Raw genomic sequence first — 114,547 nt, 5'->3', positions numbered from 1 at the left:
TGGCGGCTGTTTTCAAAAAAACGATGGTGCCGGCGGCCTTGCTCTGCGGGCCCGGCGCCGCATTTGCCCAGATTGCGCCCACCCTGCCGCCCGATTCCGCGCCGCCCGGCCTCAAGGAAGGCCTCAAAACCTACCTTTCGCCCGACAGCTCGGCGTTCTTGAAAGTCAATTTCCTGGCCCAAACCTGGGTGCGGCTCAACGACAGCAACCCCGGCACCACCGTGAACGGGGAGCTGGAGCCCCACACCGTGGACGTGGGCATCCGGCGCCTGCGCCTGGTGCTGAGCGGGCAGCTCACGCCGCGGCTGTTTCTGTTTCTGCAGTTTGGCCAAAACAACTTCTCGTACCTGTCGCCGCGCAAGACGGGCGCGTTTTTCCACGACGCCACGGCCGACTACGCCATCGTGAAAAATAAACTGAGCCTGGGCATCGGCCTCAACGGCTGGAACGGGCCGGCGCGCTACGCCAACTCGGCCACGGCCTCGATTCTGGGCCTGGATTTGCCTATTTTTCAGGAAGCCACCAACGACGTGAACGACCAGTTTCTGCGCCGGATGGGCGTGTACGCCAAAGGCAAACTGGGCAAGCTGGACTACCGCGTATCGGTGGGCCAGCCCTTCGTGACGCAAACGGCCACGGCCGTGCCCGAGCCCATTTCGCGCAACTCCACGTATTCGCTGCGCACCCCGCACGCCGTGGTGCACAGCTACTTCATGTACCAGTTTCTGGACCAGGAAAGCAACGCGGGCGCCGGCAACGTGGGCTCGTACCTGGGCAAAAAGCGCGTGTTCAACCTCGGCGCCGGCTTCGTGCACCAGGCCGACGCCATGTGGCGCCGCGGCCCGGCCGGCGACACCCTCACCCAGGCCCTGCAGCTCTGGGCCGTGGATGCGTACTACGACGCGCCGGTGAACGCCGCCACTGGCACGGCCCTCACCGCCTACGGCGGCTACTACCGCTACGACTTCGGCCCCGGCTACATTCGGAACGTGGGCGCCATGAACCCCGCCAACGGCGTGCGCGCCGGCCAGGGCTCCTTCAACGGGGCCGGCAACAATGCTCCGCTGCTGGGCACCGGCCACATTCTGTACGCCCAGGCCGGCTACCTGCTCCGGCGCGACCTGCTGGGCGGGCGCGGCACGCTGCAGCCCTACGCCCAGGCCCAATGGGCCAACTACGACCGCCTCGCCGACCCCATGACGCTGTTCAACGTGGGCCTGAACTGGCTCATCCTCGGCAACCTCAGCAAGCTGTCAGTTAATTACCAGAACCGGCCCATTTTCACCACGCAAACCAACGGCGACATCACCGCCACCGGTCGGCGCGGCGAGTACATTATGCAGTACCAGGTGGCGTTTTAGCAGCGCTCGTATGGGTCGTCAGGCCAGAACAAAAAAGCACGTCATGTCGAGCTGGTCGAGACATCTCGCGTGCCGAAGTAACTCAATTGAATGGATTACTGCTGCACGCGAGATGTCTCGACCAGCTCGACATGACGTGCTTTAATGGACGATTGCGCTATTCGTCCGCACCCGCGCCGCGGCGCTGCTTCTTAAGCTGCTGGCGCACCTCTTTCACGCGCTCATCAAAGCCGTCGGGGTCGTAGCTCACTTCCTCCACGTCGAGCTGGTCGAGCAGGTCCATCATGGCGTTGGCGTGCTCGGTGCGGGTGCCGGCGGGCGTGGTCACGTAGGCCATTTCGGACCAGAGCAGGGCCAGCAGGCGTAGACCGTCTTCGCTGCGCATCTGCATTTCGAGCACCAGGTTGGAGTTGTCGAAGTGAATGAGCTGGCTCAGGATGCGCACCGTGGCGCCCTGCCGGGCCGGCTTGAGGTAGCTGATGTGGTGCTTGGTGATGACCCAGGCGGCTTTTTGCTCCTGGGCCAGTTGACCCATGTTCAGGGCGTAATGCTCGGTGGTGTGGTCTTCGCGGGCGTTGAGGAAGTAGTCGAGGAAGCGGGCGTTGTTGAGGTGGCCCAGCATGTCGCAGTCCTGAAAGTGGACGCGGTAGGTGGTTTCGGGCGTTTGGAGGAGCTTTGGCATGGACAGCGGCGTTTGGCAGGAGCAAAGGTCGGGAGCAGAACGTCATGCAGCGCGCAGCGAAGCATCTTGCCCGCAGCCAGTAAATCAATCGTCAAAATTGCATTGCGCGGGCAAGATGCTTCGCTACGCGCTGCATGACGTTCTTTTTTACAATCCCCACCCTCCCACCCTGAAAACTACTCGGCACGCCTAACACTTTGGAGAAAATTCCCTACCTTTTAGCCTCCAAAATTCCCGCCGCATGTTCTCACTCACGCCCGAACGCTCCGCCATTCTGCAAGCCCTTGCCGACACGTTTATTCCCCAGTTGCCCGATGGCAGCCCGGCCGGCTCGCTCGGCCTGAATCTGGAGAAGCTGGAGGCTGCCATTCGGGAGCAGCCACAGGGCGCGCAGGCCGAGTTTGGCCAGCTCCTCGATTTGCTGGAAAAGCCCTTGCTGGGCCTGACGTGGTTCGGGCCGCTGAAACCGTTCCGCAAGCTGGAGCCCGCGCAGCGCGAGCAGCTGCTGCAAAGCTGGGCCTCGTCCAACGTGCCGCAGCTGCGCAAGGGCTTTCAGGCGCTGCGCAAGCTGTGCACGCTGCTGTACTACGGCGGCAGCATGGCCGAAGTGCCGGCGGCCTGGGGCCACCTCGGCTACCCCGGCCCTGATGAGCAGCCCGTGGATTTGCCCAAGCCCATCCGCACGCTGCGGCCCACGCAGGACACGGGGTACGAGTGCGACGTGCTGGTGATTGGCAGCGGCGCGGGCGGTGGCGTGGTGGCCGGCGAGCTGGCCGAAGCCGGGCACGACGTGCTGGTGCTGGAAAAAGGCCCTTACTGCCACGGCTGCGACTTTACGCAGCGCGAAGTAGACATGCTGGGCAAGCTCTACGACGCCAAAGGCACGCTGTGCACCCAGGACGGCAGCATCGGCATCCTGGCCGGCGCCTGCCTGGGCGGCGGCACCACCGTGAACTGGGCCGGCGCCTTCCGCACCCCCGACTATGTGCTGCAGGAATGGGCCCGCGAGCACGACGCGCCCCACTTCATCACCCTCGAATTCAAGGAAAGCCTCAACGCCGTGGCCCGCACCATCGGCGTGAACACCAACTACACCCGCCACAACGGCCAGAACCAGGCCCTCTGGGACGGCTCGACCAAGCTGGGCCAGGAAGTGAAGCTGATTCCGCGCAACGAAAAGGGCCTGACCGACTCCGACAGCCACTTTCGCAGCCTGGGCTACACCACGCTGGGCGACGCCCACGGCATCAAGCAAGGCACGCTGAACACGTATTTGCTCACGGCTTTCGAGCACGGCGCCCGCATTCTGGCCGATACGAAGGTGGACCGCGTGACCATTGCTGACGGCCGGGCCACCGGCGCCGAGGCCGTGCACACGACGGAGGACGGCCACCAAATCCACATCAAAGTGAAGGCCAAGCGTGTGGTGGTGGCCGGTGGCGCCATCCAGACACCGGCGCTGCTGCTGCGCTCGGGCCTGAAGCACCCGCATCTGGGCCGCCACCTGCACCTGCACCCCACCGTGGTGGTAGGCGCCCGCTACCCGCGCGCCATGAACTCCTGGCACGGCCCCAGCATGAGCGTGGTAAACGACACCTACACCCAGCTGCACGGCACCAACTTCGGTGCCAAGCTCGAAACGCCGCCCACCCACCCCGGCCTGCTGAGCATGGTGCTGCCCTGGCTGTCGGGCCGGCAGCACCACGAGCTGTTGCGCGACGCCAGCCACCTGGGCTCCTTTATCATCCTCACGCGCGACCGCGACGGCGGCCGGGTCAGCATCGACAAAAACGGCATGCCGCTGATTGATTACTCCTTGTCAGATTTCGACCGGAGCAACATGCTGGAAGGCGTGCGCGCCGCCGCGCAAATTCATGTGGCGGCCGGCGCCGAAACCGTGTATTTGCCGCACAATACCCTGCCCACGCTGCACGCCAAAGACGGCGCGCTGCAGAACCCCGAAGTGCTCGACAAGCTGCCGCACCTGAGCTGGAAGCCCAACCAGTTCGGCCTCTACAGCGCCCACCAGATGAGCACCTGCCGCATGGGCGGCGACGCGGCCACGCACCCGCTCAAGCTCAACGGCGAAACCGTGGAGGTTGAAAACCTCTTCGTGGCCGACGGTTCGGCCTTTCCGGCCTGCAGCGGTGTAAACCCCATGCTCACCATCATGGCGCTGGCGCACTTCACGGCGCAGAGCCTGAAAGCCGCCCGGCCAGTGGAAACACAACAACGGGCGGTTGCCACCGCGTAACTTTCGGTTGATGAAACGCCCGCCGCTCACCTCCCTGCTATTGCTGCCACTGCTGGCGGTGCTGTTGTTCGGCAACTGCGGGGGCGGGGTGCGGGAAGTTGTCAACGGCCTGACTCCGGAGCGGCACGAGCGGCTCCGGGCCATCATTTTGCGCCAGCGGGCCGAGCGGGCCGCCGCCCGTCGGCAGTTGCACGGCGAAGCGCGCCGCGAAGCCTACGCTCACATCGAGCAGCAAACCACGGCCCGCGCCGACAGCCTGTTCGGCCAGTTTGGCAGCGGCCGCGAGAAGTTTCGGCGCCGCCGCAACAAGCTCGAACGTCAGGCAATGCGCAAAAACAACTCGGCCCTGATACCCGCCATTCGCATTCCTATTGACACCCGCTGAGGGACCTTGCCAGCCGCACCGGTGTTTTCTGCGTATTGATAGCAGTACCGCTATTAATGCACCGCATGCGCTTTCCCAGCTTTTTCGCCCTTCTGTCGTTGGCCCTGACCGCGGCTAGCTGCTCCCTTTTCCACCGCGACAAGCCCGCACCCGTCGTCGAAACCGTCCGCACGCCCGACTCGCCCGCGCCGCCCACCGCCGCCCGCGACCTGGCCGACGTGATGGGCACCGAGCTCAAGCTTACCCCAGACCAGACCGGGCGGGTGCGCACCATCCTCAACGGCACGCTCACGCAGTCGAACGCGGCCAAGGAAAAGTTCGCGCCCAAGTCGCCGCAGCTGCTGGCCGAGCTCAAGCGCATCAACACAAACTCCCAGAAAGAGCTGCGCGCCGTGGTGGGCCCGGCCAAGTTTCAGCAGCTGCAAACCAAGGCCACCCAGCAAAAAATAGCCACCGAGATGCAGCAGCGGCAGAAATAGCCGCTTCACGATTTACGGAAGTCGATTGTCTGGCTCCGGCTCTGGCGTCAGTTGCAACGGGGCCACGTCGGTGTCGTCATACACCTGGGCCAGCGGCAGCCTCAGGCTCAACTCCGGAATTTCCAGCACGTCGGCGGGGTCGCTGAACACGGTGTATACCCACTGTCCCAGGTCATCGCGCCGAAACCATTCCAGCACCCAGGCCGTCTGCGAAACCAGGATGTAGTGCCGCAGCGACGGTATCTTCTTGTACTGGTTGAATTTCCGGCTGCGGTCGTACTCGGCCGTAGAGGGCGACAGCACTTCCACGATGAGCACGGGCTGACGAATCAATAATGAGCTACGCCGGTCGGCAGGGTCGCAACTCACCATAATATCAGGATACGTATAGTGAAACTGGTCCTGTACTGCCAGTCGCACCGACTCATCATAGACCCGACAACCCTGTTGCCGCGCCCCCGCCCTCAGACCTGCTATGATGTTGCCTTTTATCAGGTTGTGCGGGATAGTTGTTCCCGCCATCGCGAAAACCTCGCCGTCGAAATACTCGTGGCGCACCGCGCTCTGCGCTTCCAAAGCGAAATATTCTTCGGGAGTGTAGCGGCGCCGGGTTTCGGGCTGGCCCATGGTTGAGGTGGTAAGAATGCGCTCAAAGATAAAGCCCCTGAAACGGCCGCCACTCCGGCTACCTCAGGGCCGACGTTCAAACGCTCCTTCGGTTTCCCACAGCCCGGCGTAGTCGCCCACGTGGCGCTTTTGCCGACCCGAAGCGGGCTGCACCCGAAACAGCGAAAACCCCGGGCGCCGCCGGGTGTGCACCGCGGCCGTGTCCAACGCGCGCAGCCGGAGCGTGTCCTGCCCCAGGCATTGCCAGGTCAGGTGGCGGCCGGCTATTTCGAGCCGCTGCACTTGCCAGTAATCCTCGTTTTCGGCGCGGGTGCTGAGGTAGTAGCGACCTTGAAACCGGCGCAGCTGCCCGGCGTGGGGCCCGGCCAGCGAGAACACCGTGTCGCACCGCAGCCAGCTGTCGCGGACGGAGTCGCGGCCTATCAGGTGCAGTTGGTGCCGGTTGCCGTTAAAGTCCTGGTAAGAGCTGTCCGCATCGTTGACGCTCAAAAGCAGGCGGAGCGAATCAAGCTGCTGCCAGCTGGCGTGGTACATTTCACTTCGTTGTTGCTGCTTCCAGACGGCCGTGGCCCCGATGCACAGCGAATAGCCGGGAGCGGATGCGGCGTACACACCTTGCCAATGAGCCGGAAACGAGGCTTTTTTCTTCGCCTGGCCAGGACACGGCTGCGCAAACCCCACCGCGTAGTGGCGCTCCTGCATCTCCACTTTTTCGCCGTCACAGGCTGTCAGCAGCCAGCCGGCAACGCCTATCAAACCAGCGCGCAATGGGAAGGAAAACCTCATGGGCCTTTATCACGCGGCCACCCAGAAGGTAACCTTGCCGGCGCCGCGGGCGGCTATAAATACTTCACCAGCAAGTCAATCAGCTTCTGCACGCGGCCCGTGTAGGGCGGGTACATGGCCTTGATGCCGGTGAAGCCCACGCGCTGCCGCATCACGCCCTTCTCGTTGCTGAACGCCAGGAAGCCCGCGTGCCCGTGGGCCTTGCCCAGGCCCGAGTTGCCCACGCCGCCAGTCGGCAGTTCGGGGTGGGCGAAGTGCAGCACCGTTTCGTTGATGCCCGCGCCGCCAGCCGAAGTGTTTTCGAGCAGGTAGCGGCGGTTTGCCTGGTTGGTGGTGAAGATGTACTGGGCCAGCGGTTTGAGGCGGGCGTTGATGTACTCCGTGGTTTCGGGCAGGGTTTTGAAGGTGAGCACGGGCAGCAGCGGGCCAAAAATCTCCTCTTCCAGCACGCGGGCACCGGCCGGCACGTTGGTCAGCAGCGTGGGCTCGATGTAGTTCTGTGCGGCATCGACGGTGCCGCCGGCGGCCACGGTGGCGCCGCGGGTCTGGGCGTCTTCCAGTAGCCCGGCGAGGCGGGCAAAATGGTGCTCGTTCACGATGCGGGCCAGCGACTCGCTCTGCTCGATGCCCGCACCGGTGGGGTTGTAGGCGCGCTGAATGGCGGCCGTGAGCTCGCGCAACAGGGCTGGCTGCGCGCTTTCCTGCACCAGCAGGTAGTCGGGCGCCACGCAGGTCTGGCCGTTGTTGAGGAATTTACCCCACACAATTTTCTCGGCGGCGTCGCGCAGGTTGGCGGTTTCGTCCACCACGGCGGGGTTTTTGCCGCCCAGCTCCAGGGTGAGGCCGCTGAGGTGCCGGGCGGCGGCGCGCATCACAATCTTGCCCACTTCGGGGCTGCCGGTGAAGAAAATATGGTCCCAGGGCAGTTCCAGCAGTTGGGTGGCCACTTCCTTGTCGCCCGGCACCAGCAGCACCTCATCGGGCCGAAACAGCTCCTCTACCAGCCGTTGCAGCAGGGCCGAGGTGGCGGGCGTTTGCTCGGCAGGCTTCACCACCACGGCGTTGCCGGCGGCAATGGCCGAAATGAGCGGGCCCACGGCCAGATAAAACGGGTAGTTCCAGGGCGAAATGATGAGTACCACGCCTTTGGGCTCGATTTGCACCCAGGAGCGGGTGCCCAGCAGGGCCATACTGCTGCCCACCCGGCGCGGCGCCATCCACTTTTTGAGGTGGGCCATGGTGTGCTTGAGCTCGACCAGCGAGGTCCATATTTCGGTCAAATCCGTTTCGGCCGCCGGCTTGCGGAAGTCGGCAAACAGGGCCTGCTGAATGTCGGCGCGGTGCGCGTGCAGCCAACTGCTGAGCTTCTGCAAGCGGGCGCGGCGGGCGGCCACGCCCTCCTGGCGCAGGGCGGCCGCCCGCCGGCGCAGGGCCTCAAACTGCGCCTGGTAGGGATTGGCCGCCAACGAGGCGGCGCCTGAGGCAGCAGAATCAGTAGTCAACTCGGAAACAATAGGTTGCATGGGCGCGGGCAGTAAACGGCCGCGCGGCAAGGCGCGGCCTCGCAGAAAGATACGCGGCTTGCACAACATTCCGGGCCTTCATCCGTCTGCGCGGTTGGCCCGGGCCCGGCGGTACCCCCTTCGCGGCCCAGGTGTTACCTTTGCGGCCCGTTAGGCAAACCGGGGCTGGTGCCGCCTGGCATTGGCCGCGCCCCGCTGCCCCGCGCTTGTCGTAGGTGAGTGCCGTTGTTGTTAAAAAGTATCCGTTACGTGAAGCCTTATACCCCTCGCCGCTTGCGGCTGTTTGCGGCCCTTTGTCTTAGCCTGTTCTCCGCCACCGCCAGCTTCGCCCACGCGCCGGCCCGGGCCGCGGCCCCGTCCGATTCGCTGGCCGTGCCGGCCGATACCTGCCAGGCCGCCCTGGCGGACCCGACGCCGCTCCCGGCGGCCCATTCCGACCTCAACGACACGCTGCCGCACATCCACCCGCGCGACGCCGACGGCCGCATCAGCGACTACACCGTGGCGCCCGGCGTGACCTGGCACTACGACAAGCCCAAGCCCTTCCGATGGGCCCTGAACATTCCGCGCGACCTCGGCCAGTTTCCCGGCTACGCCTTTCGCAAGGAAAACAAGGGCACCCTCCTGGGCCTGTCCGCGGGCTCGGTGGCGCTGTGGGTGGCCGACCAGGCCATCATCGACTGGAGCCAGGACGTGGGCAAGCAGCTGGGTCTCACGGCCAAAAGCACGCAGCGCACGCTGTTTTACGTGCCGTTTCACGTGGGCTCGGCCAACCTGCCGTTCGAGTTCAACGTGCCCGACAACCTCAACAGCACCTTCTACTACCTCGGCGACGGCTGGACGCACCTGGCCGTGGCCAGCAGCTTCTGGATTTACGGCGGCATCAAGAAAGACAACCGGGCCCTGCGCACGTCCAGCGAGCTGGGCGAGGCCATTTTCAGCACCGGCCTGGTGGTGCAGGCCCTCAAGCGCCTCACCGGCCGCCAAAGCCCCTACGTGGCCACCAAGGACCGCGGCGAGTGGCACTTGTTTCCGTCGTACAACCGCTACCAGAGCTTCGTGCCGAACTACGACGCCTTCCCCACCGGCCACCTGGCCACGGCCATGGCCACGGTCACGGTCATCGCCGAAAACTACCCCGAATACCATTTCGTGCGCCCCGTGGGCTACGGCCTGATGGGCCTGCTGGGCTACGCCATGCTCAACAACGGCGTGCACTGGGCTTCTGACTACCCCATCGGCATTGCCATCGGCTACGGCTTTGCCAAGATTGCCGTGCGCAACGGCCGCACCCGCGTAGAGGACGCCCCCACCGACCCGGCCGCAGCCCACGGCACCGGCTGGGTGCGCCCGCCCAAGCGGCTGCCTTGGTACCGGCAGGGACAATTTTCGCCCTACACCTACGGCCCGTTCACGGGCGCCTCGTGGTCGTTGCGGTGGTGAGCCACCCCGCCGCTTTCCATAAAAAAAGCCCGCTCCAAACCAGGAGCGGGCTTTTTCGTGTGTTGCGAAAGCTTATTTAAACAAGCTCTTTTTCACGGTGCGGTTGCCGTCTTCGTCAATTTTCACTTTGGTGCCATCGGCGCGCTTGATTTTAACGGAACCGTCGTCGTCGCGCTTCACTTTGGCGCCGTTGAGGTACTTGGTTTTCTTGTCGCCGTCGCCTTCCCGCTCCAGCTTTTTGATGGCCGTGCCCTGGCTCACGCCGCCGGTACGCCGCGTGGTCGTGGTGGTCACCACCATGGGCGCCAGCGAGTACGGGCCGTCGCCGTACGAGGCGCGGTTCGAGGAATAGGTGTTGTAATACTCGGGGTTGTTGAGCGTGGTGCGGATTTGCTCGTCGGTCTGGTCGTTGGCTTCGCGAATGGCGAGGTAGCGGCCGGTGGTGTCGGTGGCGTAGCGCGATTCCAACTCGCCGAGGCGGCTGGCGCGGGTGTAGTAGGCGTTTTCAATGCGGCGCTTCACCGTTTCGTCGGTCAGGGCCAGGTCCTGGGCCACGCGGTCGGCGGTGTGGCGGGCGTCGGTGCGGTAGGCAATGGTATCGGGCACCACCACGGCGGTGTTTTCGGTGGCCGAGGGCACGGTGTTGGTGGCGGCCGTTTCGGCGGCGGGCTTGTCTTGGGTGCAAGCGGCGGTGGCCAGCGCAGCGGCCGCCAACAGGCCTAATAGTTTGGTGTTCATGGGAAGCGGATTTTTAAGAAAAAAGAACCGCTGTGTAGCAGTTCTTGGGCGCTGATACGGCCGCGCTTGCTCACAGGTTATGCGGTTCGTTTAGGCATTCACCACCGAACCGCCGTTGGGGTGCAGCGTTTGTCCCGAGAAATACGAAGCGTCTTCCGAAGCCAGGAAAACATAGGACGGCGCCACTTCAGAAGGCTGCCCGGCGCGGCCCATGGGCACGTCGTGGCCGAAAAGCGGCAGCTTCATCAGCCCCACGCCCGTCACAAACGGCGTCCAGATGGGCCCCGGCGCCACCGAATTGACCCGGATGCCTTTCTTGACGAGCTGCAGCGACAGGGCCCGCGTGAACGCCGTGATGGCACCTTTGGTGGAGGTGTAATCCAGCAACAGTTCGTTGCCCTTGAAGCAATTCACTGAAGCCGTGTTGATGATGGAAGCGCCTTCTTTGAGGTGCTTGAGGGCGGCTCGCGAAATGCGAAACATGGCGATGATGTTGAGGTTGAAGATGCTGTCGAGCTCCTCGTCCTTGATATCTTCGAGCGAGTCGTGCCAGTTTTGCTCGGCGGCGTTGTTCACCAGAATGTTTAGGCCGCCCAATTCGGCCACGGTGCGGTCCACGATTTCCTGGCAGAAAGCCGGCGATTTCAGGTCGCCGGGCAGTAGCAGGCAGCGGCGGCCGTGGCCCTGCACCAGTTCCTGCACCTTTTCGGCGTCTTGCTGCTCGGTAGGAAAGTAGCAGATGGCCACGTCGGCGCCTTCGACGGCAAAATGCACGGCCACGGCGCGCCCGATGCCGGAGTCGCCGCCGGTGATGAGGGCCACTTTGCCCTTGAGCTTATCGGCGCCTTTGTAGCCCTCCCGGATGAATTCGGGCTCGGGCGTCATCTTGTATTCCAGGCCGGGGCTGCCGGCACCGGCGTCTTGTTTTTGGGGAGGAAAAATTGTGGGTTTGTCGGACATGAGGAGAAAAGAAAGGCGTGCGTAAGGGTTACCGATGCTTTGCTAACGGGCAGATGCGGCGTGGGTTGCCGGCTCAGACTCAGCATTTGGCTCATTAACCCTTTGCTGCCAAGCTCGTAAATCAACTCGTTTGGCCCCATGGTTGGCCCCGCTCGTTCTCCGCCACCCCTCGTTACCCCTGACTTGCTGATGAGCATTGCTTTCAACTTCCGCACGTTGGCCGTGCTGCTGCTGGCCGCCCCCGCCGCTCGGGCCCAAAACCTGGACGCCATCCCCCAGCTGCAAGACGCCTTCCTGAGCTCGCAAATCGCCAACATGAGCCTTGGCGAAGTGGCCCGCGCCAACGCGGGAAAATCCACGGCGCGCCCGGCCGGCACTGCGTCGCTGGCCTACACGTCTACCCCGGCCCTGCGGGCCCGGACCGTGCAGGCATACGTTGACCGGCTTAAGCCCACCAACCCCACCGCGGCCCAAGCCGTGGTCGCCAGCCTGGGGCCGGGCAAAAACGACTACGGCCCGGTGTACCTGCAGATGACCAAAGACAGCGGCCTGCGCGAAAACGACGCGGCCGACAATCTGGCTTCGTTCCTGATACTGGGCTGGATGATAGTGAATAACGTGCAGGACGGCAACGCCATCACGGTGCCCATGGCGCGCGGGGTGCGGGCGCAAATAACGCCCCTGCTGGCCGCCAATACCAAGCTCAGGACGGCCGGCGCGGCGGGCCAAGTGGGCGAGGAGATGAAGCTGCAATTTGTGCTGCTGCAAGGCGGCTGGCAATCGGCTCTCAAGGAAAACACGCTGGCCGCGTACCGGCAGGGCATTGCCGCCATGTTCAAGAACAAGTACGGCATGGACTTGAGCCTCTTCAAGCTCACCGACCAGGGCCTGGTGGCCAAGTCGGGCGCGGCGGCTTCGGGCGGTGCAGCCGGGGCGGCGCCCACCACTAAGACGGCAGTTGCCACGGCCCCGGCGGCGCCCAGCGGCACGGGGGCAGCGGCCGGCGCGCAGTGGTTTTTTCGGTCCGTGGGCGACGCTTACGGCGGCATCACCTTCGAGCCCGTGGCCCTGCTGGCCAACGGTCAGTACTGCGACGTGGGCGAAACTCCGCTGGAAACCCTCAACCCCGCCGCCGACAAGGCCAAGCGCCCCGCCGCCTGGGGCACTTGGCGCAAAAACGGCAGCGCCGTGGTGCTGACCGGCTCTAAAGGCCACACGGCTTCTTACACCCTGGGCTCGGGCAGTTGGTTTCCGGCCTACGCGGCCGGGGCCGTGCCGCTGCAGCGGACGTATAAAAACAGCCGCGGCGGCAGCATGGGCGGCGCCACGTCGCTGGTCATCTCCAAGCTTAATTTTCTTGACGACAGCCACTTCAGCGAAGGGGCCGATGGCGGCGTCGTCACGGCCAACGCCGCCGGGGGCAGCCGCCGCAGCGCCAGCGGCACCTACCGCCTGCAGGGCCACACCCTCACGCTCACCTACGCCGACGGGCGCACCGTGCGCAAGTCCTTTGCCATTGGTGCGGCGGGCACGCCGGCCCATGCCGACAACAGCATGATTTTTATTGGCGGCGACGCCTACATCGAGGACAAGTAGGCTGCCCGCCGAACGGGCTGCGCCCGGGGTACCTTTGCCCCGCTTACGCCTGCGGCCCCCCCGTCCGGGGCCGCTTCCCTGCCTTCGCGCCTATGCCTCCGTTGTCCGCCACCCGTCTCAATAAATTCATCAGCGAAAGCGGCCTGTGCTCGCGCCGCGAAGCCGACCGCTACATCGAGCAAGGCCTGGTACTGCTGAACGGCAAGCCCGCCCAAGTGGGCGACCAGGTGGGCCCGCGCGACCGGGTGACCGTGAACGGCCACAAACTGGAGCCCAAACAGGCCGAAGACGCTGTGTACCTGGCCTTCAACAAGCCGGTAGGCATCACCAGCACTTCGGAGCCGGGCGTGCGCGGCAACATCGTGGACTACGTGAACCACGCGGCGCGCATTTTTCCCATCGGGCGGCTCGATAAAGACTCGTCGGGCCTGATTTTTCTGACCAGCGACGGCGACATCGTGAACAAGATTCTGCGGGCCGGCAACCAGCACGAAAAGGAGTACGTGGTGACGGTGAACCGCATTCTTACGGACCAGATGCTGGACGAAATGAGCCGCGGCATCCCCATGCTGGGCACCGTGACGAAGCCCTGTGTCATTCAGAAAGAAACGCCCTACATCTTCCGCATCACGCTGGTGCAGGGCCTGAACCGCCAAATCCGGCGCATGGTGGAGCATTTCGGCTACGAAGTGACCAAGCTCGAACGCGTCCGCATCATGAACGTGACGCTGAAAGGCCTGCCCGTGGGCGACTGGCGCGAGCTGACCCCGCAGGAGTTGGCCGGCATCATGAAAATGGTGGAAAAATCGAGCGGCACCGAGGAAGCCTCCGGCGGCCGGCGCCCCAAAGCTGCCGCATCAAAAGCGGCTGCGCCCAGAGCGCCCAAAGCAGCCTCCGCCTCCGGAGAAGCATCGGCCCAGCGGCCGCGCAAATCGGGGCCGCCTTCGCGCAATAACCCTTCCGGCACCGGCTGGTGGGGCCCGCGCCCCGAGAAACCCGGCGCCACCGGCAAGCGGCCGGCCGCGGCGGGCGGTTCGTCCCGCCCGAAAAGCGCTGGCCCCGGCGGCCCGTCCCGGCCCCAAAGCGGGGGCCGCGGCCCGGCTGCCGGCGGCAGCAAGGCGGGCGGGCGCAGCCGGGGTCCGGCCCGGCTACGTTAGCGCTGCCGGACCGCCGTCAATCTTTGTGCTCTAATAGGCTGAGCGCCTCTTTCATCACCGGGTCGGGGCTGGGCTTTGGCTCCTGGTCGGCTTTTAGTAAATCCAGGGCAAAATGCGGCCGGTAGGCCTCGCGCGGCCGGCCATCGACGTGGTACAGGCGTTCGACGGGGAAGCTGAAACCGATGCTGGAATGCGGCAGCTGGTAAGAATAAATGGCGCCGCGCAGCTGCGCCATTTCGGTGCCGACCAGGGTGGCGCAGTGCAAGGCATCGAAGCCAATTGCCAGGCCCTCGCCCATGCTGCCCGTCCAGCGGCCCACCAGCACCACCAGTGGCTTAGCGTAGCGTGGGCCGCGCGGGGCCACCAATTCCAGCCAGCGGCGCGGGATGCCGGTTTCGGCTTCTTCGTTGGGCAGCTCGTGGCGCTGGTAGGGCCCTTCGGCTTTTATAAACCGCCCCATGATGGCCCGGGCCACGGTGGTATTGCCGCCGCTGGGCGTTTCGCGCAGGTCGAGCACGAGGCTTTGGGTGCCCTGCAGCGCCGTCAGGGCGCTGTCGAAACGGGCAATGAGCCGGGAGTCGCCCAAGCTGTTATTGATTTTCAGGTAACCAATGGTCCCGTGGTCGCCGATGCGTTTCACCTCCAGCAGGCCCTTATTCGGCGTGGTTTCGAGCAGCGGCGCGGGCGCATCGGGCTGGGCAGTGAAGCGACGGACGCCGACTTGCACGGTCCAGGTACGCGGGGTGATGTGGTCGCCGGCCAGCAACTGAGCCAGGGCAAAATTGCGGGCGGCCGGGTCCGGCCGGCGCAGCGCGTGGGCCAGCCAGGGCCGGATGGCTTCGGCCACCGCTACGCCGTTCACGGCCTCGATTACGGCTCCGGGTTTGAGGCCTGCTTTTTCGGCCCCGTAGCCGGCGCGGACCTGTTGCACGACGGCCCGGTCGCCCACGAATTCCGCCCACACGTCGGTGCCCGTGGGCACCAGGCGGCGGGAGTCAGCGCGGTTGGTGCCCAGGCCGGCGTGGTTGTCGTAAAGTTCGGCCAGCACGTTTTCGAGCACCCGCACGAAGGCGCGGCGGCTGCTCAGGGTGTCGAGTTGGGGTCGGTAGCTAACGCGCACCTGCTCCCAATCGGTTTGCGTGGTGCCGAAGTAGGCGTAGTTGGTGCGTACCGTATTCCAGAGGAAATCGAAATCCTCCTGGTATTGCTGGCGGGTGAGGGGCGGTTTCTGAGCGTTTGCCGGGCCGGGCCGCAGCAGGGCCAGCATCCCGCTGGCGAGCAGCAATACGTGTTTCATGCGGGCAAATAACGCCATTTCGCTACGTTAAAAGGGCTCCGTATTGTCTGCCGGAATCAATAGTGCCCGTTCGGCCGTTAGGTTTGCGCATGAGGTCTTTCCTGTTCGTTTTAATCTGGTGGCTGCCCGGCGCGGTGGCAGCCGCGCCCCCTACCCTCGAACCCCTGCAGATTGCCGAGCAGTTTGTGGCCCCGGCCGGCTGGGCCGGGATGAAGGACTACCTCTGCTGCGAAGCCGCCGGCCAGGCTAAACAGGAAACCCTGGGCCAGCAGATTCCGGCGCGGCTGCAGCGCAGCTGCGAGCTTCTGAACCAAACCGACAGCACCGCCGTGGTGGCCGTGGAGCTGCGCGCCCCCACCGAGCGCCGCGACTTCTACCTGCACTTCGCCAAAGAAGACCACGCCTGGAAGCTGCAGGCCATCCGCAACCTGGCCATGACGCACCTGGGCCCGCCCATGGTGGAGCTTCTGACCGCCCTGCCGCCCGCCGAAGTGGCCGAGTACGACCGCAAGCACCCCGACGCCAGCCACGCCTTCACCGTGGGCAACCTCCGGCTCTGGACCGCGGCCGACGCCGACATCGCCGCGCACTTCCGGAAAAACCGGGCCGATTTCCGCAAAATGCTGCGCCTCGTGCAGGCCGGCCGCTACTTCACCACCGACAGCAGCGCCGCCGGCGAGCAAGCCGCTAATGCCGACCCCGCCGTGCACGCCCTGCTGCGCAAGCTGTACCTGAGCCGCGTGACGCGCCGCGAAACCGGCTGCGCGAGCTGCCTGGAGTTCGTCATCGGCGGCAAGGTGAACAGCACGGTGGGGCTGCTTTACCAGCCGCAGCCCGCCCAGCTACCAGCCATGACGCCCGAGCACCTCATCATGCTCCGCCCCCTCGGCGACGGCTGGTATTTGTATAAGACGACGTAGCGCAGTCTGAACGGTGTAGGGGCGGGGCTGCCCCCCGCCCGTCGTTTAACGAAGTCGTTCTCTCGACGCTGAACGTCCGGGCGGGCGCGAGCCCCGCCCCTATATCGTTCGAACTTTGCAATAACTTCAAACCGATTCGATGAAAAAGCCCCTTCCCGCGCCCTCGCCTGCCCCGCCCACCGAAAAGGAACAGCTGCACCCGCGCAACCCGCACCGCGCGCCCTACGATTTCCCTGCGCTCAGCCAGGCCACGCCGGAGCTGGCCGCCTTCGTGCAGCCCAACAAGTTTGGCAACCTGTCGATTGACTTCGCCAACCCACTCGCGGTGAAGGCTTTGAACAAGGCCCTGCTGCGGCAGTTTTACGGCATCGGGTTCTGGGATATTCCGAAAGGTTACCTCTGCCCACCCATCCCCGGCCGGGCCGACTACGTGCACTACCTGGCCGATTTGTTGGCCGAAAGCAACGGCGGCACGCTGCCGCCCGGCGAAGACATCAGCGTGCTCGACGTGGGCGTGGGCGCCAACTGCATCTACCCCATCATCGGGCGGCGCGAGTACGGCTGGCACTTCGTGGGCTCGGATGTGGACGGCGTGGCCGTGCGCGCCGCCCAGCAGATTGAGGCCGCCAACCCGGCCCTGGCCGGCGCCATCGAGGCCCGCCTGCAGCCGGTCCGCACGCGCATATTCGACGGCCTCATCCAGGCCGGTGAGGTGTTTGATATGACGATGTGCAACCCGCCCTTCCACGCCTCGGCGGCCGAAGCCGCGGCCGGAGCGCACCGCAAAGTCACCGGCCTTGGCACCAACCTCGGCACTGGCCGCGGGCCGCGCCCGGCCCTGAATTTCGGCGGCCAACACAACGAGCTGTGGTGCGAGGGCGGCGAGGCGGGCTTCATCCGGCGCATGGTGCAGGAAAGCGGCCGGCGGCCCACCTCCTGCTACTGGTACACCACGCTGGTGTCGAAAAAAGAAACCCTGCCCGGCGTGTACCGCGCCCTGCAAACGGCCGGCGCCACGGAAGTAAAAACCATCGCCATGGCTCAGGGCCAGAAGAAAAGCCGCTTCGTGGCCTGGACTTTCCTCAAGCCTCAGCAGCGGGAAAACTGGCTCAACACGCGGTGGCAGCAACCCATTTAGGGCGCCCGCGTGTTTAGCCTTAGATATTGCGTATCTTCGTCGTAATCCACTCCTCTGTTTTTCGTCTCGCCCCGATGCGGAAGTCAGATACAATGATTTAGCAGCACAACACTATGGGTAGGTCTCAAGAGACGTTTGGTAAGAAAGACAACGAAAAGAAGCGCGCCAAGAAGAAAACCGAAAAGGAAGAGCGCAAAGCGGAGCGCCAGGCCAACGCCAAATCCGGCGCGGCCCTGGAGGAAATGTTTGCCTACGTGGACGAAAACGGCAACATCACTTCCACCCCGCCCGACCCCACCAAGAAACGCGTCATCAAGGACGAGGAGATTCAAATCAGCGTGCGCAAGCAGGAGGACCGCGAGCCCGAAGACACCCTGCGCACCGGCACCGTGAGCTTTTTCAACACGTCGAAAGGCTACGGCTTCATCCGCGACTCGCAGACGCAGGAAAGCATTTTCGTGCACGCCAACGGCCTCGGCGGCATCACCATCGGCGAAAACGACAAGGTGACGTTTGAGGTAGAAATGGGCCCGAAAGGCCCGAACGCCGTGCGCGTGCGCATGGCCGGCGCCACCCCACCGCCCGCGCCCGCCGCTCCAGCTGCCGAGTAACAAACCGCAACTCATTAAAAAAGGCTGATGCTCGTGGAGCATCAGCCTTTTTTATTTGTGCTGGCATTCGCTGCTTAGGCATTGCCGTCCATGGCGGCCAAGCTTTCTTCGGCCGCCAGCGCATCGGAAGTGGCACTGGTGCTGGGCACGGCGGCATCGGCGGCCTTGCCGGCGGTTCGGCGCTTCGAGAGGTAGCTCAGGCCCAGGGCCACGAGGGCGGCGCCGCCCACCACTTTTTGGGTGGTGGTGAGCTTGCCGAAGGCTTTGCCTTTGCCCAGTTTCTTGAGCGACTTGGTGGCGCCGCTGAGCAGGGTGGCTTTTTTGGCGGCTTTGTTTTTCTTGGTCTTTTTCATCGGACTGGGTTGGAAAGGATGGAACGCAGCGGAACTGCTGAATGAATGCTAGGCTTCGGGGCCGGGCTTAGGGCGAGCTTTGGAGCTTTTGCGCGGCTTATGGTGGGCTTTGGGAGGTGCTTCGGTTTCGTCATCTTCATCATCGGCCGGGCGGGGGCCGTGGTGGGCGTGCGGCAGCAAGGCCACATCAGTGCTTTCGGAATCAGACGGGCCATTGCCACCGTCCTCTTCCTGAGTGGCCAGGTAGGCCAGGCCGGCGGCTACCAGCGCAATGCCGCCCACCAGCTTCTGGCCGGTGCTCAGCTTGCCGATTTCCTTGGTCACCTTCCGGAACTTCTTGATGGACACGGCGGCTACGTCGAGAATGTCGTCCGAAGCGTCGTCCTTTTTGGAGTGCTTTTTCTTTTTGCTTTTGGCCATGAGAAGGTTGGGTAAAACAACGGTTTCCAGAAAAAACTGCAGCGGGAAAGCCATGACGGTAGCAAGCGCGAAACCGGAGGCACTGGCGCGGCCGGCCGACTTGGGTATTCGCAAGCCGGCCCCGGAATGTTTCCGATTTGTTTAAGACGGCGCGGGCGCACGGCAGCCCAGCAGGTTGGTTGTCTACCGGCGTGCGCAGCTAAGCCCGCCCTCAGTATGCTTTCTCAGAGGCACAGGCCGCACCGGACAGCAGCCACCAGACTTCTGCCGGGGCCACAATCGTTTGCAAGCTGGCAATTAAACTATTCTAATTTTTAATACCACTCCTTCGTCTTTTGTAAAAGCGGGGCGGTGTTAGGGCCGAAATGCAGGTCAGCACTTTTAAAAAAATGGTGCTTAGCGCGTTGTTTTTTAAACGCAACCCGGTTGTTTTTTAAGTGTAGCGGCAGCAGGATTGATGCGGCGCCAGCCGGCTACGGGCCGGTAAAAGCAGGTTTACACATCCTGAACGGCCCGGCGGGCGGCGTGTGAAGCAAGCGTAACGGACTCAGAAAAACGGGCATTAAACGGCTGAGAGGCAGCTTTTATTTCTTGCCGAATGGCCTTTGTTTGCACTGTGCAATAGCAGAATCCGGGGCGCCTTTAGCAGCGGCGCAGTGTTCCGCCACCGGCAAAAGAGGCTGCCTCACGCCTAAGGGCGGTGCCTGTTCCATTCACCCGGATTTTTCCTTCCAGAACTGCTTGCCCAAACCCGGTAGCGCTGCCGGTGATGGGTCCTTTTCCACCATTTTCCATAATTCCCACAATCGTTCTACTCATGAAAAAACTTACACTTTTCTCAGTGCTGTTCTTTTGGGCCAGCAGCTTGCTGCTGCCGGGCCACGGCTGGGCCCAGGGCTCCATTCCGTTCACCATCAACAACACTTCGCCCTTTGCCGACACCGACCTGTACGTGGCCATTGTGGGCCTCGACCCCGCCAACAACCACGTCTGGATAAACGCGGCCAACTCCCAGGTGCTGCCCATGAGCACCAGCTACAACACCGTGCTCGGGCCCACCATCAACGGCAACACCGGGCCGGGCCAGAACTCGCGCTACGCCGCCTGCTTTACCCGGCTCAGCAACATCCCGAACCGCACCTTCACGCTGCCCTACATCGCGGGCTGCCGGGTGTACATCTCGCGGGGGCAGCAGCTGTACTTCTACTTTTTCGGGGCCAACGGCGCGCCGTCGGGCTACACGGCGCCCAACCCGCAGAACCCCAGCGACCCCAACGCGGGCATTCTCTACGAAACCATTGAACTGACCAACAACGGCGGCGGCTTCTTCGGCAACACCACCCGCGTCGACGCCTTTGCCTACCCCATGGGCCTGGAGCTGTATGGCAACGGCTACTACAAGAAGACCGGCGAGCTGAAAACTGCCGCCGACATCGTGGCCGCCTACAAGGCCAACGTGCCCACCGAGTTTCAGGGCACGGTGAACAACACGACCGGCGTCATCAGCTTCCCCAGCAAAACTGCCGCCTTCTACGACGGCACCAACGGCACCACGCCCGGCCCCTACGGCAACTACTTCAAGTCCTACATCGACGCCATCTGGAACAAGTACAAAAACGAGGACCTGATTTTCTATGCCGGCAACGCGGGCGTGTTCAAGGGCCGCGTGGATGCCAACGACCGGCTGACGGTGGTGGGGCAGTCGGGCGCCTTCACGGGCCGCACGGGCATCATTTCGCGCCGGCCCACCACGCAGGAGGCTTTTGAGGGCAAGGGCGTGCTGGCCTCGGGCGTGGGCGACGTGACCGTTGACCTCGTGGTGCAGGCCCAGATGACGGCCGCCATCAACCGCCACGTGGTGAACACCACCACCACGAACCCCGGCCAGCAAAACTGGTACGACGTGAGCAAGTTCTACCAGACCGCGCCCTTCAACTACTACGCCCGCTTCTGGCACCTGCCGGGCATCAGCGTGGATAATCTGTCCTACGGCTTTGCGTATGACGACGTGGCCGACCAGTCGGCCACCCTGCAAACGCCGCAGCCCACCCGGGTGGTGGCCACCTTTGGCGGCTACGCGGGCAGCGCGCCGCCCGCCACCGGCGTGGCCACCGTGTACAAAGACTGCAACTACACGGGCACGGCCGTGGCCCTGCCGCTGGGCGACTACAACCTGGCCGCCCTGCAAGCCCGCGGCATCCTCAACGACGACGTTTCCTCGCTGAAAGTGAACAGCGGCTACCAGGTGGTGCTGTACGAAAACGACAATTTCAGCGGCGGCGCCCTCACCGTGGCGGCCAGCAACACCTGCCTGGTAAACAACCCGCTCGGCACCGGCAACTGGAACGACAAAGCCACTTCCCTGCGCGTGCAAACCGCCAGCGCCTCGTTCAGCCGGCAGCTCGAAGCTGAGGCAGCCAACGTGAACAACGGCATGACGGTGGAAACCTGCGCGGAAGGCGGCCAGGACATGGGCTACATCGACGCCGGCGACTACCTCGTGTGGAACGGCATCAACTTTCCCACCACGGGCAGCTACCTCATCGAGTACCGGGTAGCCAGCGGCGCGAGCGGCGGCACCATTTCGGCTGATTTGAACGCTGGCAGCATCCAATTCGGCAACACCGCCGTGCCAGCCACCGGCGGCTGGCAAACCTGGACCACCGTCTCGAAAACTGTCACCATTACTGCCGGCACTTACAATTTCGGCATCTATGCCCAAAGCGCTGGCTACAATTTGAACTGGGTGCGCATCACCAAGCAGGGCGCCGCCCGTACGGCCCTGGCCACTGCCAGCGACGACGCCAAATCCAGCAACTCGGTTCTGGCAATCTACCCCAACCCCGTGGCCGACCGCCTGAAGCTGGCGGCCGGCAGTGAGTTTGCCGGCGGCGAGCTGAGCATTCTCAGCGTGGAAGGCCGCGTGGTGTGGCACGGCACTTTCTCGGGCGAGGCCGTGGACGTGGCCGCCCTGAAACCGGGCCTCTACACCATCGTGCTCAGCGCCCCGGGCCAGCCCAAGCAGGTGAGCCGCTTCAGCAAGCAGTAAGTTTTTCTACCGATTTCACCCTGGCAAGCCGGCCCGAAACCGGCTTGCCAGCTTATTCCTCCATTCCTTTTTCCACAAAAACCCACCTTTCCATGAAAAGCCTCTTTACCACGCTCCTGCGGGCCGTCGTTCTCGCCGCTGGGTGCAGCGCCGGCGCCCACGCCCAAACCTACCAGCAAGTCTGGGCCGATGAATTCACCACGGGCATTGGCCCGAGCTGGGTGTTCGAAACCGGCGGCGGCGGCTGGGGCAACAACGAAAAGCAATACTACCAGTCCGCCAACGCCGCCGTGGTGAACGGCGAGCTGCAAATCACGGCCCGCAAGCAGTCCGTGGGCGGCATGCCCTACACCTCGGCCCGCCTGAAAACGCAGGGCCTGAAACAGTTCACCTACGGCAAAGTGGAAGCCCGCATCAAGACGCCGCTGGGGCAGGGCCTGTGGCCGGCGTTCTGGATGCTGGGCGCCAACATCAACACCGTGAGTTGGCCCTATTGCGGTGAAATTGACGTGATGGAGCAGGTGAACGCCGACAGCCGCTGCTACGGCACCGTGCACTGGGACAGCAACGGCCACGCCCAGTACGGCGGCAACGTGGCCACCGCCCCCAACGCCTACCACGTCTACAGCATCGAGTGGACGCCGAGCTACATCCGCTGGTTCGTGGACGGCGCCAAGTACCACGAAATCAACATCGCCAACGGCACCGGCGGCACCGAGGAGTTCCAGAAGCCCTTTTTCCTGCTCCTGAACCTGGCCGTGGCCGGCGACTGGCCCGGCCAGACCGTGGACGAAAGCAAGCTGCCCGCCACCATGAGCGTGGACTACGTGCGGGTGTACCAGCTCACGGGTGGCACCACGCCGTCCTCGTCCGTCACGCTGCAGGCCGAAAGCGCCAACGTGAACAACGGCATGACGGTGGAAGCCTGCTCGGAAGGCGGCCAGGACATGGGCTACATCGACGCCGGGGATTACCTGGTGTGGAACAACGTCAACTTCCCCACCTCCGGCACCTACACCATTGAGTACCGGGTGGCCAGCGGGGCCAGCGGCGGCACCATTTCCTCGGATTTGAACGCTGGCAGCATCCAGCTTGGCAGCAGCGCGCTGCCCGGCACCGGCGGCTGGCAGAACTGGACCACCGTATCCAAAACGGTGAATGTGAACGCGGGTACCTACAATTTCGGCGTGTATGCCCAAACCGGCGGCTACAATTTGAACTGGGTGCGCATCACCAAGCAAGGCTCCGCCCTCATGGCCCAGGCCGCGCCAGAAACCACGGCCATCAACGCGCCCAAGACCACCGACGCCAGCGCCCCGACCCTGGAGCTCTATCCCAACCCGGTGGCCGACAAGCTGTACTTCCGCTCCGAAGCCGCCCTGCTCGACGGCGAGTACCGGGTGATGAATGCGTTTGGCCAAATGGTGGCCACCGGCGCTACCAGTTCGGGCGCGCTCGACGTGGCCGGGCTTCCCGCCGGAGTTTACACGCTGGTTCTGGTCAGCCCGGGCCAGCCGGCCATCACGCGGCGCTTCGTGAAGTAGCCGGTGCATTTTGTGAATAAAAAAGGGCTGCCCGTCGGGGCAGCCCTTTTTTATGGTGAATACTCAGCCGCCCGTTAACACGGCCGGGCGGCTTCCGCGGCGGCCTCACAGCAACAGCACGTCGATGCGGTGGGCATGCACCTGTTGTAGGGTTTCGGACCAGGCGAAGACCGTGAAAAAGCCATCCATGGACGCCACCAGCGCAATAGCGTCGTGTTGGTCGTGCACGAATTGGGCGGCGGCCAGGTGCCGGGTGCCGCCGTTCTGGGCCGGGTGCAGCTGCACCGCCTCGCTGCCCACCACGGGCTCAGTCAGTGTCATCGTGTCGACGGGCGTGCTGGTGTCGGCCCGCGTCACCTTCGCCCCGAAGGCCAGCAGCTGGTAGTCCTGCGTGATGACGGTGGCGCCGTCCACGGCCGTGAAGCCGCCCACCACGCCGATGCTACGCCGCAGCCGGTCTTGCCGTCGGCGGCGCGACTGCCCCGCCCGGCGCCGCAGGTTGATGCCCTTATAGGCCGGCGCCACCGCGTACGTCAGCGGGTGCACCACGGAGGCCTGCCAGGCGTCAGAGCCGGGCGGCACCACCAGCACCAGGCCGCCGCGGCCGTGGGCGCGCATGGCGGTGGCCAGTTCCAGCAGCATGTGGTCGGTTTCGCCGGTACCGGCGGCGGGCAGGCTGCGGCCGGGCAAAAACGCCCGCAGGGCCGGGCAGTCGCTGAGGCCGCCGTGCTCCTCGTCCACTATCTGCAGGCGGTCGCCGCGCAGCACGGCCACGTTCACGTACTTGCCGAAGCCACCCACGCGGCGGTGCTTCACCACCAGCAGGCCGGGCTCCACCACTTCCAGCACGAAGCACAGCGGCGGCACTGCGGTGGCCGTGCCCCACACGTAGAGGCCGTCTTCGTCGTGCCACACGCCCAGGTGAATGCCGGGCTGCTCCACGGCGGGCGCCAGCTTCAGCAGGTTGTAGGGCGTGAAGCGGCGGCGCTGCCCGAACCGCAGCGGCCGCCGGGCCTGCTCCGGCGGCAGCAGCGCCACCGAAATGCGCGGCGGGTGCCCCTCCTCGCGGCGCAGGCTGACCCAGAAGGCCCCGTCAATCACGGCTTCGACCCACTGCGCTTCCAGCGGCGCGGCCAGCCGGGATTCCGCGGCCAGGCTGGCCGCCCGGTGCCGCGCAAAGTGGGCCTCAATCATGGGCGCGGCCATGCGCGCCGTCAGGTAGGTGGGTTCGGAAAGCATGGGGCAAAGATGGGGCCGGGCGGCTGGCAGTGGGTCGTAACCAAGAGAACGTCATGCTTCGCTGCGCGCTGCATGACGTTCTTTTACTCCCGGTCAATATTCGCCCGCTTGCCCAGGGCGGCCATTCGCACGGTCTCGGCCACGCGGCGGGCGCGGGTGGCGGGCTGCTTGGCGCCCAGCACCCAGGTGAGAATCTGCTTGCGGGCCGAGGGCGCGAAGGCTTGGAAGCTGCCCTGCGCGGCTTCGTTGGCGGCCAGGGCTGCGGCCAGGTCTTCGGGCACCTGGCCAGCTTCGGCGGCGTCGAGGCTTTCCCAGGCGCCGTTTTGGCGGGCGCGGGCAATGGCGGCCAGGCCGGCGGGCATGAGCTGGCCAGCGGCTTCGAGGCGCTGCAGGCGCTCTTTGTTGACCTTGCTCCAGCCGCTGCGGGGCTTGCGCGGGGTGAAAAGCAGCTGCGTGCGGTCGGCGTCGAGCTTGCGGGGGTGCGAGTCTATCCAGCCGAAGCAGAGGGCTTCTTCCACGGCCTCGGGGTAGGTGACACTGGGCTGGCCGCTGGCTTTTTTGCAGTATACCAGCCACACGCCGGGCGCGTTGGTGTGGTTGTCGGCCAGCCACTGCCGCCACTCGGCGCGGCTGGCGGGCTGGGTTTGGGCGAAGGCGTCGGTGCGGGGCATGAGCTTGCGAAGTTGGTTGGCGTAAGGTAGAAAGCCGGCTGACAAAACCCGGCCGCGGTGCCACGGCCAACGCCTATTTTGCGAACTGTTTATTGATTTTCTATGATGTTTTCTCTACCCACCCGGGCATTGCTCACCGCCTTCTTCATCCTGCTGCTGGCAGGCGTTGCCCGGGCCCAGGCTCCCCTTTCCGAAGCCGAACTTGACACCTTCTACAACCAGCTGAACGCCTACCGCACGGCCCGCTACCAGCAGCTGCCCGACCTGGAAGCCATCCAGCTACCCTCCACTTTCTCCGGCGCCGACCTCAAAGCCCTGCACCTGAAAGACCGGCACATCGTGCGCATCGACCTGGTGTATACCGCCTTCAAGCTCAACCCCGGTTTCAACCAGCGCCAGCTCAACCTTAGCCGCATCCGCAACCTGGCGGCGGAGGTGCCGGGGCTGCTGCAGGACGAGGCGGTGATGTGGACGCTGGTGGAACAAACCGGCTGCAACAGCCCGGCCGAATGCCAGCCGTTTTTTCACGGGTTTGTGGTGTACGTGGCCCGGCACTATACCGCCGCCACCATGCGCGCCGACCTCGACAGCCTCACGCGCAAGTTGCGGCGGCTGGCGAAAAAGCACCCCATAGCCCGCAAGAAAGCCCCGGGCAAGAAAGTAGCCTGCAACCTGCCCGGCACCCGCTTCAACAACCGCCAGATGGCCCTCGCCCTGCGCCGCAACTACCACTGCCCGCAGCGCGGCGCCCAGCAGGTGGCCTTTCAGCTGGCCGTGGCGGCCGACGGCACCACCCAGAGCGTGCAGGTGCTGCCCCCCGGCCAGCCCTTGTGCACCGAGGAGCTGGCCGCGGCCATTCGCAAAAGCGTGGTGTTCAGCTCGGGCTTTCCCATCGACCGCAAGCAGTTTCCCTTCATTGCCAAGGGAGTGGTGCGCTTGCCGATTGGGCCGTTTCAGCTGCTGGGCCCGCCCGATGTGTTCTTCACCAACTTTGCCCTGTCCGATTCGGTGGCCCGGCTTTACCGGGTGTTTCTGAAAAAGAAAGACCGGCAGCACAAACACGACTACTGCGAGGCGCGCATCACCAAAGCCGGCGAGCTGCTGGCGGCCACCGATACCGCCACCGAAGCCCCGCCCCTGCCCGCCGATGCCAACGTGGTGGCCCGCGTGATGCAGCGCCACCCCGAGTGGCCCAAGGAAGTGGTGGTGACGGACGTGACGGGCAGTATGTTCCCCTACACCTACGACTTGCTGGCCTGGCTGCAGCTCAGCGCCCTCGAAAACGAGAAAACCTTCGTGTTTTTCAACGACGGCAACGACCTGCCCGACAAGCAGAAGCGGGTGGGCAAAACCGGCGGCCTTTTCCACGTCAAAACCGACAGCTACAAGCTCATCGAAAGCAAGCTCATCGAGGCCATGAAGGCCGGCGGGGGCGGCGACCCGCCCGAAAACGACGCCGAAGCCCTGCTCTACGCCCAGACGCTGCCCCCCGCCCCCGAGGCCACCGACCTCATCCTCATTGCCGACAACTACACCTTCCCCCGCGACGCCAGGCTGCTCAAAAACACCACCGCTCACGTGCGCATCATCCTCTGCGGCGTGCACGACTACATCAACCCCAAATACCTCGCCCTGGCCCGCCAGCACGGTTTTTCTATCCACACCATCGAGGGCGACCTCATGGACCTGAGCAAGGTGCTGGAGGGCGAAACCATCACGTTGCAGGGCCAGCAATACCTCGTCACGAAAGACGGTTTTAAGCTGGTGCAGAAAACCTAGCGCCAGCAGTTGGAACCCAAACCCGGTAGAAGGTTTGTGGTCCGGAACCAAGGTTTGTGCTTCGGCACGAAGGTTTGTGCTTCGGAAGCCACGGGCGTTGCTTCGGCGGCGAGGTTTGTGGTTCGGAAACGACTGGCGGGCCTTCGGAAGCGTTTGGCGGGCGTCCGAAAACGGTTGGCGAGCATTCGGAAGCCAAGGTTTGTGGTACGGAACTGTTTGGCGGGCGTCCGGAAGCCGCAGGCGGTGCTTAGGAAGCTTTGATGACCTTTACCTTCGCCGTTCATCGGCTAATACAATCCATTATCAAATAGGCCATTCGTTGACAAAGCAGATAGCAAATTCATTTATGCATAATCACCGATTATTACTGCTCCTAATTTTCATTCTTTCATCGTGTTCAATCCGAAGAGAAAACACCTATGAAGAGAATTTTGCGCTCTGCAGGAAAAGGCCCCCTGCAAACAAAGACACTGTTAATTACCCTAGGCTTTATGAAGATTATGAGTGCATGAAAGGTTCGCTAGGCCCTGAATTTACCGTCATGACCAATCGCGGGGATAGTATGAGTACAAAGCCAAACCAAGGGAAAGCTATGATTCTGTATTTCTGGGCTACCACTAAATTTGCTCCTCCAGAATTCGCGCGCTCAGACGCAGAAGATATGGCAGCTTTGAATGCTTTGTATCATAAGTTTTCTAATAGAGCTGACTTTATCGGGCTCCCCTTTAATGACTCCGTTACAGTTAAGGAATATCTAAAAGAACACCCTTTAGATTTCCCTCAAGCAATGGGTGGCGCAACTGCTGATAAAGAGCTTTATATAACTCAATACACGACCCCACTTGTGATATTTATTAACAGCAAGGGCAGAGTGGTTAATATCCGCTCTGGTAGTCTTAGGAAAAGGGACTTGATAATTAAAAAATATACCCCGATTGTTCAGGCCTGCTTGTCCGGGTCTGCAGAAGACGCCAAATAAAAAGCGGCTGAAGCTCCTGTAGCTTCAGCCGCTTTGCGTCTCTGCCGAGGGCGGGGTTACTAGGAAAGGGCCCGATTCTGCGTAACAGTTGGCTCCCACTCGCCTACCACGATGCCGGTGCGCTTGATTTCCTGCACGAAGGGGTTCCAGTCGGTGAACTGCTCGGGCGAGAAGGTGTGCGGCTCGATATCGACAAATAGCTTCTGGGCAATGGCGGCCCCAATCAGGCCCACGTCCTGAAAGCCGAACCCCGTAAACTCATCGGCCACCAGCGCCACGTCGATGTCCGAAAACGCCCGCTGCTCGTTGCGCGCGTAGGAGCCAAACAGAATGACTTTCCGCAACGAAACCGACTGGCCGCGGATGCTTTCGGCAAAGGCCCGGACCCGTTCTAGAGCAGCTGATTGAGTAAGCATTGGCGGAGGGTGGTTACGTCCTGGAGCACGGTTTGGGTGAATGCCTGGGTGGCCTGTTGGCGCAGGCTGGCCGTGTAGCTTTCATAACGTCCTTCCAGCTGAAAAGTATTCAATTGCTGCACAAACGTGGCTTGCACAGGCGTCAGCACCAGGTTGGTATCGGCCAGCAGACGGGCAATGTTGTGGGTGAAAGGTGGCGTGTCGCCCGCATTGTCCTGCACCTAGAGCGCCTTCGCCAACTTCTCTATCGTTAGATGTGCCCAGAACAGGCACGGCACGTAGGTGCCGGCCGTGAACATGCTGCCGACTTCCTGCCAGTTCTGGTCGGCGGCATTCATCCAGTAGGCAATGTGGTCGGCTTTGGTCACCCCGCAAGTTAACGCAGAAAGAGGCTGAAGCTTCGGGGGCTTCAGCCTCTTTCATTTCGGCCGCCAAGCGGGGCATTACCAGTGAACCGCTAACTTCTGCGCGGCTGCTAACGGAGGCTCCTCCCCCGCAGCCGGGAATTACATCGCTGGGGCTTGCTTGGCGGCGCGGCGCGCCTGCCGGCGGGCCCGAATCTGCTTGAGGCCGTAGGCCACGCCGCCGGCCAGCAGCAGCGAGGCGCCGCCATCGAGGGGCACTTCGGCCGCCGGAGCGCCGGGGGCGGGGCCGCCGGAGGTGGGCTGGGCCCCAGCGGGCAAGTTCAGGAGCAGGCCCAGGACCAGCAGGCCCAGGGCGGAGGTGAGAAATGATTTCATACGAGGAAGTACGTTGAAGGGAATGCCGGGCCGGCTCCGCAAGGAAGCCGGCCCAACGTATTTATTGAATCACGACGCGCTTGGCCAGCGTGGCCGCGCCCACCTGCAAGCGCAGGGTGTAGATACCGGGCGCCAGGCCAGCAGCATCCACCAACAGGCGGGCGCCGGTGGCGGCCAGCGGGGCATCCTGGCGGCGCACCACCTGGCCCAGGGCGTTGAGCAGGTCGGCGTGGACCGCCGTGGCGGCGGCCACGGCCGGCACCAGCACCGTGAAGGCTGCGTGGGCCGGGTTGGGGTACACCGTCACCTCAGCGGCCGTGAGGGCCGGGGCGGTGGCCAGCACCCCACGGGCGGCAAAGCGCAGCGTGAAGCGGCCCGTGATGGTAGCGGCTGCCTGCGCGCTGGCCACCGAGAACGAATAAGTTGGCTGCAAAGCCAGGTTCACGGTTTGGCCCGTGGCGGCGTCGGTGAGGAGGGCGTCGAGGGTAGCGGGCAGGTTGTTGAGGGCCGTAGCAGTCAGGTTGTAGGGGCCGGCGGCGGGCACGCCCACGGTCAGCGGCAACACGGTGGCAGCGGTGAAGGCCGGGCGGCCATCAATGGCCAGGGCTTCGCTGCTGGTGGCGATGCTGGCCAGGTTCAGGCCGGAGGAATTGACCAGCTTCTGGGCGTCGTATTGGGTGTCGAAGCCGGGAGTGGCGCCGGTTTCGGCGTAGGCGTAGAGCAGGTCGGCGCCGCCGTTGGGGGCGCGCAGCTCCAGCTGCACCAGGGGCCGGGCATCGACGGTGCCGCGCTGGAAGGCAGTAGCGTTGGGCGTAGTCAGGCGCTGGTTGTTGCGGAAGGTGAGCGAGCCGCTGGTCTGGCCGGCGCTCACGCGGGCAAAGAAGCCCTGCGCCACGGGCAGCACCGGGTTGCCAATGTTGTTGACGTAGGTGCGGTAGGTGCCCACGTAGGGACCGGTGCTGGCGTACACGTATATGGCATCATCGAGGCCGGGGCGGTCGGCAGGGGCCACCAGGCTGTAGTCGAGGGGGGCGGGGTACGGGTTGCCCACCAGCTGCCAGCCGGCATCGGAGGTGTTAACCGAGGCGGCGGCGTTGCGGCTCAGGCTCAGGGTCTGGGTGCCAGTGATAAGCGCGCCGACGAAATCGACCAATTGATTACCGCTGATATTAACGGCATAGCCCTGGCCGATGGCCAGCGGCGTGGCCAGGCCAGCGGGCACCACAAAGCCTTTGTCGAATACCGGCGTGTTGTTGGTAGTCGTCACCAGGCGGGTTTGGTCGTAGGCATACACCGTGGGGAAGGGCGTGGTGGTGCCCGGCGTGGCCGAGGTATTATAGCTCGACGTGAGCACCGGCGCGAAGCCCGTGGTGGCCAGGTCGGCCACGGTGCTGCCCGTCACGGGGGCGCTGTAGTGGCGGTAGCCCGTGCCGGTGTTGGTGGAGGCGATGTAGCGCTGCACGGTGGCGTTGCCGCTCACCAGGCCCGTGCCGGTGTAGTCGACCAGGGCCGTGCCGGCGGCGTCGGAGAGCAGCGTCAGCGTCTGGCCGTTGGTGGTGAGGTTGCCGCTGGCGGGAGCCAGCACGCCGTGCACGCTCACGGCGCTGCTTTGAAACGCGCCGGCCGCATTGGCAATGCGCAGGCCCCAGAACTGGGTGCTGCCGCTGCCGCCCAGCAGCTGCGTGGCGGTGCCGCTCAGGGTGGTGGTGCCGGCCGTCGCGCTCACGGTGCCGCTGTTGCTCAGGTTGGCTTTCAGGTCGAGGGTGCCGCCGTTCATGGTCAGGCTGGCGCTCGTCCCGATGGTGAGGCCGTTGGCCACGGCATTGCCGGCGGCAATAATGGGATAGGGCGAGCGGCCCGTGCCCACAATGGCATCGACTGTGCTGGTGGGCACGCCCGCGTCCCAGTTCGTCGGGTTAAACCAATCGGTGTTGACACCGCCCAGCGCCGTGCCCAGCCACGAGGTGGCCGTGATGACCGGAGGAGCCACGGCCGCGGGCAGGCTGGCGCTGTTGGTGTCGATGGTGATGGCGCCGCCGCGCGAGAGGCCGCGGCCAATCAGCGTGGCGCCCTGAATCATGTTGATGGCGCCGTCCACGAGCAGCGTGCCGCGCATCACCGAGTTCTGGCCCATGGTCACGAGGCCGCCAATCTGCCAGTACACGTTGGCGGGCGTGGCGCCGTTTTGCGTCAGCACCAGCGAGTTGGCCGCCGTGGTGAGGGCGCCCGATACGCGCAGGAAGAACCGGGCGTTGGGGTCGCCCCCGCCGTCGAGAATCAGGGTGCCGGCCAGCGTGGTGGCCGCGCCCACGCAGTAGGAGCCGGGGCTCAGCGTCACGGGCGGGGTGCCGCCGTACACGGCCAGCGGCGTCACGCACGCAATGGTCGACATGTAGCCGTAGGCCGTTTGCACATCGGCCGCCGCCGTGGTGGCGTAGGAATCGGCGACGTGAATGGCGCCGTTCACCACCACGCCCAGCGGGAAGCCGCTGAAGGCGCCGGCATTGGTGCCAATGTCGCCGTTGATGACGGTGGGGCCGCTGTTGTTCACAGCGCCAACGGCCGTGAACAGGGCAAAGCTGCCGGCGGCCCCCAGGGCCGGCGCAACCTGCGCGGTGCTGGCCTGCGGGAAGGCCAGAGCGGCCGCCGAAGTCAGGATAAAAAGGAAATGTTTTTTCATAAAGCGTGCGTAATGCAGGTGAAATTATTTCACGCTACAAAGCTCACGCGGCGCACTTCCAGGGCATTTACACGATTGCAAAAACCAATTACATCATTCACACTTCCAGGGACTTTCCCATGCTTAAAGTGGAGCATTCTGAAGGACGAAGGCGTCAGCCCCGTCACTTTCTTGAATTGATTGGACAGGTGGGCCACGCTGCTGTACTGGCACTCGTAGGCTATCTGCGTCAGGTTGAGCGCGCCGACGATAATCAGCTCTTTCACCCGGTTGATGCGGACCCCGATGATATACTGCTCGAGGGTGCTGCCCGTGGTTTCCGAAAACCGGTTGGCGAGGTAGGTGTAGTCGTAGCGCAGCCGGCGGCTGAGGTATTCCGAATTTTTCAGCCGGGCTTCGGCGCCGATGGCCAGCACCATATCGGCCACAGCCTGCCTGATGTTATCAATCAGTTGAGTCTTGCTGTGCGCGCGCAGGTTGAAGGCCGCGGTGCGGTTGCTTAGCGCGCGGTGCTGGTCTTGCTGTTCAGCGGAAGCGGGGTTTTTGTTTCCGGCGCCTGCTGCTTCGCACCGAAAGGCGAAGGCAGGGCCTAATGTTGAACCTATCATGGGGCGGCAATTGCTTGCCAGGGCTACGGCATCAAAACTCAACCATTGCGGGCCGGCACCCAAGGGTTTCGGCAAAGGATAAGGCCTGTAATTATTCCAAGAATTACAATATATAAAGCCAGCAATCTGAATCTTGAACTGCAACGGCGCCCACCGGCAAGGGTTGCTGCTTTCCCAATAGGAGAAAGCCCGAATATTCAATAAGGGAGCATAGGCACTTTCCGGGTACTATCGAGGCAATTAATTCCCAAAATAAGAATACCTCGATAAACCAAGAGGCTGAAGCTCCCTGAGCTTCAGCCTCTCTTCGTTTCGGCCGCTGGGCGGTTTCTACCAGGGGATTTCGCCGGTGGCTGGGTTGTATTCTTCACTCACGAACTTGCCGGTGGGGCCGTCGGCGCCAACGAGGGCGTATTTCACGACGCGGGCGCCAGCTTCCTGCACGGTGCCGGTGCCGCGGTGGCCGTTGAAATCAGTAGCGACGAAGCCGGGGTCCACGGCATTCACCTTGAAGGGCGTGTCGCGTAACTCGTAGGCCAGGTTGATGGTGTACATGTTCAGGGCCGACTTGGAAGAATGGTACACGGCCGCTTTGTGGTCATAGTACTTGTAGCCGTGCACCGGGTCGCTGTGCAGGGTGAGCGAGCCCTGGGCCGAGCTCACGTTCACGATGCGGGGCGCCGGCGACTGCCGTAGCAGGTCGAGGAAGGCCTGCGTCACGGATATCACGCCGAAAAAGTTGGTGTCGAATACCTTTTGAAACTGGCTGATTTTGGAAGTGAGGGCCGACTGCGGCATGCCGCCATTGATGCCGGCGTTGTTGATGAGCACGTCGAGGACGGGCGTCTTTTGGCCGATAGCTTCGCGGGCGGCTTGCACCGAGGCGGGGTCGGCGACGTCGAGCTGCACGGGCTCCACGTGGGGGAGGCCTTCGGCGTGCAGTTGGGCCACGGCGCGCTGGCCGTTTTCGAGGTTGCGGCTGCCGAGGTACACGTAATAGCCGTTTTGCAGGAGCAGGCGGGCGGCTTCAAAACCGATGCTTTTGTTGGCGCCGGTAATCAGGGCTGTCTTCATGATGAAGGGGTTACTTGGTTGAACAGCACAAAATTACCGGGCCCGATTAGCGCCACAGTGGCACATTTGGCGGCATCACGGGTACATTTCGCGGTTGCTGGCGCGGTACTCGGCCGGCGTAAGGCCGGTTTCGCGCTTGAAGAAGCGGCTGAAGTACGAAGCATCCGCAAACCCGAGGTCGTAGGCAATTTCCTTCACCGACTGCGGGGTGTGAAACAGCAGGCGCCGGGCCTCCAGCACCAGCCGCTCCTGAATGTGGGCAATGGCCGGCTTGCCGCTCTGGGCCTTCACCACCTCGCTCAGGTGCCCGGCCGAAATATGGAGCAGGGCGGCGTATGCCCCCACCTCGTGCCGCTCGCGAAAGCTCTCCTCAATCCGCGCCCGGAACTTTTGCACCAGTAGTTGGTCAGCCGAGGGTTCGCCGCCCGGAAATTGCTCCGTGTACAAGCGGCTGAGGTAGGTGAGCAATACCGTCAGGTGGGCGCTCAGCATGGCCTGCTGCCACTCGCCGGGGCGGTGGTACTCGGCTTCGAGCTTGGCCAGCAGGTCTTCCACAAACGCCACGTCGGCCGCGGCCAGCAGCAGTTCGTGGCCGTTCTGCGGGTTCTGCAGCAGCGGTAGCTGCGCCAGGGCTGCATTGGGCTGCCGGGCCAGAAACTCGCGGGTAAACGCCAGGCTGACGCCCCACATCGGCAGGAGCTTTTCCTTGAGCTGCAGCTGGCCGGGCGCCGAGAAGTACAGCGCGTTTTCTTTTAGCTCGTAGGGCGTCATGTCGACCCAGTGCCGGCTGCCGCCGCGCTGCACGTACACCAGGTGGTAATAGTCCTTGCGGTGCGGCAGCAGCATGTTTTGCCGGAAAGCCGGCGGCTGGCCTTCCGCCCGGTTTAGCTGGAACATGCCGCTGCCCGGCGTTTGCGGCGACGTGAGGGAATAAACCGGAATTTGCTGGTCGAGAAGAAGCGTAGCCATGGCCCAAATCTACCCGGCTGCCAGTACAATGGCGACGCGGCTTCCGTACCCCACCCCAGCAGCAGGCTTGTGGCGCCGCATACACCGCCGGTGGTTTCCTGTGTTTCTGGCCGTAGAGATGCCGACAAACAGCCCGCAACCCCGCGGCAAACCCGGACCGTATAGCCTGCTTATGGCTGACACCCCCACCTCCCCCACTCACTCCGGCCCGGACGAGCCGGAACTCACGCCCGCGGGCGCGCCCATTTACCGCTACGACGACGTCGAGCCCGCCCCGTTTGAGCTGGCCAGCGGCGACGAAACCACCATCACGGCCGTTTCCGACCACATCGAGCGCCACCTGGGGCCGGTGAAAGGCGTGTACCACGAAATCATTTCCGACAAGGTGCACCTCGACGTGCACGTGGTGGCGCCCAGCGCCGACTTCCCCTTCTACGCCCTCATCACCTCGGGCATGAGCGACCGGCCCATGCACGTGCCGCCCGGCGCCCCCGCCGCCGAAGCCCCGCCCTACGCCGAGCTCTGCATTCTGCTGCCCAGCACCTGGAACATTCCGCAGGACCCGGCCGACGTAGCCGAAGCCTTCCAAGACGAAAACGTGTACTGGCCCATCCGCTGGCTGAAAATGCTGGCCCGCCTGCCACACGAGCACGGCACCTGGCTGGGCTTCGGCCACACCATCCCGAATGGCGAGGAGGCCGCGCCTTTTTCGGACGAAACCGAGCTGGGCTGCATGCTGGTGCTCACGGCCCTCAGCTTGCCCGAAGAATTTCAGACCCTGGTCATCAGCCCCGAAAAGACGGTGCAGTTCTACACCCTCTGCCCCATCTACCGCGAAGAAATGGCGTTGAAAATGGAGCAGGGCGTGGATGCGCTGCTCGACAAATTCGACGAGTACGGCATCGGCGACGTGCTGGACCTGACCCGGCCCAATACAGCGCTCTAGTAGCTTTCAGTGCATCGCCACATTTGTTTTACAATTACCCGCCATTTCTTATGCCCGTTTCCTCCCCTGTCAGCATCGCCCTCAGCAAGCGCAAGCTGACTTACTCGCTGCTTGGCGCGTTCGTGTTTATGGCACTGGGCCTGTGGTTTAGCCTGCGGCCCACCGATTGGCTGGGCAACCCTTTTCTGCACACGCCTGGTTGGATACGGGCGTTTGGCCTGCTGGCCCTGACCTTCTTCGGCATATTGGCGTTTTTTGTCCTTAAAAAAATGCGCGACCCTAACCCCGGACTGGTTGTCACGGCCGAGGGTTTGGTTGACAACGCCAGCGGCCTGGTGGGCGGGCTCATTCCCTGGGCCGATGTAGCGGGCATCCGCGAGCTGGAGCTGATGGGCCAGAAGATGGTGATGGTAATGCTGCGCGACCCCGAAGCCTACATCAGCCGCCAACCCAACCCCTTCAAGCGCCAACTCATGAACACCAACTTCAAATCGTACGGCTCACCCATAAACATATCAGCCAACGCCCTGGAATACTCGTACCCCGAGCTGCTGGCACTACTTACTACCCGGCTTACGGCATACCGTGCGAGCAAATAAGCTGTTTTAGAACAACTGAAAGCGGCTGAAGCTACGGGAGCTTCAGCCGCTTTCAGTTCCTGTTGCAACTAAGTTACTTCCCCACCCAAACCAAGTGGCCATCCCGGTACTGGTAGCGGCCGGGGGTAAGAGGCGTTATTACGCTTTTATAATGATTTTCATAGCTATGGTGAATCAGGCTGCCAATCCGAAGGTAGGGCGTGGCAGTCAGCGGTTTTATTTCTTTGACTAAACCATCATTATAGCCAAGTTCTAATAGGGCACGAATATCCTCTTTCCCTAAATTTACTGACCGCTCCCACCCAGAGGCAAAAAAAAACTTATCGCCAGAATCAGGATTGTCGGAGTCCGTCGCCCAGCCCTCATCTTTTATTTGAATTACCGCACTCAACAACAGTCGTGGCGTACCGCTTACGTCGATGAGGTTGACTGCCACGCGGCTAATGTGACCGGAGTTTCCGCCCCGCCAAAAACCCACTAAGGCTTCCGGTACACCATCGTGGTTCAGGTCTTGAAGCAAGAGGCACATATTTCCCTCGATAAAATAGTCTTCATTGAAAGGAAAAGGAGGTGGTTCTAGCGCAGTTAGAAAGAATACGGTGTCGGTGGGCAGTCGGCGAAACAATAAGCTGCCTGTTGTTAACCAAAATAATCGGGGGGAGGCCAATAGGCTATCCCGGTAGCTCGCTGACAAATCCTTGAAAGCCCTCACGCGGCTGAATTGCATCTCGTGCGCCGGCAGTATAGTGGGCTTGGATGCTACAGGTGCCCGGCCCGTTTTGCCTTTCGTGTACGCTGGCACCGCCCGCTTTTGCGGCTTTGTACCTCCTAGCCGGACCTGTGCCGCCGCCTCATACATGCTGATACCATGCACCAGCACAACCAGTAACAAGATGCATGAGCGCGTCATAGTAGAGGACAAGGTATGGGTTAAAAGCAAAAGGAGCTGAAGCCATAGCGGCTTCAGCTCCTTTCAGTTTCTACTACAAGTGCATACTTACATATGAATTGCTCGGTTCTCGGTAGCGGCCAGGCAGGCCTCTTTCATGGCCTCGGCGTAAGTAGGGTGCGAGTGGCTCATGCGGGCCACGTCCTCGGCGGAGGCGCGGAACTCCATGGCGGTCACGGCTTCGGCGATGAGGTCGGCGATGCGCGGGCCAATCATGTGCACGCCCAGGATTTCGTCGGTGGTTTTGTCGGCCAGCACCTTCACGAAGCCGTCGGTGTCGCCGCTGGCGCGGGCCCGGCCGCTGGCTTTGAAGGGGAAGGAGCCCACTTTGTAGGCCTTGCCCTGCTCCTTGAGCTGCTCCTCGGTGTAGCCCACGCCCGCCACTTCGGGCCAGGTGTACACCACGCCGGGGATGAGCAGGTAGTTGATGTGCGGCTTCTGGCCCACGATGGTTTCGGCCACGAACACGCCTTCTTCCTCGGCCTTGTGGGCCAGCATGGCGCCGCGAATGACGTCGCCGATGGCGTAGATGCCGGGCACGTTGGTTTGCAGGTGCTCGTCGACCTTGATGCGGCCGCGCTCTTCCATCTGCACGCCGGCGGCTTCCAGGTTGAGGCCGGCGGTGTAGGGCACGCGGCCCACGGCCACGAGGCAGTAATCTCCTTCAAATTTCACTTCCTCGCCCTTGGCATTGGTGGCCGTCACGGTCACGTTGTCGCCGTCGCGGGTGGCGCCGGTCACCTTGTGCGAGAAGAAGAATTCGATGCCGATTTTGCCCAGCACGCGCTTCAGTTCCTTGCCCAGGCCGCGGTCCATGGTCGGGATGATGCTGTCCATGAACTCCACCACCGACACTTTGGCGCCGAGGCGGGCGTACACCGAGGCCATTTCGAGGCCGATGACGCCGCCGCCAATCACAATCAGGTGCTTGGGCACTTCGCGGATGTTCAGGGCCTCGGTGCTGGTGATGATGCGCTCCTTGTCTTGCGCGATGAACGGCAGCACCGTGGGCTTGGAGCCGGTGGCGATGATGACGTTCTTGGTTTCAATCTGCTGGGCTTCGCCGCCTTCGCGGGGCACGATGCTGATGTGATTTTTATCCACGAACGAACCCACGCCGGTGATGACGTCGATTTTGTTCTTCTTCATCAGGTAGGAAATGCCGTCCACGTTGGCCTTCACCACGCCGGCCTTGCGGTCAATCATGCGGTTCATGTCGACGCGCAGGTTGTCGAGGCCGATGCCGTGGTCGGCGAAGGCCGAGTGGGCGTTGTGGTAGTGCTCCGACGAGTCGAGCAGGGCCTTGCTGGGGATGCAGCCCACGTTGAGGCAGGTGCCGCCCAGGGTGGGGTATTTCTCGATGATGGCCGTTTTGAGGCCGAGCTGGGCGCAACGGATGGCCGCTACATAGCCGCCGGGGCCGGAGCCGATGACGGTGACGTCGTATTGATTCATGAGCCGGAAGTTCGGTGATAATTCGCGCCGCGAAGGTACGGCCGGAAGTGTGCGAGTGCGGCTTTTTTGTAGCGGGGACGCTGCGAGTCCGCGCATCGTCAGGGCCATATCGCCCCGGCGCGACCTCGCAGCGTCCACGCTACATCAATCAACCAGCACACCGATGTAGAAGTTGAACGTGTCGACTTCCAGCGTTTCTTTGGTAGCGCCGGCCAGCTCCTTTATCTCGGTGAAGCGGGCAGTGGGCTTGATGAGTTGGTACTCGCTGCCCTTCACCCGCACGCGCACGGGCATGTCGAATTTGGGCACTTCGCTCACCCAGCGGGCCAGGGTTTTGCCGTTTTCAAAGCGAATTTCCAGGGTGGGCAGGCTGGCGTGGCGCAGGTACTGGTCGAAGACTTTGGTGAAATCCTGACCGCTTTCGCGGTTGAGGTAGTCCATCACCTGCTGGCCGGTCACGGTTTGGTGGTAGAAGGTGCTGGAGAGGCCGCGCAGGATTTGGCGCCACTTCTCGTCGTTATTCAACACGGTGCGGATGGTATTGAGCATGGCGCTGCCCTTGTCGTACATGTCGCCGGAGCCTTCCTGGTTCACGCCGTACGGGCCGACGATGGGCCCGTCGTTCTGGATGTTGCGGCGCTGGCCGTGCAGGTATTCCTGGCCGGCAGGTTTGCCAAACTGGCTTTCCACAAACAGGGCTTCGGAATAGGTAGTGAAGCTTTCGTGCACCCACATGTCGGCAATGTCTTTGGTGGTGATGTTGTTGCCGAACCACTCGTGCCCGCTCTCGTGGATGACGATGAAGTCCCATTTCAGGCCCCAGCCGGTGTTGCTGCGGTCGCGGCCGAGGTAGCCGTTCTGGTACTTGTTGCCGTAGGCCACTGCACTCTGGTGCTCCATGCCCAGGTGCGGGGCGTCCACCAGCTTGTAGCCATCGGGGTACCACGGGTAGGGCCCAAACCAGTGCTCCATCGATTTCAGCATGGGCTTCACGTTGTCGCTGAACTGCTTTTTGGCTTTGGCCACATTTTCGGGCAATACCCAGTAGTCGAGCGTGAGCGGGCCTTTTTCGCCCTGATAGGTGTCGGAGAAATGCTGAAAGTCGCCCACGTTCAGGGCCACGTCGTAGTTGTTGATGGGGTTGCGCACGGCCCAGTCGAAGCGGGTGTAGCCGTCTTTCAGCCTAGTGGTTTTGCGCAGGCGGCCGTTCGACACGTCCTTCAGCCCAGCGGGCACGCTCACGCTGATGAGCATGGAGTCGACTTCATCGGCCTGCTGGTCTTTGCAAGGCCACCAGATGCTGGCGCCCACGCCCTGGCAGGCGCTGGCCACCCAGGGCTTGCCGGCGGCATCCCGGGTGAACACCAGGCCGCCGTCCCAGGGGGCTTTTTTGGCCACGATGGGGGTGCCGGAATACTGCACCGTGAACTCGTCGCGGCGGCCTTGGCCAATGGGTTTTGGGAAGGTGACGAACACGGCGTTGGCCTCGCGGGCAAACGGCACTTCCCGGCCCTGATACAGCACTTTTTCCACCGTCAGATTAGCAAAAAGGTCGAACTGCAGCCGCGTGAAATCCCGCGTGGCCGTGAAGCGGAAGAGGTTCGTGCCGCTGAGGAACCGCTTGGCCGGGTCCAGCCGCACGTCGAGGTGGTAGTAGTTGAGGTCGTAGCAGGTGCGCAGCGGGCCGTTGCCCCCGCGCAGCGAGTCGGCGCGGGTAAAGGCGGGTTTGGGTTGCAGGAGTTGCGCGGTGGCCGGGCGTAGTGCGCCAAGCAGTAGCAAAAGCAGCAACAGGAGGTTGTTCTTCATAGCACAAAACAACAACGGGCAACGCTTCCATTCGTCGTTTTTGTCATCCTGAGCGCAGCGAAGGACCTTCTCCCGATTGAACAACGGCTGTCCAAGCGTGAGAAGGTCCTTCGCTGCGCTCAGGATGACAGGGTGGGCCAGCCGTAGCTTTGCCCCGCTTTCTCCCTTTTCATGTCCGACTCTACTCCGGCCGCGCAGTCGCGGGCCGCGCTGCTCACGGCCTTTGCGCTGGTTTACCTCATTTGGGGCTCCACTTATCTGGTGATGAAGTTTGCCGTGGCCAGCATGCCGCCGCTGCTCATGGCCGGCACGCGCTACGCGCTGGCGGGCGGATTGCTTTACGGGTTCATGCGCGGGCGCGGCGAGCCCGCGCCCAGTTGGCAAGGGTGGGGCTTCGCGGTCGTGATTGGGGTGTGTTTGCTGGGCTTCGGCAACGGCGGCACCACGCTGGGCGTGGTGTACCTGCCCAGCAGCATCACGGCGCTGCTGGTGGCCACGGTGCCCATGTTTCTGGCGGTGCTGGGGTGGCTGAGCGGCATTTCGCCCCGCCCCGGCAAGGCGGTGGCCCTGGGGCTGGTGGCGGGCATGGCGGGCATGTATTTGCTGGTGGCCCACACCCGGGCCGCGGCCGTAAAAGCGCCCGGCCACACGGCCCTGGGCGTAGGGGCGGTGCTGCTGGCCTCGCTGGTGTGGGCCGTCGGCTCGCTCTACGCCAAGAACCACCGGCCCGCGCCGTCGCCCTTTCTCTCCGGCGGCATGCAGATGCTGTGCGGCGGCGTGGCCATGCTGGTGGTGGGCCTGGCGAAAGGCGAAGCGGCCGGGTTTGCGCTGGCCCAAGTCACCGCCAAGTCGTGGTGGGCGTATGCGTATCTGGTCACGTTTGGCTCCATTGTGGCCTTTACGGCCTACATCTGGCTGCTGCGCGCCGTGGAGCCGGCCCTGGCCGGCACGTATGCCTTCGTGAATCCGGTGGTGGCCGTGCTGCTCGGCTGGGCCTTTGCCGGCGAGGTGCTAAACCCGCAAATGCTGGGCGGCGCCGCGCTCATTGTGCTGGCCGTGGTGCTGGTGGTGCTGGGCGGAAGACAAAAAGCCTGACGCCATTCGCGGAACAAAACTGCCGACCCATCCCCTTTTTCAGCCATGAATCCCCCGCCCTTCCCCGACCTGGAAACCGAAGCCGATATCGTTCGGCTGGTCGACGCATTTTATGCCCGCGTGAACGAGGACGGGCTGCTGCGCCCCATTTTCAACGACGTGGCGCAGGTAGACTGGGCCCACCACCTGCCCACCATGTACGATTTCTGGAGCAGCGTGCTGCTGGGCACCAGCCGCTACAAAGGCCGGCCCATGGCCAAACACTTCCCGCTGCCCATCAAAGGCGAACATTTCCGGCGGTGGCTGGCGCTGTTTACGGCCAGCGTCGACGAACTTTTCTCGGGCCCCAAAGCCGCGGATGCCAAAGCACGAGCCCAGAGCATCGGGGCCATGTTTGAGCACCGCATGAACCCCAATCCGCTGTCGCTGCTGTAGCGCGGACTCGCAGCGTCCACGCTACAGCGGGTGCCACTCGCCGGTAGCCGGGCTGCAATCAATGCCTTTCCGCCGGCCAGCACCAGGGCGTCTTCGCCCACGCCCACCAGCGCAATGGGCACGCCCGATTTTTCGCTGATGCCCGTGCGCAGGGCATAGCTCACGATGGTGGATGCAAACGCTACCGCTGCCCCCAAAAGACCACCGCCCAAGGCGCTGCCGTGGCGCGATTTGTACCAGGCCGCGCCCACCAGCGCCCCGGAAAGCAACCGTCCTGTCATCACGGGCAGGGCAATGCGGTCGGGCGTGTTGGGCAGCTTATCGGCCACCATTTCGCCGGCCGCCGCCAGCTTCAGCAAGCGCGCGGCAAAGGGTTTCTGCACTAGGCGCAGGGGCGAGCCGGCCAAGCCGCTTTCAGGCTGACGCGACAGGAAATGACTCAGAAACGCCGGGGCGCTCATGCTGCGCATGCCGGCCAGCGTGGCAAAGCCCACGGCCGGCCAGAACTTGGCAGCGCGCGGTCTAGTCGATGTCGATTTTCTGGAGAAGGTTGATTTCATGGAATTCATAGGTAAAAATTGCTTAACGCGACCCACGAAATAGAGTTGAAAAACAACGCGGCGCGGACAATCGGAGCCCGACGAGTTTTCGCTCGATGATTTTGCGCCCGACGAGGAGCCCCGCGTAGCGCCGGAATAAATCGGTGCTACATTTTCTCACAACAAAAAAAGGCCCGTCCAATGTTGGACGGGCTTTTTCGTGGGCATTAAAAGCACCTGTAGTGCCTAGTTAATTTCTTCGGCGTGCGTGCGCAGCACTTCGCGGGCAATGGCCAGGTTGGTTTCGCGCGCGTTCACGGCCAGGTACAAGAATTTGTTGCCGGCCGCATTCAGCTTGATGAGGTGCAGCTGGTTGGTGAGGGTGATGAGGATGTCCTCAATCTTCTCGCCCGTGAGCTTGAGGGCCGACATGGCCTTCTGCTTCTGCTTCACCACCTCGGTGTTGTAAGCGGCGGCCGTTTCGGGGTTGACGCTCGGCGAGTTGGAGTGCGAGGCCAGAGCCATGCCCGAGTTGACGTCGACCACCGCCACGGCCACCAGGCCCGGCAAATCGTTGATAATTGCTTCGACTGCCTTTCCGGCAGGAGTGTTTGTAGAGTAGGCCATAATATCGGCGGTTGGGGAAGGGGGATTGGGAGAAGATTCTTTGAGCTTATTCGCGACGTGCTTACGGTAGGTCCTCGCTTTCACTGAAATAAGATAACTCGGGTGGGCCGTGCGGGCCCGGGGTTAGAAAAACAGCCAGTGCTTGCGCTTGGCGCGGGGCTGCAGGGTCACGCCCTGGGCCGACGCCTCGGTGGCTTTCAGTTCCTGGTCGTGGTAGCCGGCGTAGCCGTATTGCAGCGTGGCGGTGGCAGCCGCAGCGGCCGGCAGGCGCAGGCTGTAGTTGCCGTTGGCGTCGGTGCTGGCGCCCCGGCTGGTGCCTTTGTGCAGCACGGTGGCGCCCACCAGGGGCTGGCCGGCTTCGTCAAGAATGCGGCCGCTCACGGTCATCATGCGGGTGGCGCTGGCCTCGGTAGCGGCTTCGGCGGCCGCGGTGCTGGCGGCGGCCAGCGACGTCATTTCCGGCAGCGAAACCGGCACGGCGGGCGCGCTGTGCGAAGGCAGGCGGGTGCCGGCCATCGACACGCCGGCCACCAGTGCGGCCACGCCCACCATCGAGAACGCGCGGCGACGGAAACGCTGCGGCTGCTCCCGGATGAAGAGCATTTGCTTCTGCACCCACGTGGTGGGGGCGGCTTCTTCGGCCTCCAGGGTGGTCAGTTCGTGCCAACGCGTGACGGTGGTGTGGGCCTGGGTGGCGTCGTTGCGGAGGTAGGCCTCCACGGCGCGGGCCGAGGCACGGGCCAGGTCGCCGCGCAGGTAGGCATCGCGGTACACCGGCAGCAATTCGCCGGTCTGCGGGTCGAAGGGAGTAGCGGTAAGCTTCATCAGGTTGACAGAAAAAATGGGTGAGAAAATGAGTTTTGTGGCTTTACCGGCCAGCCACGGGCCTTGTCCAGCAGTCCGTATTGAGTAAGTTGGGGGCAGCCTGGGCGCCGGATGCTACTGGAAAGGCCGGCATGTTCTCGTTACTTGTGCTTGCTTCTTACTTTGTCTGCAATTGCGGCTCCAGCAGCGCGATGCCGTTGCGCATCACCTCGCGGGCAATGGCCAGGTTGGTGTCGCGCGAGTCCACGGCCAGGTACACGAACAGCCGCTCCGAAGGCACCAGCCGCAGCAAATGCAGCTGCGAGCGCAGCGTGAACAGCATTTCCGCCACCTGCTCCTGCGGCGTGCCGTGCGCCCGGAGCGAGGCCTGCACCTGCCGCACCGCCTCGGCGTTGAAGCCGGCCACTGCGCCCGGCCGCAGGTCGCGGTCGGTGGTGTAGGTGGCCAGCGGTTTGCCGCTACTCACGTCCACCACCGCCGCCATCAGCAAGTCGGGCAACTCGCTGAGCAGAAAACGAATGGCTTGTTCGATCCGGGTGCTTTCCGGGCCGGTGGCGGTCAGTTCCACTTCGTGGGCCACCGGGCCGGCCAAACGCTGCAACTGCTTGAGAAAAGGAATTTTCATGGGGCGCGGGGTGGGCAGTCCCGGCTGGCGCCGCACCCGCTGCCCGCAGGCAGCCAGGCGCGGCGGCGGTGTATTGGGGTAACGGCCGCGGGGCCGTCGCCGGCACTAGTTCAGGTTTTCGGCGCTCGAGCGCAGCACTTCGCGGGCAATGGCCAGATTGGTTTCGCGCGCGTTCACCGCCAGGTAAATGAATTTGTTGCCGGCCAGCTTGATGAGGTGCAACTGGTTGGTGAGGGTGATGAGGATGTCCTCGATATTCTCGCCCGTGAGCTTGAGGGCCGACATGGCCTTCTGCTTCTGCTTCACCACTTCCGTATTGTAAGCGGCAGCGGTTTCGGGGTTGATGTTGGGCGAGTTGGAGTGCGAGGCCAGGGCCATGCCCGAGGTGATGTCGACCACCGCCACGGCCACCAGGCCCGGGAGGTTGTCCAACACGTCTTGTACTACTTTGCCGGCGGGGGAATTGGTTGAGTAAGCCATTGGGAGAATAAAAATTTGAATGAGTTATGGGTTAGTTATCAGACAATTATTGATTTCAACACTTCACGGGCCAGGGCCAGGCTGGTGTCCTGCGCCTGCACGGCCAGATACACGAACCACCGGCCGTTTCTGGCCACTCGAATCAGGTGTAATTGTTTTCGTAGCGGGATAAGGATGTCGTCGAGGCGCCCGGCCCGCCCCGGCAGCGCGGCCAGGGCTTGCTGCTGTTGGCGCACCGTTTCGGCGTGGTGGGCGGCCACCGTTGCAGGGTCGAAGCCCCGCAACCGGCTGACGTGTGCCAGGCAGTTTCCAGTAGCCACTTCTACCACCGCCACGGTGGTGAGGGCTGGCAACTGAGCAAGCGTTTGTTTTATTACTTTTTTAACTTTAACAAGACTAATTTCAGAAGTGTCGAGGGCGGCGCTTCCCACTTTAATGGGTGTACCGCCAGCGCGTCTTGCAGGCAACTTGTCGGTAGCAGCATAAATACCCATTCGAATAAACGGCAGAAAACACTAGTTCATTGTTCACACTAACCATTCATTAACAGATGTTTCGAGAACTTATTTTCTATTACAAAGCTCCGCTATGCAATGACCTAATAAAAATGACTTACGTCACTTTTGACAATGATTTACATCAGTACGAAAACCGAACAAGGTGAAATTTCGTAGTTGGGCATTTTTTTGATTTTATAATTTATTTAATAATAATTTTTGTCGATTTGTGCCTGAACCAGACGCAAAACGCCCTCTGCCAATGCCGACCCGACATAGCTTATTAACCCTTTGCAATCGTGTGGCTTCCGCCCCTCCCAGTGTGTTGCCGGTGGCAGCCTCGCACCTGTTACTCGTACAATGAGGCGATTTTGCTCAGGCCGCTGGGTTCCAGAATGGTCACCTGGCTGCCACGCGTGGCAATGATGCCTTCTTCCTTAAACTCGGAGAGCAGCCGCGTGGCCGTTTCCTTCGCCGTGCCCACCAGGGAAGCCAGGTCTTCGCGGGAAATGGCCATGCTGAACGGCAACGCCTCGCCGGCTTTGCGGAAGGTGTGGTACAGCAGCAGCAGCGCCTCGGCCAGGCGCTCGCGCACGGGCTTGTAGGCCAGGTGCAGCATTTGCACCTCGGCCGCGCCCAGGGCTTTGGCCATCATTTGCATAAGCGAGGTGGAAAACTGCACGTTGGACTGCCACACCCGGAAAAAATCGGCGCGCGGAATGAAGCAGACCACGCAGTCTTCGAGCGCCACGGCCGACGTGGTGTACTTCGTTTCGGTGAGCACCGACTGGAAGCCCATCACATCGCCTTCTTTGGCCAGGCGTACGATTTGTTCCTTGCCGTCGCCGCCCGACTTGGTCACCTTGATTTTGCCCTGATTCACGCAGTGCAAGCCCTGCGCCGGCGCGCCCTCCTGGAAAATGCGTTGCCCCTTCTGGTAGCTCTGAGACACTTTGCTGCCCGAGATAAAATCCAGTTCCTCCAGTTGGCAGCAGCCCATCAGCGGGCCCTTCCGGTTCGGACATTCCTGGCAGTTCGGAGTAATGAATTTTCCCATGAGCTATTACATTTCAAGCTTAACAATGCCAAAGATACTACTTCGCTTAATAATTCAATTCATGTTATTTTTTTAAACGCGTAAAAAACCTATTTCGTCGCGTAAAACGCCTTTTCCAGCGTCCTAAAATGAAAAAAGCCTGTTCCCACATCGGGAACAGGCCTTTTAAAAATCCTAAAATTGGACTACACGCCCAAGAGCAATCGGGTGGGGTCCTCTAGCAATTCTTTTACCCGCACCAGGAAGCTCACCGACTCGCGCCCGTCGATGATGCGATGGTCGTAGCTCAGGGCCAAATACATCATGGGACGAATTACGACCTGACCGTTTTCGGCAATCGGACGCTGCACGATGTTGTGCATGCCCAGAATGGCCGATTGCGGGGCGTTAATAATCGGGGTGCTCATCATGGAACCGAACACGCCGCCGTTGGTGATGGTGAACGTGCCGCCGGTCATTTGCTCGATGGTGAGCTTGTTGTCGCGGGCCAGGGTGGCCAGGCGCACCACTTCTTTCTCGATGCCATCGAACGACAGTTGCTCGGCGTTGCGGATAACGGGCACCACGAGGCCTTTGGGGGCCGAAACGGCGATGCTGATGTCGCAGAAATCGTTGAAAACGATGTCCGTGCCGTCAATCTGGGCATTCACCGAAGGCCATTCCTGCAGGGCCACGCACACGGCCTTGGTGAAGAAAGACATGAAGCCGAGGCCCACGCCGTTTTTCTCCTTGAATTTGTCTTTGAACTTGGTGCGCAGGTCCATGATGGGCTGCATGTTCACCTCGTTGAAGGTGGTGAGCATGGCCGTCTCGTTCTTCACCGACACCAGGCGGCGGGCCACCGTCTTGCGCAGGTTGCTCATGCGCTCGCGGCGCACGTTGCGGCTGCCAGCAGTTGGTGCTTGGTTGGTGGTGCTTGGTGCTTGGGCGGCGGCCGGCGCGGCAGCAGGTGCAGCAGCCGGGGCCGGAGCAGCAGGACGAGCCTGCGCGTTCTGCGCGTCTTCCTTGGTGATGCGGCCGTCGCGGCCGGTGCCGCTCACGCTGCTGGCGGCAATGCCTTTCTCGTCGAGAATCTTGCCAGCGGCCGGCGAGGGCACGCCCGTGGCATAAGTAGCCGCGCCCCCAGCCGACTGCGAAGCCATGGCCGCAACCGGCGCAGCCTGAGCGGCGGCGGGCGCAGCAGCCGGCGCTGGCGCCGCAGCTGCCGCACCGCTGCCGCCTCCGATGCGGGCAATAACGGTGCCGATGGCAATGGTTTCGCCTTCCTTCACGGCGTGGCGCAGGGTGCCGCTGCCTTCGGCGGGCAACTCAAACGTGGCCTTGTCCGATTCCAGCTCGGCAATCACCTCGTCGCGGCTCACCTGGGCGCCGTCGGGCTTCAGCCACTTGGCCACCGTCACTTCCGTAATGGACTCCCCTACCGTCGGAATTTTCATTTCGATGGAACCGCCGCCGCTCGCCGGGGCAGCCGCGCCAGCACCCGAAGTGGCCGGAGCGCCAGGAGTAGCCGGGTCTTTGCTTTCATTGCCCGCGGGCGCGCCGCCGTAGCCGGACTGGTTGCTAGCCGTCGGATTCTCCTCGCCTTTCGAAACGGGGTCAGCCGGAGTGGCCGGTGCAGCAGCCGGCGCTGCCGGTGCAGCCGCTGCGGGAGTAGCACCGCCAGCAGCGGCACCATCCAAATCAGCAATGACGGTGCCGATGCCGATGGTTTCGCCTTCGGCTACGCGGATTTTCAGCACGCCATCGGCTTCGGCGGGCAGCTCAAACGTAGCCTTGTCCGATTCCAACTCGGCAATGACTTCGTCGCGCTTCACGGCGTCGCCGTCTTGCTTGAGCCACTTGGCAATGGTGACTTCGGTGATGGATTCGCCAACGGCGGGAATTTTGATTTCAAGGGCCATGTGCAGGCGTTTTGGAATAAGTCAGTTAAGAAGAAGGAAATCAGGCAGCGTTATCAGTCGGTGGCTTTGGCCTTTTCTGCCGTTTCCTTGATGGTGGCGTCGGCCACGGCTTCTTTGGGCTTGTCGAAGGCGCGGCCCACCAGGTCCTTTTGCTCCTTCACGTGGATTTTGTTGTAGCCCGTGGCCGGCGAAGCCGACGGCTTGCGCGCAATCACGTCTTCCAGCTCGCGGCGCAGGAAACGCAGCATGTAGTTCCAGTAGCCCATGTTTTCGGGCTCTTCCTGCACCCAGTACAGCTTGGCTTTGGGGTACTTGGCCAGTTCGGCGTCGAGCTGCTTTTTGGGGAAGGGGTGCAGCTGCTCCAGGCGCACAATGGCCACGTCGGTGCGGCCCGAGGTGCGTTGCTCTTCCAGCAGGTCGAAGTAGACCTTGCCCGAGCACAGCAGCACGCGCTTCACCTTTTTGGCTTCGGCAAACGTGTCGCCGAGCACTTCGCGGAAGCCGCCGCTGGTGAACTCTTCCACCGGCGACACGCACAGCGGGTGGCGCAGCATCGATTTCGGCGACATCACCACCAGCGGCTTGCGGAAGCTCCAGGTGAGCTGGCGGCGCAGGGCGTGGAAGAAGTTGGCCGGCGTGGTCATGTTGGCCACCACGATGTTGTACTCAGCTGCCAGTTGCAGGAATCGCTCGGGGCGGGCGTTGGAGTGCTCCGGGCCCTGGCCTTCGTAGCCGTGGGGCAACTGCATCACCACGCCATTCATGCGCTGCCACTTGCTCTCGGAGCTTACCACAAACTGGTCAATCATGGTCTGGGCGCCGTTGGCGAAGTCGCCGAACTGGGCTTCCCAAATCACCAGCGCCGTGGGGTTGGCCATGGCGTAGCCAAATTCAAAGCCCAGCACCGCGTACTCGCTCAGCAGCGAATTGTAGATGCTCAGCTGCTCGTGCTCGCCTTCCATGAAGTTGAGCGAGTTGTAAGGCGCGGAAGTCTCCGCGTCGTGCAACACGGCGTGGCGGTGCGAAAACGTGCCGCGCTGCACGTCTTGGCCGCTCACGCGCACAATGTGCTTCTCGCTCATCAGCGAGCCGTAAGCCAGCAATTCGCCGGCGGCCCAGTTCAGCACGCGGGTTTCGTAGAACATTTTGCGGCGCTCCTTCAGCAGGTTATCAATCTGCTTAATCGGCTTGAAACCTTCCGGAATCGTGGTCAGGGCCTTGGCCACTTTCTCCACGACTTCGGCCGAAATGCTGGTTTCCGGCGACTGGTCGAAGTCCTCGGGTGTGGAGCGCCGCAGGCTGCGCCACTCGTTTTCCAGGGCCTGGTACTTATAAGGCAGCGGCTGCTGCTTCACCATGTCGAGGCGGGCCTGCAGGGTGTCGCGGAACTCGCGGTCCATTTGGTTGGCCAGTTCGGCGTCCACGTCGCCGCGCTGCACCAGCATGGCGTTGTACACCTCGCGCGGGTTCTGGTGCTTCGAGATGATGTTGTAGAGCGTGGGCTGCGTGAACTTGGGCTCGTCCGACTCGTTGTGGCCGTGGCGGCGGTAGCACACCATATCAATAAAGATATCGGCGTGGAACTGCTGGCGGTACTCCGTGGCCAGTTGCACGGCAAACACCACCGCTTCGGGGTCGTCGCCGTTCACGTGCACCACCGGCGCATCAATGATTTTGGCCAAGTCCGTCGAGTAAATCGACGAGCGGGCGTCTTCGAAGTCGGTGGTGAAACCCACCTGGTTGTTAATCACGAAGTGGATGGTGCCGCCCGTCTTGTAGCCTTCCAGCTGCGACATCTGCGTCACTTCGTAGCCAATGCCCTGGCCGGCCAGCGCGGCGTCGCCGTGGATGAGGATGGGCAGAATCTGGTGGTAGTCGCCGCCGTACTGGTGCTCGATTTTAGCCCGCACGAATCCCTCCACCACCGGGTTCACGGCCTCCAGGTGCGAGGGATTAGGCGCGAGTTTCAGGTTCACCTTCTGGCCGCCGCTGGCTTCTACTTCTGACGAGTAGCCCATGTGGTACTTCACGTCGCCGTCGCCCATCGTGAGGTCGGGCACCGCCGTTCCTTCAAACTCGCTGAAAATCTGCTCATAGGTCTTGCCCATGATGTTGGCCAGCACGTTGAGGCGGCCGCGGTGGGCCATGCCAATCATCACTTCCTTCACACCCAGCTCGGCACCTTTGCCGATGATGGCATCCAGCGCGGGAATGGTCGTTTCGCCACCTTCGAGTGAGAAGCGCTTCTGCCCCAGGAATTTGGTGTGCAGGAAGTTCTCAAAAACGACCGCCTCGTTCAGCTTCTTCAGGATGCGCTTCTTGTACTCCACGCCGGGATTAAAAGCCAGCGAGTCCTTCTCCACTTTCTCGCGGAACCAGTCCAGCACCTGCGGGTCGCGGATGTACATATATTCGAAGCCGATGGCGCCGGTGTAAATCTTCTCCAGCGCCGCCACAATGTCGCGTAGCTTGGCCTGCGGGCCGAGGCCCAGACCCTCGCCGTTTTTGAACACCGTGTCCATGTCAGTTTCGCCCAGGCCGAAATCGGCCAGGTCGAGGCGGGGCTTGCGGTCTTTGCGCTCGCGCACCGGGTTGGTTTTGGCGCGCAGGTGGCCGCGGCTGCGGTAGGCGTGGATAAGGTTGCGCACAGCCGTTTCCTTGTCGCTGGCCGGCGCCTCGCCGCTGCCGATGCTGGCGGGGGCGTTATTGGTAGAAGCCGCCGTTTGCAACACGCCGTAGTCGGCGGCCTGCGGGCCAGCCGGCGCGGCTTTGGCGGTCGCCGCGCCGTTGCCGTTCGTGCTACTGCCGTTGCCGGGCACCACGGGCGCCCCTTCCGGAAACTGCTGAGAGAAGTCGAATCCCTCAAAAAACTTTCGCCAGCCATAATCCACCGATTCCGGATTTTGCTGGTAAGCTTGATACAGGGTTTCGATGGCCGCCGCGTCAGCGTTGGCGATATACGTGTATGCGTCCATTGAGAAAGGAGCTTAGGTGAGGCTTAGCAAAAGTAATCAACTTCATACTGAGCCAAAAACCTGTATTCGGTTTTGCAAATTTATTTGTAAATCAGCAGCATATTTTTTGTTTGTTGCTGCCCTTACAGAATGGCAGTAGGCAATTTATAGATTTCCGCGGGGCTTGCCCGAACATTTCAGCAAAAGCGCGTTTAGGGTCACAGGTGGTTTCTTCTTACTGACGCGCTTTCTTTCTGGTGCATGCCCCCTGGCTTTTTCTATAACTTTTCCCTATGTATGGACGAGCAGCTCCTTCTAAGGGCGTTAGCAATTGGATAATTTATTTTTAGCAAACTTATCCAATGCATTCATCGTTAACCTTTTTCACCTCGGCCGAAAAGCCGGGGTTTTGCCCATTCCGCCGGGCTCAAGAGGTGGCCGAACGAACCCTGAATAAATGTATAATGCACGGCTATTCGTAGATATATTTCTAGCAGTTGCGACGCTTGCAGCGCCGCTTTTTAATTCCGTCAGTTCCGCGCCCAACACCACTGCCACCGGCATGCGCGCGTTCCTTTCGTCGCGCGGCATAGCCCGCCGCCCCGCCGTTGCGAAGGCCAAAAAGTCGAAGACCTTAGTGGCCCGCAGCCTCACTTACACAGTGACGGCCACCGTATATGAGGCCGTGCCGGGCCAGACCGACAGCGAGCCCTTCGTTACGGCCGACAACTCCCACATCAGGCGCCACTACGGCACCAAAAAGCGCTGGATGGCCCTTTCGCGGGATTTGCTGAAGCCCTGGGGCGGCAAGTTTGATTTTGGGGACAAGGTGCGGGTGCGCGGCATTTCGCCCAAACTCGACGGCGTTTACACCATCCACGATACCATGAACCGCCGGCACCGGCACTGCATGGATATTCTGGCCCACCCGAGCGAGAAGCTCGACCTTTGCACCAAGGGCGTCAAGATTCAAAAAGTAGCCATGCGTTGATTAAGCATCAGCCGTCTTTACAGGCTTTTACGCTATAATAAAGAAAGCCCCACCAAAACCGGTGGGGCTTTCTTTTTTTGGGCATTGGCTATGCCTTGGCAACTATTTGGGCAGTGCCATCTTGAAGATGCGGAACGGCTGGCGGTGCTGGCCCACGCCCTTGTTCCAGTTGGGCGTTTTGTGGATGGCGGAGTTGGTCACGTACAGGGTGCCGTCGGCGCCGAAGCTATAGGTATCGGGCCATTGCAGGCGCGGGTCCTTTACCAGGGTTTCTATTTTGCCATCGGGCGTGCGGCGCAGCAGCGCGCTTTGCTCGAAGGAAGTGAGGTAGACGTTGTTGGCCGCGTCGATTTCCAGGCCGTCGGTGCCGGGAATTTCGCCCACGGTTTCTACCTGCTGGCCAAGCTGGGCTTCCGTCAGGGCCGGGTCGCGCAAGGCGGCGGTTTTGATGCGGTAGAGCGTGTGGCCGGTGAGCGGGCAGTAGTAGAGGTAGGTATTGTCGGTGCTCAAGGCGATGCCGTCGGCGTTGAACCGGGCGGGCTTGCCTTCCAGGTCAATCATGGGATGGCCTTCGGCTTTGATGACCAAGCCTTTCACGGCTTTGGTGGAAGGGTGCTGGTCGAGCAGGCGGCGGGATTTCAGGGTCTTCAAATCGACCACCACCAGCGCGCCCAGGCCCGATTCGGTGATGTAGGCGTAGTTGTTCTGCAGGTCGATGCGCACGTCGTTGAGGTAAGACTTGCGCGGGGCCACGCTCTCCGGGAAGGGAATGGTGAGCAGCACCTGGCCGGTTTTGGGGTCGGTTTTGACCAGTTTGGGGCCGCCGGCCACGGTGAATTTCAGGCCGGGCGAGGCCGGGTCGAGCACCCAGACCATGCCGGACTTATCGGCAAACACGCTTTGGGGGCAAATCCAGTGCTTGAGCGGCTCGGATTTTACCGAGTCGTTCCACATGCACCAGCTAGCGTTGGGATACGGCGTGAGGGTGTTGTTGGGGCCCACTTTGGCGATGGGATAGGACGGGTTCCAGTCCCAGCGCGGAAAGCAGGCGAACACCTCCCCGCCGGGCGCCACGGCCACGCCCACCATCTGCGGGTCGTTGAACTCGGCCACGACTTGCAGCGGCGAGTTCGCTGGCACCGCGGCGGCATTGGCGGTGGTGTCAGAGGCGGCTCCGGTAGTGGCGGCGGTGCCAGAGGTGCCGTTGGGCGAAGAGCAGCCGGCCAGCGAAGCCGTGGCCAAAGCCGCCGACAAACTCAGCGAGTAGAAACGAAAAAGCTTCATGAAAAAACGGTTGGGCTGGAAAGGAAAAAAGAAACCCCGGCCAAGGAAGCCGGGGTTTTACATACGACCTTTCAGCCAGCACGTTGAGTTTATTTGCAATAAGCTCAGCCGTGGAATTGAGGTTCCTAGCGGTTCAGCGCCGAATCGGAGGGCGCCGCGACGGGGGTAGCCACCGAGTCGCTCATAACCGGCGCGGGGCGGGGCTGCACCACCGGGGCCGGGTTGGTGGGCGCCACGCGGATGGTTTCGGGCGCGGCTACAGTGGGCAGTTGCTCGGCCTGGGGGCCCGTTTCGATGGGCGCGGCAACGGTATCGGCGGGCGTGAGGCTGGTGCTGGAAATGCGCTCCGACGGCGGGCGGTTCATCGACAGGTACAGCACCACCGCCAACAGCGCTAACACGCCGCCAATGGTGAGAATGAGCGCCAACGGGCTCTTGGGAGCCGGGGATTGGGCTTCGGGATATTCGTCGGCGACGAAAGCAGAAACGGGTTCGGGAGTGGGGTCCGAAGCGGACACAAACGCAACCAATGGCGGCAGTGGCGGCACAATGGGCGCCTCAGTTTCGGATGCGCGAGGCACCGCGGGCGCCACGTATTCAGGTGCAGGGACGGCGGGGGCCGCTTCGGAGGAAGGCGTGAAGAACTGCGGTGCCGACGGCGCGGCGGGTGGGCCCGCGGGCGGCGTTGGAACCGCGGCATCTGGAGCAGCAGCGGGTGCCGCGGCCGATTCCTGGAACAGCAGCCGCTTTTTCAAGGCCTCAAACTCGGCGGGCGTGAGGGCCCCGGCGTCGAGCATTTCTTTGAGTTGACGCAGCGTGTCGAGGGGCGAAGAGGGGTTGTCCATGACCTGAATACGGACCGCGGCGGGGCTAGTTTTTGCGGTCGAGGGCGGAGAGGCGGTCGCGGCGGCGCTGCAGGCGCAGGCGGCTCTCGTCGAGCAGCAGCCGGTTTTTGGTTTGCGAAGCCGAGTCGGTGCGGGACTGGAGCAGGTTTTCGGCGTTCTTGCGCTTCAGCTCCTCAATGCGCGCCAGGTTGGATTCGGTGTTGGTTTTCAGGTAGGCCTGCTCTTTTTCGAGGCGCTCTTTTTCCTTTTCCACGGCCTTAAGCTTCTTCTCGGCTTCGGCAATCATGTCGCGGTAGGCCTTGAGGCGGGCGGCGCCGGCAAAGTTCTGGGCGATGGCGCGCAGGGCGTTGTACTCCGCTTTGGTGTTGTCGGCATCGAAGAAGGTATGGTCGTCGAAACCGCCGAAAAAGGACACTTCCGACACCGAATCCGACGGCGCGATGACGGTGGCGTAGAGGTCCACGAGCTTGCCCGAAATGGTGCTGGCGGGGGTTTGCTTGGCCATCAGCACGTCGTTTTTGCCCATGCCCAGCACGCCGCCGGCTTTGAATTTCACGTTGTAGCTGCTCTTCATCCAGTCCTGCAGGTACTCGCGCACGTCGGTGGCCTTGCCGTCTACCTGCACCTTGAGGGCGGGGCGGGGCTTTTTGTTGTAGTTCACCTCGCCGGGGCGCACGTCGTAGAGCTGGGCCGAGGCCAGGGCCGGGGCCAGCCAGCCGGCCAGGAGCAGCAGGAAGAAATAGAATTTTTGCATAGAAAAAGGAAGTGGGATGCCGCGAAGTTAGCGCAGTTCGTGGCGGTCGAAGGCAGCCTGCAGGTCGGCGCGCATGGCGTGGAAACGGGCAATGGCGGCGGCCAGAAACTCGTCGTCAAGCAGTTCGCGGGCTTCGGCGTCGGTGCCGGTGAGCAGGTCCAGTTCGGCCACTTTGTAGGTTTGCTCCAGATTGCCCTGCTCCAGCTTCAGCAGAAACTTGCCGTTCCAGGCCAGCAGCGTGATTTTGACGGCGGGGTGCGGAATGTCGGCGACGTGGCGCATGAATTACGAAGAAAAACGGCCAGGAACCGGGCACGAAGATAGTAAGCTCGACCTAACTCCTCCCCCGCCCCGAGCGTAAAAATACGGTGGCCCGGACGCCCCGGGTCACTTCCTTTCCACTTTAACCACCCACTGCCATGCCCCAGGGAGAAAAGTCGAAGTACACCGACAAGCAGAAGCGCCAGGCCGAGCACATCGAAGAAGGCTACGAGAACCGAGGCGTTCCGAAAGACGAAGCCGAAGCCCGCGCCTGGGCCACGGTGAATAAAAATGACGGCGGCGGGAAACAACCCGGCGGCTCGGGCCGTAAAAAGGACAGCAAATGATTCTTCCTTGCGCTTATGCGCTAGCAAGTGGCTGTTGACCCACAGAAAGAAGCCCCTCCAATTTGATTGGAAGGGCTTCTTTTTTGGCGGTCTTGCCCTGCAACTCGCTCAGGGCTTCTGGGCCTTCGCTGAAGAAGCCAATAAGACCAGGGTGGCGCCCAGTAGCGCGCCCAGCGCCACACACGAAAACAGGCGGATTTTCATAAGCTCCTTTTTAATTAACGGTGTATTATTGGCAACTGGCAGCCTCACGGTTTCCGGGCCACCAGCTTCACCAGGCGCACTTGTTTTTTGCTGAAATCGGCAATGCCCATCGGTTCCTCGTAGCGCACGATTTTGAGCCCCGTGGCGGCGTATAGCTGCTTCAGTTCATCGGTGTTGAACACCACGCCCTCGTCGATGCGGGCCTGCTGCACGGCGTCGTGGTGGAAGGCTTCGAGCACCACCAGCCCGCCCGGTTTGAGGGCTTCAAACACGCGGGCCGGAAACTCCCGCCCGCCAGCGTAGCACATCAGGATGAGGTCCCATTTGTTGGTGCCCCAATCGAATCTTTCCGCGTCCTGCTCCACGGTCGTGATTTTTACTTTCTGCTCTTTGGCGCGGGCCTGGGCGTAGGCCAGGGCCTGGTCGGCGATGTCGACGCCGGTGACTTGCCAGCCCTGCTGGGCCAGGTAGATGGCGTTGCGGCCCTCGCCCATGCCCACGTCGAGGGCGGTGCCGGGCCGGCGGCCTTTCACGGTTTCCACCAGCAAGGTGTTGGGGTTGGCGTTGAGGATGCGCGCCCGAACGACGGAGTCGGTGAGGGCGCGGTTCCAGCGCTGGCGCTCTTTGGCGAGCTCCGCGTCGTGGCTGGGCGCCACGGGCTGGATGCCGGTGGCCGGAACCGGCTGCTGGGCGCGGGCCGGGCCAGCTGCCAGCACCAGCAGCACGGCGAAAGCTGAAAACAGCGGTTTCATGGGCGGCAAGGGCAATGGGAAAGACATTGACGCAGCTAATATATAAAACAACCTATGTACTACAGCTCGGCAGCGGTTTCGTGCCTGGCAGTACCTTGGGGCTTCCTATTTTTTTCTGGCAATGAAAAAGTTCTTTCCCGCGGCGCTGGCGCTGCTGCCGCTGGTGGGCGCCGCCCAAACCGCCACCGCCGTCCTCACCCCCGAAAAGCTCTGGCAATTGGGCCGCCTGGGCGAAATGCAGGTGTCGCCTGATGGCAAAACCGTGGCCTACACCGTCACGAAGTACAGTCTGGCCGAAAACAAGGGCAACACCGACATCTGGACCGTGCCCGTGGCCGGCGGGCCCGCCCGCAAGCTCACCGACACGCCCGGCTCGGAAAACACCCTGAACTGGCGGCCCGACGGCAAGCTTACCTTCCTTTCGGGCGAAAGCGGCACCGAACAGCTTTACGTGATGAACGCCGACGGCACCGGCAAAACCAAGCTCAGCGACTTCCCCGACCAGGGCCTGAGCAACCTGAAATACGCGCCCAAAGCCAATTTCATCCTGTACACGCAGGACGTGAAGGTGACGCCCACCACGCTGGACCTGTTTCCGGACCTGCCCAAGGCCGACGCCAAAATCATCGACGACCTGAACTACCGCCACTGGAACGTGTGGGACGACCACCAGGCCAGCCACGTCTTCTTCCAGCCGCTGAACGCCGACGGCCGGCCCGAGGGCTACGGCAAGGACCTGATGCCCGGCGAGAAATTCGACTCGCCGCTGATGCCCGACGGCGGCGCCGAGCAGCTGGCCTTCGCGCCCGACGGCTACCGCATTGCCTACACCAGCCGCAAGCTCACGGGCAAGGCCGAAGCCGTGAGCACCAACTCCGACATTTACCTCTACGACATCCACAACGCCCAAACCGTGAACCTGAGCGAGGGCCTGGGCGGCTACGACACCGAGCCCGCCTTTTCGCCCAACGGCCAGCAGGTGGCGTGGCTGAGCATGGCCACCCCCGGCTTCGAGAGCGACCGCAACGGCATCGTGGTGTATGATTTCGCCACCAAAAAGCGCGTCGACATCACCAAAGGCTCGGAGCTGAGCGCCGGCAACATGCGCTGGAGCGCCGACGGCAAAACCATCTACTTCATGGCCGTGGTGGCCGGCACCGAGCAGCTGTATTCGCTGCCGAGCAAGGGTGGCAAAATCCGCCAGCTGACGACGGGCGCACAGAATTATAACTCGTTTGAGCTGGTGGGAAAGGACCAGGCGGTGGCCAACCGCACCACCCTTTCGGCCTTTGCCGACATCGTGCGACTGGACCTGAAAACCGGCAAGGAAACGCTCCTCACCGCCATCAACAAGGAAGAGCTGGCCGGCATCCGGCTGGGCAAGGTGGAAGACCGCCGCGTGACCACCACCGACAACAAGCAGATGCAGGTGTTCGTGATTTACCCGCCCGATTTCGACCCTGCCAAGAAGTACCCTGCCCTGCTCTACTGCCAGGGCGGCCCGCAAAGCCCCATCACCCAAAGCCAGAGCTACCGCTGGAATTTCCAGCTGATGGCGGCCAACGGCTACATCGTGGTAGCACCCAACCGGCGCGGCCTGCCCGGCTTCGGCCGCGAATGGAACGACGCCATTTCGGGCGACTTCGGCGGGCAGCCCATCCGCGACTACCTCTCGGCCATCGACAAGATTTCGGAGGAGCCCTACGTGGACAAGGACCGGCGTGGCTGCGTGGGGGCCAGCTACGGCGGCTACTCGGTGTATTTCCTGGCCGGCCACCACGAAGGGCGCTTCAAAACGTTCATCTCGCACGACGGCATGTTCGACCTGAACAGCTTCTACACCACCACGGAGGAGATGTTTTTCGTGAACCACGACCTCGGCGGCGCGCCCTGGAACGTGCCCCAGCACCGCTCCTACCAGGAATTCAACCCCATCAACTTCGTGGGCAAGTGGGACGCGCCCATCCTCGTCATCCACGGCGGCAAAGACTTCCGCGTGCCCGAAAGCCAGGGCATGGAGGCATTCGGCTCGGCCCAGATGCGGGGCATCCCCAGCCGCTTTCTGTACCTGCCCAACGAAGGCCACTGGGTGCTGAAGCCGCAGAACGCCGTGCTCTGGCAGCGCGTGTTTTTCGACTGGCTGGGCCGCACGCTCAAGCCCGACGCGGGCAAGGCGGCGAAGTAGGCCAAGGGCCTTGTGCAAAAGTGCCCGTTGGGTTTCCTAACGGACGCTTTTTGCGTATCTTGCCGTATGCAAGCCACTGATTCGCTTCTCGCCCGCATCACCGTCGACCCACATGTGCTGGCCGGCAAGCCCACCGTGCGCGGGCTGCGCATTTCGGTGCAGCAGCTGCTGAAAGCCATGGCGGCGGGCCAAACGGCTGCCGAGTTGATGCAGGAATACCCCGAACTGGAGCCCGAAGACTTTCAAAGCGTGCTGCTCTACGCCGCCAACGTGGTGGGCGAACAGCGCGTGTACCGCTTCAGCGCCTAGCCCGTGCGGTTTGTGGTAGATGCGGGCGTGGGTACCAGCGTCGAAAAACTGCTGCGGAAACTGGGCCACGAAACCACGGCCGTGCGCGACCTCGACCCGCACCTGCCCGACGTGGAAGTGCTGGCCCTGGCGGCCCGGCAAACGGCCATCGTTGTTACCATGGACAAGGATTTTGGCGATTTAATCTTTAAGGAGTTGCGCCCGCACCACGGCATTCTGCTGTTGCGCCTGGACGAAGCTACCGGGCCCGAGCGGGCCACCGTGGTGCGCCTGATTCTGGAGCAGCACGCCGCCGAATTGCCGGGCCGCTTCGCGGTGTTTCAGCACGAGCGGCTGCGCATCAGCCGGTAGCGCTACTTAGGCATTGGGCGACCAAAACCGCAGAACGCCGTGCTCTGGCAGCGCGTGTTTTTCGACTGGCTGGGCCGCACGCTCAAGCCCGACGCGGGCAAGGCGGCGAAGTAGGCCCAATTGGGCAACTGTTGTATTCGGGTTGTTCTGGCTGCCGACCCGCAGCCGGGGCAACCCGAATTAGGTTTTAGGAGAATTTAATTATTAAATCGAATGAAGTTTAGATGAAGCTATAGTTATTTGCCAGTCCGGTGCCAGAAGCCGCCATTTCTTGCCTATGCGGTTTTGCTACGTTATTGTGCTGATGCTGGGCTTGCGGGCACTTTCTGGCCTACCGGCCACCGCTGCGGGTGCCCCGCGGCCCGCGCTGCGCGACACCTTACTGCTGAAAGACCCCGAAGGCGCGCACCTCTCCGAAGCCTACCGCTACTACACCGAGCCCTTCGGGCTGGCGCCCGACCCGGAACGGGCGGAAGCCCACTGGCGCGTGGGCCACTTCCGCCCCGGCCCCTGGCACAAAACCCTCAACTTGGGCCTGCTGCACCGCCGCCTGTGGATACGCCTGCCCGTGCGCAACGCCGAGGCCCGCCGCCTGCGCTTCGTGTGGGGCATTTTCAATTTTGCCGACAGCGCTGCCCTGTATTGCCGCCGGCCGGGCGAAACCCGCTTCACGCGTCTGGGCGCGGCCAGCTCGTGGGCGCCGGCGGCCGAGCGGCAGTTTCCGGCCCGCTCGCTGAGCTTTCCGTTTGAGCTGGGCCCGGGCGAAAGCGCGCTGCTTTACCTGCGCGCCGACGTGCACACCGGCGGCGTGTACCTGCCCATCTACATCGAAACGGTCGAGCATTTTCTGGCCTGGGAGATGGGCTTCCCGTTCGAGCGGCACTGGGTGTGGCTGCTGGGCTTTTACCTGAGCAGCGCCGTGTTCAACCTGGTGCTGTTTGCCTTTCTGCGCGACCGCATTCACCTCTGGTACGTGGCCTACGTGGCGGCCGTGACGCTGTTTCTGCTGATGGAGGACGGCCTTGATGCCCTGCTGCTGCCGGGCGGGCCCTACCGCCTGCTGTGGTCGGTGGGGCAGTACAACTTTCTCATCCTGGCGGGCGCGGCGGGCATTCGCATCATGCAGCTGTTTTTGCGGCTGCCCAAAACCGGGACGCTCTACCGCGCCGGCAGCTGGCTGGCGGGCGCTGCCGTGGTGCTGGTGGCCGCCTACGCGGCGGTGTTTCCGTGGGCCGTGCGCCACCATCTGGCGCTGGTGGAGGGCCTCAACACCGGCCGTGAGGTGCTGATGCTGCTGGTGTTTGGCTACGGCTGGGTGACGCTCATTGCGGCGTTTCTTTCCCGGCACCGGCGGCGGCTGGCGGCGTACTACTCGCCCACGTATTTCTGTTTTTTCGTGGGCTACGCCGTGTTTTGGCTGAATCATCTGGGCTGGACCAGTGTCAACCCCGTTTACCCCAACACCCTGGCCTGGGGCCTGCTCACGGAGCTGCTGGTGCTGAGCGCCCTGCTCACCGGCCGTTTCCGCTACGCGCTGCGCCAAAACGCCCGGCTGCGCATCCGGCGCCTGCAGCAGCGCAACGCCGAGGGCGGGCGCCTCATCGCGGCGCAGGACGCCGAGCGCGAGCAGCTGGCCCGCGAGCTGCACGACGCCCTGGGCCCCAACCTGGCCGCCCTGCACATGGCCTGGCAGAGCCACGCCGTGCGCGACGCCCTGGCCGCCGCCCCCGACGCCGCCACCATCGGCTTGCTCACCGAAGAAATTCTGGGCCAGCTCTACGGCCAGGTGCGCCAGCTCAGCCACGCGCTGCTGCCCATGGAGCCCGGCACCAACCGCCTGCAAAAGGCCATCGGCTCGCTCTGCGACGCCTTCAACCTCAACGGCCCGCCGCACGTGGCCACCCAGCTCGACCCCGCCCTCGACGGCCTCCCGCAGGCCGTGCAGTCGGCCGCCTTCCGCATTGTGGCCGAGCTGGTGAACAACGCCGTGCGCCACGCCCAGGCCCGCCACGTGCAGGTGCGGCTGCACTGCCACCCCGGCCACCTGGAGTTGTGCGTGGAAGACGACGGCCGTGGCTTCGCCCGCGGCGAAGACACCCCGCCCGTGGGCATCGGCCTGCGTGGGGTGCGCACCCGCGCCGCCTACCTGGGCGGCCGCGTCCGCATCGAAACGCCGGAAGTGGGCACGCGGGTGGTGGTGCAGCTGCCCTGCTGAGGGGGCTCAGGCAACTAGACCGTCATGTCGAGCTTGTCGAGACATCTCGCGTGCAGTAGTAATTATTTACTCTGGCACGCGAGATGTCTCGACAAGCTCGACATGACGGACGGGCCAGATGCGCTATTTCTCAATCAGCACCTCGGAAACTCTCCCGATATCCCCGCTCACTTTCTGAAGAAAAGCAAGCTGCTCCAGCAGCGTTTTGTCGTCGGAAGCACCGTTCCCGGCAGTTCCCAGGCCCAGCTCGGTGGCTGGCGCGGCGGCATCCGGGGTCATGCGGGCCAGGCTTTTTTGCAGGGCGGCCACGGCGCTGGTGAGGGCCCGGCGGCCCTCGGCGGCGAAGGGCGGCACGGCGGGCGCGGCCTCGCGCAGGGTGGCGGTGAGGGCGGCGATGTTGGAGGAGAGAATGTGGTTCAGCACCACGAATTCGTGGGTTTCGGTGGGGCGGTGCTGCTTGCTTTTGGGCTCGGTGAGCATGCGCTGGAAGGCCGCCGCCAGGTTGGCCCCGCTCACGTACACTTCCTTGCGCAGCAGGCGGTACTCGTTGGGCGGCAGGGGGCGGCCGGCCAGGCGGTTGGCCAGCTGGCGCAGGTAGGCGAGGTTGGCGCGCAGGGCGGCGGCCATGTAGTCGGTGAGCTGCTCCGATTCCCAGCGCGGAAACAGGAAATAGCCGGCCGAAAACGCGATGGCGCAGCCAATGAGCGTGTCGGTGATGCGCTCCTCGGCCACCCCAATGTAGCTCAGCCCCAAAAAGCTGAACATGATGAGCAGATAGGCCGTGAGAAAGATGACCGTGGCCAGATACACGGTACGCTGGAAACTATAGGCCAGCACCATGAACCCCACCAGCACGCCAAACCGCGCCTCCGTCCAGGGCAGGGCCCAGAGGATGGCCCCCCCCAGCGCCCCGCCCGCCAGCGTGCCGATGATGCGCTCTTGGTTGCGCTGGCGCGTGAGGCTGAAGCCGGGCTTGAGCATGATGGTCACGGTCATCAGAATCCAGTAGTTGTGCTGGCCGTGCCAGAGGCTTTCGGCCACGACAAAGGCCACCAGGCAGGCCAGCATCATCCGCACGGAATGGCGAAACACGCTGGAGCTGAGCGTAAAATTCTGGCTGAGGGCCTGCAGCTCGATTTCCTGGTGGGCCACGAACCGGGCGTGCTCGGCGGCGCGGCTGGGGGCGGGTACGTCGGCCGTCAGGCTTTCGTCGAAGTAGCGGCGGATGTTGCCCACGCGCCGGATGATGTCGCGCAGGTTGACGAGGATTTTCTTGAGCACCCGCGTCTGGCCGTCGGCGCTGCCGGCGTCGAGGGCGCTGATGCGGGCCTGCAGGCGCCCCCACTCCGCGCCGAGGTCGGGGCCCGGGCCGTCGTAGGGCCGGCCGGTCTGGATGGCCACGCCCAGGTGGTCGAGCTCGGCGGCAATGTGGCGGATGAGGCCCGCGATGTCGGGCAGCAGGCCGCTGCGCCCAAAGGCCTCGCGCACGTTGCCGTAGTCGTAGTACGCGGCCGTGATGCGCTCGTACAAATCCACGGTTTCAACGAACGTGAGCACGAGGCGGCGGCCGGTGCTGGTGGTTTCGTTCACAATCTGGCGGGTGCGAAACAGGAAGTCGCGGGCGGCTTCCTGCTTTTCGTTCACCACCACTTGCTGGGCCACCAGCTGGCGGTAGTCCTCCTCGAGGGCCGTGGCGGGGTTGTAGAACTTGGCTTTCAGCGCCAGAAACTGCGCAATGGCGTGCACGCACTCGCCTAGGGCCTGTTGGGCCGGGCGGTAGGGCCGCACCTGGTAGGCCACCAGGGCCAGGCCCGCGTACCACAGGCCGCCCAGCAGCAGCAGGCCCGCGTGCGGCAGGGCCTGGCTGAGGGCCGGCGGGTGGGCCAGCAGCAGCACCACGTTCAGCAGGCCGGCGGTGCCCACGGCCCCGGCCCGGGCGCCCCACACCAGCAGCATGGTGCACAGGAAGCTCAGCACCCCGATTTCCAGGCCCAGCCCCCACACGCTGGTGGCCGCCACGCTGGTGAGCAGGGCCGTGAGCTGCACCAGCGCCAAGGCCGCCAGCATGCCGTTGCGGCGGTGGGCAGGCGGGCCGGGGGTGTCGGTCACGCTCACGCACACGGCTCCGGTCGAGACGGTGAGGCCCAGGTCGAAGTGCCCCCACTGGGCCAGCAGCAGCGCCGGCAGCAGAATGGCCACCGTGGTGCGCACCCCGTCGGAGAAGTGCTGCCCGGTGAAAAAGTAGCGGAGGCGGCGGGAGTAGGAGTTCATGCGGAGGAAGCGCGGACGGGCTGCGTTTGGCGGGGATTACTGAACGTCATGCAGAGCGGAGCGAAGCATCTTTACCGCATCACTAACCCTTGTAAATAGATTACTGCCGCAGTAAAGATGCTTCACTGCGCTCTGCATGACGTTCGCGACTGCTTTTCCCGCCCCACACCTGCCGCCTGCCACACCCAAGCGCCCGCCCCTACAGCACCGTCGTATGCGGCCGCTCCGGGTCTTCGTCGTACGTCGTGGAGTCCTCGTCTTCGTACACGGCGCTTTCCAGGTCGTCGACGCAGGTTTCGAGTTGCTCCACTTCTTCTTCCTTTTCGGCCAGCTGCTGGCGCAGCTCGGCCAGCTCGCGGGCCTGTTGCTGCTGGGTGGCTTCGAGCTGCGCCAAGCGGTGGTCCTGGCAGGCGGGCAGGGTGGCGGCCAGCGCCAGGGCCAGCACCCCGCGCCGGCTCAGCCAGCGCATCAAGGCGGGTGAGGAGGTTTTCATTGGCTCAAAAATACGCAGGCGGGCGGGCTCCGGTTGGGCTTAGGCGGGCGGCGTTTCGCCCTTTACCACGGCCAGCAGCCAATCCTCGCCGGCGCGGCTGAGGCGGTAGCAGCGGCGCGTGCCGGCGGGCACCAGTTCCACCAGCCCGGCCTCGCGCAGCTCGCGCCAGGTGCGGGTGAGGCCGCTGGGCGACAAGTCCAACGCCGCTGCCAGTTCCGGCGCCGTGCTAAACAGGGTGGGCACGGCCAGAAACTGATGGCAGAGGTACGCCATCCGGCGCAGCCGCCGCCGGTCGCGCTGCCGGCCGGGCTGGGGCAGCCGCCCGGCCAGCCCCGCCCGGATGCGGGCCCGCAGGCTGCCCGCGTCCATGGGCACCGGCACGGGCTCGTCGCGGGCGAGCACGCGGCGCTCAAAAGCCGCCAGTAGCGCCGTTTCCGACGTGGCGGCTGGTTCGGGGTCTTCGGCAACGGGGGGAGTGGGCATGGGCGGGGTGCCCGCTAGTGCCGGGCCCCCGCAAGATACCCCACCCAGGTTCAGCAACCGGCCTACTCTTGCAGTAGCCGGCTTTGCCAGGGCAATACCAAGCTTATTTAAGCCCAAAGCAGGCATTGTATGAACCTAAGTAGGCACTGTTTAATCGAAAGCACGCATTTTTAAGCAGTAAGCAGGCATTTACAATCTATATGAAGGCATTTATAACTCATATAAGGGCATTTACAACTTATATGAGGGCATTTCTACCCTGTAAACATGCATTTTTGAACAATAAGGCAGCATTTTTAGAACAGAACCAGGCGTTCTTTACTCAAAAGCAGGCGTAATTCTGGCTCGCATGGGCCTGCCGTGGCTAGCGGTGCAGGTCCTCCTGCACGGGCAGGGTGTAGCACTCGCCGCAGCTCAGGATGTGCACCCGCAGGTCGCGGATGGTGATGGCCTCGCCCGACTGAATGCGGTGGATGTTGGTGTCGGTGCAGTCCTGGCCGTCCACGATGGTCACCACGCCGCTGCCGATGACTTCGAGCTCGCGCCCGTCGCGGATGACCACGGCGGTGTCTTCTTCCAGGCCCAGGCCAATGCAGCCGGGGTTGGTAGCAATAATCTGGGCCATGCGGATGATGCGGCCCCGGGCCACGAAGTGCGTGTCGATGGCCACGTCGTGCACAAACTGCAGGCCCGTGGTGACGTGGATTTCGTCCTTGAGCATGCCCTGATTGTCGCGGCCCTGGTAAATCATGGGCGTGCTCATGGCCGCCGCGCCGGCGCTGGTGCCCGCAATCACGATGTCGTCGTGGGTGAACCGCTCCTTGAGGCGCTTGAGCCAGGGCGTGCCGCCGAGCAGGGCCGTGAGGCGCAGCTGGTCGCCGCCGGTGAACATGAAGCCGTCGGCTTCTTCCATCTGGCGCAAGGCGTCTTCCTGGTGCCCCTGCTCGCGCGTTTGCAGGTCGAGCACGTCCACCCGCCCCGCGCCCAGGCTGTTGAATAAGTCGACGTAATCCTTGGCGGCTTCTTCGGGCTCCTGCGAAGCAATGGGCAGCACGAGAATGTTTTTGGAGCCCTTCACCTCGTCCACGAAGCGGCGCAAAATAGAATCGGGGGCGTTGTCGGCCTCGTACCCGGTGCCGGGGCGGGGCGATTTGTCTTCGTGCCCGCCGATGGCGATGAGCACGCCCTTGGGGGGCAGGCAGGTGGACTCGGCTTGGGTGTTGCGGGCGGGAGTTTTGGGTTTGCGGGAAGGCATGGTGAGAAGGCAGGAGCCGCTTGAACGGTCTGGGTATTGGGGGTAAATAGGAAAAGAGGGGTAGCCAGGGAGTAGCGCGGACTCTGTAGTCCGCGTCCCCGCGCCGCGTGGTTGTCGTTCGGGCTTCCGACGGGGACGCGGCGCGGGGACGCGGACTACAAAGTCCGCGCTACTGTGCTGGAGCCAGGCCGCTGGCGGCGGGGCCGTTCAGCAGCTCGCCGAGGGCGGTGAAGCGGGAGCCGTGGCAGGGGCAGTCCCAGCTTTTTTCGAGGCTGTTCCAGTGCACCACGCAGCCCAGGTGCGGGCAAATGGCCGAGCACTCGTGGGCGACGCCCTGCTCGTCCTTGTACACGGCCACTTTGCTGAGGCCGCGGCGCAGCACGGCGCCCTCCCCTACCCCAATTTCCTCAGGGGTTTTCACGTCGCCGCCGGTCAGCAGGTCGGTGTACTCGAAGGCCACGTTCACGTTTTCCTTCACGAACTCCAGGGCGCTTTCGGGCTTCACCGTGATGCGGCCGGGGTCGTAGAGGCCGGCCCAGGGGTTGGGGCGGCCCTGCAGGAGGTCGGTCACAATCATGGGCCCCAGGGTGCCGTGGGTCATGCCGTGGCCCGAGTCGCCGGTGATGATGAACACGTTGTCGGCATCGAGCGGGTTGCGGCCGGCGTAGGCCAGGCCGTCCTGCGGCTCCATCACCTGGCCCGACCAGCGGTACTCGAAGTCGCGCACCATCGGAAACCGGTCGCGCGTCCATTCTTCCAGGCAGCGCAGGCGGGCTTCGGGGTGCTCGTCCTGGCCGGTTTTGTGGTCTTCGCCGCCCACGATGAGCAGGTCATAATCGGTTTGGCCGCCGCGGGGGCCGGCGGGCACGTCCTGCAAGCGCACGTAGTGGTAGGGGTCGGGCGTGTCCCAGTACAGGGCTTTGCTGATGCTGCCTTTGGGCACGCGGGCGGCCACCACATAAGTGCGGTAGGCGGCCTGCTTGGTGTGCATCACCACCCGGTCGTTGAAGGGCGAGTTGGTGGCCACAACGATGCCTTTGCGGGCGGTCACTTCCACGCCGTCGGCGGTCACCACACGGGCATTGGCGCCGCCGTGCACTTCGCTCACGCGGGTGTTGGTATGAATGCGGCCGCCTTTTTGGGTGATGGCCTGGGCCAGGCCGTTCAGGTATTTCAGGATGTGAAACTGGCCCTGGTTGGGAAAGCGCAGGCATTCGCCGGGCTCGAAGCCGGTGGTGCCGGCCCGTTGCAGGTGCTCTACCTGGGTGAGGCCGGCGCGGTGGGCGGCGGCCAGCTCGTCGGCCAGCTCCTGCGACTTGCCGCCGGCGGGCAAAAACAGGAAGCCGTCGAGCCGGGTGAAGTCGCAGTCGATTTTTTCCTTCTGCACAATGCCTTCGATGGCGGCAATGGCGGTGGTGTGGCTTTCGGCGGCCAGGCGGGCGCCTTCCGGCCCAAACAGGTTTTCGAGGGTGGTGTAGCGGTCGTCGAGGGCGTTGGAAAGGTGGGCGGTGGTGCGGCCGGTTTCGCCGCTGGCCAGCTCGCCGTCTTCCAGCAGCAGCACCGGCACGCCTTCCTGGCTCAGCAGGTAGGCAGTGGTGAGGCCGGCAATGCCGCCGCCCACCACCACCACGTCGGTTTCGGCGTTGTCGGCGAGGGGGGCGAAGGTGGGCAGGGCCGGCGCGGTGCCAAACCAGGAAGTGGCCGTGGCCCCCGAGGTGCGGGCCGGGTTGGGAAGCTTTGTGGGCATAGCGGAAGGAAGGAGGTGGAGCCTGTGCTTACGCCCGGCAGCGGTTTCGCGTTAGGTTGAGCTTATTCCTTGCCTGGCCGGAAAGGGGACCGCAGAACCGCGTCAGGGGCCACCCAATGCCTTTCTGCCGGGTATTTAGCGGCGGGCACACAGTTCAGCTTGCGCAACGGTAGCCCGCTCATCGGGCAGCCGCCATTAAAGCTTTCAATTATTGTAGTGCTTGGAATAGTTATTGTGGTTAATTTACCCCCCGCAACCGCATAGGCGGTTGTTCCTCTTCATCACCCCTTCATTTTTCACCCCTCCATCACCCAATGAGAGCAAAGTTTACGCATTTCGCCTTCATGCTGGCCCTGCTGGGCCCGTGGGCACTGCGGCCCGCCCGCGCCCAGACCACCTACGTGCCGGTCACCGTGACGGGCTACACCGCCGACGTGATTGCCGAGAACACCCCGGTGGCCAGCTACACCAACAACACCGTGGACCGGGGCATTCCCACCGTGAAGTGGTGCTTTGCCAACAGCAATTTTCCGGGCCTGAGCGCCAGCAATGCGCTACCGGCCTCTGGCACGATTAACAGCATCACCACGCCTGGCCTGACCTTTCAGTTGGCCCCGTTCAACGTCAACAACTCGCTGCGAATTGATGGCAACAACGTAGCCAGCCCCGCCACGCTCGTGCTCACCAACCCGCAGCCCTGCAGCGAGGTGATGGTGCTGGCCGCCGAAGGCAACGGCACCACCGCCGCCGATAAAATCTTCAGAGTCAACTTTACCGACGGCACCTCCCAGACCTTCAACAATGTCATCGTGCCCGATTGGTTTAACGGCACCATTACGCCCGCCATCAACGTGGGCAGCCGGGTCAGCTACGTGACCAATGCCATCGACTTTACGCCCGGCAACCCGCGCCTGTACGAGGTGCGGCTGAACCTGAGCGTGGCCAACTACACCAAGTCGGTGCAAAGCCTCACGGTCATCAAATCGGTGGCCGACCCGGTGCTGAACGTGATGGGCATCAGCCTGGGCTCGAACTGCCTGGGCGTGCCCAACGGCGGCACGGCCGTGACCACCAAGCCCAGCGTGTGCCCCGGCGAAACCGTGGCGCTGGGCCTGACGGGGGCCACCGTGTCGGGCAGCATCACGTACCAGTGGCAGCAGTCGACGGGCACCGGCACCGGCACGTTCACCGACATTCCGGGCGCCACGGCGGCGTTCTACACGGCGCAGCCCACGGTGACCACCCAGTACCGGGCCGTGCTGACGTGCCGCCTGCAGTCGGGCAACTCCACGCCGGTGACCGTGACGGTGCTGCCGGCCACGGCCACGGTGGCGTATTCGCCGGGCCCCATCTGCTTGCCGGCCCCGGGCAGCGCCCTCACGGCGGCGCCCGCCACGTTCACGCCCGCGGGCGGCACGTTTAGCAGCACGGCCGGGCTGGCCCTCAACGCCAGCACCGGCGTCATCAATTTGGGCGCTTCCACGCCGGGCACCTACACCGTGACCTACAGCCTGCTCAACGCCTGCCAGGCCGTGGGCAGCACCAGCGTCACGCTGGTGCGCACGGCGCCCACGCTGGCCTACGGGGCACCCACGTACTGCCGCACGGGCAGCAGCGGCGCGCCCACGTTCACGCCCGCGGGCGGCACGTTTAGCAGCACGGCCGGGCTGGCCCTCAACCCCAGCACCGGCGTAATTGACCTGGCCGCATCCACGGCCGGCACCTACACCGTGAGCTACCTCATCGGGGGCGCTTGCTCGGCGTCGGCCACGGCTTCGCTGGTGGTGAAAAGCGACGCGCTGCCCATCTTCCCGAACGTCATCACCCCGAACAACGACCAGCAAAACGACGAGCTGGTGCTGAAGACGTCCGACGCGACGGGCACCCGCATCATTGCCGACGTGACGGGCTACCACATGCAGGTGTATAGCCGCTGGGGCCGCAAGGTGTACGAAGGCTACGACGCCACCAAAGGCTGGAACGCTGCCGACAACAGCGCCGGCATGTACTACTACCAGGTGAGCTACACCGACTGCACCGGCCGCCTGCGCGAGTACAAAAGCTGGGTGGAAGTGGTGAAGTAAGCGAAGATGTTGGGCTCAGGCCCGACGAGAAGAACGTCATGCTGAGCTTGTCGAAGCATCTCGCGTGCTATAGTAAATCATTTACTGTTGCACGCGAGATGCTTCGACAAGCTCAGCATGACGTTTTTTATTGCCCCATGCTCTCCCAACTCAGCCGGCTTTAATATAGCACGTCGTCAACGGCTTCAATCTTGGCGGGCAGGTCGTTTTCCTGCAGCAGCTCGCGGATGTCGATTTCGATGCTGCGGCAAATGGCCGTCATCGGTACGTCGTAGATGTCGTTTTCGAAGGGGTTTTCGCTGGTGTGGCCCACCACTTCGATAACGTTGAACACCCACGACACCAGCACCGAAAAGGGCACCATCAGCCAGACGTGGTGCTGGCCCAGGGCCGAGCGGCTGTCGAATTCCTCCACCAGGCCCAGGGGCAGCAGGGCCGCGAATACCCAGACGAAGACGAAGCTGAAAAACGCGTACTGCCGCGGAAAAGGCGTGTTTTTGATGCGCTCGCAGCCGCCCTGCGCATTGAAGAGGTCCTGGATGGTTTGCATGAGGGCCACCTGCCGGAACTCGGTGAGCACGCCCAGTTCCGACAGCTCGCGCAGCTCCACGCTCTGCTGGCGAAGCAGGTGGGTGGGCGGGTTGCTGAGGTTCTTGGCGTTGGCGGCCTCGTTGGGTGGCAGGAAGGGCGCCACTTCGGTGTCCCAGAGCTGGGCGGTTTGGCGGCGCAGGTGCAGGCGCAGGGCGTTGCACCAAGCTACCTGGCGGTAGAGCAGACGGCGGTGCAGCGCCGTAATGGCGGGCCCATCGGGGCCGTTATGGTCGGCGGGCGAATGCACGAAATCGAACACCCGCACGGCCCACACGCGGCTGGTGTTCACGATGCTGCCCCACAGCTGGCGGCCTTCCCAGAACCGGTCGTAGGAGCCGTTGCTTTTGAAGCCGATGTAGAAGGCCACGGCCGTGCCCAGCATGGCCACCGGCTGCCACGGAATGTCGAGCACGTGCACATTGAAGGGCCCGTACAGCAGACACACGGAAGTATTGTAGACGAAGAAGATGAGCAGGCTGCGCCAGGTGAGGCGCCACACCACGCGCAAGCGAAGGTTTTTACGAACGTACATGAGGGGGCTTAACCTGCAAAATCGCGCGGGGGTTATAAAAAAGGCATTAAATCGCCATTAATACGCCCTTATCGCGGCAGGGCGGCGATGCACTTCAGCTCGATGGCAATGGGCGTGGGCAGGCAGTTGATTTCGAGGGTGGTGCGGCAGGGCTGGGCCGTGGCAAAGTACTCGGCGTAGAGGCGGTTATACACCGGAAAGTCGTCCTTCATGTTGGTCAGGAACACGGTCACGTCCACCAGGTCGTCCCAGTCGGCGCCGGCCTCTTCCAGGATGTAGCGCACGTTCTGGAACACGGCGCGGCACTGGCTTTCGAAGTCATAGCGCAGCACGTTTCCGCCCTCGTCCAGTTCGACGCCGGGAATGGCCTTTTGGCCGCGCTGGCGCGGGCCCACGCCGGAGAGAAACAGCAGGTTGCCCACGCGGCGCGTGTAGGGGTAGGCGCCCACGGGTTCGGGGGCGCGGGAGGGTTGAGGCTCGGTCATGGGGAGGGAAAAGCTGGCGGGAACGGGGGCGAAAGTAACCGGTTCGGCGGAACCCTGGCCGACTTAATTGCCTTGACTGGCAAGGTTTTTTCAGCAGGCTGCGTCCTGGTTACCGTTATTTGCACACCTCATTCCGGAATTTATCTATTCATTGCCCGTCTCGTTCCTTTACATGAAACGCCTCCTGCCTCTACTGTTCACCGGCTGCATCGGCCTCAGCGCCCACGCCCAGAAGCTCAAGATGCCGCCCAAGCCCTCGGCCACCACCGTGTACGACTCGGTGGCGCAGCCGGCCGTGCCCCTCGGCGGCACCGAAAAATACGCCGACTTCCTGGCCAGCCACCAAAAATACCCGGCCAGCGCCATGCAAAAGGGCATTCAGGGCACGGTGAAGGTGAGCTTCATCGTGGAGAAAACCGGCACGGTGAACGAGGTGAAGGTGGAAAACCCGCTGTCGCCGGAGCTCGACGCCGAGGCCATTCGCCTCATCAAGAGCGGGCCGAAGTGGACGCCCGCGCGGCACCACCGCAACGAAATCGTGCGCCAGCGCGTGGTGGTGCCCGTGTCGTTTGTGCTGTCGCCGGGCAGCACCACCACCGTGGGCACGAAGGGCAAAGTCAACCCCATTGCCGCGCCGGCCGCCGACATTGCCGCCTCGGCCAACCCCAACGTGCGCCCCGTGGTGGCCCCCGACCGCCCCACCCAGCCCGTGGGGGGCACCCAGGCCTTCTTCGACTGGATTGAGAAAAACCAGAAATACCCCCTGCTGGCCAAGCAGCGCAAGATTCAGGGCAAGGTGATGGTGGAATTTATGGTGCAGCCCGACGGCAGCCTGACCGACATGCGGGTGGTGAAAAAAATGGGTTCCGGGCTCGATGAGGAAGCCCTGCGCCTCATCAAGGCCGCGCCGAAATGGGAGCCGGCCATGTTTCAGGGCAAGCCCATCAAGCAAAAGATGCTCTTGCCCGTCTTGTTTCAATTGTAAGGCCTTCTTTCCGGCGCCGGGGGGAGGAGCTTTTTGCTCATTGCTTGTTATATCGGTATGATTCCCGTTCTCGCCCCCCATCCCACCCTGCTCTGGCCCCACCAAACGCGCTACCACACCGCCGCGCAAGCGCTGGCGCGCGACCTGTTCGACGCCCTCGACGACGACCTGCAGCCCCAGGTGGTGCTGCTGGCCCTGCCCACCGAAACCGACCTGCCCGCCCGCTGCCTGGAGCCCCAGGAATGCGGCCTGCCCGCCAAGGCCTTTGCCGACGTGGTGGCCCGCGGGCGCATCATTCAGCTCACCACCCCGCGCCCCTACCCCGACCGCGACGACGTGACCCCGGCCATGATTCGGCGCAAGCACGAGGGCATGGGCATCCGCGACGCCGTGCAGGAAATCCTGGACGCGCTGGACGAAAACTCGCTGCACCAGCACTTTTCCGGCTGGCCGGTCGAAATCAAGGGCTACTTCGTGGTCACCATTCTGCGTTTGCAGCGCAAGCCGCTGCGCGCTTACCCGTCGCTGCGCCCCTACCGCTTCTACACCGACGGGCGGCCGCTGGCGCCGTCGCTGCTGGTGGCGGCCATGTACCGCTTCAACGAGGAAATCTTTAAGGCCCTGAACGACGCGGAGCCCGGCGCCGGCCTCTTCGTGCGGCCCCGCGAAAGCGAGGAACTGCTGCGCAGCGCTGGCAAAACCCTGCTCGACACGCCCGCGCAGGCGCTGGGCCTTGACCCCGCTTCGGCCACGCTGTTTGCCACCTGCAACACCATCAGCAGCCTGCGCTACGAGGGCGCCGAGGGCGTGGGCAAGCTGCTGCTGGCCCGCCGCGGCCACCCCAACATCGAGGAAATCTTTGCCCTCACCTGCCCCACCGACCTCACCGACTACCGGGCCGTGCGCAAGCTGCTGGAGATGACCACGCCCGACGTGCACCTGCTGGCCGACGGCGAAAACGTGTACGCCCTGGGCCGCCTCACCGGCAAGTACGACGCCGAGCGCGAAGATTTGTTCGTCATCAACTTCGTGACGCACTACGCCTGGGAGCTGCAGCACGACGGCCACGTGCTGCTGCGCTCGCACTACGGCCTGCCGGGCCTGCCCCGCACGCGCCTCAACCGCACCAGCTTCCGCAAAGCCCTTAAGCGCACCTTTGCTCTCACCGACCACGCCAAAGTGGAACGCCTCTGGGACGTGGTGCTCGAAGCCAGCCGCCAGAAGCACGGCACCCTGCTGGTCATCACCACCGAAGCCCTGGCCGAAGCCGACCGCCTCAAGCTCCAATGCACGCTCATTGAGCCGGTGCCGCTCACGCCGCTCATCACGCGCCTCGTCACCAGCATCGACGGCGCCGTGCTGCTCGACCCCGAAGGCTACTGCTACTCCATCGGTGTAATCTTGGACGGCCGCGCTTCGGGCCGTGGCGACAGCACCCGCGGGGCCCGCTACAACTCGGCCCTGCGCTACGTGGAAAGCTCGGACTACCCCTGCCTGGCCGTGGTGGTGAGCGAAGACGGATTGGTGGACATCATTACTTCGGAACAGGAATAGAAATCGGGTTTTGAGGGAGCTGCCTCCTGATATGAGCAAGCCCCGGCACTGCGCAGTGCCGGGGCTTGCTGGCTTTGGACGGGTAGAGACGCCTACGGTTGCAGCTGGTCTGGGGCCGGCTGCATCCGTGCTGGCACGGATAGAAACCTTGGAAAAAACTACGGGGCAGCACGGATTGCCGGCCATCGGGGCCGAAAGGTAGTTTTGCTGAACGGGCCCAAGCGCGGCCAAAGCTTTGTTTATCAACCGCTTTTTCAGCAAAACTCACATGAAGAACTTCTCCTCCTTTTTTTTGTCTTCCGCGCTGCTGGCGGCGGTGTTGCTGATGCTGAATCCGGCGGCCGCCCAGGCCAAAATCTGGCGTATTGATAACAACGCCGGCTCGCCGGGCGACTTTACCACCGCCCAGGCGGCGCACGATGCCGCCGCCGTGGCCGTGAACGACACGCTGTATTTCAACGGCTCGGGCACCACCTACGGCGCCCTCCACATGACCAAGCGGCTGTACGTGTTCGGGCCGGGCTTCTTCCTCACGCAAAACTCCCAAACCCAGGCCGCGCCCAACCACGCCTACCTCGACCAGCTGCGCGTGGACCCCGGCGCTGCCGGCTCGCTCATCACGGGCATGACCATGTACCGGGTGTACTTGTTTGCCAGCAACATCCTGTTCAAGCGCAACTACGTGGCGTCGAGCAACCACGCCGTGGTCATCGGCGACAACAACCAGCTTGTCGGCAGCTACACGCCTTCCAACGTGCTGTGCGTGCAGAACTACATCAGCACCACCAACGGCTACCGGGCGCTGTGGGTGGCCGGGGGCTGCTCCAACATCATCGTCACCAACAACTTTATCCACTCCAACAACCCGGGCTGGCAAGCCGTGTACGCGCTGTCGAGCCTGATTTTCTCGAACAACACGGTGTACGGCATCCTGGAAACCAACAGCACCGACGTCACCAATACCTACCTCTACGGCGGCAGCCTGGCCGGCGGCAGCAACTCCTACCACAACAACATCGGCAACGGCACGCAGTTTCCGGCCGGCAACGGCAACGTCCAGAACCAGCCCATTGCCGACGTGTGCGTGAACACGGGCTCCGACGACGGCCTGTACCAGCTCAAGCCGGGCTCGCCGGCCATCGGCGCCGGCCTGGGCGGTGTCGACATCGGCATGTTCGGCGGGGCCGACCCCTATGTGTTGAGCGGCCTGCCGGCCATTCCGGCCATCTGGTCGTTTTCGGCTCCCAGCTCGGGCAGCGGCGCCAGCGGGCTGAATGTGAACATCAAGGCCAAGTCGCATAATTAATCAGGGACTTGGGGTCTTGGGGACTTAGAGTCTTGGTTTTGGGCACGAAAAGCGAAAGCGGCAGACTCGCTGACTTTCCATTTTGTCCAAAACACCAAGCCCCTAAGCCCCTAAGACCCTAAGACTCCATTCTCTATTAAGCGATGGAAACCGACTCCTTACTCCGGCAATGGCCGTGGCTGAAGGCACTTCTGCTGCTGGGGGTGCTGCTGGCCGGGCGCCCGGCGCGGGCCCAGAGCCTGACGCGGCTGGAATATTTTTACGACACCGACCCCGGCCACGGCCAGGGCACGCCGGTGAGCTTCCCCACGGCCGCGGCCGCGCAGGACTTCACCTACACGGCCAGCCTGGCGGGGCTGGCGCCGGGCTTCCACACCCTCTACACCCGCGTGCGCGAGCAGCGCCCGGCCGAGGTGAACCCGCTGGGCCCCCTCGGTCCGCTGGGGGCCAGCGCCGATGCCGGCCAGCCGGCGTACTGGCCCGCCCGCGCCGCTTGGAGCATTGCGCACGTGCGGCCCGTGTACGTGGGCCCGGTGGGCACGGGGCTCGACAACCTCACCTACCTCGAATATTTTTTCGACACCGACCCCGGCTACCGGCTGGGGCACGGCGTGGCGCTGACGGCGCCCGCTCCCGGCATCGACCAAACCTACATGGCCGATTTGAGCGGGCTCGCGCCGGGCTTCCACACCATGTACACGCGCGTGAAAAATGCCAGCGGCGCGTGGAGCATCAGCCACGTGCAGCCCATTTACGTGGGGCCGGCCAGCGGCGGCGGGGCGGCCTCCAGCCTGACCTATGCCGAATATTACCTCGACACCGACCCCGGCTACGGGCAGGGCACGCGGGTCAATTTTGCCACGCCGGGCCCCAGCATCGACCAGGATTTTGTGGCCGATTTGAGCGGCGTGGCCAACGGCATCCACACCCTGTTTGTGCGGGTGCGCAACGCCGCCGGCGCCTGGAGCCTGGTGAACGTGAAGCCGTTTTTGCGGCAGGGCAGCATTGCGGGCGGCACTAGGCCGCTCATCACCCGCGTCCGCTACCAGGTGTTTCCCGAAAGCTCGGCCACACCCAGCGCGCCGCCGGAATACTACGTGCTGCCGGCGCCCGCGCGGGCGGCCGACGTGGACGTGACCTTTCCCACCAACGTGTGCGTGAGCGCAGCCGGCAACTACGTGATGCGCGTGGCGGTGCTGGATGCCAACGGCGTGCCGGCCATCGAGTACGCGCACCCATTCAGCGTGAGCACGCCCTCGCAGCTCAGCCCCAACCTGCCGCCGGCCCTGGCCGGGTGCAGCGGGCAGCCGCTCACCATCACCTCGGCGTCGGCCGGAGTGGGCGGCAGCTACCAGTGGAGTCTGGACGGCTCGCCCCTGCCCGGCGAAACCAGCCAGAGCCTGACCGTGACCACGGCCGGCACCTATTCGGTGGCCTTGACCAGCGCCCTGGGCTGCACCGGCACGGGCAGCAGCACCGTCACGTTCGCGCCCGCGCCCACCATCGCGCTGGCGCCCGTCACCGACGTGCCCTGCGGCCAAACCAGCGTGACGCTGGACGCCGGCGCGGGCTACGCGTCCTACGCCTGGAGTCCCGGCGGCCAGACCACCCAGACCATTACGGCTTCGGCACCGGGCACCTACTCCGTTACCGTGACGGGCGCCAGCACCGGCACCTGCACGGCCACGGCCAGCACCACGGTGCGCATGCCGCGGGCCGACATCGTGCAAACCAACGCCACGCAGTGCCCCGGCCAGAGCACCACGCTCAGCCTAGCCGCGCCGGTGGACGGGACGGTGACGTGGTCGGCTTCCGACAACTCGGTGACGAGCAGCGCGGCCAGCATCACGGTGGCGCCCACGGCCACCACCACCTACACGGCCACGGTTTCGGACGGCTCGTTTTCCTGCTCCGATGCGGTGACCATCAACATCCCGCCCGCCCTGCCGCTGAGCCTGCCCGACACCACCCGGGCAACCTGCGGCACGGCCAGCGTGACCCTGGACGCGGGCAGCGGTGGCACCTCCTACCTGTGGAGCACCGGCGCCACTTCGCAAACCATCAGCGTGAGCGCGCCGGGCCTGTATTCGGTGACGGTAGACAACGGCTGCCCCAAATCAGACCAGACCTACGTGCTGCTGCCCAATGCGACCATCGCCCAGAGCAGCCAGAGCATTTGCTCGGGCAGCAGCATTACGCTGAGCTTGAATGCGCCGGTGAACGGCAGCATCGTGTGGATGCCGGGCGGGCAGACCACGCCCAGCATCACGGTGGCGCCCACGGCCACCACCACCTACACGGCCACCGTGCGAGACCACGGCCAGAACTGCTCGGCCAGCGTGACCATTTCGGTGGATGCGCCGTTGGCTTTGAGCTTGCCCGCCGATTCGTCGCCGGCCTGCGGCACGGCCAGCGTGACGCTGGACGCCGGGCCGGCCAGCAGTTACCTGTGGAGCACGGGCGCAACGTCGCGCACCATCAGCGTGAGCAGCCCCGGCACTTATTCGGTGACGGGCGCCCACGGCGCCTGCACCAGCACGGCCAGCACGCAGGTGTTTATGCCCTACGCCAGCATTGCGGGCGGCGCCATCCAGCACGTGTGCGCGGGCCAACCCCTGACCCTGAGCCTGGCCGCCCCGGTGAACGGCACGGTGCTGTGGAGCACCGGCGCCACCGGCAACAGCATCACGGTAACGCCCTCGGCCGACGCCAGCTACTCGGTGACGGTGAGCGCCGGCGGCCACGACTGCTCGGCCACCGTGAGCGTGGTGGTAGACCTGCTGCCTGTGGTGACGCTGGCGGCGCAGGCGGCCGTGTGCGCGAGTGCCGATACTTACACCTTGACGGGCGGCCTGCCCGCCGGCGGCACCTACTCGGGGCCGGGCGTGAGCGGCAACAGCTTCAGCCCGTCGGCGGCCGGCCCCGGCACGCATACCATTACCTACTCCTACACCAATGGCAACAACTGCACCGCCACGGCCACCCAGGCACTGACGGTGAACCCGCTGCCCATGGTGACGCTGGTGGCCCAGCCAACGAAGTGCCTAGGCGCGGCGGCGTTTGCGCTGACGGGCGGCGCGCCTGCGGGCGGCAGCTATTCCGGTCCCGGCGTGAGCGGCGGGCAGTTTAGCCCGACGGCCGTGGGGCCCGGCACCTACACCATCAGCTACCGCTACATCGATGGCAATGGCTGCGCCAACACCGCCACCCAGCCGCTGACGGTGCTGCCCCGACCCATCCTGGCTGTGACGCCCGACTCGGTGCTCTGCCCCGGCTCATCGGCCACGCTGGCCGTGAGCAACGCGGGCCCGGGCGCCACCTACGCGTGGAGCACCGGCGCTACCGGCAGCAGCATTGCAGTGAACGCGCCGGCCACGGTGGGCGCGCCCGCTACCTACTCGGTGACGGTGACCAACGCGGCCGGCTGCTCGTACAGCTTCACGCAGAAAGTCTATCGCTCGCCGGCCTCGGTGGCCCCGCTGGCGGTGACCAACATGCTGCCGGTGGATAACTCGGCGGGGCTGGATTTGCCCATCAACTTCGGCTGGAACCCCGGCGCGGGCTCCACGGCCAGCAGCTTCGACTTGTACATCTGGCCCAGCAGCGGCAGCCAGCCGGCCACGCCCACCGTGGCGGGCATCAGCACCCTGCAAACCAGCTACGGCGGTGCGCCGCTGGCTTACGGGCAGAGCTTCAAGTGGCGCGTGGTGGCCCGCAACGTCTGCGGCAGCACGCCCGGCCCGGTGCAGACCTTCGAGCTGCGCCAATTGCCCGACCTGACCGTGCCCTTCGTGCAGGCGGCCGACACGGCCTACGTCGGCCAGACGGTAGCCGTGAGCTGGAACGTAACCAACAGCGGCGTGGCCAGCACCCTGGCCCAGCAGTGGCAGGACGGCGTGTACTTCTCGCAGAACCCGACCTTCGACAACACGGCCATGTACATGGGCAGCGTGGGCAACGTGACCTACCTGCAGCCCAACGGCACCTACATCAGCCAGGGCACCTTCCCGGTGCCGCTGAGCATGGCCGGCTACTACTATGTGTACGTGAAGGCCAACAGCAACGGCGCGCTGCTCGAAACCAGCTACGCCAACAACGTGGGCCGCGAGGCCAGCGGGCCCGCCCCGGCCCTGGGCCGCGTGCTCATCATCGTGCCCACCGCGCCCGACCTGGTGGTGCAAACGGTGTCGCACTTCACCAGCTTTTTCGGCGGCGACACGGCGGCCGTGGGCTACCGCGTGCGCAACACCGGCAGCGTGGATGTGGTGAATGCCTCCTGGACCGACGCCGGCTACTTCTCGCCTGACACCACTCAGAACATTGCCCAGAACACCGGCCAGGGCCTGCTGGGCCCCACGGCCCGGCGCGGCGGCACCACCCGCCACGCGGGCCAGACGCTAAACGTGAATGCCGCCTACAATGACAACCTGCGCATCCCGATTCCGCACACCACCCCCACCGGCGACTATTACCTCTACGTTTTCACCGACGACAACAACGAGGTGTTCGAAACGGCCAGCACCAACAACGTGAACCCGCGCACGCTGGTGCATTACAACACGCCCACGCCCCACGACCACCTCGAGTACGTGCCCGTGCACGTGACCCTGCGCCCGCCGCCCGACCTGGTGATAACCAGCGTGACGGCCCCGGCCGCGGCCACCGCCGGCACCAGTTTGCCGGTGAGCTGGGTGGGCCGGAACGCGGGCCTGAGCCGCCCCTACCCGCGCCTGGAAACCTACTGGGCCGATAACGTCTACCTCAGCCTCAGCCCGACCTTCGACAACACGGCCATCAGCCTCGGGCAGGTGTTTCACTACGAAGCGGCCACCGGCCTGCAGCCCAACGCCACCTACGCCGCCGCGGGCGCGCTGAACCTGCCCAACGGCATCAGCGGCAACTACTACGTGTACGTGCAGGCCGATGCCGGCAACAACGTGTTCGAGTACACCCACGAGGACAACAACGTGACCCGCTCGGCCGGCACCGTGGCCATCAATCTGGTGTACGCCGACCTGTACCCGACGGCCCTGACGGCCCCGGCCTCGGTATCGGCCCCCAACAGCTTCGTGGTGAACTACACGGTGCAAAACACGAACACGGCCGTGATTGCGGCCGGCGGCACCTGGACCGACCACCTGACCGTGAGCGACGCGGCGGGCCACTCGGCGGTGCTGGCCAGCGTGCCCCACGCCGGGCCGCTGGCGGCGGGCGCTTCGTATTCGAACTCGGCCACCATTAGTCTGCCCAACAATTTCGTGCCGGGCACCCTCACGGTGCGCCTCACGGCCGACGCGGGCAACCGCGTGTACGAGTTTAACTACGAGAGCAACAACGAGCAGACGACCACGCTGACCTACCTCTACAGCGACGACCTAGCGGTGCAGAACCTGACCGCCACGCCCGCGCCGGCCGCCTCGGGCAACGGCCTGAACGTGGCTTGGCGCGTGCGCAACCTGGGCAGCTTCCAGACCCTGGCCACGGCCTGGACGGACCAGGCGTATTTGTCCCTCGACAATGTGATTGACGGCAGCGACCTGCTGCTGGCCGCGCCCGGCAGCACCGCCGGCCCGCTGGCTCCCAGCGGCTTCTACCAGCAGAGCCAGACCGTGACCTTGCCCCAGGGCATTAGCGGCAGCTACTACGTGCTGCTGCGCACGGCCAACAACCCCAATGGCACGCTGGCCGACACCAACCCGGCCAACAACGTGGCCGCGCTGGCCCTGCCCATCACGCTCACGCCCCCGGCCGATTTGCAGATTGTGACTACCGGCGGCAACGGCCCCGGCGTGCCCACGGCCGCCCTGGCCGGGCAGCAGGTGAGCCTCAGTTTCCGGGTGCAGAACGACGGCGTGGGCGCCACGCCGGCCGCTTCCTGGAATGACGGCATATATCTGAGCCCCTCGCCCACGCTGGCGGGCGCGACCCGCATTGGAGTGGTGCCCCACACCGGGGCGCTGGCGGCTGGCGACTTCTACAATGTGACTACGAACGTGACCATTCCGGGCTATCTGGCCGGGAATTACTACCTGTTCATTGCCACCGACAACAACGACCCCAGCGGCTACGGCCCGCAGTTTGCGCACTGGGGCGGGGCCGTGCAGGTGGGCCAGGTGTACGAGCACCAGCACGAGTTCAACAACGTCTGGCAGGCGCCTACCACGGTGAACGTGACCGTCCCGCAGCCCTCCGACCTGGTGGTGACGATGGTGGCGGTGCCCGGCACGGCCAAGCTCGGCAAGACCATGACCGTGAGCTATTCGGTGCGCAACCAGGGCAGCAATGCCGCCGTGGGCCAGCTCAAGGACGGCCTTTACCTGAGCAGCGACCGGGTGCTGAGCACGGGCTCGGACAAGCTCTTTGGCACCAGCACCCGCAACCTGACCATTGCGGCGGGCGCCACGGTGAGCGGCGTGATTCGGGACCGGGTGCAGGGGCTGAGCCCCGGGGACTATCACGGCATTTTGGGGACCAACCTCTTCCGCGACGTTTTTGAGAGCGACTACCAGAACGACACGCTCTCGCAGGCCGCCCCGACCAACGTGACCGTGAACGTGCTGCCGCTTAACACGCTGACGCTCTTCGCGCTCGACCGCGACTCGCTGGAATTCTACAAGGTGACGCCCGGCGCGGGCTTCGACCTGCGCCTCGCGCTGGGCTCGAACCAGAACCACGGCCAGAACGAAATCTACGTGGCCTACAACCGCGTGCCCACGACTTCGGACTTCGATTTCATCTACGAAGACCCGATTAATACCCGGCAGGAATTGCTGATTCCGAGCACCGGCGGCGGCGACTATTACATCCTGGTGAAAACGCCTTACGTGTACGCCGGCACCCAAACCGCCACGCTCTTCGCCGAGGCCCTGCCCTTCCAGGTACGCAGCATCGCCTCCGACACCGTGGGCCAGGGCCGCGTGACCACGCGGGTGCTGGGCGCGGGCTTCGTGCGGCGCACCGGCAACTCGGCCGCGCTGGCCGGCACCAAGTTTTACATCACGAAAGGCAGCAGCCCGACGCCGCTGGCCTACGCCGACATCGTGCGCTTCCGCAGCAGCGTGGAAGTGACTCTGCGCTGGCATTTCGACCGCGACTCGGTAGACACCGGTACGTACAACGTGGTGGCCGAGCAGGCCAACGGCACGAAAGTGCAGCTCACCAACGGCCTCACCGTCGAGCCCAGCTCGGGGCTGCTGGTGAACTTTGCCAGCATCACGCCGCCGCGCCTGCGCGTGGGCACCCGCGGCAACTGGACCTACTTCCTCACCAACTCCTCGAACGTGGACGTGCCGTACTGGGAATTCCAGTTTGCGGTGCCGCCCGGCGCGGGCGTGGTGGAAACCCACACGCCCAACGTGCGCAAAAAGTCGGATTTCGCGCCGGCCGTGCCGCTCTCAAACTCAGCCAACAACGGCTACGTGAGCAACGCCACGGAGGTGTTCCCCTTCATCGCGCAGGATTTGCGGCCCGGCGAAATCATTCAGGTGAACCTGAACATGCTGCCGCCCATCGACTTCAACAGCCTGCAAGCGGCCGGCGGCCGGGTGCACTTCCCGGTGGTGCTGAACCAGCAGCCGAAAACCGCACAGGACTACTCGCGCCGCACCCTGGACTTCATTGCGAAGTATAAGGCCGCCGTGCTGGCCAATCCCGGCCAGTTCGACCCGGCCGTGGTGGCGCTGGCCAACAACCCCGGCCCGACCGTGTGGCGGGACTCGCTGCAACGGCAGTTTGTGCGGCTTGGCCTGATTGATACGGCCTGGACGGTGCCCGCACACAGCCCGAAAGCCCTGCCCTACACCCACAAAAACAGCCAGACCCAGGTGCCCGGCGGCGTGGGCTCCGATTACTGGCACATCGAGGAGCAGTACCACGAGTTCCGGCCCGATTTCTTCGCCCTGGGCTACCCGCTGGCGTTGCGCCCGGCCGCCGACTCGGTGCGCTTCCTGTTCAACTCGCGCGGCGCAACCAGCACCGAAATCATTGCTTCGGTGGACCCCAACCTCATTGCCGGGCCCGCCGGCTACGGGCCGCGCCGCATGGTGGGCGTGCAGCAGAAGCTCAACTACCAGGTGCAGTTCGAGAACGACTCGCTGCAAGCCACCGGCCCCGCCCAGCGGGTGCGGGTGCAGGTGCCGCTCGACGTGACCACCAACCTGCAAACCTTCCGCCTCGGCGACTTCGGCTTCAACGGCACCACCTACGCCGTGCCGGCCAACGCCAGCACCTACGCTCAGACCCTGCACCTGAGCCCGCTGCCCTACGACGTGCGCGTGGTGGCCGGCGTGGACGTGTCGAGCCGCCTGGCGTTCTGGTATTTCCAGACCATTGACCGCGCCACCGGCCTGCCGCCCACTGACTCGCTCATCGGCTTCCTGGGCATTTCCGACACGCTGGGCCAGGGCCACGGCTTCGTGAACTACACCATTCAGCCGGGAGGCACCGCCCTGACCGGCGACTCGCTGGTGGCCCAGGGCAGCATCGTGTTCGACAGCAACACGCCGCTGAAAACCAACCGCTGGGGCAACATCGTGGACGCTGCCGCGCCCGTTTCGCACGTCAACGCGGTGGCCGCTTCGCAACTCAGCCCCACCGTGCACCTCACCTGGACGGGCTCCGACGACGTGGGCGGCTCGGGCGTGCGCAGCTACGAGGTGTTTGCGTCGGAAGACGGCGGCCCCTTCGTTCGGGTGGCGCAGGACGTGACGGGCACCAGCTACGACTTCCCGGGCCTGCCCGGCGCCCGCTACGACTTCTTCACCCTGGCCACCGACCACACCGACAACCGCGAAAAGCTGAAGCTGACCGGCGACACCTTCACCGTGATTGAGGACACGGCCCTGGTGGTGTACGACCTGGTGCACAATCAGTGCCTGCTCTCGGACCCGATTACGAGTACCGGCAGCGGCACCTGGCAGCGCCTCAAGCTAAACGGCAAAACCGTGGCGGCCCTCAACGACCAGGGCCACGCGCTGGGCACGGTGCGGGTAGAATTCGCGGTGATGAGCGGCGGCAGCGTGCGCCAGGACGGGCGCGGTACCAAATATCTCGACCGCAACTGGCACATCATCACTGAAACTCCCCTGGGTACTGGCAACGCCGCGCAGGTGCGCTTCTACGGCCTCACCGCTGAGTTCAACAAGCTGAAAGTGGCCGACCCAACCAACGTGAGCAGCCTCAACAGCCTGCGCCTGACCCAGTACAGCGGCCCGAACGAGGACTGCGACCTGGCCAACAACCTGGCGGCCGGCTCGACCACCGTGCTGCTCACGCCCCAGATGAGCGACCCCGTTGGCGTGCCCTATTTCGTGGCCCAGGCCACCGTGACGGACCACTTCTCGGAGTTTTACGTGAACGGCGGCAACCGGCCCCTGCCCGTGGAGCTGACCAGCTTCACGGCCGTGCGCCGGGGCCGCGACGTGCTGGCGGAGTGGGCCACGGCCAGCGAGCGCAACAGCGCCTACTTCGCGCTCGAAGCCTCGGCCGCGCCGCGCGATGGCTTCCGCGAAATCGGCCGGGTGGCCGCGGCGGGCAGCAGCGCCGCCCCGCGCCGCTACACCGCCACCGAGCCCAACGTGCCGATGACCGGCGGCCTGCGCTACTACCGCCTGCGCCAGGTGGACCTGGACGGCACCACCAGCTACGGCCCCGTGCGGGCCGTGCGCCTCGACGAGGTGAATGGCCTGGCCCTGCGCGCCGCGCCCAACCCCTTCCGGCAGCAGGAGTTGGTGGCCACCATCACCACCGCCGAGGCCGGCACGGGCCACCTCCAACTGCTTGACCTGGCCGGCCGCGCCCTCTTCCAGCGCGAGCTGGCCCTGCCCATGGGCGAAACCACCGTGCCCCTGCCCGAGCTAGTGGCCCTGCCTCCCGGCGTGTACGTGCTGACGTTGCGCGTGGGCCGCGAGGTGCGGCAGCAGAAGCTGCTGAAGGAGTAGACGCGGCCACGGTAGAATGAGAAGAGGCCCCTGCCATTGGCGGGGGCCTCTTTTTGCTTTTGGAAAATTCGTCTGCTCAGGATGGTCGGTTGAATGGGGTAGAGACGCAACATTTTGCGTCTCATCGTTGAACGAACGGGACCGCGCCGAACCACCTATAACGGTTCAGCGCTAACAACATCAGCAACGACGAGACGCAGTATATTGCGTCTCTACCGCTTGGCCCGAAACGACCAGGTGAGGCGGAACACGGCCACCACGTCGCCGGCTTCGTCCACGCCGGTGCTCACGCATTCCACCACGCGGCCTTCGCCGGTGGCGCGGCTTTCGGCAATGGCTTCGGCAATGCGCGGGCCGTCGGGGCAGGTGAAGGTGATGAGGCCCACGGCTTTCTTGGTAAAATCGCCGTGCAGGCTCACCACCAGCATCGACACCGGCCCGCCGGCTTGCACGTGCATCATGGCCTGAATGCCGCTGGCCAGCTCGCCTGCCATGGCCAGGCACGCGAAATAAATGCTGCGAAACGGGTTTTGGGTGAGGTACTTGTAGCGGATGGTGACCGTGGCCGACTCCGGCGTGAGCTGCGTGAGGCGCAGGCCCGCCAGCCACGCCATGGGCAGCTTGCGCATCATAAAGAGCCGCAGCTTCAGCGGGTTCAGGACTTGGCGGCGGAAGGCGGCGGCCTGCGGGGAGTCGGCGGGGGTTGACATGAAGCGAAGGTACGCAACTGTCATTGCGAGGCGGAACCGAAGCAATCCGTCCTCTAAAAGCCAGAAATGTCCTTTCACCAGAAAGCCCCGGCGCTGCGTTGCTCCGGGGCTGTATCACATTATCAAGCTGGTTGCTGAGAACAGGACGGATTGCTTCGCTGCGCTCGCAATGACACGCGCTAGCTTTTCTTGTCCAGCACCAGCACCACCTTGTTCCAGTTGGCCGAGGCATTGACCACGGTGCGGAAGGCTTCAAAATCGGCTTTGGGCCAGCGGATTTGGCGGTAGTTTTCGTCCACCGTCACGGTGATGGTCTGGCCCTGCTGCACGTAGGAAGACTTGAAGTCGTAATCGGGCCGGGCCGCGTCGCCGCCGGCTTTCACGTTCACGTTCAGGTCGTTGAGGTTGCGCACGGTGTAGCCGGCCGGCACCTCGAAGCGGATGGTGCGCAGGTAGCGGCGGTTGTTGTCGTTTTCCACGTCGAACTGCCGCTCTTCCTTCTGGTACAGCTCGGTTTGTGGTCCCAGCAGCGTGCCGATTTTGAAGAGGTAGCGCGGGCCTGCTTTGTCGAGCAGCGAAGGCGAATCAAGCTGGCCCTCGATGATGAAGGGCTTTTCGAGCGGGCTCACGCCGCGCTCCACGTTGCGCACGGTCATCTTCTGGAAGTTGGTGGCGTCGGCCACCACGCCCTTCTGCAGGTCCTGCATGATTTCGGTGCGCTTGGCGTCCGGAATCATGGCCCAGAAGGGCTGGATTTGCAGGGCCGGGTAGCCGCCCAGGGTCTGGCGCAGCTGCACGGTGCTGTTGCTCAGGTCGGGCGAAAATGCCACCGTCACGTCGAGGTTCTGCGGGCTTTTGTCGGCGTCGAGGGCCGGAATCTCCTTCACCTTGCCTACTGCCGACTCAATCGAGCCCAGCGTAACGCCCCGGATGAACAAGCCCGCGTTGGCCGTCCACTCGGCGGGCAGCATGCCGTAGCGGTACTCGGGCCGGCCCGGCGCCAGGTACTGCCCGGTGCCGGGGAAGTAGAGGGCAAAATTGTCGAGGTAGTCCCAGGTGTCGAACGTGGTGTCGAAGGGGTGGGTGGCGCGGCTGCTCGTTACCACTAGTTCAAACTCAACGCCCAGCGTGCGGTAGATGGCCGCCAGCAGGTGCACGAAGCCGCCTTCGGGCGCGTTGCGGGTGGCCACCACCTGGCTCAGCACCGGGCTGGCGCTTTCGTCGAGGTTGTAATTGAGCTTCACGTAGTTTTCGGCGGCGGCAATGCGTTCGGGCAGCGGGCCGGCGGTGGGCAGCTTGGCGGCGGCCAGCACCTTGGCCACGGCCTTCACGTCGTCCTTGCTCAGGGCCGTCATGTTGCGGTACACAAACTGGCTGGCGTCGGCCCAGGTGAACTGGCGCACCTGGCCCTTGCTGGCCATGTAGGCCAGCTTGTAGTGCACGCGCATGCGCTGGGCCAGCACGCTGGCAAAGGCTTCCTCGCGCAGGGCGGGCACTTCTTTCAGGGCCAGGCGCAGCACCCGGCGGCCGGGCAGGGTGGTGTCCACGGCCACGGCGGGCCCGTGGTACACGCGCGCCTCAAAGGTGAGGGCCTCGGGCGAAATCAGCTCGAACACCACGTCGCGGGCGGCGGTTTCGCCCTGCAGCACCTCGTAGCCGAAGTGGTTGAAGGGCCGCTCGCGGGTGAAGTAATACTCTACTTCGCTGCCCTTCTCCACGCCGTCCACGGCAAACACGCGGAAGCCCCGGCCGCCTTCCTGGTCCTTCAGCTCCTTCATGTCGGCGGCTTGCACCTCGTGCACCTCGCCCCGCGGGCTGATGGTCCGGGCCTTGATGTCGACCGGCGCGCCCGATTCGAGCACCGGCACCACAATTTTATTGAAGCGCTCGATGCCATCGGAAGAGTTGACGCGCACGATGCGGTGCTCGGTGGCGAAGAAGCGCAGGTCCTTGCGCGACTTATCATAGTAGTACTCCAGGCTGGTGAAATCGCGCAGAATGATGGCCGGCAGTTCGGCTTCCTCCCTGGAAATGGGCAGGCGCTGCTTGCGGCCCGCGTCCCAGCTGTAGCCGGCGTGCACGAGGTCGGCCGGCAGCTTTTGGGCCGGAGCCGCGGCGGCAATGAGAAGGAGAAGTGCGAGTAGAAAATGACGCATTGAGTGGGTATCGGGTGTTTGTTTTCAGGTCAATAATCGTCCGTCATCCTGAGCATTCTGCGCATGAAGCAGAGACGAGGACCTTGTCAAGTGCCAACGATTAGTTCTGGATTGATAAGGTCCTCGTCTCTGCTTCATGCGCAGAATGCTCAGGATGGCAGGCGAGTTGTGTTTGGTGTAGCTGAGGCCGGCTACGTCTTTTTCTTCTTCAAAATCACCACCTCGCGGTAGGCGCTGCCCAGCTTGCTCACCACTTGGTTCCAGCGGCCGAACTGCTGGGGCTGGAGCAGCAGGTAGTTCACGTACACCTCGCGGTCCTGCACGATGTTGTCGCCCTTGCGCTCGTAGCTCACCCGGAAGCCGAGGGCGTCGCCCTGGGCCTGCACCGTGGGCGGCAGGTAGCTCACCTCGTAGCCGGCCGGCACCACCAGCTCGGTGCGGGTGTGGTCGGTGTGGGCAAATTCGTTGTAGCGCGGCAGCTTGCGCGTGGTCGAGTCGATGCGGTCGGTGGCAAAGGGGCGCTCCAGGCTCAGGTTCACGTACACTTCGTCGTCCACCCGCTGCACGTAGTCCTGCAGGCGGTAGTCGTAGCTGATGCGCAGGGGCTGGTCGCGGGCATCGAGATTGGCAATGTGGTAGTTATCGACAAAAAACTTGTTGTTGCCGCGCTCCAGCAGGGCCTTCACGTACTTGGGCTCGGCCACCCGGTCCAGCCCGTCGAGGCCGTAGCTGTGGCTGATTTTGGTGTAGCCACTCAGGCTGAGCTGGCCGGTGCCGCGCAGGGTGGTGCCGTCCAGGGTCAGCACGGAGGCGTCGTCGAGGCCGCTGCGGGCCTTGTCCATGGCCGGAATGGGCACCACGCGGCTGGTGGTGGCGTCGAGCCCCAGCAGGCCTTCCTTGCCCTGAATCATGGCCGAGGGCATGCCGTAGGGCGTGTGCTTGCTGGTGGCATCCAGGAAAACGTACTGGCCGGGCTTGGGCTCGTAGGTGGCAATCATGTGGTTGTCGACGCCGGGCGTGGCCAGCTCGTTGTACTTATAGGGCAGGTCGCGGGTGCCCACCCAGGTCAGGTAGGCGGTTTTCACGCCGGCCAGGTGCAGCATCTCGTTGGTGAGGTTGGCCATGTCCTTGCAGTCGCCGTAGCGGCGGGCATACACCAGGCCGGCGTCGTGCGGAATGAAGCCGCGCAGGCCCTGCTCGAAGGCGATGTACTTCACGTTGTCCTGCACCCAGTAGTAGATGCGGCGCACTTTCTCCTCCTCCGTCGGGGCGCCCGCCACCAGCGAATCGACGCGGTGCTGCAGGGCCGGGCTGGGCTGCCGGTCGATGCGCCGTACGAAGTCGGCGTACATGGTGTACAGCTCCGGCACGCCGGCCAGCAGCTTGCGCGGCTGCCCGTTCACCACGGCTTCCTGCACAAAAAACACGATGTGCGGCAGGTAGTACGCCGCCTCGGGGCCGTCCTCGTCGCGGGGCGGACTGGGCAGGTTGTCGGCCGTCCAGCGGTACACCACCTGGCTGCCTTTTTCCTCTTTGGTGTAGGTAATGGGCGTGTTTTCGGCGTGAAACGCCTTGTAGCCGATGACCACGCCCTTGGGCGCGGTGATGGTGAGCTCGGCGTGGCGCACGGGCACGTAGGAGCCCACGAAAAACGGCATCACGAAGCGGGCGTCCACGTGGCGCACGGTGTAGTCCGTCACGGTGCGGGCGCCGGGCGTGATGCTCGGAAACGAGAACGAAGTCGAGCGGGTATCGTCGAAAAAGATGCCGTCCTGGATTTCAAACTTGTCCTTAAAATCCGTCACCTTCACGGTTTTGAAGTGGCCGCCGGTGGGCACCATGGTGCGGGCTTCCAGCTTCTGCAGGCGGTTGAAGTGCGAGCTGAACACCCGGTCGTTGGCGTAGCCGCCCGACTGCTCGTCCAGGTGCAGCATGTCGGCGTGGTGCCGGGCCAGCACCTGCACCGAGTCGTTGCGGATTTCGACGGTCAAATCCTGCCGCATTTCCAGGTACACGGCTTTTTCGCCGGGGTACTGGGTTTTCATCTCCGCCACCGTCTGGGCGCGGGCCGCGGCGCCGGGCAGGAGAAACAAGAAGAGCCACAATCGGGAAAGGAGCATACCAATACGAAAAAGCAGAAAGTAACGCGCCGCCACTCGTCAGTTTAAAGTTAGCCACGAACCCGCGCTTTCCATGCCTGCCCCGACGGCATATTGGGCCCACTCCCATTTTTTGGCCCCAGAGGCGTTCCGGCCGCCGTGGCTAGGGCTTTCTTTTTTTAGTCGGCGCAGAAGCCGGCGCGGGGGCCGGCCGCACCACCAGCTCCTGGTAGCCAAACGTGTCGTCCTTTTCGCGCCGGAATTCCAGCTCCGGCAGCTCGCCCAGCACAATTTCGGCCGTGGTGTACACCCGGCAGCCATCCAGCAAGTGCCCGCCGAGGGTGCGCCCCGTGCTGTCGGCAATGGCCAGGTGCAGGTGCGAGCCGTTGGTGGAAAGCGTGCCGACCAGCGAGACAATCTCGAAATGCCCGCGGTACACCGTGGGGCCTTCCTGGTTGGCCAGCCGCAGCGTGGCCACCGTGAGGCTGCCCACGCACGTGACCATGGCGGCGGCTTTGAGGTGGTGGGCCTGGGCATAGGCCGTCAGGGCCTGGCGCAGGTCGTCGCCGGGGCGCAGGCGCAGGGCATGAGTTTTGAGGGCGGAAGTCCGGGCAGCGTCGGGCACGGGAGAGGGAGAAACCTGCGCCGCGGCCGAACCGGCCAGCAGCCACAGGAACATGAAACGAAGAAGAACCATCGTTTCAAAGAACGGCAGCCGAACGATAAGAACGATACGCTAAGCAAAAAGAACGGTCATGCTGAGCCTGTCGAAGCACCTCGCGTGCCAGAGTAGATGAATTACTTCAGCACGCGAGGTGCTTCGACAGGCTCAGCATGACCGTTCTGATTTTCGTTTTTTAGTGACTCCTATCTTCCCTCTCTTACCTGCTAAACCGCACCGTGCCGTAGCGCACCTTGATGTTGACATTGCCGCAATTAGGGGCCGGCACGGTGCCGCCGAAAATGCCCAGCACGTCGCTGGTTTGCGGGCCATTTTCCTGCGAAAGCACGCGCACGGCGCTTTTATCCACCAACAGCTGGCCCTGCTCGGTGCTCACGTCGAAGCGGAACACCGGGGTTTCGGCAAAGCCGAGCCGGATGGTGCTGAAACCGCCGTCGAGGTTTACCTGGCGGAAATTGGCGCCCATGTCGCGCACCACAAAGTCGGGGCAGTAGCGCACGGCCATGTCCAGGCCTTCGCTCAGCTTGTCGATGGTGAAGCGGGAGTAGCCTGATGAGCCGCGCAGGTTGCGCACCGTGCCCAGGGCCACGTCGCCGTACTTGCTGTGCACGGTCAGGTCCTGCACTGTGCCGATGTCGATGTCGGAATAATTGTTGCGCAGGTCCACGGTGGTGCCTTCGTCGAGGCGCAGGCGGGCGTAGCTGGCGTCGATGCTGGCGCGGCCGGCGAAGGCCACGGTGCAGTCGCCGTTGCCGATGCGCAGCAGGTTGCGGGGGCCGTTGAGGCGGCCGGTGCGCAGGGCGCCGTAGTCCACGGCCAGTTCGGTGGGGCCGCTCAGGTCGCCGGTAATGCTCACTTCGCCGAAGTTGTTGTGCACACGCAAGGCCGTGGTGCGGGGCAGCCATACGGTGTAGTTCACCTCGTAGCGGCAGCCGCCCGGCCGCCCGCGCAGCAGGGGCCCAAACTGCGTGCTCACGGCCACGCCACCGGTTTTGGCGTCGTAGTCCAGCCACTGCACGCCCAGCGCATCCAGCACCTGGCGGGCGCCAAGCTCGGTTTCGGAGCGGGCCACCAACTCGGCTTCGACGCGGATTTCGCGCTTGTTCCAGGGGTTGATTTGCACCCGGCCGTAGCGCGTGTCGAGCGAGAAGGGCCGTCCTTCTTTGGGCACCGGGTAGCTGCGGCTCAGGCGGCGGCGCTGCTCCACTTGCAGCGTGGTTTCCTGCTCAGTGGCTTGGTCGGGCAGTGGGTTTTGGGGCCCGCCCGAGAAAAACTCGGCAGCCACAAAGGCCTCAATTGCCACGTTCTGGGCGTTGCGGCTCACGCTGCCCACCCACAGGCTCCCCTGGGCCCGCCCGGCCAGCGGGTGCAGCACCCCAGCCATACCCAGCGCCAGCACCGCCAACAGGTGGCGGAAAGGCATTATTCCCAGCACTTTCATGGGCTAGCGACGACTGTCGGCCAGCACAAAAGCGCCCATGTTGCGGTCGTCGCTGGCCGTGGCGCCCAGGTGCAGTTGCTGGTCCAGAATGTCGAGGCGCACCTGCAGGTTGCGGTTCATGGCCGTGAGCACGGCGTCGGGCTGCGGGTGGTGCAGCAGCTCGGCTTTTAGTTGGCGGTAGCTCGAATCAAGCGACACCAGCTCACGCTGCCAGTCGGCCGTCATGCCGGCTGAGCCGGGGCCACGCAGCTCGCTCAGCTCACTTTGGCGGCGGGCCAGTTGGTTGGTGTAGTAGGCTTCCATGCCGCGCACGGCCCGCACGAGCTGGCTGTCGGCGCCGGTGGTGCGCTCGGCGGCGGCCAGTGCGGTGGGGTTGCCGCCCTGGTAGAGGGCCGCATCGGGCTCGGTGCCGGGCAGGCTGGCGGCGGCTTTGGGCGCGGGGGCAGCGGCCAGTTCGGCCGCGGGCTGGTTCGATTTCCAGGCCTCGCTGGCACCGGCGGCAAACACCAGCAGCGCAAGCGAGGCCGCCACGCCGTAGCGCTGCAGCCAGCTGGCGCGGGGCGCCGCTGGGGCCGCCGCGGGCTCCTGGCTGAGGCGCAGCACCGGCGGCGCTACGGGTTCGGCCAGTTGTTGTTCGAGGGCGGCCCAGAGGTCGGGGCGCGGCTCGTGCGTGTCGAAATCGGCGCGGTGCCGCTCGACGAAGTTTTCCAGTGAATTAGGCTTGTTCGGGTTCATGGATGGTTGCAAACGCACGGTTCTTCCAGGTTCCAAAGGGGCCGCGGGGATAATGGGGTGGTAACCGCGGCCGGGCGAAAAAGGATGAAGAGTAGTGAGGAAATACGTGTAACGGATGGAAAGGCTAATGAATTGAATTGGCTTAGCTCAGGCCGCGCTGGGCGGCCAACTCGCGCAGGCGCACCCGGGCCCGGCTGTACTGCGACTTGGAAGTGGATTCGGAAATGCCCAGGATGCCGGCAATTTCGAGGTGGTCGTAGCCTTCGAGCAGGTAGAGGCTCAGCACCACGCGGTAGCCGTCGGGCAGCTCCTGAATGCAGCGGCGTAGCACGTCGGCGCGGTAGCTGGCGTCGGCCTCGTCTTCGGGCGTGGGGCCGGCGGCTTCGGCGGGCTCGTCGTGGTGCTGCTCGCCCAGGGGCACCAGCGCCAGGCGCCGCTGCCGCAGGCAGTTGATGCTTTTGTTGACGACGATGCGCTTCAGCCAGGCCCCGAACGACGAGTCGCCCTTGTAGCTGCTCAGTTCCCGGAAAGCGCTCAGAAAAGACTCCTGGAGCACGTCTTCGGCCTCGGCGTAGTCGCCGGTGATGCGCAGGGCCGCGTTGAACATGGCCTTGGCGTAGCGCCGGTAAATTTCGGCCTGGGCCTGGCGGTCGTTCAGGCGGCAGCGCTCCACCAGCGGAGCATTGATGTCAACGTAGGCAACGGCGGCTTCCATGCGCAGAGAAAGGCGAAGTTTTAAAGAGCTTAAGCAGGCAAAGGACCCCGCGGGCCGGGCAAGGGTTGCAGGCCGGGCACGAGGCCGTAACTTGTTCGCAAATTAACTTTTTTCTACCATGCGCTTCGCACCGCTTGTTCGCTCACTAGGCCTGGCCTCGCTCCTCCTTGGCGCCGGGCCGGGGCTCAGCAGCTGTTCCAAAAGCGACTCGGACGCGTCCTCTTCCAGCTTGTTCATCAACTTTGGCCCCGGCCTGGGCTACGACGTGCGCACCGGCAACAACCTGCCCGTGGGCGAGCAGGACCCCACCGATTGGGTACTGGACGGCCCGTGGAACAGCCGCGAGCAAAAGCTTTTTCAGTCATTGCGTCTTGATTTGAATGGCCCCGTGCAGGCCCAGAGCCGCCCTTCAAACATCTTCGTCGGGGGTATCCCAATCCCACGGTTCTTCAGTTTGTTTTTTCCTACTCCCTGTCCGCCCCGGTGTCGTGCCGGCTGGTGATAGTGGACAAGTTTTACCACGTGCTCCGGGAGCTTGATGCGCCCGAGCAGTACACCAACCGCACCTTCACGTTCGCTGTCAGCGACAGTCCCTTCCAGAAAGGCCAGCGCTACCGGGTGTACTACGTGATGTACAGCGGGGCCACGCTCTACTACAAAGGCCACGGCGATATACAGATTACATCGCCGTTCTAACCCGCCCCGGCAAACGCAACCGCTTGATTCAAAGCATCAAGCAAAACAATCCCGGTCCTTTCCCCGCTTTGGCCTTAATTTTACAGCATCCTCGCTTTATGTCTGTAAAATCCTTCCTTATTACTGGTGGTGCCGGCTTCGTGGGCTCGGCCCTGGCCCTGAGCTTTCGCCAGGCCTACCCCGAGTGCCGCGTCTTCGCCCTCGACAACCTCAAGCGCCGCGGCTCGGAACTGAACCTGCCCCGCCTGCGCGAAGCCGGCATCGAGTTCGTGCACGGCGACATCCGCAACAAAGAGGATTTTGACACCCTGCCGCCGGTCGAAGCCGTCATCGAAGCCTCAGCCGAGCCCTCGGTACTCGCCGGCCTCACCTCGGCGCCGGACTACCTGATTAACACCAACCTGACAGGCACCGTGAACTGCCTGAACTACGCCCGCCAGCACAACGCGGCGTTCGTGTTCCTGTCCACGAGCCGGATTTACCCGATTAACCAAATCGACAAAATCCAAACCGTGGAGGCCGAAACCCGCTTCGAGGTGAGCCCCGAGCAGCCCATTGCCGGCATCTCGTCCGCGGGCCTGGCCGAGGACTTTCCCCTGGAAGGCTACCGCTCGCTCTACGGCGCCACCAAGCTGTGCTCGGAGTATCTGATTCAGGAATACCAGCACTTCTACAACCTGCGCACGGTAATCAACCGCTGCGGCGTACTCACCGGCCCCTGGCAGATGGGCAAGGTCGACCAGGGCGTGGTGGTGCTGTGGGTGGCGCGCCACTTCTGGAAGCAGCCGCTGGGCTACTTCGGCTTCGGCGGCACCGGCAAGCAGGTGCGCGACATCCTGCACGTCGACGACCTGTTTGATTTGGTGAAGTACCAGCTCGAAAACCTGGAGCAGGTGAGCGGCAAGACCCTCAACGTGGGCGGCGGCCGCGACATCAGCGTGAGTTTGCAGGAACTGACGGCCATTTGCCAACGCGTGACCGGCAACACCGTACCCATCAGCTCGCAGGTCGAAAACCGGCAGGCGGACATCCAGCTCTACCTCACCGACAACGCCCGCGTGACCAAACTCACCGGCTGGACGCCCAAACGCTCGGCCGAGCAGATTGTAACTGATGTATATAACTGGCTGCGTGAAAACGAAGCGCAATTGAAACCCATTCTGGGCTAGGGACCTGTAGTTGAATGAAAATTGCACTCATTACGGGAGCCGGTGGCTTGATAGGCTCGGAAGCCGTGGAATTCTTCGCCGACAAGTTCGACCTGGTGGTGGGGCTGGACAATAACATGCGGGCGTACTTCTTTGGCGAGCAGGCCAGCACCGACTGGAACCGGGCCCGCCTGCAGAGCACGTTTGCCAATTACCGCCATCACGCCGTCGACATCCGCGACCAGGCCGCGCTGGAAACCATCTTCCAGGAGTACGCCACGGACATTGCCCTGGTGGTGCACACGGCCGCCCAGCCCAGCCACGACTGGGCCGCGCGCGAGCCTTTCACCGACTTCAGCATCAACGCCAACGGCACGCTTAATCTACTGGAGATGACCCGCCACCACTGCCCAGAGGCCGTCTTCATCTTCACGAGTACCAACAAGGTATACGGCGACACGCCCAACGCCCTCCCGCTGGTCGAACTCGACACGCGCTGGGAAATCGCCGAAGACCACCCCTACTTCGCCCACGGCATAGACGAGCGCATGAGCATCGACCACACCACGCACTCCCTGTTCGGGGCCAGCAAGGTGGCGGCCGACGTACTGGTGCAGGAGTACGGGCGCTACTTCGGGATGAAAACGGCCGTCTTCCGCGGCGGCTGCCTGACGGGCCCGCGCCACTCAGGGGCGCAGCTGCACGGCTTCTTGTCGTACCTGATGAAGTGCGCCATCACCGGCGACCATTACACCGTCTTCGGCTACAAAGGCAAGCAGGTGCGCGACAATATTCACTCCCACGACCTGGTGAACATGTTCTGGCACTTCTACCAGCAGCCCCGCCCCGGCGGCGAGGTCTACAACGCCGGCGGCGGGCGCTTCGCCAACTGCTCGATGCAGGAGGCCATCGCCCTGTGCGAAAAGATTACGGGCAACAAGATGAGCTACTCGTATTCGGAGCAGAACCGCCTGGGCGACCACATCTGGTACGTCTCTGATGTGCGCCGATTCCAAGAGCATTACCCCGGCTGGCAGTTCGAGTACGGCCTCACGGCCACGCTCACGCAAATCTTCGACGAGCTGCGCCAGCGCCGGCCCGCCCCGACGGCATGAACGAGGGCCCGAAGCTGAGCGTGGTCATCCCGGCCTACAACGAAGCGGAAAGCATCGGCGAGACCCTGCGCACGCTCCACGCCACGCTCGTGGCCGAAGGCATCGACCACGAAATCGTCGTCACCAACGACAATTCGAAGGACGACACGCTCGGGGCCTTGCGGGCCCTGGCGGCCGAAATTCCGACGCTCACTTACTACACCAACGCGGGGCCCAACGGCTTTGGCTATGCCGTACGCTACGGGCTGGAACGCTACGCCGGCGACTGCGTGGCCGTGATGATGGCCGACCTCTCGGACGACCCGGCCGATTTGGTGCGCTACTACCGCACGATGGTCGAAGGCAATTACGATTGCGTTTTCGGCTCGCGCTGGATAAAAGGGGGCCGGGTGGTGGACTACCCGGCCCACAAGAAACTACTCAACCGCGTGGCCAACACCCTCGTTAAGACGCTCTTCCGGCTCAAGTACAACGACTGCACCAACGCTTTCAAGCTCTACCGCCGCCACACCATGGAAGGCCTCAAGCCCTTCCTCTCCCCCCACTTCAACCTCACGCTCGAACTCCCGCTCAAGGCCATCGTGCGGGGCTATTCCTACGCCGTGGTGCCCAACTCCTGGACCAATCGCAAGTTTGGCGAAAGCAAGCTCAAAATCAAGGAGATGGGCAGCCGCTACTTCTTCATCATGATGTATTGCCTCATCGAAAAATACTTCGCCCAAGGCGACTTCCAGAAGAAAAACGGTTAGGATTCCTTCTCGACCTCACAAAAAAGCCGCTCCAGAAATGGAGCGGCTTTTTTGTCCTTGCATTTGAAGTCAATTAAATATCGAACTTAATGCCTTGGGCCAATGGCAGCTGCGTGGAGTAGTTGATGGTGTTGGTCTGGCGGCGCATGTAGACTTTCCAAGCGTCGGAGCCGGACTCGCGGCCGCCGCCCGTTTCCTTCTCGCCGCCGAACGCACCGCCGATTTCGGCCCCGCTCGTGCCGATGTTCACGTTGGCAATGCCGCAGTCGGAGCCGTTGGCCGCCAGGAAAGCTTCGGCCTCGCGCATGTTGAGGGTGAAGATGCTGGACGACAGGCCCTGCCGCACGTCGTTTTGCAGCTCAATGGCTTTTTCCACGCCACCGCTGTACTTGATGAGGTAGAGGATGGGCGCGAAGGTTTCTTCCTGCACCGTGTGATAGTGGTTTTCCACTTCCACCAGCGCGGGCTGCACGTAGTGGCCGCCGTGTAGCTCGGCGCCGCTCAGCACCTGGCCGCCGGTGAGCAGCTTGCCGCCTTCGGCCTGCACCTTGGTCAGGGCTTCTTCGAACATCTTCACGGCGTCGCCGTCGATGAGCGGCCCCACCAGCGTGCCTTCCTGCAGCGGGTGGCCGATGGGCAGTTTGGGATAGGTGGCCAGCAGGCGGCTTTTCACCTCATCAAATACGCTGTCTTCGATGATGACGCGGCGGGTGCTGGTGCAACGCTGCCCGGCCGTGCCCACCGCCCCAAACACGATGGCGCGGATGGCAATGTCGAGGTCGGCGTTTTTGGTGACGATGATGGCGTTGTTGCCGCCCAGCTCCAGCAGGGCGCGGCCTAGGCGGGCGCCCACCACTTCGCCTACTTTGCGGCCCATGCGGGTGCTGCCCGTGGCCGACACCAGCGGCACGCGCTGGTCGGCCGCCATGGCCGCGCCGATGTCGGCGCCGCCCACAATCAGGCTGAACACGCCTTCGGGAATGTCGTTTTCCTCCAGCACTTCGCGGATGATGTGCTGCACGGCCACGGCCGTGAGCGGCGTTTTCTCCGAAGGCTTCCAGATGCTCACGTCGCCGCACACGGCGGCCAGCATGGCGTTCCAGCTCCACACGGCCACCGGAAAGTTGAAGGCCGAAATGATGCCGACCAGGCCCAGCGGGTGGTACTGCTCGTACATGCGGTGCGCCGGGCGCTCCGAGTGCATGGTGAAGCCGTGCAGCTGGCGCGAGAGGCCCACCGCGAAGTCGCAGATGTCAATCATTTCCTGCACTTCGCCGAGGCCTTCCTGCAGGATTTTGCCCATCTCGGCGCTCACCAGCTTGCCCAGCGGCTCTTTGTATTCGCGCAGCTTGTTGCCAATCTGGCGCACGATTTCGCCGCGCTTAGGCGCGGGCATCAGGCTCCAGGTTTTGAAAGCTTCCTGCGCGGTTTTGACCACGGCGTCGTAGTCTTCCGCCGTGGCGAAGGCCACGCTGGCAATGCGGCGGCCGTCGGCCGGCGCCGTGATGGTGCGGCGCTCGGCGTTGGCGCTGCCGCCCCACTGGCGGCCGGTGCTGTAGGCGGCGTTTTCGGAGGCCACGCCCAGCTGGCGCAGCACGTCCTGGATGCCGTGGGGGTCTTCGTGCGGGTGAGCCACGGTTACGTCGGGCGCGGTGGCTTCTTCGAGGGCTTGCTTCATGGAAAAATCGGGGTGGGATGTTGCGCCGGCAAAGCTACGGCTTGCCACCGAACGATGCCGCAGTTCTGCCTTCCCAACCGCCATTCCCCGGCCCGGGTTATTCCTTATCCTTCTTTCAACAGCAAAAAACTCTGGCTGCTACTTTCTTAGCGACTTCGCTTTTCCTCTTCCGGCTCGGGCAGCATGCCGGCGCGCTCCTGCTGGTCGCGCAGCCAGGCCATGGCATCGGCTTCGTTGTCGTAAAACAGCGGGTACGAGTCGATGGCGGCCGCCTGCCGCAGGTGCTCTTCCATTTCGGCGCTCTCGGCTGCCTGCCGCTGGTGCGGGCCCGATAAGTAGGCCGTGAACAACGGCCCACCCAAAGCCGCGGCCACCTGCGGCGAAAACTGGTCCCGAAACCACTCGTTCAGGTCGGGGCCATCCAGCGGGCGGCGGCGCAGGTCCAGGAGCCAAAACCGGCAGTTGCCGTGCTCTTTCGCGGCCGTCAGCATGGCCTGGTAGGTGCCTTGCACTTCGGGCGGCGGCAACGCCTGCAGCCACCGGCCAATGAGCACGCCTAAGTCGGAACGGTATTCAAGCGAGAAAGCATCGGTGGGAAATGCAGGCATAGGCACAAGAAGATGGCGAACACAGACTTATACGTCAGGCCCAAATCTGTAGTTGAAAACTCACGATTCATGCGGGCCGCAATGCGGGGCTGCAGGCTAAGCAAAAGCCCCTTCTCGGGCTCGGAAAGGGGCTTTTATTCGGATATGTCCCGAGCGTCTACCCTACTTTTCGCAGGGCCATGCGTTCCTGCTCCAGCTCGCCCAGGTTGTTGAACACCTCTAGGCTGTCGCGGCGCAGGCTGCGCACTTCCTCGTCGGAAAGCTGCCGCACTTTGGTTTGAAAATCCTTGTAATACGCCACAAACACCGCCAGCTCGGGCACGCGGTTTTCGTAGGGCACCATGTTTTCCAGCACTTCGCTGAAGAAGTGGGGGCTGTGCGTGGTCACGAAAAACTGATTTTCCTGCTGCGTGGCAATGCGCTCGGCCAGCTGCGACACGTACTGCGGATACGAATGCGCCTCGGGCTCTTCCAGCAAAATCACCGTGTTGTGGTTCGACTCCATGGCGGCCAGGTAGAAGCCGAAGCGCTGCAAGGTGTCGCCGCTGCTCGAATAGGGGTACGCCACGCTCAGGCCATCAATTTCCTTCATCACCTCGAAGCGGCCGGCGTCGGGGCGCACGCGCAGGCGCAGGCCCCGCTCGGCAAACAGGGAGCCAAATTCCTGGCGCAGGTCGGCGTGCTGCTCCAGCACCTGCACCAGGTTGTTGCCGTAGGGCGGGCGCAACGCGGCTTCGGGGTGGCGCCGGTCGATGCGCCCGCCGGACTTGTAGCGGTACGATTTCACGGCTCGGGGCTGCCAGGCCGGGGCCGAAGTGAGGAAGTGGCCGTCTTCGCCGGGCTGGTCCGGGGCGCCGTGGCGGTCAAATTCGGTGTAGAGAAAGCCCGGCTCGGGCAGGGGCGCGGCCGTGGCCAGGTGCGGGTACAGGCGCTCCAGCAGCAGGGCGTCGTCGGCGGCGCGGGTTTTGCTGCGTCCTTCCAGCAAGGGCAAGCCCAGCTGAGCGCGCAGCAGTCGGTACACGGCCTGGCTGAACACGCCGTAGCGAAACCGCTTGCCTTTGGCGTCGTGGCCCAGCAGGCACACGTCGCGGTCGGTTTCCACCCGGATGGGCAAGGTTGTCACACTGTCATGAAAGAGCTGGGCGGGCTTTTCGTAGCGCACGAAGCTGCCCATGAATTTCTTCTTTTTTCCGAACGGAAAACCTCCCAATAAGCTCATGGCCTCCAGCACCGTCGATTTTCCCACATTGGGCTGACCAATGATAAGGTTGACGCGCCGCGGGTGCAGCACAGCGCTCCGAATCGACTTGAAATTCTGGATATAGAGGGTGTTAATGACGTTTTCCATGCGCGTGTAACGACAAACGGACTAAACTGTTTGCCGTTCAAAATCCAAAGCAACTCTTCCCAAATCGGGACTACTACTTACGAGCAAAGCCGGCAAAGGGACTTACCCCCGCCAGCATAATTACCCGTCTCTTAAAACTATTTTGGTCGAAGTTAGGCCCTGAATTCAGACTTTCCGGCGGGTGTTGCCAAATAAATTTTCGCCGCCAATGAGCCGCTGACTTCGGCAAAAAAGAGGGTCCTGCTACAGTACAAAAAAAAACCCCTGCCAATTAGGCAGGGGCTTTCCAAACAACGAAAGATGTTATTCGGCGCCGATGGGGTAATACGCCTTGCGGCCGTCCGGGTACACCCCTTCTACCAGCACACCGCCGCCGTTGCGGGCCTGGTCGAGAATGTTTTTCACGTCGGAAGGCTTGGTCACCTGGCTCTTGTCGATGCGGGTGATGATGAAGCCGTCGGCCATGCCCGTTTCGCGCAGGTTGCTGCCCTTGATGCCGCTGATTTTGGCACCGCCTTCCAGGCCGAGCTTGGCCAGGTCGCGGGCCGGCACCGTGGAGATGGTGGCGCCTTCGTACTTGATGGACGCCACAGCGTCTTCGCGCACCACGCCGGTGGTGCCGGTGGAGTTGCGCAGCACGGCCTCGGTGGTACCAGTGCTGCTGCCGCGCAGGTAGCTCACCTTAATCTTGTCGCCGGGGCGGAAGCGGGCTACCTGCTCCTGCAACTGCGAGGAGGTATTCACGGCCACGCCGTTGATTTGGGTGATGATGTCGCCCGTTTTCAGGCCGGCGGCGGCGGCGGCGCTGTTCTCGCTCAGGCCCTGCACGTACACGCCGTTCAGGGTATTGAGCTTTTTGTCGGAGGCAAGCTTGGCGTCCACTTCCTGGATTTGCACGCCGAGCAGAGCGCGCTGCACCACTTTGTACTTCAGCAGGTCATCCACCACTTTGCTGGCCAGCGAGCTGGGAATGGCGAAAGAATAGCCCTCGTAGCTGCCCGTGTGCGAAGCAATGGCCGAGTTGATGCCGATGAGGTCGCCATTGAGGTTGACGAGGGCACCGCCCGAGTTGCCGGGGTTCACCACGGCGTCGGTCTGGATGAACGACTCCAGGCCCATATTATCCTTGCGGTTCAGGATGCCAATGTTGCGGCCTTTGGCGGAGATAATGCCGGCCGTCACGGTCGAGTTCAGGTTGAAGGGGTTGCCCACGGCGAGCACCCACTGGCCCACTTTCACGTCGTCGGAGTTGCCGTACTTCACGAAAGGCAGGTTGTCGGCTTTCACCTTCAGCACGGCCAGGTCGGTGTTGGGGTCGGCGCCCACAAGCTCGGCGTCGAACTTGCGCTTGTCATCCAGCACCACCTCAATCTTGGAGGCTTTCTCGATGACGTGGTTGTTGGTCACGATGTAGCCGTTGGCGGCGATGATGACGCCCGAGCCGGAGCCCTGGCCACCGCCGCGCGGCTGCTGCTGAAACTGGTCGAACTGGTCGCCGAAAAACTGGCGCAGGAACGGGTCCATCTGCTGCTGGCGCTGCGCGGGCTCGGCGGCGTATTCGGTCATCACGTGCACCACGGCCGGGGTCACGGCGGCAGCGGCGGCCACGAAGTTCAGGCCTTCGGGCACCACGTAGGGCGTGCTCCGCATCTCGGACGTGTAACGCACCTGGGGGTTGGCGGCTACAGCCTGGGGCGCCACTTGGGCGGGCTCCAGCAGCTTGTACCCCCCCACGGCCACGCCGCCGCCCAAAATGGCGGAACCGAGCAGGCCGAGCATCATTTGTTTTGCTTGCATGGGGTAAGGGAAATTGAAAAAGGGTGAAACGAGGTAATGAAGGGCCTAATTTAATGTTCCGGTTATGAAAACCGGATGAGCCAACCCGAAGATATTTCTACCAACGCGACAAGGATTCAGTTTAGCGCCCCAAGGTTGCTTTTAGCAGAAAACAGGCCAAATCGGACAGTGTACGGACCTAACACGCGCCACTGCAAAAAAGGCACCCCGCGGGGTGCCTTTTTTGCAAAACCGTCCGCGCTTAGCGGATTTCGATGTGCTGCTTGGTCACCTTCTCGGTGTCGAAGGGCAGCGTCACGCGCAGGATGCCGTCGGTCAGCTCGGCGCCGATGGCCTTCACGTTCACCGTATCGGGCAGGCGGAAGCTGCGGGTGAAGGCGCCGTAATTGGTTTCGAGGCGGCGGAACTTGGGCGCGGCCGGAGCTTCCGGGGCTACCACGGCCGGCTTATTTTCGTCGGCTTTGTTCTCGTCGCCGGTGTTGGCTTCGGTGGCGGTAGCGGCAGCTTCTTTGGCAGCCGCGGCGGGGTTGGCGCGCTCGCCGGAAATCACCAGCTGGCCGTCGTGGAATTCAATGTTGATGGCTTCTTTCCGGAAGCCGGGCAGCGCGAGGTGCAGCTCAAAGCCTTCGGCCGTTTCGAGAATGTCGGCGGCGGGCACGAAGGCGGGCGTGGGCTGGGTAGGCGCTACTTGCGGTTCGCGGAGCATGTCGGCGAGCATGGTGCTCAGGGCGCGGCTGGGGCGCAGGGATGGGCGGGTGTTATACAGCAGAGTTGCCATGATTGATATAAAGTTGAAGGTGGTGAAAGAATGATTGCCGGCTTGCGGCACACTTGCTTTCATTCAATTCTATACCAAACCCAGTTACGCCGTCTTTACAAGACAAATTGTCTCATTTTTCAAAATTCACCTAAACTCCCCCTTCTCTAATTCCTAGAAATACCATCCTGACACTTCCCAAATGGCATAAACAAGAAAAGCAACCACCTGCAAATATGTCAGCAGCATAGCCGAAAGCGGCTAGTGCTGCGTGGGCAGCTGCCGGCGTGTGGCGGCGTCCTGGCCGTTGAGGAAGGTGAAGCGCACGTCGAGCCCGACCACCGGCGACACGGCATTGGCCCGGCCGGCGGGTTCGGTGATGTTGTTGTACTCATCGTAGCGCGCCAAGGCAAAGCTGTACTGGGTTTGGTAGGCGAACCACGGCGTCACGTCGAGCAGGCGCGAGAGGCGCACGCCCACTTCGCCGCGCAGGCTGGTGAAGTCAATGGTGCGCTCGTCGGGGTCGGTGCTGGCGCGTAGCAGGCGCACGTGCGTGGCGGCCTCGTAGCTCAGGCGCGGGCGCAGGGCCAGGCCTCCCAAGGAAACTATCTTCTCTAAGTCGGCCCGTAGGCGGGCATTGGTTTTCCCCGTAGCCCCGCGGGCCCCCGGAAGCTCGCGCTCCAGGCTCAAACGCTGGCCGAAGGTGAGCGGCCCGATGGGGCTGCGGTGGCGCAGCAGCACCTCGGGCAGCAGCGCGTAGGTGTTGTAGGACGAGATGTAGGCGGCCGTGGCGCCAATGCTCCAGTGCTCGTTCCAGAAATGCTCGTAGCCCAGGGTGAGGCGCCGCTCGTCGAAGCCGAGCACGCGGTTGGGGTCGTCGAAGCCGTTGTTGTCGGTAAGGTTCTGGCCGCGCAGGGCCACCAGGAAATAGTCGTTGTCGGGCAGGGCCACTTCGGCCTGCGCTTCGGGCCAGATTTGCAGCCCGAATACGTTGCGGCGGGTTTGGGCCGTGGCCGGCAGGGCAAGCAAGGCGCCGAACAGGGCGCTGAGTAGGAGCTGTTTCATAAAGCAAATTGCAACGGCAGTGGCACAAGCGCTTACTGCCCGGTCAGCTCCTGCACGGCCAGCCAGGCCATCAGGCCCGGCCCGGTGGCCAGGGCTTTTTCGTCGATGTCGAAGGTAGGCGTGTGCACCGAGGACGCAAAGCGGCCGTCCTCGTGCCGGGTGCCCAGGCGGTAGAAGCAGGCCGGCGCGGCTTGCGAGAAGTAGGCAAAATCTTCGGCGGCCATCCACTGGTCGAGCTCCACCACGTTTTCGGGGCCGAGGTAGGCTTCGGCGGCGGCGCGCACGCGGGCGGTGAGGGCGGGCTCGTTTTCCAGGTAGGGGTAGCCGTGGCGGATTTCGAGCTCGCACACGGCGCCCATGCTCTCGGCCAGGCCTTCGCACAGCTTGCGCAGGTGCTGGTGGGCCTCGGCGCGCCACTCCTCGTTGAGGGTGCGGAAGGTGCCTTCGAGGTAGACTTCGTTGGGGATGACGTTGGTGGCGCCATTGGCGATGACCTTGCCGAAGCTGAGCACCGAAGGAATCTTGGGGTTGGCGCGTCGGCTCACGATTTGCTGGGCCGCCACGATGATGTGCGCGGCTACCAGCACGGGGTCGAGGTTCATTTCGGGCATGGCGCCGTGGCCGCCCTTGCCTTTAATCGTGAGATATAATTCGTCGGTGCTGGCCATGTAGCGGCCGGGGCGCAGACCGATTTTGCCGGCCGGCAGGTGCGGAAATACGTGCTGCCCCAGCACGTGGCTCACGGCGGGGTTTTCCAGCACGCCCTCCTTTATCATCAGCGAAGCACCGCCGGGCAGCCGCTCCTCACCCGGCTGAAACATCAGCTTCACGGTGCCCTGAAATTCACCTTTCAGCTCATTCAGAATACGGGCGGCGCCCAGCAGGGAGGCCGTGTGCACGTCGTGGCCGCAGGCGTGCATCACGCCGGGGTTAGTGGATTTGTAGGGCACGTCGTTGGCCTCCGTGATGGGCAGGGCGTCCATGTCGGCCCGCAGGGCGATGGTAGGGCCGCCGGGCCGGCCTTCAATCAGGGCCAGCACGCCGGTATTGGCGATGGGCCGGGGCGTGAGGCCCAGCTTCTCCAACTCTTGGGTGACAAAAGCGGCGGTGTTGGTTTCCTCAAACGACAGCTCCGGGTGGGCGTGCAGGTGGCGGCGAATGGCCACGGCATCGGCGGCGTAGTGGGCGGCGAGGGCCTGAATGCGGGGGAGGAGACTGGTGGGCATGGGTCGGAGTGGTTAACGTTTGTCATCCTGAGCGCCGCGAAGGACCTTCTCACCGTTGAACAGCTTGCAGCAATTCCGGCAGCGCAGGCGTGAGAAGGTCCTTCGCTGCGCTCAGGATGACAAGCGGCGCGCGGCCTTACTACCTCATTTCGCTCGCTTACGGGTTCTTGTTCAGCAGCACCTGCGTGGGCTCCAGCTCCAGCTTGGGCGAGAGGCCGCGCAGCCGGGCCAGGCCGCGGGCCGCGTCCAGCTTGGTGAGGTAGTCGCCGATGTAGAGGCGGTAGACCGGGGACTTGAAGACGATGTAGTCGGTTTCGTCGGGGTAGCGGCTGATGATGGCGCGCCGGATGGCCATCACCTGGTCGCGCTCCAGGCCGAGGTACACCAGGATGCGGTAGCCCTGGGTATACTTCACGTTCTGGTTGGTGTAGGCCTGGTCGCGCAGGCGCTGCTCCACCTGCGGGTTCACGTGGCTGGTGGGGGGCAAGGTGGTTTTGGGCGCGGGCGCGGTGGCGGCCACCGGGGCGGGCTTGGGCACTGCGAACACCGGGCGGTACTTGCTCACGTCCTCGGCGGGCAGGGGCGCGGCCGTAGCCGCGGCGGGCTTGCGGGTGGTATCGGGCGGGGCGCTGGCCTGGGGGGCCTGCTGGGCCGTGCTGGCGCAGGCCACCAGGGAGAGCAGCGCCGGAAACAAGAGCACCTTAAGCAACGGTCGAGTCATCGGGTTCAGCAATCAGGGCCACGCTGTTGGACGAGCCGATACGGTCGGCGCCGGCTGCCACCAGCGCCTCGGCGGCGGCGCGGGTCCGGATGCCGCCGGCGGCTTTGATGCGAACGTTCTCGGGCAGCACGCGGCGCATCAGCTCCACGTCGGCCACGGAGGCGCCGCGGCTGGCGAAGCCGGTGGAAGTTTTCACAAAATCGGCCTCGCCTTCCACGCACAGCCGGCAGGCCAGCTCAATTTCGGCCTCGCTGAGCAGGGCGGTTTCGATGATGACCTTGAGCAAGGCCTGGTGCACGTGGCAGAGGTCGGCCAAATCCAGGATTTCGGCCTGAATGGCGTCGGTCTTGCCCGATTTCAGGGCCGAAATGTTGATGACCATGTCCAGCTCGTGGGCGCCGTCGTACAGGGCCACTTCGGCTTCCTTGAACTTGACGCTGCTCGAAGCATAGCCCAGCGGAAACCCAATCACCGTGCACACGGGCACGCCGGACCCCTCCAGCCGGGCGGCGGCCAGGGCCACGTAGCAGGGCGGCACGCACACGCTGGCAAAGCCGTGGGCGGCGGCCTCCTCGCAGAGCTGGAGTATCTGGGCCTCCGTGCAGTCGGGGCGCAGCAGGGTGTGGTCGAGGCGGGCGGCGAGGTTCATGGGGCAAAGGTAGCGGGTAAGACGCGCCGCGCGCCGGGGCGGCACTAAACGCCTCCCCAACAAAAGCGCCGCCCGCCTCTGGCTGACCAACAGCCAGGACCACGCACTGTTCGCCTCATTGCTCGCCCTTTGGGGCGGGTTTCAGTCTGCTAAGGTGGTCCTCAAACGGCTAAGGAGGCGTTTCAAACATTCGAGGTGGGGCCCAAAGGCTTGAACCGGGTTCGCAGTTGTTTGAGCAGGTCCCTCCGGCGTTTGAGCCAGGCCCTCAGACGTCGGAGGGACCTGCTCAAACGACTACGGGACCTGCTCAAACGGTTGAGCCGGGTCCGCGAAGGCTTGGCTGGCCTCTCCAAACGGTTGAGGACCGTCGTTTAGCTCTTGGCCTGCGGGCCAACGGTTTACTTGAGTCGTTTATATTTGAATTCTGCCGGATTCACTTCCTCCGGCTCCTACCCCTATGGCGCAAGCCCGCATTCCCATTCCCGGTGCCACCGACCCGCTGGGCACCCTCACCCTCACGGCCGCCGTGGCCCAGGGCATCGCCGGCAAAGGCCCGGACTCGCTCATCGTGGGCGAGTTGGCCAGCGAAGTGCAGGCGGCGAACGCCAAAATCCCCGCCGCCCTGGCCGCCCACCACGAAGCCAAGAAGCTGCAGCTGCAGTTGGAGAAGCTCTATGAAATCCGCGACGCCGCCGTGGCCGAGTGTGTTCCCCTGAACCAGCGCGCCTCCAAGGCGCTGCAAGGCAACCTGGGCAAAGGCCGCCTGCGCGAGATGGGCGACTATGGCTTCACGGTGAACGACTCGGCCCCAGCCGCCAAAAAGGCCTAGCCCGTGCTTCGGCCCCCACAAAAAAGGCCCGCTGCACACGCAGCGGGCCTTTTTTGTGGGGGGACGGTGGGGCCTACTCCACCACCAGCCGCTGGGTGGCGCTGGTGCCACCCGTCGCCACGCGCACGGCGTAGAGGCCGGGGGCCAGGCCGCGCAGGTTCAATTCGGTTTGGGAGCCGGTGGCCGTTTGGGTGCGCACGGCGCGGCCCAGGGCGTCGAGGATGGTGAGCGTGGCCGTGCCTGCTACGGCCGGAAGCTGCACCGTGGCGCGGCCGTGGGCGGGGTTGGGGAAGATGCTGAGGCTTTCGGGGCGCAGGGCGGTAGTTTTTCCGAGGAGTGTGATGTCAGTCAGCGATGCCCAAAAAGGCAGCATGACGTTAGGGCCTTTATTGCTGGCGGCTAAACCAATTGAACCAAAGTTAGCCGGAACGGTGGTGGCGCCTGCTACCCATATTTGGGCACCAGTGACTGCTATTACATTAGCTCTTTCGATGTCCGGCCCCCCAGCTTGTTGAGCCCAAATGAAGCTAGCAGTGGTGCCCTCATCCAACAGCTTAGCCACAAAAACATCATTGCTACCGGTGCTGGTTAAGCTGCCAGGGCCAGCAAATGCAGCAGTACTGCTGAAAGTCCCTGCTATCAGCAAGTCTCTCCCCTTCACGGCGATGGCGTTGGATACATCGATGTCGATACCACCGGCCCGCTGGGCCCAAGCGAAAGCCGCAGAACTGCCGGCATCCACCAGCTTTGCCACAAACACTTCTTGTAGGCCGGCACTCATGAGTTGAGTAGAACCAAAAGATGCGCTCGAGATGAAATAGCCAGTCAAATAGATAGAGGAACCATTTACGGCCATTGCGGCTACTTCGTCGTAGCCCAGACCGCCGGCCCGCTGCGCCCAAACAAAGGTGCCGCTGCTGCCAGCGTCCTGCAGCTTGGCTACAAACACATCAGATGAACGCAATCGGCCTGCGTCGCTATTGGCCAATACCGTTCCATCAAACGTGATGGTAGCATTCCTATAATTCCCCGTTACGTAAAGGCTTTGCCCAGCCGTCGCCATTGCCTGCACCGTCCCTTCTATTTGGCGCGCCCAGCCAAAGCTGCTGCCAGTCCCCGATTCTGTTAGCTTGATAATGTAGCTACCCGAAGTCGGCAGCACACTTCCAAAACGGGTAACGGTTCCGGGGGCACTGCCATAAAACCCTCCGGCGATGTACACATTGGCCCCCTGCACCGCAATGGCGTTTGCAACGTCGTTAACGGCGGCCCCGGCTTGCTCTGCCCATACAAAGCTGGCGTTCGTCCCGTTATCTATAAGCTTGGCAATAAATACATCGCCATGGATAGTATTTCCAGGAGTTGCCGCATTCACCAAAGTAGTGGTGCCAAAGCTTGCAGTGGGACCGGCAAAAGTACCCGATATGTAAATGCTAGTCCCGCTAATGGCTAGTGCGGTAGCTTCATCATACCCGCTGCTTCCGCCGCCACTTGCCCACACAAAGTCGTTCGTTGTGGCGCTCCACTTTGCCACGAATGCATCTGAATGGCCCGGAATGCCAGTGATGCTGATATTGCCGAGAGTGATTGTACCTCCAAACGACCCCGCTATGTACATATTGCCGTCCGAATCAGTGACGGAGGCATTGATGACATACCCGCCTCCACTGCGGTCGGTCAACATGGCTGTTTGCCAGGCTGGGGCCTGAGCACGGACTACCGGGCCGGCGAATAGGAGCAAGAATAAAAGGGTCAGTTTGCTTACGCAAGAGGCCAGCGTTTTCATTGTGCAATGGGTATAAGTAGGAAATAGCGCCGTGCTACAGCAAGACTATGAGTAAATATATGCAATGGAAACTGTCTTGCTAATCTAATTGAATACCCAAAACGCCCCAACCAACCGGCCGGCGCGTTCTCCTATCCATTCCAACACAGCAGATACTCACCACACAGTGTGCGGAGCGCGCTACTCCACCACCAGCCGCTGGGTGGTGGCGGTGCCGCCCGCCTCCGCGCGCACGGCGTAGAGGCCGGGAGCCAGGCCGCCAAGGTCCAGCACGGTGCGGGCGTTGGCCGGGGCGGCTTGGGTGCGCACCGCACGGCCCAGGGCATCAAGCACGGTGAGCGTAGCCAAACCGTTTAGGGCAGGCACTTGCACGCTGACGCGGCCGTGGGCAGGATTGGGAAAGAGGCCGATGTTTTCGGAACGCAGGGCGGTAGTGGCAGTGAGAGTGGGGTCGGTGAGGGAGGCGAGGAAGGCCACAATGTCTCCTCTTCCTGTGACAGTCTGAACGCCAAAGTAGGCTGGCGCCACAACACTCCCTCCCACGTAAACTTTTCCGCCAATTTCTGTCACTGTGCTAGCACGGTCGTCATCGGCACCACCAGCATGTTGAGCCCATTCTAAAAGGCTTGTACTACCAAAATCAACAACTTTGGCTATAAATACATCATAGCTACCAACCGCTGTCAGACCCATTACGCCAAAACCAGCAGCACCAGCAAAGGCTCCCGTCAAGTAAACATTTGTTCCATCCACCGCCAGGGCATTGGCAAAATCATTGTCGGTACCGCCTGCCCGTTGGGCCCATACAAAGGCTGGACCAGCGCCAACATCTGTCAACTTGGCGATAAAAGCATCCCGAGTTCCGTTAGTAGCAGCGTTGGTTAGCGTGCTATTGCCAAAAGCAACCGTAGAGCTACAAAAAGCACCGCACATGAACACGTTATTCCCGCTCACTGCTAATCCAGTGACATAGTCAAGATTAGGCCCGCCTACTTGCTGTGCCCAAGCATAGCTGGAACTGGTGCCCAAGTCTGTCAGGCGGGTTATGAACCCGTCGGCGAGAGGCACTGCGGCATTACTGGCGTTGGTGAGCGTCGTGTTGCCAAAGTTGACCGCAGGACTGGCGAATGAACCAGCTACATAGAGGTTTGCACCAATTACCGCCGCCGTAATAGCATATTCATTACCTGTGCCGCCTGCTCGTTGGGCCCAAGTAAAGCTGCTGCTGTTCCCGGCATCAATCAGCTTTGTTACAAAGGCATCGGCGGAAGAGACAGCGCCAGCATTTGTTAAGTTAGCAGCGCCAAAAGTGGCAGTAGTGCCGTCGAAATTTCCGACTGCGTAAATGCTTGTGCCGTTAGCAGCTATCGCGCTGATGTATTCGTTGCCCGTACCACCAACACGCTGGGCCCATATAAAGCCTCCGCTAGTCCCGGCGTCTGTCAGTTTAGCCACAAAGGAGTCGCTAGATGCGAAACGAGCGCCATTAGTGAGTGTGATACTGCCGAAAACAGCATTGGCGCCGCCAAAGTAGCCCGCTACGTAGATGCCCGCCGCGGTTATCGCAATGCTTGTTGCTTGGTCGTTACCTACTCCTCCAGCTTGTTGCACCCAGGCAAAGCTATTTGTTGTGCTGTTCCATTTTGCCACAAAGGCATCGGAACCACCAGCACTTGTCATCGTGAGCCCACCAAAATTGACTGAACCGGTGAAATACCCTGTTAGCAATAAGTTTCCATTCGCATCAACAGCCGTCCCTGTCACCGATGAATAATCATTACCGGAACCAATAGACTCGTCTGACGCCACTACCATTTGCCATTGCGGCACTTGCGCATGGACCTGGCTGATGGGGAACAGTACGGTAAGCAAAACGCTCGCTATCCACCCGCGCAAAAGAAAGAAGATGTATTTTATAGGGTACATGGAGGCCAGCAATAGCAGGGAAGAGTGCGAGAAGAATTTCATAAATGTAGCATAATGGACTACCAGCGCCATCTACTCACGCAAAATCAAAAACGCCCCGACCAACCGGCCGGGGCGTTCCCATTTCCAATAATAAACCAGACGCTTAGTCCACCAGCACGGCGCGGCCGCTTTCCACGTCCTGCTCCACGGCTTTGTACTTCACGTCGCGCTTGATGGTGCCGTCCATGTACTGCACGTTCACCTTGTCGTTGCGGTTGGCCACCTTCTGGCTGCGCACGGGGGTTTGCTTCACGGCGGGCACGTCGGCGGGGCCCATGTCTTCGGGCCCGGCGCCGGGCGTGTCGAGCATCGACTCGTGCTCGACGGTGAAATTGGTGTGCTGCTCCTCGTCTTCGAGGTAGTAATCGGGCTCTTCGTTGGTGCCCACCATGCTTTGCTGCACCGGCACGTCGGCGTGGAAGAGGAAGCTGGTCGTCTCCTCGTTCACCTTGCCAATCATGCGCTTGAAGAGCTCGAAGCTCTCGAATTTATACACCAAAAGCGGGTCCTTCTGCTCGTACACCGCGTTTTGCACCACCTGCTTCAGGTCGTCCATCTGGCGCAAATGTTGGGTCCAGGCCGTGTCAATTACGCTCAGCACCACCACTTTTTCCATCTGACGGAGGATGTCGTGGCCGCCGGTGGCCTGGGCACGCTTCAGGTTGGCAATGGCCTGCACCTGCTTCTTGCCGTCGGTGAAGGGCACGGCGAGGTTCTCGTAGGGCGCGTTCTGGCTCAGCAGGTCGTTGATGAGCGGCATGGCATTGCTGGCAATGTGCTCGTTCTTGCTCTGGAAGTAGCCCAGGGCTTCGTCGTACAGCTTCTGGGTGAGCTGCGGCAGCGGCAAACCCGTCAGGTCTTGTTGGGTCAGGAAGGTGTCATAGCCGAATACCTTGATGACGTTCAGCTTGAAATCCTCGAAGTCGCCCGTGATTTTGTGGCCGCTGGCGATGTCCTCGCTCACGTCGTAAATCATGTTGAGGATGTCGACTTCCATGCGGTCGCCGAACAGGGCGTTGCGGCGGCGCTTGTACACCACCTCGCGCTGGGCGTTCATCACGTCGTCGTACTCCAGCAGGCGCTTGCGCGTGCCGAAGTTGTTTTCCTCCACCTTCTTCTGGGCGCGCTCAATGGAGTTGGTAATCATCGAATGCTGAATTACTTCGCCCTCTTCCATGCCCATACGGTCCATCAGCTTCGCAATCCGGTCGGAGCCGAACAGGCGCATCAGGTTGTCCTCCAGGCTCACGAAGAACTGCGAGGTGCCCGGGTCGCCCTGGCGGCCGGCACGGCCGCGCAACTGGCGGTCGACGCGGCGGCTTTCGTGGCGCTCCGTGCCGATGATGGCCAGGCCGCCCGCCTCACGCGAGGTCTCGCGCAGCTTGATGTCGGTACCGCGGCCGGCCATGTTGGTGGCAATGGTCACGGTGCCGGGGAAACCGGCGGCGGCCACAATTTCAGCCTCGCGCTGGTTCTGCTTGGCGTTCAATACCTGGTGCTGGATGCCGCGCAGCTTCAGCATGCGCGACATCAACTCAGAGATTTCTACCGAAGTGGTACCCACCAGCACCGGGCGGCCGGCTTCCACCAGCTTCTGGATTTCCAGGGCCACGGCGTTGTATTTCTCGCGCACCGTCTTGTACACCTGGTCGTCGGAGTCTTTGCGCGAAATGGGGCGGTTGGTCGGAATCACCACCACGTCGAGCTTGTAGATTTCCCAGAACTCGCCGGCTTCGGTTTCGGCCGTGCCGGTCATGCCGCACAGCTTGTGGTACATGCGGAAGTAGTTCTGCAGCGTCACCGTGGCGTAGGTCTGGGTGGCGTCTTCTACGCGCACGTTTTCCTTGGCCTCGATGGCCTGGTGCAGGCCGTCGGAATAGCGGCGGCCTTCCATCACGCGGCCGGTTTGCTCGTCCACGATTTTCACCTTGCCGTCCTCGGTCAGGATGTACTGGTCGTCCTTCTCGAAGAGCGTATAGGCTTTCAGGAGTTGGTTCACGGTGTGCACCCGCTCGCTCTTCTCGTTGTAGTCGCTCATCAGCTTCTCCTTCTGAGCAAGCTTCTCTTCGGCCGAAAGAGCGGTGTTTTTCTCGATATCAGCCACGGCTGCCCCGATGTCGGGCATGATGAACAGCTTGGGGTCTTCGCCCTGGGCCGTAATCAAGTCAATGCCTTTCTCGGTCAATTCAATCTGGTTGTTCTTCTCGTCAATGGTGAAGAACAGCGGCTCGTCGGCCTTGGGCATCTGGCGCGAGTTATCGGCCAGGTAATGGTTTTCGGTGGCCTGCAGCACCGCCCGGATGCCGGGCTCGGAGAGGTACTTGATGAGCGGCTTGCTCTTGGGCAGGCCACGGTGGGCGCGGAACAGCATGAGGCCGC

At 63.4% G+C, this 114,547-nt stretch carries 96 protein-coding genes (2 of these 96 only partly in view); 35 read left to right on the top strand and 61 right to left on the bottom strand.

Going from position 1 to position 114,547, the window contains the following annotated elements; all coding sequences use genetic code 11:
* Positions 1–1,361, top strand: partial view of a hypothetical protein gene (locus I2H31_RS01040; protein WP_196291141.1) — the 3' portion only. The gene continues 25 nt to the left of window position 1, outside the view; only the last 1,361 of its 1,386 coding nucleotides appear in the window; its start codon lies beyond the left edge, outside the window; it ends in the stop codon at positions 1,359–1,361.
* Between the two features lie 157 nt (positions 1,362–1,518).
* Here I2H31_RS01040 and I2H31_RS01035 read toward each other — a convergent pair whose 3' ends face one another.
* Positions 1,519–2,043 (bottom strand): acyl-CoA thioesterase, encoded by a 525-nt coding sequence (locus tag I2H31_RS01035; protein WP_196291140.1) that lies wholly within the window; start codon positions 2,041–2,043, stop codon positions 1,519–1,521.
* A 241-nt stretch (positions 2,044–2,284) separates the two neighbouring features.
* On the opposite strand from I2H31_RS01035, the gene I2H31_RS01030 reads away from it, so the two are divergent.
* From I2H31_RS01030 to I2H31_RS01020, 3 genes are all read left to right on the top strand, one after another.
* A complete protein-coding gene (locus tag I2H31_RS01030; protein ID WP_196291139.1) occupies positions 2,285–4,297 on the top strand; it encodes an FAD-dependent oxidoreductase in 2,013 nt (670 codons plus the stop codon).
* Between the two features lie 10 nt (positions 4,298–4,307).
* Complete coding sequence (locus tag I2H31_RS01025; protein WP_196291138.1) at positions 4,308–4,682, top strand: hypothetical protein; 375 nt, start codon at positions 4,308–4,310, stop codon at positions 4,680–4,682.
* A gap of 65 nt (positions 4,683–4,747) precedes the next feature.
* On the top strand, positions 4,748–5,161 hold the full coding sequence (locus tag I2H31_RS01020; protein WP_196291137.1) for a hypothetical protein: 414 nt from the start codon (positions 4,748–4,750) through the stop codon (positions 5,159–5,161).
* Positions 5,162–5,173: 12 nt separating this feature from the next.
* Here I2H31_RS01020 and I2H31_RS01015 read toward each other — a convergent pair whose 3' ends face one another.
* The 3 genes from I2H31_RS01015 to I2H31_RS01005 all read right to left on the bottom strand — a co-directional run bounded on the left by I2H31_RS01015 (position 5,174) and on the right by I2H31_RS01005 (position 8,097).
* Positions 5,174–5,788, bottom strand: a complete 615-nt coding sequence (locus I2H31_RS01015) for a Uma2 family endonuclease (protein WP_196291136.1) — start codon at positions 5,786–5,788, stop codon at positions 5,174–5,176.
* A gap of 63 nt (positions 5,789–5,851) precedes the next feature.
* Entirely contained in the window at positions 5,852–6,544 is a 693-nt protein-coding gene (locus I2H31_RS01010; RefSeq protein ID WP_196291135.1) for a hypothetical protein, read from the bottom strand.
* Between the two features lie 83 nt (positions 6,545–6,627).
* Positions 6,628–8,097, bottom strand: coding sequence for an aldehyde dehydrogenase family protein (locus I2H31_RS01005; protein WP_196291134.1), 1,470 nt, complete (start codon positions 8,095–8,097; stop codon positions 6,628–6,630).
* A gap of 249 nt (positions 8,098–8,346) precedes the next feature.
* Between I2H31_RS01005 and I2H31_RS01000 the strand changes: the two genes are divergently transcribed.
* Positions 8,347–9,540 carry a phosphatase PAP2 family protein gene (locus I2H31_RS01000; RefSeq protein ID WP_196291133.1) on the top strand — a complete coding sequence of 398 codons (1,194 nt, stop codon included), beginning with the start codon at positions 8,347–8,349 and terminating at the stop codon, positions 9,538–9,540.
* Positions 9,541–9,612: 72 nt separating this feature from the next.
* Here I2H31_RS01000 and I2H31_RS00995 read toward each other — a convergent pair whose 3' ends face one another.
* A complete protein-coding gene (locus tag I2H31_RS00995) occupies positions 9,613–10,278 on the bottom strand; it encodes a hypothetical protein (RefSeq protein WP_196291132.1) in 666 nt (221 codons plus the stop codon).
* A 90-nt stretch (positions 10,279–10,368) separates the two neighbouring features.
* The gene (locus tag I2H31_RS00990; protein WP_196291131.1) at positions 10,369–11,238 is read right to left on the bottom strand and encodes an SDR family oxidoreductase; all 870 of its coding nucleotides are present in this window, start codon (positions 11,236–11,238) and stop codon (positions 10,369–10,371) included.
* Between the two features lie 189 nt (positions 11,239–11,427).
* Here I2H31_RS00990 and I2H31_RS00985 point away from each other — a divergent pair, with 189 nt between their 5' ends.
* A complete protein-coding gene (locus I2H31_RS00985; protein WP_196291130.1) occupies positions 11,428–12,834 on the top strand; it encodes a hypothetical protein in 1,407 nt (468 codons plus the stop codon).
* Positions 12,835–12,926: 92 nt separating this feature from the next.
* On the top strand, positions 12,927–13,991 hold the full coding sequence (rluF, locus tag I2H31_RS00980) for a 23S rRNA pseudouridine(2604) synthase RluF (RefSeq protein ID WP_196291129.1): 1,065 nt from the start codon (positions 12,927–12,929) through the stop codon (positions 13,989–13,991).
* 16 nt (positions 13,992–14,007) lie between these two features.
* On the opposite strand, the gene I2H31_RS00975 is transcribed toward rluF, so the two are convergent.
* Positions 14,008–15,288 (bottom strand): S41 family peptidase, encoded by a 1,281-nt coding sequence (locus I2H31_RS00975; RefSeq protein WP_196291128.1) that lies wholly within the window; start codon positions 15,286–15,288, stop codon positions 14,008–14,010.
* Positions 15,289–15,377: 89 nt separating this feature from the next.
* Between I2H31_RS00975 and I2H31_RS00970 the strand changes: the two genes are divergently transcribed.
* The 3 genes from I2H31_RS00970 (at position 15,378) to I2H31_RS00960 (ending at position 17,957) form a co-directional block, all read left to right on the top strand.
* Entirely contained in the window at positions 15,378–16,208 is an 831-nt protein-coding gene (locus I2H31_RS00970) for a hypothetical protein (RefSeq protein ID WP_196291127.1), read from the top strand.
* A gap of 139 nt (positions 16,209–16,347) precedes the next feature.
* Positions 16,348–17,346: a 23S rRNA (adenine(1618)-N(6))-methyltransferase RlmF gene (gene rlmF / locus I2H31_RS00965; protein WP_196291126.1), complete on the top strand. Its 999-nt coding sequence runs from the start codon at positions 16,348–16,350 to the stop codon at positions 17,344–17,346.
* Positions 17,347–17,459: 113 nt separating this feature from the next.
* Entirely contained in the window at positions 17,460–17,957 is a 498-nt protein-coding gene (locus I2H31_RS00960) for a cold-shock protein (protein ID WP_196291125.1), read from the top strand.
* A 74-nt stretch (positions 17,958–18,031) separates the two neighbouring features.
* Here the strand turns inward: I2H31_RS00960 and I2H31_RS00955 are convergent, their stop codons facing one another.
* Both I2H31_RS00955 and I2H31_RS00950 read right to left on the bottom strand, forming a co-directional pair.
* Positions 18,032–18,310 (bottom strand): hypothetical protein, encoded by a 279-nt coding sequence (locus tag I2H31_RS00955; protein WP_196291124.1) that lies wholly within the window; start codon positions 18,308–18,310, stop codon positions 18,032–18,034.
* Between the two features lie 48 nt (positions 18,311–18,358).
* Positions 18,359–18,784: a hypothetical protein gene (locus I2H31_RS00950; protein WP_196291123.1), complete on the bottom strand. Its 426-nt coding sequence runs from the start codon at positions 18,782–18,784 to the stop codon at positions 18,359–18,361.
* 763 nt (positions 18,785–19,547) lie between these two features.
* Between I2H31_RS00950 and I2H31_RS00945 the strand changes: the two genes are divergently transcribed.
* Both I2H31_RS00945 and I2H31_RS00940 read left to right on the top strand, forming a co-directional pair.
* Positions 19,548–21,779 (top strand): beta-1,3-glucanase family protein, encoded by a 2,232-nt coding sequence (locus tag I2H31_RS00945; RefSeq protein WP_196291122.1) that lies wholly within the window; start codon positions 19,548–19,550, stop codon positions 21,777–21,779.
* Between the two features lie 92 nt (positions 21,780–21,871).
* Positions 21,872–23,323 (top strand): carbohydrate-binding protein, encoded by a 1,452-nt coding sequence (locus I2H31_RS00940; protein WP_196291121.1) that lies wholly within the window; start codon positions 21,872–21,874, stop codon positions 23,321–23,323.
* Between the two features lie 105 nt (positions 23,324–23,428).
* Here I2H31_RS00940 and I2H31_RS00935 read toward each other — a convergent pair whose 3' ends face one another.
* Together I2H31_RS00935 and I2H31_RS00930 are read right to left on the bottom strand one after the other, a co-directional pair.
* The gene (locus I2H31_RS00935) at positions 23,429–24,562 is read right to left on the bottom strand and encodes a putative sensor domain DACNV-containing protein (RefSeq protein WP_196291120.1); all 1,134 of its coding nucleotides are present in this window, start codon (positions 24,560–24,562) and stop codon (positions 23,429–23,431) included.
* 83 nt (positions 24,563–24,645) lie between these two features.
* Positions 24,646–25,233 (bottom strand): YdeI/OmpD-associated family protein, encoded by a 588-nt coding sequence (locus I2H31_RS00930; RefSeq protein ID WP_196291119.1) that lies wholly within the window; start codon positions 25,231–25,233, stop codon positions 24,646–24,648.
* Positions 25,234–25,335: 102 nt separating this feature from the next.
* Here I2H31_RS00930 and I2H31_RS00925 point away from each other — a divergent pair, with 102 nt between their 5' ends.
* Positions 25,336–27,012 (top strand): hypothetical protein, encoded by a 1,677-nt coding sequence (locus tag I2H31_RS00925; RefSeq protein WP_196291118.1) that lies wholly within the window; start codon positions 25,336–25,338, stop codon positions 27,010–27,012.
* A gap of 508 nt (positions 27,013–27,520) precedes the next feature.
* Entirely contained in the window at positions 27,521–27,991 is a 471-nt protein-coding gene (locus tag I2H31_RS00920; RefSeq protein WP_196291117.1) for a TlpA family protein disulfide reductase, read from the top strand.
* A 59-nt stretch (positions 27,992–28,050) separates the two neighbouring features.
* Here I2H31_RS00920 and I2H31_RS00915 read toward each other — a convergent pair whose 3' ends face one another.
* From I2H31_RS00915 to I2H31_RS00880, 8 genes are all read right to left on the bottom strand, one after another.
* Complete coding sequence (locus I2H31_RS00915) at positions 28,051–28,407, bottom strand: nucleotidyltransferase domain-containing protein (protein WP_196291116.1); 357 nt, start codon at positions 28,405–28,407, stop codon at positions 28,051–28,053.
* Positions 28,383–28,628 (bottom strand): hypothetical protein, encoded by a 246-nt coding sequence (locus tag I2H31_RS00910; RefSeq protein ID WP_196291115.1) that lies wholly within the window; start codon positions 28,626–28,628, stop codon positions 28,383–28,385. The genes I2H31_RS00915 and I2H31_RS00910 overlap by 25 nt, the downstream gene beginning before the upstream one ends.
* A complete protein-coding gene (locus tag I2H31_RS00905; protein ID WP_196291114.1) occupies positions 28,629–28,775 on the bottom strand; it encodes a HEPN domain-containing protein in 147 nt (48 codons plus the stop codon).
* A gap of 138 nt (positions 28,776–28,913) precedes the next feature.
* Positions 28,914–29,147: a PID-CTERM protein-sorting domain-containing protein gene (locus I2H31_RS00900; RefSeq protein WP_196291113.1), complete on the bottom strand. Its 234-nt coding sequence runs from the start codon at positions 29,145–29,147 to the stop codon at positions 28,914–28,916.
* A 61-nt stretch (positions 29,148–29,208) separates the two neighbouring features.
* Positions 29,209–31,827: an ice-binding family protein gene (locus I2H31_RS00895; RefSeq protein WP_196291112.1), complete on the bottom strand. Its 2,619-nt coding sequence runs from the start codon at positions 31,825–31,827 to the stop codon at positions 29,209–29,211.
* Between the two features lie 29 nt (positions 31,828–31,856).
* Complete coding sequence (locus I2H31_RS00890) at positions 31,857–32,510, bottom strand: helix-turn-helix domain-containing protein (protein WP_230687379.1); 654 nt, start codon at positions 32,508–32,510, stop codon at positions 31,857–31,859.
* 255 nt (positions 32,511–32,765) lie between these two features.
* On the bottom strand, positions 32,766–33,509 hold the full coding sequence (locus I2H31_RS00885) for an SDR family oxidoreductase (RefSeq protein WP_196291111.1): 744 nt from the start codon (positions 33,507–33,509) through the stop codon (positions 32,766–32,768).
* Between the two features lie 75 nt (positions 33,510–33,584).
* Entirely contained in the window at positions 33,585–34,478 is an 894-nt protein-coding gene (locus I2H31_RS00880; RefSeq protein WP_196291110.1) for a helix-turn-helix domain-containing protein, read from the bottom strand.
* Between the two features lie 172 nt (positions 34,479–34,650).
* On the opposite strand from I2H31_RS00880, the gene I2H31_RS00875 reads away from it, so the two are divergent.
* Complete coding sequence (locus I2H31_RS00875) at positions 34,651–35,424, top strand: suppressor of fused domain protein (RefSeq protein WP_196291109.1); 774 nt, start codon at positions 34,651–34,653, stop codon at positions 35,422–35,424.
* Positions 35,425–35,474: 50 nt separating this feature from the next.
* Entirely contained in the window at positions 35,475–36,023 is a 549-nt protein-coding gene (locus tag I2H31_RS00870; RefSeq protein ID WP_196291108.1) for an STM3941 family protein, read from the top strand.
* 73 nt (positions 36,024–36,096) lie between these two features.
* Here I2H31_RS00870 and I2H31_RS00865 read toward each other — a convergent pair whose 3' ends face one another.
* The 3 genes from I2H31_RS00865 to I2H31_RS00855 form a co-directional block, all read right to left on the bottom strand.
* The gene (locus I2H31_RS00865; protein ID WP_196291107.1) at positions 36,097–36,945 is read right to left on the bottom strand and encodes a hypothetical protein; all 849 of its coding nucleotides are present in this window, start codon (positions 36,943–36,945) and stop codon (positions 36,097–36,099) included.
* 75 nt (positions 36,946–37,020) lie between these two features.
* Positions 37,021–38,427 carry a dihydrolipoyl dehydrogenase gene (lpdA, locus tag I2H31_RS00860; RefSeq protein WP_196291106.1) on the bottom strand — a complete coding sequence of 469 codons (1,407 nt, stop codon included), beginning with the start codon at positions 38,425–38,427 and terminating at the stop codon, positions 37,021–37,023.
* A 144-nt stretch (positions 38,428–38,571) separates the two neighbouring features.
* Positions 38,572–40,233: a M1 family metallopeptidase gene (locus I2H31_RS00855; protein ID WP_196291105.1), complete on the bottom strand. Its 1,662-nt coding sequence runs from the start codon at positions 40,231–40,233 to the stop codon at positions 38,572–38,574.
* A 171-nt stretch (positions 40,234–40,404) separates the two neighbouring features.
* Here I2H31_RS00855 and I2H31_RS00850 point away from each other — a divergent pair, with 171 nt between their 5' ends.
* Both I2H31_RS00850 and I2H31_RS00845 read left to right on the top strand, forming a co-directional pair.
* On the top strand, positions 40,405–41,328 hold the full coding sequence (locus tag I2H31_RS00850; RefSeq protein WP_196291104.1) for an EamA family transporter: 924 nt from the start codon (positions 40,405–40,407) through the stop codon (positions 41,326–41,328).
* 45 nt (positions 41,329–41,373) lie between these two features.
* Complete coding sequence (locus tag I2H31_RS00845) at positions 41,374–41,763, top strand: group III truncated hemoglobin (protein WP_196291103.1); 390 nt, start codon at positions 41,374–41,376, stop codon at positions 41,761–41,763.
* Positions 41,764–42,548: 785 nt separating this feature from the next.
* Here I2H31_RS00845 and I2H31_RS00840 read toward each other — a convergent pair.
* From I2H31_RS00840 to I2H31_RS00805, 8 genes are all read right to left on the bottom strand, one after another.
* Positions 42,549–42,929: a hypothetical protein gene (locus tag I2H31_RS00840; RefSeq protein WP_196291102.1), complete on the bottom strand. Its 381-nt coding sequence runs from the start codon at positions 42,927–42,929 to the stop codon at positions 42,549–42,551.
* Positions 42,930–43,052: 123 nt separating this feature from the next.
* The gene (locus tag I2H31_RS00835) at positions 43,053–43,754 is read right to left on the bottom strand and encodes a carboxypeptidase-like regulatory domain-containing protein (protein WP_196291101.1); all 702 of its coding nucleotides are present in this window, start codon (positions 43,752–43,754) and stop codon (positions 43,053–43,055) included.
* Between the two features lie 157 nt (positions 43,755–43,911).
* Positions 43,912–44,379, bottom strand: a complete 468-nt coding sequence (locus I2H31_RS00830) for a hypothetical protein (RefSeq protein ID WP_196291100.1) — start codon at positions 44,377–44,379, stop codon at positions 43,912–43,914.
* A gap of 105 nt (positions 44,380–44,484) precedes the next feature.
* Positions 44,485–44,859 (bottom strand): roadblock/LC7 domain-containing protein, encoded by a 375-nt coding sequence (locus tag I2H31_RS00825; protein WP_196291099.1) that lies wholly within the window; start codon positions 44,857–44,859, stop codon positions 44,485–44,487.
* A gap of 38 nt (positions 44,860–44,897) precedes the next feature.
* Positions 44,898–45,353, bottom strand: coding sequence for a hypothetical protein (locus tag I2H31_RS00820; RefSeq protein ID WP_196291098.1), 456 nt, complete (start codon positions 45,351–45,353; stop codon positions 44,898–44,900).
* Between the two features lie 352 nt (positions 45,354–45,705).
* Positions 45,706–46,413, bottom strand: coding sequence for a Crp/Fnr family transcriptional regulator (locus I2H31_RS00815; RefSeq protein ID WP_196291097.1), 708 nt, complete (start codon positions 46,411–46,413; stop codon positions 45,706–45,708).
* A 185-nt stretch (positions 46,414–46,598) separates the two neighbouring features.
* Positions 46,599–48,314: a 2-oxoglutarate dehydrogenase complex dihydrolipoyllysine-residue succinyltransferase gene (gene odhB / locus I2H31_RS00810; RefSeq protein WP_196291096.1), complete on the bottom strand. Its 1,716-nt coding sequence runs from the start codon at positions 48,312–48,314 to the stop codon at positions 46,599–46,601.
* Between the two features lie 53 nt (positions 48,315–48,367).
* Positions 48,368–51,289: a 2-oxoglutarate dehydrogenase E1 component gene (locus tag I2H31_RS00805; RefSeq protein ID WP_196291095.1), complete on the bottom strand. Its 2,922-nt coding sequence runs from the start codon at positions 51,287–51,289 to the stop codon at positions 48,368–48,370.
* A 541-nt stretch (positions 51,290–51,830) separates the two neighbouring features.
* On the opposite strand from I2H31_RS00805, the gene I2H31_RS00800 reads away from it, so the two are divergent.
* Positions 51,831–52,259 (top strand): RlpA-like double-psi beta-barrel domain-containing protein, encoded by a 429-nt coding sequence (locus tag I2H31_RS00800; protein WP_196291094.1) that lies wholly within the window; start codon positions 51,831–51,833, stop codon positions 52,257–52,259.
* 102 nt (positions 52,260–52,361) lie between these two features.
* On the opposite strand, the gene I2H31_RS00795 is transcribed toward I2H31_RS00800, so the two are convergent.
* The 4 genes from I2H31_RS00795 to I2H31_RS00780 all read right to left on the bottom strand — a co-directional run bounded on the left by I2H31_RS00795 (position 52,362) and on the right by I2H31_RS00780 (position 55,424).
* Positions 52,362–53,543 carry an SMP-30/gluconolactonase/LRE family protein gene (locus tag I2H31_RS00795; protein ID WP_196291093.1) on the bottom strand — a complete coding sequence of 394 codons (1,182 nt, stop codon included), beginning with the start codon at positions 53,541–53,543 and terminating at the stop codon, positions 52,362–52,364.
* A 125-nt stretch (positions 53,544–53,668) separates the two neighbouring features.
* Entirely contained in the window at positions 53,669–54,388 is a 720-nt protein-coding gene (locus I2H31_RS00790) for an SHOCT domain-containing protein (RefSeq protein ID WP_196291092.1), read from the bottom strand.
* 25 nt (positions 54,389–54,413) lie between these two features.
* On the bottom strand, positions 54,414–55,142 hold the full coding sequence (locus I2H31_RS00785; protein WP_196291091.1) for a hypothetical protein: 729 nt from the start codon (positions 55,140–55,142) through the stop codon (positions 54,414–54,416).
* 27 nt (positions 55,143–55,169) lie between these two features.
* Positions 55,170–55,424, bottom strand: coding sequence for a hypothetical protein (locus I2H31_RS00780; protein WP_196291090.1), 255 nt, complete (start codon positions 55,422–55,424; stop codon positions 55,170–55,172).
* A 137-nt stretch (positions 55,425–55,561) separates the two neighbouring features.
* On the opposite strand from I2H31_RS00780, the gene I2H31_RS00775 reads away from it, so the two are divergent.
* Complete coding sequence (locus I2H31_RS00775) at positions 55,562–55,750, top strand: hypothetical protein (protein WP_196291089.1); 189 nt, start codon at positions 55,562–55,564, stop codon at positions 55,748–55,750.
* A gap of 248 nt (positions 55,751–55,998) precedes the next feature.
* Here the strand turns inward: I2H31_RS00775 and I2H31_RS00770 are convergent, their stop codons facing one another.
* Positions 55,999–56,706 (bottom strand): class I SAM-dependent methyltransferase, encoded by a 708-nt coding sequence (locus tag I2H31_RS00770; protein WP_196291088.1) that lies wholly within the window; start codon positions 56,704–56,706, stop codon positions 55,999–56,001.
* Positions 56,707–56,827: 121 nt separating this feature from the next.
* Between I2H31_RS00770 and I2H31_RS00765 the strand changes: the two genes are divergently transcribed.
* The 4 genes from I2H31_RS00765 (at position 56,828) to I2H31_RS00750 (ending at position 61,766) form a co-directional block, all read left to right on the top strand.
* On the top strand, positions 56,828–58,891 hold the full coding sequence (locus tag I2H31_RS00765) for a S9 family peptidase (protein WP_196291087.1): 2,064 nt from the start codon (positions 56,828–56,830) through the stop codon (positions 58,889–58,891).
* 66 nt (positions 58,892–58,957) lie between these two features.
* Positions 58,958–59,200: a DUF433 domain-containing protein gene (locus tag I2H31_RS00760; RefSeq protein WP_196291086.1), complete on the top strand. Its 243-nt coding sequence runs from the start codon at positions 58,958–58,960 to the stop codon at positions 59,198–59,200.
* Positions 59,201–59,203: 3 nt separating this feature from the next.
* Entirely contained in the window at positions 59,204–59,551 is a 348-nt protein-coding gene (locus I2H31_RS00755) for a DUF5615 family PIN-like protein (RefSeq protein ID WP_196291085.1), read from the top strand.
* A 277-nt stretch (positions 59,552–59,828) separates the two neighbouring features.
* Positions 59,829–61,766, top strand: a complete 1,938-nt coding sequence (locus I2H31_RS00750) for a sensor histidine kinase (RefSeq protein WP_196291084.1) — start codon at positions 59,829–59,831, stop codon at positions 61,764–61,766.
* A gap of 123 nt (positions 61,767–61,889) precedes the next feature.
* Here the strand turns inward: I2H31_RS00750 and I2H31_RS00745 are convergent, their stop codons facing one another.
* From I2H31_RS00745 to I2H31_RS00725, 5 genes are all read right to left on the bottom strand, one after another.
* Positions 61,890–64,037 carry an FUSC family membrane protein gene (locus I2H31_RS00745; protein ID WP_196291083.1) on the bottom strand — a complete coding sequence of 716 codons (2,148 nt, stop codon included), beginning with the start codon at positions 64,035–64,037 and terminating at the stop codon, positions 61,890–61,892.
* Between the two features lie 199 nt (positions 64,038–64,236).
* Positions 64,237–64,530, bottom strand: a complete 294-nt coding sequence (locus I2H31_RS00740; RefSeq protein WP_196291082.1) for a hypothetical protein — start codon at positions 64,528–64,530, stop codon at positions 64,237–64,239.
* Between the two features lie 39 nt (positions 64,531–64,569).
* Positions 64,570–65,013, bottom strand: coding sequence for an ArsR/SmtB family transcription factor (locus I2H31_RS00735; protein WP_196291081.1), 444 nt, complete (start codon positions 65,011–65,013; stop codon positions 64,570–64,572).
* 364 nt (positions 65,014–65,377) lie between these two features.
* The gene (locus I2H31_RS00730; protein ID WP_196291080.1) at positions 65,378–66,268 is read right to left on the bottom strand and encodes a cyanophycinase; all 891 of its coding nucleotides are present in this window, start codon (positions 66,266–66,268) and stop codon (positions 65,378–65,380) included.
* 169 nt (positions 66,269–66,437) lie between these two features.
* Positions 66,438–68,015, bottom strand: a complete 1,578-nt coding sequence (locus I2H31_RS00725; RefSeq protein ID WP_196291079.1) for an FAD-dependent oxidoreductase — start codon at positions 68,013–68,015, stop codon at positions 66,438–66,440.
* A gap of 314 nt (positions 68,016–68,329) precedes the next feature.
* Here I2H31_RS00725 and I2H31_RS00720 point away from each other — a divergent pair, with 314 nt between their 5' ends.
* Positions 68,330–70,099, top strand: a complete 1,770-nt coding sequence (locus I2H31_RS00720; protein ID WP_196291078.1) for a T9SS type B sorting domain-containing protein — start codon at positions 68,330–68,332, stop codon at positions 70,097–70,099.
* 160 nt (positions 70,100–70,259) lie between these two features.
* On the opposite strand, the gene I2H31_RS00715 is transcribed toward I2H31_RS00720, so the two are convergent.
* A complete protein-coding gene (locus I2H31_RS00715; protein WP_196291077.1) occupies positions 70,260–71,222 on the bottom strand; it encodes a bestrophin family protein in 963 nt (320 codons plus the stop codon).
* 68 nt (positions 71,223–71,290) lie between these two features.
* On the bottom strand, positions 71,291–71,707 hold the full coding sequence (locus I2H31_RS00710; RefSeq protein WP_196291076.1) for a RidA family protein: 417 nt from the start codon (positions 71,705–71,707) through the stop codon (positions 71,291–71,293).
* 172 nt (positions 71,708–71,879) lie between these two features.
* Here I2H31_RS00710 and I2H31_RS00705 point away from each other — a divergent pair, with 172 nt between their 5' ends.
* From I2H31_RS00705 to I2H31_RS00690, 4 genes are all read left to right on the top strand, one after another.
* Entirely contained in the window at positions 71,880–72,692 is an 813-nt protein-coding gene (locus I2H31_RS00705) for an energy transducer TonB (RefSeq protein ID WP_196291075.1), read from the top strand.
* A gap of 57 nt (positions 72,693–72,749) precedes the next feature.
* Positions 72,750–74,246, top strand: a complete 1,497-nt coding sequence (locus I2H31_RS00700; protein WP_196291074.1) for a DNA integrity scanning protein DisA nucleotide-binding domain protein — start codon at positions 72,750–72,752, stop codon at positions 74,244–74,246.
* Positions 74,247–74,514: 268 nt separating this feature from the next.
* Entirely contained in the window at positions 74,515–75,552 is a 1,038-nt protein-coding gene (locus I2H31_RS00695) for a hypothetical protein (RefSeq protein WP_196291073.1), read from the top strand.
* 143 nt (positions 75,553–75,695) lie between these two features.
* Positions 75,696–85,490 (top strand): CARDB domain-containing protein, encoded by a 9,795-nt coding sequence (locus I2H31_RS00690; RefSeq protein ID WP_196291072.1) that lies wholly within the window; start codon positions 75,696–75,698, stop codon positions 85,488–85,490.
* Between the two features lie 212 nt (positions 85,491–85,702).
* Here I2H31_RS00690 and I2H31_RS00685 read toward each other — a convergent pair whose 3' ends face one another.
* The 7 genes from I2H31_RS00685 to I2H31_RS00655 all read right to left on the bottom strand — a co-directional run bounded on the left by I2H31_RS00685 (position 85,703) and on the right by I2H31_RS00655 (position 94,028).
* Positions 85,703–86,200, bottom strand: a complete 498-nt coding sequence (locus I2H31_RS00685) for a PaaI family thioesterase (RefSeq protein WP_230687378.1) — start codon at positions 86,198–86,200, stop codon at positions 85,703–85,705.
* A 179-nt stretch (positions 86,201–86,379) separates the two neighbouring features.
* Positions 86,380–88,356, bottom strand: coding sequence for a DUF3857 domain-containing protein (locus tag I2H31_RS00680; RefSeq protein WP_196291071.1), 1,977 nt, complete (start codon positions 88,354–88,356; stop codon positions 86,380–86,382).
* A gap of 191 nt (positions 88,357–88,547) precedes the next feature.
* Positions 88,548–90,476, bottom strand: a complete 1,929-nt coding sequence (locus tag I2H31_RS00675; RefSeq protein ID WP_196291070.1) for a DUF3857 domain-containing protein — start codon at positions 90,474–90,476, stop codon at positions 88,548–88,550.
* A gap of 142 nt (positions 90,477–90,618) precedes the next feature.
* The gene (locus I2H31_RS00670; RefSeq protein ID WP_230687377.1) at positions 90,619–91,152 is read right to left on the bottom strand and encodes a PPC domain-containing DNA-binding protein; all 534 of its coding nucleotides are present in this window, start codon (positions 91,150–91,152) and stop codon (positions 90,619–90,621) included.
* A 184-nt stretch (positions 91,153–91,336) separates the two neighbouring features.
* Positions 91,337–92,578, bottom strand: a complete 1,242-nt coding sequence (locus tag I2H31_RS00665) for a hypothetical protein (RefSeq protein WP_196291069.1) — start codon at positions 92,576–92,578, stop codon at positions 91,337–91,339.
* Positions 92,579–92,581: 3 nt separating this feature from the next.
* On the bottom strand, positions 92,582–93,313 hold the full coding sequence (locus I2H31_RS00660) for a hypothetical protein (RefSeq protein ID WP_196291068.1): 732 nt from the start codon (positions 93,311–93,313) through the stop codon (positions 92,582–92,584).
* A 142-nt stretch (positions 93,314–93,455) separates the two neighbouring features.
* Entirely contained in the window at positions 93,456–94,028 is a 573-nt protein-coding gene (locus I2H31_RS00655) for an RNA polymerase sigma factor (protein ID WP_196291067.1), read from the bottom strand.
* A gap of 118 nt (positions 94,029–94,146) precedes the next feature.
* Here I2H31_RS00655 and I2H31_RS00650 point away from each other — a divergent pair, with 118 nt between their 5' ends.
* From I2H31_RS00650 to I2H31_RS00630, 5 genes are all read left to right on the top strand, one after another.
* Positions 94,147–94,530: a hypothetical protein gene (locus tag I2H31_RS00650; protein WP_196291066.1), complete on the top strand. Its 384-nt coding sequence runs from the start codon at positions 94,147–94,149 to the stop codon at positions 94,528–94,530.
* On the top strand, positions 94,512–94,724 hold the full coding sequence (locus I2H31_RS00645; RefSeq protein WP_196291065.1) for a hypothetical protein: 213 nt from the start codon (positions 94,512–94,514) through the stop codon (positions 94,722–94,724). Before I2H31_RS00650 ends, I2H31_RS00645 begins: the two co-directional genes overlap by 19 nt.
* Positions 94,725–94,822: 98 nt before the next feature.
* Positions 94,823–95,893: an NAD-dependent epimerase/dehydratase family protein gene (locus I2H31_RS00640; protein WP_196291064.1), complete on the top strand. Its 1,071-nt coding sequence runs from the start codon at positions 94,823–94,825 to the stop codon at positions 95,891–95,893.
* A 14-nt stretch (positions 95,894–95,907) separates the two neighbouring features.
* Entirely contained in the window at positions 95,908–96,987 is a 1,080-nt protein-coding gene (locus I2H31_RS00635; protein ID WP_196291063.1) for an NAD-dependent epimerase/dehydratase family protein, read from the top strand.
* A complete protein-coding gene (locus I2H31_RS00630; protein WP_196291062.1) occupies positions 96,984–97,736 on the top strand; it encodes a glycosyltransferase family 2 protein in 753 nt (250 codons plus the stop codon). Before I2H31_RS00635 ends, I2H31_RS00630 begins: the two co-directional genes overlap by 4 nt.
* Positions 97,737–97,809: 73 nt before the next feature.
* Here the strand turns inward: I2H31_RS00630 and amaB are convergent, their stop codons facing one another.
* The 9 genes from amaB to deoC all read right to left on the bottom strand — a co-directional run bounded on the left by amaB (position 97,810) and on the right by deoC (position 107,585).
* A complete protein-coding gene (amaB, locus tag I2H31_RS00625; protein ID WP_196291061.1) occupies positions 97,810–99,414 on the bottom strand; it encodes an L-piperidine-6-carboxylate dehydrogenase in 1,605 nt (534 codons plus the stop codon).
* 146 nt (positions 99,415–99,560) lie between these two features.
* On the bottom strand, positions 99,561–100,022 hold the full coding sequence (locus I2H31_RS00620) for a hypothetical protein (protein ID WP_196291060.1): 462 nt from the start codon (positions 100,020–100,022) through the stop codon (positions 99,561–99,563).
* A 157-nt stretch (positions 100,023–100,179) separates the two neighbouring features.
* The gene (locus I2H31_RS00615) at positions 100,180–101,370 is read right to left on the bottom strand and encodes an AAA family ATPase (protein ID WP_196291059.1); all 1,191 of its coding nucleotides are present in this window, start codon (positions 101,368–101,370) and stop codon (positions 100,180–100,182) included.
* A gap of 303 nt (positions 101,371–101,673) precedes the next feature.
* A complete protein-coding gene (locus I2H31_RS00610) occupies positions 101,674–103,167 on the bottom strand; it encodes a S1C family serine protease (RefSeq protein ID WP_230687376.1) in 1,494 nt (497 codons plus the stop codon).
* Positions 103,168–103,408: 241 nt separating this feature from the next.
* Complete coding sequence (locus I2H31_RS00605; protein WP_196291058.1) at positions 103,409–103,945, bottom strand: Hsp20/alpha crystallin family protein; 537 nt, start codon at positions 103,943–103,945, stop codon at positions 103,409–103,411.
* Positions 103,946–104,185: 240 nt separating this feature from the next.
* The gene (locus I2H31_RS00600; RefSeq protein ID WP_196291057.1) at positions 104,186–104,989 is read right to left on the bottom strand and encodes a hypothetical protein; all 804 of its coding nucleotides are present in this window, start codon (positions 104,987–104,989) and stop codon (positions 104,186–104,188) included.
* Positions 104,990–105,021: 32 nt separating this feature from the next.
* The gene (locus I2H31_RS00595; RefSeq protein WP_196291056.1) at positions 105,022–106,215 is read right to left on the bottom strand and encodes a M20 metallopeptidase family protein; all 1,194 of its coding nucleotides are present in this window, start codon (positions 106,213–106,215) and stop codon (positions 105,022–105,024) included.
* A gap of 157 nt (positions 106,216–106,372) precedes the next feature.
* Positions 106,373–106,936, bottom strand: a complete 564-nt coding sequence (locus I2H31_RS25420) for a sporulation protein (RefSeq protein ID WP_196291055.1) — start codon at positions 106,934–106,936, stop codon at positions 106,373–106,375.
* Entirely contained in the window at positions 106,917–107,585 is a 669-nt protein-coding gene (gene deoC / locus I2H31_RS00585) for a deoxyribose-phosphate aldolase (protein ID WP_196291054.1), read from the bottom strand. The genes I2H31_RS25420 and deoC overlap by 20 nt, the downstream gene beginning before the upstream one ends.
* Positions 107,586–108,042: 457 nt before the next feature.
* Between deoC and I2H31_RS00580 the strand changes: the two genes are divergently transcribed.
* On the top strand, positions 108,043–108,414 hold the full coding sequence (locus tag I2H31_RS00580; RefSeq protein ID WP_196291053.1) for a hypothetical protein: 372 nt from the start codon (positions 108,043–108,045) through the stop codon (positions 108,412–108,414).
* A 73-nt stretch (positions 108,415–108,487) separates the two neighbouring features.
* Here I2H31_RS00580 and I2H31_RS00575 read toward each other — a convergent pair whose 3' ends face one another.
* The 3 genes from I2H31_RS00575 to secA form a co-directional block, all read right to left on the bottom strand.
* Positions 108,488–110,200, bottom strand: coding sequence for a T9SS type A sorting domain-containing protein (locus tag I2H31_RS00575; protein ID WP_196291052.1), 1,713 nt, complete (start codon positions 110,198–110,200; stop codon positions 108,488–108,490).
* A 180-nt stretch (positions 110,201–110,380) separates the two neighbouring features.
* Entirely contained in the window at positions 110,381–112,168 is a 1,788-nt protein-coding gene (locus I2H31_RS00570) for a T9SS type A sorting domain-containing protein (protein WP_196291051.1), read from the bottom strand.
* Positions 112,169–112,271: 103 nt separating this feature from the next.
* Positions 112,272–114,547: the 3' portion of a preprotein translocase subunit SecA gene (secA, locus tag I2H31_RS00565; protein WP_196291050.1), read on the bottom strand. Its footprint extends 1,126 nt past the window's final position; only the last 2,276 of its 3,402 coding nucleotides appear in the window; its start codon lies off the right edge, out of view; it ends in the stop codon at positions 112,272–112,274.

The organism is Hymenobacter ruricola (genome assembly GCF_015694525.1).
GTDB lineage: Bacteria > Bacteroidota > Bacteroidia > Cytophagales > Hymenobacteraceae > Hymenobacter > Hymenobacter ruricola.
This window is presented reverse-complemented; position numbering and strand designations above follow the sequence as displayed.

Excerpts from the sequence above, each read along its gene's own strand:
- I2H31_RS00825 (WP_196291099.1), bottom strand. The coding sequence starts at position 44,859 with ATGGCTTACTCAACCAATTCCCCCGCCGGCAAAGTAGTACAAGACGTG.
- amaB (WP_196291061.1), bottom strand. The coding sequence starts at position 99,414 with ATGAAGCAAGCCCTCGAAGAAGCCACCGCGCCCGACGTAACCGTGGCT.
- I2H31_RS00835 (WP_196291101.1), bottom strand. The coding sequence starts at position 43,754 with ATGAAGCTTACCGCTACTCCCTTCGACCCGCAGACCGGCGAATTGCTG.
- I2H31_RS01015 (WP_196291136.1), bottom strand. The coding sequence starts at position 5,788 with ATGGGCCAGCCCGAAACCCGGCGCCGCTACACTCCCGAAGAATATTTC.
- I2H31_RS00580 (WP_196291053.1), top strand. The coding sequence starts at position 108,043 with ATGGCGCAAGCCCGCATTCCCATTCCCGGTGCCACCGACCCGCTGGGC.
- I2H31_RS00950 (WP_196291123.1), bottom strand. The coding sequence starts at position 18,784 with ATGGCTTTCCCGCTGCAGTTTTTTCTGGAAACCGTTGTTTTACCCAAC.
- I2H31_RS00815 (WP_196291097.1), bottom strand. The coding sequence starts at position 46,413 with ATGGGAAAATTCATTACTCCGAACTGCCAGGAATGTCCGAACCGGAAG.
- I2H31_RS00900 (WP_196291113.1), bottom strand. The coding sequence starts at position 29,147 with ATGAAATCATTTCTCACCTCCGCCCTGGGCCTGCTGGTCCTGGGCCTG.
- I2H31_RS00945 (WP_196291122.1), top strand. The coding sequence starts at position 19,548 with ATGAAAAAACTTACACTTTTCTCAGTGCTGTTCTTTTGGGCCAGCAGC.
- I2H31_RS00795 (WP_196291093.1), bottom strand. The coding sequence starts at position 53,543 with ATGAAGCTTTTTCGTTTCTACTCGCTGAGTTTGTCGGCGGCTTTGGCC.
- I2H31_RS00830 (WP_196291100.1), bottom strand. The coding sequence starts at position 44,379 with ATGAAAATTCCTTTTCTCAAGCAGTTGCAGCGTTTGGCCGGCCCGGTG.
- I2H31_RS00665 (WP_196291069.1), bottom strand. The coding sequence starts at position 92,578 with ATGAAAGTGCTGGGAATAATGCCTTTCCGCCACCTGTTGGCGGTGCTG.
- odhB (WP_196291096.1), bottom strand. The coding sequence starts at position 48,314 with ATGGCCCTTGAAATCAAAATTCCCGCCGTTGGCGAATCCATCACCGAA.
- I2H31_RS00610 (WP_230687376.1), bottom strand. The coding sequence starts at position 103,167 with ATGCAAGCAAAACAAATGATGCTCGGCCTGCTCGGTTCCGCCATTTTG.
- I2H31_RS00990 (WP_196291131.1), bottom strand. The coding sequence starts at position 11,238 with ATGTCCGACAAACCCACAATTTTTCCTCCCCAAAAACAAGACGCCGGT.
- I2H31_RS00840 (WP_196291102.1), bottom strand. The coding sequence starts at position 42,929 with ATGGCCTACTCTACAAACACTCCTGCCGGAAAGGCAGTCGAAGCAATT.
- I2H31_RS01020 (WP_196291137.1), top strand. The coding sequence starts at position 4,748 with ATGCGCTTTCCCAGCTTTTTCGCCCTTCTGTCGTTGGCCCTGACCGCG.
- I2H31_RS00605 (WP_196291058.1), bottom strand. The coding sequence starts at position 103,945 with ATGGCAACTCTGCTGTATAACACCCGCCCATCCCTGCGCCCCAGCCGC.
- I2H31_RS00575 (WP_196291052.1), bottom strand. The coding sequence starts at position 110,200 with ATGAAAACGCTGGCCTCTTGCGTAAGCAAACTGACCCTTTTATTCTTG.
- I2H31_RS00870 (WP_196291108.1), top strand. The coding sequence starts at position 35,475 with ATGCCCGTTTCCTCCCCTGTCAGCATCGCCCTCAGCAAGCGCAAGCTG.
- I2H31_RS00725 (WP_196291079.1), bottom strand. The coding sequence starts at position 68,015 with ATGCCCACAAAGCTTCCCAACCCGGCCCGCACCTCGGGGGCCACGGCC.
- I2H31_RS00640 (WP_196291064.1), top strand. The coding sequence starts at position 94,823 with ATGTCTGTAAAATCCTTCCTTATTACTGGTGGTGCCGGCTTCGTGGGC.
- I2H31_RS00600 (WP_196291057.1), bottom strand. The coding sequence starts at position 104,989 with ATGAAACAGCTCCTACTCAGCGCCCTGTTCGGCGCCTTGCTTGCCCTG.
- I2H31_RS00750 (WP_196291084.1), top strand. The coding sequence starts at position 59,829 with ATGCGGTTTTGCTACGTTATTGTGCTGATGCTGGGCTTGCGGGCACTT.
- I2H31_RS00925 (WP_196291118.1), top strand. The coding sequence starts at position 25,336 with ATGATGTTTTCTCTACCCACCCGGGCATTGCTCACCGCCTTCTTCATC.
- I2H31_RS00715 (WP_196291077.1), bottom strand. The coding sequence starts at position 71,222 with ATGTACGTTCGTAAAAACCTTCGCTTGCGCGTGGTGTGGCGCCTCACC.
- I2H31_RS00995 (WP_196291132.1), bottom strand. The coding sequence starts at position 10,278 with ATGAACACCAAACTATTAGGCCTGTTGGCGGCCGCTGCGCTGGCCACC.
- I2H31_RS00675 (WP_196291070.1), bottom strand. The coding sequence starts at position 90,476 with ATGCTCCTTTCCCGATTGTGGCTCTTCTTGTTTCTCCTGCCCGGCGCC.
- I2H31_RS00690 (WP_196291072.1), top strand. The coding sequence starts at position 75,696 with ATGGAAACCGACTCCTTACTCCGGCAATGGCCGTGGCTGAAGGCACTT.
- I2H31_RS00955 (WP_196291124.1), bottom strand. The coding sequence starts at position 18,310 with ATGAAAAAGACCAAGAAAAACAAAGCCGCCAAAAAAGCCACCCTGCTC.
- I2H31_RS00685 (WP_230687378.1), bottom strand. The coding sequence starts at position 86,200 with ATGTCAACCCCCGCCGACTCCCCGCAGGCCGCCGCCTTCCGCCGCCAA.
- I2H31_RS00735 (WP_196291081.1), bottom strand. The coding sequence starts at position 65,013 with ATGCCCACTCCCCCCGTTGCCGAAGACCCCGAACCAGCCGCCACGTCG.
- I2H31_RS00895 (WP_196291112.1), bottom strand. The coding sequence starts at position 31,827 with ATGAAAAAACATTTCCTTTTTATCCTGACTTCGGCGGCCGCTCTGGCC.
- I2H31_RS00680 (WP_196291071.1), bottom strand. The coding sequence starts at position 88,356 with ATGCGTCATTTTCTACTCGCACTTCTCCTTCTCATTGCCGCCGCGGCT.
- I2H31_RS00790 (WP_196291092.1), bottom strand. The coding sequence starts at position 54,388 with ATGGACAACCCCTCTTCGCCCCTCGACACGCTGCGTCAACTCAAAGAA.
- I2H31_RS00770 (WP_196291088.1), bottom strand. The coding sequence starts at position 56,706 with ATGAAACCGCTGTTTTCAGCTTTCGCCGTGCTGCTGGTGCTGGCAGCT.
- I2H31_RS00660 (WP_196291068.1), bottom strand. The coding sequence starts at position 93,313 with ATGAACCCGAACAAGCCTAATTCACTGGAAAACTTCGTCGAGCGGCAC.
- I2H31_RS00930 (WP_196291119.1), bottom strand. The coding sequence starts at position 25,233 with ATGCCCCGCACCGACGCCTTCGCCCAAACCCAGCCCGCCAGCCGCGCC.
- rlmF (WP_196291126.1), top strand. The coding sequence starts at position 16,348 with ATGAAAAAGCCCCTTCCCGCGCCCTCGCCTGCCCCGCCCACCGAAAAG.
- I2H31_RS00855 (WP_196291105.1), bottom strand. The coding sequence starts at position 40,233 with ATGAAGAACAACCTCCTGTTGCTGCTTTTGCTACTGCTTGGCGCACTA.
- lpdA (WP_196291106.1), bottom strand. The coding sequence starts at position 38,427 with ATGAATCAATACGACGTCACCGTCATCGGCTCCGGCCCCGGCGGCTAT.
- I2H31_RS00935 (WP_196291120.1), bottom strand. The coding sequence starts at position 24,562 with ATGCTTTCCGAACCCACCTACCTGACGGCGCGCATGGCCGCGCCCATG.
- I2H31_RS00785 (WP_196291091.1), bottom strand. The coding sequence starts at position 55,142 with ATGCAAAAATTCTATTTCTTCCTGCTGCTCCTGGCCGGCTGGCTGGCC.
- I2H31_RS00845 (WP_196291103.1), top strand. The coding sequence starts at position 41,374 with ATGAATCCCCCGCCCTTCCCCGACCTGGAAACCGAAGCCGATATCGTT.
- I2H31_RS00745 (WP_196291083.1), bottom strand. The coding sequence starts at position 64,037 with ATGAACTCCTACTCCCGCCGCCTCCGCTACTTTTTCACCGGGCAGCAC.
- I2H31_RS00650 (WP_196291066.1), top strand. The coding sequence starts at position 94,147 with ATGCGCTTCGCACCGCTTGTTCGCTCACTAGGCCTGGCCTCGCTCCTC.
- I2H31_RS00740 (WP_196291082.1), bottom strand. The coding sequence starts at position 64,530 with ATGAAAACCTCCTCACCCGCCTTGATGCGCTGGCTGAGCCGGCGCGGG.
- I2H31_RS01030 (WP_196291139.1), top strand. The coding sequence starts at position 2,285 with ATGTTCTCACTCACGCCCGAACGCTCCGCCATTCTGCAAGCCCTTGCC.
- rluF (WP_196291129.1), top strand. The coding sequence starts at position 12,927 with ATGCCTCCGTTGTCCGCCACCCGTCTCAATAAATTCATCAGCGAAAGC.
- I2H31_RS00780 (WP_196291090.1), bottom strand. The coding sequence starts at position 55,424 with ATGCGCCACGTCGCCGACATTCCGCACCCCGCCGTCAAAATCACGCTG.
- I2H31_RS00570 (WP_196291051.1), bottom strand. The coding sequence starts at position 112,168 with ATGAAATTCTTCTCGCACTCTTCCCTGCTATTGCTGGCCTCCATGTAC.
- I2H31_RS00960 (WP_196291125.1), top strand. The coding sequence starts at position 17,460 with ATGGGTAGGTCTCAAGAGACGTTTGGTAAGAAAGACAACGAAAAGAAG.
- I2H31_RS00775 (WP_196291089.1), top strand. The coding sequence starts at position 55,562 with ATGCCCCAGGGAGAAAAGTCGAAGTACACCGACAAGCAGAAGCGCCAG.
- I2H31_RS00820 (WP_196291098.1), bottom strand. The coding sequence starts at position 45,353 with ATGGGTATTTATGCTGCTACCGACAAGTTGCCTGCAAGACGCGCTGGC.
- I2H31_RS00765 (WP_196291087.1), top strand. The coding sequence starts at position 56,828 with ATGAAAAAGTTCTTTCCCGCGGCGCTGGCGCTGCTGCCGCTGGTGGGC.
- I2H31_RS00940 (WP_196291121.1), top strand. The coding sequence starts at position 21,872 with ATGAAAAGCCTCTTTACCACGCTCCTGCGGGCCGTCGTTCTCGCCGCT.
- deoC (WP_196291054.1), bottom strand. The coding sequence starts at position 107,585 with ATGAACCTCGCCGCCCGCCTCGACCACACCCTGCTGCGCCCCGACTGC.
- I2H31_RS00635 (WP_196291063.1), top strand. The coding sequence starts at position 95,908 with ATGAAAATTGCACTCATTACGGGAGCCGGTGGCTTGATAGGCTCGGAA.
- I2H31_RS00915 (WP_196291116.1), bottom strand. The coding sequence starts at position 28,407 with ATGCTTACTCAATCAGCTGCTCTAGAACGGGTCCGGGCCTTTGCCGAA.
- I2H31_RS00985 (WP_196291130.1), top strand. The coding sequence starts at position 11,428 with ATGAGCATTGCTTTCAACTTCCGCACGTTGGCCGTGCTGCTGCTGGCC.
- I2H31_RS00595 (WP_196291056.1), bottom strand. The coding sequence starts at position 106,215 with ATGCCCACCAGTCTCCTCCCCCGCATTCAGGCCCTCGCCGCCCACTAC.
- I2H31_RS00850 (WP_196291104.1), top strand. The coding sequence starts at position 40,405 with ATGTCCGACTCTACTCCGGCCGCGCAGTCGCGGGCCGCGCTGCTCACG.
- I2H31_RS00615 (WP_196291059.1), bottom strand. The coding sequence starts at position 101,370 with ATGGAAAACGTCATTAACACCCTCTATATCCAGAATTTCAAGTCGATT.
- I2H31_RS00630 (WP_196291062.1), top strand. The coding sequence starts at position 96,984 with ATGAACGAGGGCCCGAAGCTGAGCGTGGTCATCCCGGCCTACAACGAA.
- I2H31_RS00800 (WP_196291094.1), top strand. The coding sequence starts at position 51,831 with ATGCGCGCGTTCCTTTCGTCGCGCGGCATAGCCCGCCGCCCCGCCGTT.
- I2H31_RS00875 (WP_196291109.1), top strand. The coding sequence starts at position 34,651 with ATGGCTGACACCCCCACCTCCCCCACTCACTCCGGCCCGGACGAGCCG.
- I2H31_RS00670 (WP_230687377.1), bottom strand. The coding sequence starts at position 91,152 with ATGGTTCTTCTTCGTTTCATGTTCCTGTGGCTGCTGGCCGGTTCGGCC.
- I2H31_RS01005 (WP_196291134.1), bottom strand. The coding sequence starts at position 8,097 with ATGCAACCTATTGTTTCCGAGTTGACTACTGATTCTGCTGCCTCAGGC.
- I2H31_RS00880 (WP_196291110.1), bottom strand. The coding sequence starts at position 34,478 with ATGGCTACGCTTCTTCTCGACCAGCAAATTCCGGTTTATTCCCTCACG.
- I2H31_RS00885 (WP_196291111.1), bottom strand. The coding sequence starts at position 33,509 with ATGAAGACAGCCCTGATTACCGGCGCCAACAAAAGCATCGGTTTTGAA.
- I2H31_RS00760 (WP_196291086.1), top strand. The coding sequence starts at position 58,958 with ATGCAAGCCACTGATTCGCTTCTCGCCCGCATCACCGTCGACCCACAT.
- I2H31_RS00655 (WP_196291067.1), bottom strand. The coding sequence starts at position 94,028 with ATGGAAGCCGCCGTTGCCTACGTTGACATCAATGCTCCGCTGGTGGAG.
- I2H31_RS01025 (WP_196291138.1), top strand. The coding sequence starts at position 4,308 with ATGAAACGCCCGCCGCTCACCTCCCTGCTATTGCTGCCACTGCTGGCG.
- I2H31_RS25420 (WP_196291055.1), bottom strand. The coding sequence starts at position 106,936 with ATGACTCGACCGTTGCTTAAGGTGCTCTTGTTTCCGGCGCTGCTCTCC.
- I2H31_RS00720 (WP_196291078.1), top strand. The coding sequence starts at position 68,330 with ATGAGAGCAAAGTTTACGCATTTCGCCTTCATGCTGGCCCTGCTGGGC.
- I2H31_RS00920 (WP_196291117.1), top strand. The coding sequence starts at position 27,521 with ATGAAAGGTTCGCTAGGCCCTGAATTTACCGTCATGACCAATCGCGGG.
- I2H31_RS00975 (WP_196291128.1), bottom strand. The coding sequence starts at position 15,288 with ATGAAACACGTATTGCTGCTCGCCAGCGGGATGCTGGCCCTGCTGCGG.
- I2H31_RS00705 (WP_196291075.1), top strand. The coding sequence starts at position 71,880 with ATGAAACGCCTCCTGCCTCTACTGTTCACCGGCTGCATCGGCCTCAGC.
- I2H31_RS00710 (WP_196291076.1), bottom strand. The coding sequence starts at position 71,707 with ATGACCGAGCCTCAACCCTCCCGCGCCCCCGAACCCGTGGGCGCCTAC.
- I2H31_RS00700 (WP_196291074.1), top strand. The coding sequence starts at position 72,750 with ATGATTCCCGTTCTCGCCCCCCATCCCACCCTGCTCTGGCCCCACCAA.
- I2H31_RS00730 (WP_196291080.1), bottom strand. The coding sequence starts at position 66,268 with ATGCCTTCCCGCAAACCCAAAACTCCCGCCCGCAACACCCAAGCCGAG.
- I2H31_RS00970 (WP_196291127.1), top strand. The coding sequence starts at position 15,378 with ATGAGGTCTTTCCTGTTCGTTTTAATCTGGTGGCTGCCCGGCGCGGTG.
- I2H31_RS01035 (WP_196291140.1), bottom strand. The coding sequence starts at position 2,043 with ATGCCAAAGCTCCTCCAAACGCCCGAAACCACCTACCGCGTCCACTTT.
- I2H31_RS00695 (WP_196291073.1), top strand. The coding sequence starts at position 74,515 with ATGAAGAACTTCTCCTCCTTTTTTTTGTCTTCCGCGCTGCTGGCGGCG.
- I2H31_RS00620 (WP_196291060.1), bottom strand. The coding sequence starts at position 100,022 with ATGCCTGCATTTCCCACCGATGCTTTCTCGCTTGAATACCGTTCCGAC.
- I2H31_RS00805 (WP_196291095.1), bottom strand. The coding sequence starts at position 51,289 with ATGGACGCATACACGTATATCGCCAACGCTGACGCGGCGGCCATCGAA.